This window comes from Edaphocola flava (assembly GCF_004118155.1).
GTDB lineage: Bacteria > Bacteroidota > Bacteroidia > Chitinophagales > Chitinophagaceae > Edaphocola > Edaphocola flava.
Genome location: NZ_SAIQ01000003.1, coordinates 346,028 through 461,370 on the forward strand (window position 1 = coordinate 346,028; position 115,343 = coordinate 461,370).

Below are 115,343 nucleotides of genomic sequence, written 5' to 3' on the forward strand. Positions count from 1 at the left end.
TAGAATAAGCAAGGCTCTGGCCCAGTGGCAAGGAGCCGCTGAGACCGAAGGTGTAATACTCTGTTCGCAGGCGCAGAGATTCATTAAAGTTGGTTTGCGTAACAGGCGTATTGGCTGCGGCCTTCCAGGTGGCTGCTGTTTCACTGCCATTGTTATTGCGCCAGCGGTACTGTGTCTGCTCCAGGCTATTGACCGTGGGTACGGCAAATGCACCGGTACAGACCATAAGTAGTAATGAAAGTAAGTAATATCTTTTCATACTTTTTTAGGGGTGTTTAGAGGGTAAATCAATAATAGAAGAGAGAGTAAATAAAAACAAATGAAAAACAAAGGATACCGGGCATAGAATGTCATGGTATCATTTTTAGAAAGGCTTACCTGCTCCACAAATCCGTTCTCCTCCTTTCTTTTAAGCAGCTCTATACCCATGCTGCTAAAGGCCCCTGAATAGCCAAGGTTACTGTTTACAACAATATCCTTCCGGTTAGCTACTGCGTGCATTCGGGCACTGTAGAAGTGCTGACGCAGCAGGTAATCACTGTTTCCGATCCAGCCGTCATTAGAGATCACCACCAGGAAATCGGCATGCTGTTCTGCTAAACCGTAATAAGCCTTATCGACAAGAGATTCGTTACAGACGGTAATACCCGCACGACCGGCCAGGGTATTAAATATAACGCTATGCTGCCCGGGTCTGATGATCATATCTGCCCCTTTAAGCAAAGGCATAGCACCAATACTTAAGGGCACTTCAGCATAGGCAAGCGGAAACCTTTTATCGTAGCGCTGCACCACGCCATGCATATCTTCCAGGTAATAGGCCGAATTATAAAATTCCGTACCGGCGCCGTCAGTCAGCAGGCCAATGATATGTCCGCTATTTTGACTGCTATCTGCACCCACAATAGCGTTCAGAAAGTCATCATCTTTACGGTAGGTCCATGGTACAACAGCTTCTGTCCATATTTTCAGACCAGCATTTAATTTCGTCGCTTCTGCATTCAGCCGAAGCATCTCCTGTACAGCCTGGTTACCTGTTTGCTCATCCCATTTCTGGTGTACTGGCTGATTGGTATTAATGACCGCTATCCTGGCCTTTTCCGCATCAGCAGGTTCCGGATAGATGAGCAAGGCAGCATAGGATAAGCCCAGAAAAGCCGCGAAGATCAGCACTGTATATCCAAAATATTTCCGATGCGGAGCAAGGAGTGCAAGTGCCAATGCAGCATTGACCCAGGCACAAAAAAAAGAGATAAGTATGCCCCCACCGAAAACGGCCGGTTGAATCAAAAAGTTAGTAGAAACAAGTCCCTTGTATAATGCCGGATGAAACCAGAAAGAGCCGGTAAGAAAGTAGCTGAACAGGAATTCAAAAACAGCCCATGCACTGGCTATACCCAGACTACGCAGCAGGAAACTGTGCCGGTTATTGACAAATTTATAAAGCACTGCTGCTGCAAGCAGCAGCACCAAACCCAGGAGTATGCTGCTCAAAATATAGACACCGGCAGCTACAAACCATTTCCCATTACTGAACTCTGTAACCGAATACAACATCCAGTAACTGGTAAAGAGACTCAGCACACTACCACTTACAAAACCTAATGCCAGTGCTTGTCTGAAGCGTACTTTGTGCATTGCGATAATGAGGGGAACCAGGGCTATGAAGGAGCACAAAGGATTATTCAGGATCACCAGTACGGCCATCAGGATTCCGGACAGTACAGACAATAAAAAGCGTTGCTTCAGGGTACAGGTATGGAGCACTGTTATATTCATAATGTGTTTGAGCCAATTGATGCTATACAGCACAGGTAATATGTATTATCTGACGGGCATACCAATATCACTCAAAATCATCCTGAGCGCTTTTATACAAAAGCAGTAGCATTCTACTCCATAATCAGTTCTCTAATATATCTCATAATTTTTAATTATTTTAATAAAGAGCCGATTTTTTATATTTTAAAAACAGTGTATATACAAGTATAATATTGTGTGTCTTATATGATGAAATAATCTACCACTATGTAAACCTATATATTTCATAAAAGCACAAAACGACTCAGCCCTGATGGCCTGCAAAAGGTAATCAAGGTGCACATGAAGGGCTATAAATATGAATAAAAATGCCGGTCGGGAGCCATACCGGTAAAAAATTAGTTGACTATCCGCATATAGTAACCTATTTTCTTCGTCCTTTTGTCCGGCAACAAAAGGACCAAAAGTGCCTTTGTTTTCATCAGGGCAAAAGGTAGCCATAACAAGAAACGCGAGGAAAAGGTAAGTCTTTGTTTCCTGTAAGCGGATAATCAGTAAAAAATTATTCGAGGTATTCTAATGTAATCAGGACCATACCTGGTTGCTGCACTTCAGCGCCCGCTTCAGAAGGAGCATCTTTGGCCACCTCCCAGATATTATTCGTGATATACTCTTCTGTAACGCCTATTTTAAACAGGCATTCTTTCAGCTGGGCACTGTAATCGTATAACCAGCCATCATCTGTACGCAAGACAAAACTATTCAGTTCGAGACCGGTGATCTTGCCGGAATAAGCTGCCAGTGCACGATTCAGCACCAGGCAGAAACTATCCTGCCGTAAGAGCGCGCTGTCTGCCATATTCAATTGCAGTAAAGCAATTGTCTTCTTATTGGGGACATAGCCTTTGGGCAACATGCGCAACTGAAGTGTATCCATGGCGCCTAAACCATATAGCCTGAAGGTATCGGAAAGTTCATTATAATATCGCTGTGCCGCACTCACCTGGTAGGTTTTACCGGCAGGTAAGGGAAGGTAAAAACTACCATCACCTTTATTACTTCTTAGATTGTACACGACCTGTGTTTCCGGCGCCTGAACAGTAATATCGGCAAGGGTGACTGGTGTGCCACTTTCAAAATCCTTTACAGATCCGCAAAGCATCGCCATTTCTACCGGACGAAAATCTTTGGGCAGATCGGTGGTATAAATATCAAGTCCGCCATAGCCTCCTGGACGATTGGATGCAAAATACATCGTGTCCCCTCTCAGGATCACCGTACCGCAAAGTTCATCATAGTTTGAGTTTGCAGGTGTACCCAGGTTCATGGCCTTAGCCCATTTACCATCGGGTTGCTGGCGGGATACGAACATGTCAAAACCGCCGAAACCACTATGGCCTTTAGACGCAAAATATAATGTCTTGCCATCGGCAGCGATTACCGGAGTGAGCTCATCTTTATCTGTATTAATGCCGGGCCCAAGATTTTCAGGCACCTGCCAGTATCCTTTTTTGAAATAGCTAACCCAGATATCTTTACCACCATACCCGCCTTCTCTGTCACTGACAAAATACAATGCCGTCTCATCAGAAGCAAGTGCCGGCATGCCTTCATATGCCGTGGTATTTATGGTATAGCCAAAAGGACGTGGCACTGACCAGCCAAAGGCTGTAGCATAAGACAGGTACAGATCGCAACCACCCATCTCCCAGCCATTGGGACTACGGTTATCGCACTTTTGATAGATCATGTACTTATCATTAAAGGAGCGTACCTGCGCACATTCAGGAAAAGGAGAATTGAGCGGGAAACCCATATACCGTGCCAGTGTCCAGTCTCCGCAACTATCCAGCGTGCTGATGAAAAAATCTTCATTCAGGCCGTTGCTGCGGCGGGTAAAAATAAGGTCTTTACGCACCCCGGAAAATGAGGGAAAATAATCGTCATCGACACTATTCACACTATCACCTAATAAAGTAACTTTTACATTGTATTTATGATACCCGATCAGGCGGCCAAAATCTATAGAGCGCTGCAGGGCTGCTACCTCTTCTTTCAATTGTGGTTTGGCCTGCGGAGATACGCGATAGCCACGCAGCACGATACCGGCTTTCTCCGCATTACCGGACCGCATCAGCGCATTGGCAAGGGGAATGGCAAATATCTGTGTGCCGCCGGAACAGGATTTGGTGCCGGACTCGAATACATAAGAGGCATCCTGGTACCGGCCCTGGTCGAAATAAAATTTACCTAATATACTATACACCTCCGGTGAATGCGGTGCTGCATTGAGTGCTTTTTTATAGAACTGTTCTGCTTTACGCAAGTTCTTCTCACCCATAAACAGGTTGGCCCTGGTAAGGTAACGATCAGCTGCTGATACACCTGTCTGCGCTATTCCGTAGCGGAAAGGCAACAACAGTAACAGCAATATGAGGGTATACCGCAGCAATATCTGGAGGGTTAAAAGGGTTACAGTTTTCTTCTTTGAATTTCTTTTTTGATCAGTGACAACTCCCGGCCGGTTTGTCCTTTTACTGAAGTATTTTCCTGTACACGACGCATCAGGTAAGGGATTACATCTTTTACCGGACCATAAGGCAGGTATTTAGAGGCATGGTATCCTTCATTGGCCAGGTTGAAGGTCATATTATCACTCATACCAAACAATTGCGCAAAATACACTTTAGGCGTATCGTTTGGCAATTGTTTTTGTTTCATGATATCAGCGGCAATAAGGCAGCTGTCTTCATTATGTGTTCCTATAAATGTAGCGATTTCCTCATGATGATTCAGACAATAGGATACTGCTGCATTATAATCTTTATCAGTAGATGCTTTATCTGGCTGAATGGGGCTCTGGTAGCCCATTTCGATAGCACGGCTTCTTTCTTTTTCCATATAGGCACCGCGTACCAGCTTGGCACCCAGTATATACCCTTTGGCTTTTGCACGCTCATGCGAAACTTTCAGGAAAGCCAGGCGATCGTGGCAATATAACTGGAAGGTGTTGAATACAACAACTTTCCCTTTGTTATAGCGCTCCATCATGGCATCCGTCAGTTCGTCAACCGGTCTTTGTATCCAGGATTCTTCTGCATCTACCAGGATCATGAGATTATGATCATTGGCCACACTGCAGATCGCATCGATACGATCCTGTACTCTCGCATATTCTTTTTCTTCGTCAGCATTCAGAGGTACCTGCGCATGCACTTTTTCAAGCAGGCTGAAACGGGCAAAACCGGTAACTTTTATGGGAATAAAAGGGATATTCTTTTGAGAGGCCGCATATTGTATGGCCTTAATAAATTCCGGAACAGCTTTATCAAATTCAGCCTCTCCCGACTTTCCTTCTACACCATAATCCAGTGCTACGCCTACATTGTACTTAGCCAGCATTTCAGCAGTATTGGCCACTTCCTGCAGGGTCTCGCCACCACAGAACTGTTCAAAAATGGTACGCTTGATCAACCCGGTAATAGGCAGGTTCATCTTTAATGCCGCGCTGGTAAAGGCGATTCCTATACGGGTAAGCGTAGAAGAAGACATCGAGTTGAACAAGAAATTAGCCTGTTTCAGTTGTTTGTCATTTTTGTAGCGGAATGCGATCTCGGTGTTATCGAAAGAAAGAGACATTGAAAATAATAGTTATGTAATCAAAATTTATCCGCAAATATAATCATATAATGGAAAAATGCACCCTACCCTGCTTATTTTACAGGAACGGCAGATACTTTATATGGCAGGCTGCCGTACCTTTGCTTACAAAAATTCCGATCCGTATTCATGAATCCGATCAAACGTATACTGGGACATCTCTATTTCTTTTACGGCATGCTCCTGTTCCTGATCACTATGGTGATCATACTGATCCCTGTCGGCATTGCATTGTTATTTTCCGAACCGAAACGCGCACGGATCATACATCCTACATATAAAATATGGATGAGCATATTCCTGCCGCTGGTTGGCTGCCGGGTAAAAAGAAAAGGAAAAGAATATTTTGAACCCGGCCAGAATTATGTGGTAGTGGTCAACCATAATTCACTCGTAGACATTCCAGTTTCTATGCCCTGGGTGCCCGGACCAAATAAAACACTGGCCAAAATTGAAATGGCCCGCATTCCACTGTTCGGGATCATTTACCGTGCTGGCTCTATACTGGTAGACCGTAAAAAGGAACGCAGCCGCAGTGAGAGCCTTACACAGATGCAGGATACCCTGAAAATGGGGCTGCACCTGACTTTATACCCTGAAGGTACCCGCAACAAAACCGACAAACCACTGCAACCTTTTTATGAAGGGGCATTTATGAATGCCATTGCAGCGCAGAAGCCGGTCATGCCGGGCCTCATCTTCGGCACCGGCGACATACTGCCGCATAATATGAAATTCTGGGCCTGGCCCCACACCATACGATTCGACTTTTTACCCCCGATTAAAACAGAGGGTATGGAACTGAAAGATAAAAAACAGCTGAAAGAGCAGGTGTTCCGTTTAATGGAACAGTATTACATCAATAACCGTTAAGTATGATGAAGATTGTTATCCTGGGTACGGGAAATGTAGCCCGCTTTTTTTTGCAGCAACTTGCAGCTCAAAAAGTTGATGTTGTACAACTGTATAATCACCGGGCAGAAAGCGCCCAGGATCTGAGCATTCAATATGGCATTCCACTCGTTACCGAAACAAATGCGATAAATACAGATGCAGACCTGTATCTGTTCTGTATAAAAGACCAGGCTATTGCCGCCCTGGCTGCAGATATCAAACTTAAGCCAACACAAACGGCTGTACACTGCGCCGGATCTCAATCGCTGGATCTGCTGGCGGCTACCGGCATTAATACCGCTGTAGTATGGCCATTGTACTCAATCAATAAAAATAAGCTACCACAGGAGCGAACTGTGCCCCTGGTTGTGGAAGCATCAAATAATTTTGCTGCGCAGCAGGCTGAAGCCTTTGCCGCACTGATTTCAGACCATATCACCCCTGTAAGCTTTGCACAAAGACAATACCTGCATCTATCCGCGGTGATGGTCAATAATTTTACCAATCATTTACTGGCTATAGGGGCGCAAATCTGCGCAGAACAATCGCTGCCTTATGACCTATTAAAACCGATCATTGCACAAACCTTTATCAGTGCTATGACACAGGACCCGTACAGCTTACAGACTGGTCCGGCGGTGCGTAATGATGTGCGTACTATGGACGTACATGTTCAGCTGCTACAGACCCATCCGGAATGGGAAAGCCTGTACCAGGCGATCAGTAATTCTATTGAAAAAATGTACTCCTGATGGCTTATTATGATTTAAGCAAGGAGGAACGTGCAGTGGTATTCAGCCAGATGACAGAAGTTGTCTTTACGGAAACGAATGCAGGCCAATGGAAGCAGAGTTATGCATACTTTGCCGACCCGGATACGTACATACGCAAAAATGCCTATCTTGCTACAGGCCGGCTGGTACAGGCCGGGACGATATCCAAAAGCCGCGTCATACATATACTGGAAGAACTGTTTAAGGATGAAAACCAATTGGTGCGCCAGACGGTAATTAATGCTGCAGGCGAGATCGGTTGTTTTGATTTTGAAGCGGTAATGCCCTTTTTTGAAAAAGGACTATTCGATCCGCATCACCAGGTGCGTAATGCCGTAATTGGTTCGATCAAAAAGATGGGACAGAAGAACCCGGTGCCGGTACTGGCTTACGCGGAACGATTCCTGGAGCATGAGCAATTTGAGATCAGGCGCGAGATCGTGCATGGTATTGAGTTACGGGGCCGTACACATCCGCAGGACATCCTGCCCTTGCTACGCAGACTGGAGCATGATCAGAAACCCCGTGTACGCAATACACTGGTGCATGTACTGGGACAGATTGCTTATAAAAAGGGATGCCTGGAGACGGTTTGTACAGACCTGAAAATGAACTGGCAAAATAAGGAACTGGTAAACGATGCCCTTGAAGAGATTATTGATGTACATTATCGATACCGTAATTTCACCTGCTATACACAGGACGAAGCCAGGGCATACATTGAACAATATTTTAGTAATTAAAAAGAAGACATGAATATTTTATCACTATTCGAACATATCAAGGTTTTTGTTTTTGACATTGACGGTGTACTGACAGACGGTATGCTGCATGTACAGGAGGATGGCGAATTGCTTCGCCGCATGAATATCAAGGACGGTTACGCATTACAGCTTGCAGTTAAAAAAGGATATCATGTATGGGTTATTTCCGGCGGGCTTTCTACAGCTTCTATGCGCAGATTGAACAATCTGGGTATAGAAGAGGTACATATAGGCGTGAAAGATAAACTGGCCTTGCTAAAAGAGAAGTTAGCCGCGGTTAAGATCGGTCCGGAACAGGTTTTGTTTATGGGTGACGATATGCCGGATATTGCGGCCCTTGAGTATTGCGGACTGGCGACCTGCCCTAACGATGCGGCTGTTGAGGTGGCTAATATTGCTGACTACATTTCTCCGATTAAAGGTGGTGCAGGATGTGTGCGGGATGTCATTGAAAAAGTTTTAAAAATAAATAAACACTGGGAATAAAAAAGAGCACCTTACGGTGCTCTTTTTTATTATTTGAATAACTCAAAACCATATTGAGCATCGGCCCAGAAGGCATCTAAGGCTATAAGCCTTGGTTTAAAGAAAGAGATCAATTTGCTCCAGTCTTCTTTTTTAAAAATGTTTACATCATTAATGGTATAACTAATGCGGCTTACCATGCGCCCATAATCATTTTCAACATCTTCTTCCCACTCCCACTCCTCTTCCAGGTTCATCATTAATAAAGCACGCAGCTGTTTCCATTGCTCAAACATCAATGCACGCATACCTGCATCAGGGTGAGACATTTCAATACTGACGGTTGCTTTCTTACTGGTCGCGTCCGTTTTGAAATGCAATTGCTTGATGCCTGTCTTGTAATTGATCCAGTTTACCCTTAAGCCTTCTGCCGATGGCACTACTGCCATATACTGACCAAAAGTGCGCCAGAACTGCTCTTTTATCGCCGCTGCTTCTTCTCTTGTATACACTCAGTATTTTTTCTGCAAATTAAAAACATTCTCTCCGCAAATATGTCGCCCATGCGAAAAATACGTACCCTTAGCGGCCGATACTTAACGTAGGTTCATTGTAAATGCAAATAAAAAGTTATTACACAATGCAAATGAGCTAACAGATGATAAATATCTTATATTACACTTCCGACCTATACGGTTCGAGTTGTATAAAACCAAATATGAAGAGTATGAGTAAATTAATCATACTGGCTATGTGTATGCCTTTCCTCGCCGCATGTACCAATGAAAGTGAAAAAAACCATGATCTGATGATCAAAAAGTACTTTAAGGCCGCTACCAGCAATGGTATGGACTTTCAGATACGAAGAATTAATACCCATTCCCAAAAGCATACTGCTTATACTTCCTTTATTGAATATCAGTATATCAATAAAGAAGGGCAAACAGTAAAATCTTCTGTTACGATCGAAACGGTAGGCACTAATCAGAATTATATTGTGGTAAACGGAGATTGTATCAGCACAGATCAGCTGGTATATGAAATAAAGAATAATATTGAACCTTCTCCTGCTGTCCTACCCCCTTCCGGAAACAGTCGCCGGGAAATGGATGGTAAGTACATGAAAAACACACCGGAGTATGTTCCTTTCCGCTAACATTTTCTTTGATCAGACCTGCCTAAAAGAAAAAACCTCCTTAGACAAGGAGGAGGTGAGTTGTATAAAAGAGTGTTTACCTACTGCAAATATAAGCTAAGAAGAGTTATTTTTTCAAACCTCTGAACATATAATTGTTTTTTAATATTGTAAATCACCTAAGACCACACAATTTAAACAAAAACGAAAATTATAATAATGTGTTTTTTTCACTAAAAAGTGTAAAATTAGTTCATTTTTGATCTGATATTTGATTTTTATTCCCTTCTTCAAAGCAATTTCCGGCACTACATCACCTTCCACTTTATATTACATAAAAAATAATATTCTATACGGAGAAGTTAAAAATATGCAAAAAAACAATTACCTTTATTGTCCTATATATCATGTATGAAGCGGTTATTTTTTACCACTCTTGCTATTGTAGCAAGTTTTCTATCTTATTGTCAGCCCGTATGTAACGGTTACTGGGGTCAATATCTTGTTAATCAAACATTTGGTGCAGGCAATGCAACCAATAACTGGTACGGCCCTCTGGCCACTTTCGCTCCTGGTGCCAGCACTTCCACAATCTTTGTAGGCGCAGCGGGTCCTCCAACCGGGACTTTGACAGACGGTTATTCCGGTTTGGCTAAAAATCCGAACATAGCAGGTCAGGGTGCTAACTGGGTCAGCAAAACAGACCATACTGGAGACCCTAATGGCCTGATGCTGCTGGTTAATGCTCCATCGACTGCCGCTACGGTATTCTTCGAATATACTATGGACAACCTGTGTCCGAATACAACATTGAAGCTTGGTGTATGGGTATTAAACGTCAATTCCGGCCTGGTTCTGACCAGTACCTGTGGTGCCAGCACACAATATCCCAATATTACACTAAGGGTAGTAGATCCTGTAACCAATGCAGTTATTGCTACATCTAATACAGGAAACGTACCACTTGATACGGCCTGGCATCAATACTCTATTGTATTCAACAATGCCGCAAATACTTCTGTAAAACTGCAGCTGATCAATAACTCCGTAGGTTCTGGCTGTGGTAATGACCTGGCGCTGGATGATATTACGGTACAGCCTTGCGTACCGATATCGCAGGTATTACCTAAACGGGATACCCTTACCTGCTCCAATACTTCTGTAAATATGCAGGCCAATGTGATCAACAGTCCGTACAGCCCGGCTGAATATCAATGGCAGTACAGTTCAGACGGAGGGGCTACCTGGATCAATGCCGGTGCCGCTTCTGGTAATTCTAATTATACTTTTAATACCACCGGTCTTGCTCTGGGACAATACCTGATCCGATACCTGACTGGGGCAACCGGCACTACGGGCAATACAAACTGTATCGCCATCAGTGATACCTCAAAAATCTATGTAGATTCTATTCCGAAAGTAAACCTCGTAGAGACAATCTGTTCGGGCCAGATTATGGATTTCTATGGCAGAATTCTAACGACAAGCGGTATTTATGATACGATAATTCCGGCGGGCGGCATGACCTGCGATACGCTGGTTACGCTTGACCTTACTGTTGCCCAAAGCCCTGACCAGATTATGATGTCCGATACGATTATAGCCTGCCAGTATGATACTGTGGCCATCGAATCGAACACGCTGCCGTACAGCGGTAATTACACATACAACTGGGTTCCGGCTACCAACCTGAGCAATACTACAGATCCTAATATATGGTTCAATGCTGATGCCAGCCGCAGATATGTACTGACCGTTACCAATACTGTCAATAATGTATCATGCAGCATTTCTGATACGATAGACCTGATTGTCAATCCCGGAGATTTCCTGCAATTGCCGATCGTAGATTCCGGAATATGTCCGGGTGATACTGTGCAATTAAGCGCCAGCGGTGCCAGCACATATCATTGGTCGCCGGGCACTTATTTAAGCAATGCAAATATTGCCAATCCGGTAGCCAGAACAGAGACTTCTACTTTATATACACTCATCGGTACAAGTGACAAGGGCTGCCGGGATACCCAAACGGTTTATATCACTGTACATCCTGCTGCGGTGCTGGAATTGCCAGATTTTGTAAATATTTATGCAGGTGAGGTATATAACATGCAACCAGGTACCAATGCTATATATTTCCAGTGGTTCCCTAACTCAGGATTGAACAGTAACAACATCAGCAATCCGCAAATGAGTCCGGAAGTAGATACGCGTTACTTTGTAACCGCACGCACGGAGTATGGCTGCTCAATTACCGATTCGGTTGACTTCCGGGTAAAAGAAACAGTGCTGGATATGCCAAATGCTTTTAACCCGAACAACAGCCGATTCAAAGCGAGCATCCGCGGTATAGCTACTTTAGAGTCGTTTGAAATATATAACAGATGGGGTCAGAAAATTTTTGAAACCAATGATATCAATAAAGGATGGGACGGCTTCTTCAATGGTTCTGCACAACCGAATGGTGTATACATATACCAGATCAATGCTACAACCAGAGAAGGCAAGCGTTTCAAGAAAACGGGTAATGTAACCCTACTGAGGTAAGCAGCATTATTTTAAAATACATGAACAGCGCGCGGAGTTTTGCTCTGCGCGCTGTTCATGTATAATCCTGTATATTATTCAGTTTTTGACAAAAAAGTACACAAAATACCCTTTTAAATGTAAAAAACATGTAAAAGGCCTGTACTATATTTCATTTTCAAATATTATTTCGTTATAATTGTATAAATCGCAACATCACGAAAACACTATTATGGAAAACAATCGTTATTTGTCTTACAATCGTATTGTGAGAAGCAGGAGTAAAGAGAAGACATTAACTCTTTTAATCGCATCAGCAGTTATTATCGCCATAGCCGGAGCATTGCTCCTCAGCTCAGGATTGAAGTAGCACTTATTTATAGCATCAATAAAGCCCCTCAATGAGGGGCTTTATTCGTAAAATAGTCTTTAGTTTAGAAGATAATAGCTGTAGCATTTGCCGTGGACGTAGCCTGGGCCCAGGCAGCTGAAAAATAAGCACCCGGCGGCAGGCATGGCGGCGTGGGTTGCCCCATTGTATTGGAGCTCATGTAACCTAATCCAACACTACAGGAAGCGAGCCCGGTGCCACCAGACATATATATAATTTTGATTGAACTAATATCAAAACCGGCCAGGGAAGTGAAAGTTGAAATACCCGGCGGTATGGTAGCGATAGCACCGTAGCCTGTCATAGTGGCTTCGTAGGTGCAAGCTGTAAGATTGTTGACCGTCAGGACGTTGGCTTGTGCCATACCGGCTGTTCCCAGCAGGGCGCATGTACCCAATAATAGTTTTTTCATGAAATTATTGTTTAAAGAGTAAATAATACTCAAATATAGGAATAAATAAAACGAAAACGGAGGATTAAAATTGAGTAATTTTGATCTTTAAATATTGATAATCAATACAATATCCCTTTATATATATGTTACTACAGTCCATAAAATATACCTTGTTGTTATGCTTCCTACCTATCTGTATCCATGCCCAGCAGACTGGTTTGGATACAGATGTTCCTGATCCGGGATACTGGCAATTTTCTGCCGGTGATACCGCAATCATTTTTGCAGACATGGCGTATATCCGCAACAGTCCGGGATTAGAAGGCTCTATGGTAAGCGATTCTCTGCAGGCCGGTACAAAGGCGGTAATTGTGGATGAGGCTTTGAGCAGTAGTACTATAAAGGGTTTTCGGGCACCCTGGCAGGAGATCCGCTACCGTAAAGGCGGGCAGGAAAAGCATGGTTATATATGGCTCGGGCTTCTTGCTATAGGTCACACTACGATAGATAATGGACAGATCTGCCTATATGGTTTTGACCGGTATATTCCGGTACAGGGAGATCATTATGCGTCCTTTAGCTGCGCAGTAAAACTGATCGGTCCGCAGCAGCAAATTGTCGCCAGACATCCCTTCTCCTTTGGCTATACCGAACAAAGTGCCACTGAAATAAAAGGCTTGAATGGTATGGGACTAAAAGGCCTGCGCAATATTATATGGATCGGTTTCCTGGGCGAGGCTTGCGCCATATCTTCTGATTACTTTTACTTCGGCTGGAACGGAAGTACCTTTATTCCCCTGCCGGGAGCCTACCGGGTGAGCGATGCGGGTGTGTTCTACCATAGCGAGCAAATGCTCTTTCCTTCAGAGCATAAAAAGGCGGCCAATATCATCTATAAAATGATCGAAGAAGGGGTATCCATTGAAGAAGGTGAAGGCAAGGAGATGCTGTACAAAATCAAGAAAAAGAAAGAAACCTACCTGTGGAACGGCAAATGGTATGTGAAAGTAAAAGGGTCAAAATAACAGGTTACGTTTGTTTCCGGCATAAAAAAAAGCGCTTCAGCATTAATGCTAAAACGCTTGCCTCTATTAGCGTGGTCCCACTCGGGCTTGAACCAAGGACCCTCTGATTATGAGTCAGATGCTCTAACCAACTGAGCTATAGGACCAGACAGCTGCAAGAGCTGTACTAAAGGATTGCAAAGATAATGAAAATTATTTCTCTGCAAAATTTAAAGACAAAATTTCAAAAATTCAACCAAAAACCTATATTTGCTTCTATATTACTTAATCATCAAAATATAATTACAATGTCTGAACAACAAAATCAAGACCAGGGAATCAATATTGAACTGACAGACGAGCAAGCGAACGGTACTTACTCTAACTTAGCAATCATCACTCACTCTTACTCTGAGTTCGTAATGGACTTTATCAGCGTAATGCCGGGTATGCCTAAAGCTAAAGTTAACTCTCGTATTGTTATGACTCCGCACAACGCGAAACGTCTGATGAGAGCACTGATCGATAACATTAAACGTTACGAAACCCAAAATGGTCTGATCAAAGACGAACAAGATGGTGGTGTGCCAATGAACCTGGGTGGAACAACTGGTGAAGCTTAATTTCAACATTAACATGTATATCAAAGAGCTGCTGTTTTACAGTGGCTCTTTTTTATTCCCGGCCGCGTTTCGCGAAACGTAAAATAAATCGTAATTTTGCACAACATTTAATCATTCCATTTAGGCCAAGCCTTTTCTTCGACAATGACGGAAAAAATTTTAATCCTTGATTTCGGCTCTCAGTACACTCAACTGATTGCCCGTGCCATTCGTGAACTGAATGTGTATTGTGAGATCGTTCCATGCTTAAAACCAATAGAGATCACTCCGGATATTAAAGGAATTATCCTTTCCGGCAGCCCTTTCTCTGTTAATGACCCGAATGCTCCTAAACCGGATATCAGCCAGTGGAGTAATCAGGTGCCGGTATTGGGTGTATGTTACGGCGCACAGCTTATTGCACAGCAAAACGGTGGCCTGGTTGCGAAATCAAACAGTCGTGAGTACGGAAGAGCGCATCTGGTGATGGAAAATCAGGAATGTTTCCTGAGTAATATCAGTGAAGGTTCTCAGGTTTGGATGAGCCATAGCGACAGTATCAAAGAACTGCCTGAAGGTTTTACCCTGCTGGCGAAAACAAACAGTATCCCCGTAGCGGCTTACCGCGTAGATAAATATGCACAACCGGTATATGGTATCCAGTTCCACCCGGAAGTGACCCACAGTACAGAAGGCCGCAAAATGATCAAAAACTTTGTGGTTGATGTATGTAAATGCAGCCAGTCCTGGACTCCTGCAGCTTATGTTGAAGAAACCATTGCTAATCTGAAAGCCCAACTGGGCGACAGCAAAGTGGTTATGGCACTGAGCGGTGGTGTAGACTCTACCGTTGCAGCTACCCTGATCCACAGAGCGATCGGCGATAAACTGTATTGTATTTTCGTAGACAATGGTCTGCTGAGAAAGAATGAATATGAAGATGTACTGGAAAGCTACAAGGTATTAGGCCTGAACGTTAAAGGTATTGACGCTAAAGACCGCTTCTACAGCAAACTGGATGGCGTAAGCGATCCGGAAGGCAAGCGTAAGATCATCGGTGGCTTATTCATCGACATCTTCCAGGAAGAAGCACATCATTTAGAAGATGTATCCTTCCTTGGTCAGGGTACTATCTACCCTGATGTTATTGAATCAGTATCCGTTAACGGTCCATCTGTAACCATCAAATCACACCACAATGTGGGTGGCTTGCCGGAAAAAATGAACCTGAAACTGGTTGAACCACTGCGTTTCCTGTTTAAAGATGAAGTACGCCGCGTGGGTAAAGAACTGGGTATCCAGGCTTCTTTCCTGGAGCGTCATCCTTTCCCTGGTCCGGGTCTCGGTATCCGTATCCTGGGTGCTGTAACTCCTGAAAAAGTACAGATGCTGCAGGATGCTGATGACATCTATGTAAAACTGCTGAAATCGACCGGCGAATATAATAATGTATGGCAGGCAGGCACCATCCTGTTACCGGTACAGAGTGTAGGTGTTATGGGCGATGAGCGTACTTACGAATTTACAGTTGCCCTGCGTGCAGTGACTTCTGTAGATGGTATGACCGCTGACTGGGCACACCTTCCTTACGATTTCCTGGCTAAGGTATCTAACGATATCATCAACAATGTAAGAGGTATCAACCGTGTGGTATACGACATCAGCTCTAAGCCACCGGCTACCATTGAATGGGAATAATCCGATTATTAAATCATATTTTTGAAAGCCATTATTGTATAATGGCTTTTTTATTGTAATTGAACATGAAATTATTATTTGCTGCGAACCGTTTTCCCTACCCTCCTTACCGGGGTGATAAGCTGAAAATATATAACCTGGCCAAAAGAATCGGCCGGCAGCATGAGATACACCTGCTTACGTTCCTGGAAGATGAAAGCGATCTGCAATACCTTCCGGAACTGGAAAAAATATTTAAAACGGTGCAACTGGTACGCCTTCCAAAAGCGAAAAGCTATGGTAATGTACTGAAGGCAATTGCGGGCAATACACCATTCCAGGTTGCCTATTTCGAATCGGCAGCCATGCACGGTAAAATAGCTGAACTCTTGCAACAGCACCAGTTTGATGCTATACATGTACAGCACCTGAGAATGGCACAGTACTTTGCAGCGTATCCGAATGTACCCCGTATACTGGACCTGCCTGATGCCTACTCTCTGTACTGGAAACGCAGGATAGAAGCCACTTCTGGTATTAAGAAAATTTTTAACCGCATAGAATATAACCGTGTGCGCCGCTACGAACCGGTGCTGAACCGCTTTGAGCTGACACTGGTTTGTTCCCGTGAAGACCAGTCCTGGCTGATCAATGAGCAGCATATAAGTAATGTACACATCCTGCCCAATGGCGTAGATACTTCTACATTCTACAATGAGGCGCATGATTATACCCAGGATAAGATTGTACTCTTTACCGGCAACATGGATTATGCTCCGAATGTAGATGCCGTACAGTACTTTGCAAAAGACATCTTCCCTACCCTGCAGGAACGCCATCCGGGACTGCGTTTCATCATCGCCGGACAAAGGCCGGTCGATGCCGTAAAAGCACTGGAAAGCGAGCACATCAGCGTGACCGGCTTTGTGAAAGATCTGAAAGAGGTATACAAAACTGCAGCTATCGTAACTGCCCCGCTGCGCTTCGGAGCCGGTACGCAGAATAAGGTGCTGGAGGCTATGGCTATGGCCGTACCGGTAGTGAGTATGAATGTGGGCTTCCAGGGATTGAACATTGACTCCGGAGAAGGGGTCATCCTCGCAACTGATACAACTGCATTTATAGAGGCCTGCGATCAGCTGCTGAAAGACCGTTCCTATCGTGAAAAAGTAGGCAGAGCGGGCAAAAGCGTTATTGATACTCAGTTTGACTGGGATGTGGTGAGTAAAAAACTTGAAGATTATTTCACACAGATTAGTAGAAAAAATTAGGCAAAAAGCATAGTTTAGCGGTTTATTGTAAACCCCTGAACAAATGAATAAATACATCAGCATTATGGCCACAGGTATGCTGTGCCTGGGCCTGTCTTTGACCGCTGCTGCACAGCAGAAATCAGTACTGACGCAGATATCAAATCCTGGAAGAGTATTTCCCAGTGCAGACCTGGAATCATACAAACCACAACTGGAGCAGCAATTTGGTACTGAGAAAGCCGCAATAATCCTGAGCCGGGTAACCCAGAAAGGATGGCCGGAAGCTATTAATACCATTGAAGAGCGCCTGGAAGATCGTGCACAGAATACCATAAAGAAATTCAAGGTAAGAACAGTTGCCATGATCAATAGCAATTATTGCCTTGTATCCGTGAGTCCTGCAGACAATCCTGGTCTGGATGATGCATACTATTTATCATCCGGCGAGCCGTTTTATATGTTAGTGGGTAAGGACGGCATCAAAAATCCGGTTGCCCCACCACTGGCAAAAGCAAAGCCTGCCGGCGCCACTCCGGCTAAAAGTGCCAAAACACAGAAAGCAAAATAGCAGAAAGAGCAACCCAGGGTTGCTCTTTCTGCTATTTACACCCTGCCGCTACCTGCATATTATTTTATGATGATCGCTAGGAAAAGCTGATTTTAATATATACTTTAGTACTAATATCAATCCTAAAAACATATGAAACAATTTATTACTTTTTTAAGCACATTATTGCTCCTGCTCTGCCTACATATTCCGGGCAATGCGCAGCAATCAGTCGTTACACAGATTTCAGATCCGGGAAAGCTGTATTCTACCTTTAACCTGAAAGATTACAAAGCACAGCTGGAACAGCAATTCGGCGTTTCCAAAGCCGCTGAAATGATTAAGTACGGGCGCGAAGAAGCCTGGCCGGAAGGCTTAAATACTTTCGACAAACGTATGGAAGACCCATCGCAGGAGGCCCTGAAAAAGTACAAGGTGAGAACTGTGGTGGCACTGAACAGCAACCAGATTATGATCTCTGTAAACCCTTCTGAAAATAGTTTTATCTCTAGCAGGTACCTCTTGTCGGGACAGACTTTCTACATCATAATCGGCAAAGAAGGACTGAAGAATACCACTGCACCACAACTGAAAGAGGCTGCATCTACAGAATCGGATGCAACAAACAGGGTAAAACAATTATTAAAATCCAGGTAAAATACAAAAGGGGTAACATTACGTTACCCCTTTCATTTTCATCATCAATAAAGATAGATTAACCCTTCACCAGCTCTGTATTGATTACGATTTCAACGGTATTACCTACAGCTGAGATACCGCTTGGTAATTTATCATTGTACGACAGGTGAAAATCCTGACGATTTATCTTTGCTTTTGCTGTAAATCCAGCTCTGGTTTTACCCCATGGATCGGTGATGATACCACCGTTCTGCAGCACATCAAAAGTTACTCTCTTCGTTACATCTTTGATTGTCAGATCAGCCACCAGCTTATACTGGTTACCTTTTACTTTTGTAAACGAAACCGATTTCAGAGACATGGTACCATATTTGGCAGCATCAAAGAAATCAGGTGATTTCAGGTGGCCATCACGGGCTTCGATACGGGTATCGATGCTGTTTACATCAATAGAAAAGTTAATTGCTGCACCATTAAAATCTTTATCTGTTTTTGCATCTACAGCACCATTTACTTTAGTAAATTCACCATCAACGAAGCTGATACCTAAGTGCTCTACAGAAAAGCGGGCATTGGTATGTGCCGGATCAGCAGACCATTTAACCTGTGCGAAAGTAGTACCTGCCATCATAAGGGCAGCGGCCAGTAATTGAAATCCTTTTTTCATATTATTTTTCTTTTTTTGTTTTTTTGAATAGTGCAAAGTACGGACGTCTGAGCGGGTAAAAACTTGATGTATGATAAGTTTTTAGACCTTTTTTATTTCTATTCCAAATGATTATGCTGTAATTTGCTGCATGTCCCGGTTACTCTATCAAAGCTTTCTGCAACATATTTCTTTATCGGAAGAGGATTTCCTGCATATCCTCCGGCACTTTCATCCCAGGACGATCAAAAAGAAAACCTTGTTCCTCCGGGAAGGTATGACCACAACTACCATTGCTTTTATCCTGAAAGGAACTGTACGCGCCTATTATCTGAGTGATGCCGGTATCGAACAGGTAAACCAGCTGGCCCTGGAGCAACACTGGATCGGCGACCTGTATGCCTTTCTGAAATCTGAACCGGCACGACAGTATATAGAAGCACTGGAAGATACCGAAATACTGGCAGTAAACGGACATGATTTAGAGCAGCTATATACTGAATATCCGCAGCTGGAACGCTATTTCCGCATCCTGTTTCAGAATGCCTACATCCATACGCAACAGAGATTAAATGCCTCACTACATGTACCCGCAATAGAGCGATACCGGCAACTGATCGAACGCAATCCGGCCATTGGCCTGCGCGTACCATTAATCCATATAGCGTCTTACCTGGGTATAACCCCGGAGAGCCTGAGCCGCATTAGGAAACAACTGGCACAAGTATAAAACAAAAGCGACCGGAATTATCCGGTCGCTTTTAAATATGTTATTGGTATCAGGATACAGCAACTTCTTCATTGATATGTGCTTCACTAATGATCTCCTGCTCCTGCATTGCTTTCTGCTTCAGTTGCTCTTCTTCGTATATACGATATTTATCACTGTTCATGCGGCTGCCGTCATGGCTATAGCCTGGTTTGTCGAAGAGATAACCCCAGCGCTCTTTCCAGCTCAGACCCGGTTGGGTAACATCTTTATACATCTGTATAAATTCATGAAACACGATTGTTACTGCATTTGGTTTCACCAGGTTCTCCGTCAGTCCGTAACGGATGGGTTCATACTCTTCTGTGGTCAGCTCTTTCTGGAAAGTACCAAACATGCGATCCCAGATAATCAGGAACATACCCATATTGCGATCCAGGTACTTGGCATTAGAGGCATGGTGCACACGGTGGTGTGAAGGTGTTACAAAAATATATTCCAGCGGCCCCAGTTTGCCAATTGCTTTGGTATGTACCAAGGTGCCCCAGATCTGTGTTGCAGAGAAAATAAATAAGATATCTAATGGCTCATAACCCAGAAAGGCGATGGGCAGGAAATACACAAAGCGATACAATGGTTCGAATACAGAAGAACGGAAACCTACGGAAATATTATAATGCTCGGCACTGTGATGGGTCACATGTGTAGCCCAGAAGAATCGTATAAAATGGTCGTTGCGATGCAACCAGTAGAACATAAAGTCCTGCAGGAGTATAAGACTAACCCAATACATCCAGCCCTTGTGTTCGAATCCGAAAAAGGCATGCTGGAAACACCAGTTGTACGCCCATAGGGCAACAAGGCGGAAAGCAGCATCGATCAGGAAACAAAGGAAAGAAAGGTAAGCACTCTGAATGGTCTCCCTTACTGTATAGAACTTCTGCTTACGGACGTTAGACAGAATTAGTTCTGCACCGATCACGATCGCATATAGCGGTATTTGTGATAATAGTAATACCTGTTCTCTTAAATTAGTTATCATAATCTCAGAAGGATTAGCGCGGGCACTGCTGCACTCTAAAAACGCTGCAAATTAGCTAACTTTGCGCAATTCTGCGATTTTTTGGCGGAGTTTAACGATACGCATACAAAACAATGAGATTAACATCCCTCAATTTCAAATCTGTAATCACTACTGTACTTGCTTTCATATGCTTTACCAGTGTGTATGCACAGAGCCACACTACAGCAGGAGCAGATACGATAAGAAGTACACCCGATGTGATGCCTAAAGCACCATATGACTGGAGTCGATATTTAGCTAAAAATCTTCGCTACCCAAAAGTAGCCCGGGAGGATGGCATACAGGGAAAAGTATATATATCATTTGTTGTAGAAAGAGATGGCAGTATAACTAATGTGGTAGCCACCCAGGGGGGCGAAATCGGTGGTGGTATACCAGAAGAAGCCATAAGGGTTGTACAATCTATGCCCAAATGGGAACCAGGCATGCAGGATGGCGTAACAGTTCGTTGCTATTTTACCGTCCCTCTTAATTTCATGCTGCAAACCAAGGAGAGTACTGTATACATGCCTGATAAAGTACACTCCAAACCAATACCCATGTTCAATATCGCTGCATATCTGCAAAAGAATATGCAATATCCTGGCGCTGCAATTAAAGACAACCTTGAAGGTGTGGTGTATGTAATATGCACGATAAATGAAAAAGGGATTCTGGAGCAACCAGTAATTTTCCATAAAGAAGAAGCCAATCCGAAAATGAAAATACTTGAAGAGGAGGCATTAAGACTGGTACGCAGTATGCCTTCTTGGCTGCCCGCCAAAATCCGGCAAGCACCAGTAAAGTGCTACACCTTAATTCCCGTTACTTTTACATTACCCAGAAAATAAATACTTGTTTTGAAACAATTCATTCAATGCTGTTTGTGCCTATTTACGCTTGCACAAACAGCTCCAGCACAAAACAATAAAGAAGTCTACAAAGTAGTCGATAATATGCCCAAAGCACCCTATAATATGGGTACATACCTGAGTAACCACGTACAATACCCGCAGGCCGCAATCGACAGCGGTATACAAGGCAAGGTATATGTTCAGTTTATTGTAGAAACGGACAGCAGTATCTCCAATGTAAAAGCTACCCGTGGTGCAGAGCTGGGTGGAGGCTTGCCTGCAGAGGCAGAACGGTTGGTACGTGAAATGCCGAAATGGGCACCAGGCACACAAAAAGGTGTACCGGTAAGGGTTTACTTTACCATGCCGGTTAATTTTAAATTGGAGGCTCCGGAACCTAAGACAAAGCCCGATACAGTTATATATGAAAAAGTAGATGATCTCCCCTCCAAAACATACGACTGGAATGTGTACATCAGAAAAAATCTAAAATACCCAGAAAGGTCTAAGGATATGGGTATACAGGGTAAAGTCTATGTCAGATTTGTCGTAAAAAAGGATGGATCTATTGCAGATGTTTCCATTGCTAATCCGGCTGATTTACCGGCTAATTATACCCAGTTTGCAGCAGAAGCGGTAAGAGTGGTAAAAAGCATGCCGCCATGGATACCCGGGAAGCTTAACGGAGTACCTGTAGACTGCTACTTTACTGTGCCTATCAACTTCAGATTAGAATAGCAATGACTATTTAGAATTACAGAATAATATTTATACCCTTGTTAGCTACTATCCCTAAACAAAAATCTTTTGAAACAATTCATTCAATGCTGTTTGTGCCTATTTACGCTTGCACAAACAGCTCCAGCACAAAACAATAAAGAAGTCTACAAAGTAGTCGATAATATGCCCAAAGCACCCTATAATATGGGTACATATCTTAGTAACCACGTACAATACCCGCAGGCCGCAATCGACAGCGGTATACAAGGCAAGGTATATGTTCAGTTTATTGTAGAAACGGACAGCAGTATCTCCAATGTAAAAGCCACCCGAGGAGCAGAACTGGGCGGAGGCTTGCCTGCAGAAGCAGAACGGTTGGTACGTGAAATGCCGAAATGGGCACCAGGCACACAAAAGGGCGTGCTGGTAAGGGTTTACTTTACCATGCCGGTTAATTTTAAACTGGAGGCTGATCAAAGAAAAGATACCGTTTACCCTTATACAGAGGTACTCCCAAGAGCACCCTATGACTGGTACAAATATTTATCAAACAATCTTCGATACCCTAACTATTCAAGAAATAACTATTTACAAGGAAATGTTTATGTTCGGTTTATAGTTAGGAGGGACGGCTCGATTACGGATGTAAGGCTTGCAAGACGAGAGCTGATAAATGATAAAAAAACAGAACTGGAGATAGAAGCTCTTAGATTAGTAACAGAAATGCCTAATTGGAGTCCGGCCATGCAAAATGGCCAACCAGTTAGTTGTTATTTCACTGTTCCTATTGTCTTCAGACTCCGATAGTAAATATTCAATTGCAATAACGAAACGTAAAATTTGATATATTTACCTTTCAAAAATATGATCATGAAAAAATTAATCCCTGCTTTGCTGTGTTCTGTATTGGCTACTGGTGCATTCGCTCAGGAAGCTGCTCCTCAACAGACAGAACCTAAAAGAGACATCTTCCGTACTGTAGAACAAAACCCGGAACCGGCTTATGATCTCATGGCCTATATCAACGAAAACATGCGATACCCTGCTGAAGCGAAGAAAGCAGGTATTGAAGGGCGGCTGTATGTCACCTTTGTTATCAATAATGACGGATCGATCAGTGATGCAGAAGTGGTTAAGGGTAAAGAACTGGGCCATGGTCTGCCAGAAGAAGCAAAAAGAGTGATTATGAGTTTACCTAAATGGAAACCGGGTAAACAAAACGGCCAGGCTGTAAATGTATATTTCACAATACCATTAGCGTTCAAACTTAAATAATATGCCTGCCCGGAAATATATACTGGCAGCGACATTGGGACTGTTGTCTATAGCTGCAGCAGGGCCATTTGCTGTGGCAGCCCGCCAGCAGAAAACAGTGTTTAATTGTGGTGATGATATAGCTATACCTCCGGTTGACCTCAAACAATATATTAAAGCAAATCTTAGATATCCTGAACAGGCCGTAAAAGAAGACATACAGGGCAAAGTGTATATCTCATTCATTGTAGATAGCGCCGGTACAATGCATAGCTTCTCTGTTGTCAAAGGCAAAGAACTCGGATATGGACTTCCGGAAGAAGCTTTGCGCGTGGTACAGTCCATCCCAGGTAAATGGAAGGCCGCCAAGAAAGGCGACCAGCCTGCACCCTGCTATTATACGGTGCCGGTTATCTTTATGCTGGAATAAATATTCATTTCAAAAATTACAGAAAGGGGATGGCTGCAGCATTGCAGCCATCCCCTTTCTGTACACACATAAGCGCAATCTGAATTATAATAAACTCAATATCAGATGTGTATAAAAAAATTCCAACCTTAAGGAAAAATTAAAGGTCTTTCATAATAACATCAACCTTATTATCATGAAACGACTTTTATGCATTCTCCTCGCTGCGGGCAGTTGCCTGCAGACCAATGCCCAATCCTGGCAATGGTTACAGTCTCCAACTGTAAACGGCAACAGTAATTTCAAAAAAATGGACATGGATAACAACGGTAATATTTATACCGTAGGTAACCTCTACCAGGACGCAACATTTGGTAGCACTACCCTCAATAGTCCGGGAAATTATATGAGCCTTTTCTTAACGAAACAAAATGCCAGCGGTGTATACCAGTTTGCCCAAAGCATATGGGCCGATCAGGGTATGTATACCGCTGTGGTGAAAACGGATGACCAGGCCAATGTGTATGTATTCGGTACCTGTTCTGGCTCTGTACTGCACCTGAGCAGCAACTACAGCGTTAATTTCACGCAACCGAGCAGCGGTTCCACCAACAAAATGTTCCTGGCTAAATACAACAGCAACGGAACTCTGATCTGGGCTAAAACAGCTGAGTCTCCTCAACTATACACCAATGCGCGCAGCATAGCCAATATCGGCAGTGATATAGTGATCGCTGGTGATTACACCGGTTCCTGTAGTTTTCTTGGCGCAAATTTCCCTTCAACTTTTGCTAATAACGCATTCATTATGCGGGTAAATTCAAATGGTGTATCGCAATGGTTACAAACCAGCAATAATTCTGCTATGGTCTTCTTCACACGCATCGTAACCGACGGTTCGAACATTTATGCTACCGGTAAATTTCAGAATACCATAGGATTCGGTAGTCATACCGTAAACAATCCTGGCTATACCCCAGGCGGTGAGCGCATCTTCCTGTTCAAGTTTGACGCGGCCAACGGCACTGCGCTGTGGGGTAAAGAAGAAGGAGGACCAGCCAATTATGTAACAACCGGGGAGAAAGGTAATAATGCCAATGCAATTGTCTGCGATGCCAGCAACGTATGGATAGGCGGTTCCTACCAGGATGCAGCGGGCACTCCATTGAACATGTTACAAACACCCTTTATATCTAAATACGACGCAGCTAATGGCACTAAACTGTGGACCGTAAATTTCTCCGTTGCGGTGGACAATGCTATCAACAGTATCGCTGTTGATTCTAACAGCAACCTGATCTGTGCCGGGGATTACCTGGGCACTTTCAATGCCGGCTCTATAAGCCTGCCATCTGACATCGCCCGAAAAGGTATGATCCTGCGCATCAACAGTAGCAATGGTTCGGCAACTGCTGCAACTTCAATAGGCAATACCGGCTTTACGACCATTGCACAGGACCTGTTGTTAGCGCCCAACAAATCCTATTACGTGATTGGTGGTGGCTATAAAACCAATCTGAACATCGGTAGTTTCTCCGTTACTTCTCCGGGTATGTCTACGCCATTCAATGCAAAATATAACCTGGGCAATTCGGTATCAACGCGCGACCTGAATAATACTATTCAGTACAGCTTATACCCTAACCCATGCAGCAATATGTTACAGGTTTCCCGTTCGGATAATGATGCCGCAACAATTACTATTACTGACCTGAGCGGTAAAGTGGTGTATTCACAACCAAGCTATACCAACCAGGCCGGTATTGAGGTAAGCAATCTTGCTGCCGGACAGTACTTCCTGAAAATCGTTACCACAAAAGGTACCGGCATAAAAGCATTCTCTAAACAATAAAGACGCTTCATACTTCAAATTAAGGGGGTTCCGGTATTAGTGTCCGGGCCCCTTTTTCATAAGTGGCTATATCCTAAAAATACGCTATACAAATTGTATGATTAATAGTACCTTTGCCCTCTCAAAACACATTTATGTTTGCATTAAATAATCAGACGCATTTTTATAAAGGAAAAGTAAGAGACGTATATACTATAGCGGATCAATACCTGGCTATGGTAGTGAGTGATCGTATTTCTGCATTTGACGTAGTACTGCCCCGCCCTATCCCATTCAAAGGACAGGTGCTGAACCAGATTGCTGCAGCTAATCTTGAAGCAACTAAAGATATCGTACCAAACTGGGTTATTGACAGCCGTTCTTTACCAAATGTAACTATTGGTAAAAAATGTACTCCGTTTGCAGTAGAAATGGTTATCCGTGGCAACCTCGCAGGTCATGCATGGAGAACGTATAAAAGCGGTGACCGCACCTTATGTGGTGTTACCCTTCCGGAAGGATTAAAAGAAAATGATTTTTTCCCGGCACCCATCATTACCCCGTCTACCAAGGCTCATGAAGGGCATGATGAAGATATTTCAAAAGAAGAGATCATTAGCAGAGGTATCGTTTCAGAAGCAGATTATGCAGAGCTGGAGCGCATTACCAAAGCTCTTTTTGAAAGAGGCCGCGAACTGGCAAAAGAACAAGGCCTGATCCTGGTAGATACCAAGTATGAGTTCGGTAAGATCGGTGATACCATTTACCTGATTGATGAGATCCATACCCCGGATTCTTCCCGTTATTTTTATGCAGACACCTACGATACGTTACAGGATGAAGGTCAACCACAACGACAGCTGTCCAAAGAATTTGTAAGAGAATGGCTGATGGAAAACGGATTTCAGGGTAAAGACGGACAACAAGTGCCGGAAATGACCGATGATAAAGTACAGGAAATATCTGACCGTTATATTGAGTTATATGAAAAGCTGACGGGCAATGCATTCGAGAAGCAAATACTGACTGAAGCAGAAACTGTTGCTAAAATCAATGAAATTATCAGCACTTTACCAGCATAGGTAAATCCTAAGATACTAAGAAAGGCTGCCTTATGGCAGCCTTTCTTAGTATCTTAGGATTTTGATATAATGTCATCAGGGTCACAATCGGCCCTCTTCTTACACTCCTCAATTTCGGCCTTTAACTCCTCTGTATTCTTACTGGCTAATGCACTAAGATCCGCATTGGTATTCTTCAGATGCTCTTCAGGCATCTCTGTTTTATTCAGCGCTTCTATAGGTGCATTTTCCATCTGTACCTCAATAATCTTTGTCGTTACCGCATACTGGTTAGGGTAAATATTATTACCATAATACACTGCCCAGGCTTTGGTAAATTCTGCTCCGAAATAAAGAATCAGAGAAGAGTAATATACCCAGGCCATCAGGATAATGATCGCTGCTGCAGGTCCGTAAGTACTACTGTAATTACTTTTGCTGATATAGAAAGAAATCAGGAAGCGGCCAATCAGGAACAACACGGCAGTTGCTACTGCACCGGACATAACATCTTTCAGCTTAATACGCGCATCGGGCAATATTTTAAAAATGACCGCAAATAATACGGTAATAATTATGAAGGTCAATAGCACATTCAGGATATAGAAGAATACCACGCCCACATCTGGATAAATGTTCATCAGCCGGTCGCTTAAAGCATCAACCAGTGTATTCACACCCAGGGATACGATCATCAGGAAACCGATGCTAATAATCAGGGAAAAAGACAACAGCCGGTTCAGGATAACTTTGATCCAACCCTTTTTAGGTTTGGGTTTAATGCCCCAGATGATGTTGATAGAATCCTGGATTTCGGCAAATACAGTCGTCGCACCAAACAATAAAGTTGCGCCTCCGATTACCGCAGCCATAGTAGACTTCCCGGAAAGAGATGCACTGCTCACCAAACTCTGTATCTGGCTTGCTGCATCGGCACCCATATAGTTTTGCAGGTAGCCAAAGAGATGCCCTTCTACAGCATCATTACCCAATACAAAAGTTAAAATGGCCAGAAGCACTACAAAAAAGGGAGCCAGGGAAAACATAGTAGCATAGGCCAGAGAGCCACTCAGCTTGGTCACCTTATCATCACCAAAACCGGTAAAAGCATTTTTCAATACGGTCCATATCCCTTTAAACGTTATTATCTTTCGGTTATATTCCATAAAATCTCGTGTTTGTCTTATCGCTAAAATAGTGATTTCGAATCTTTTGCAGTCAATACAAACGTTAAATTCAACAAGCCAATACATTTTTTTATTCTTACGCAGAATCAATTAACTTTGCTACCCATAAAAAACAGAACGATGATTAACCTGACTTTTCCCGATGGTGTAGTGCGCAGTTATGAAAGCGGCATATCGGGCCTGGACGTAGCCAAGACAATTAGTGAAGGGCTGATGCGTAAAGTATTAGCCGTAGAGCTTGATGGTAAAACAATAGATGCTTTTGGACCGATTACGACGGATGGTGCAATCAAATTCCTGACCTGGGACGATGCAGGTGGTAAATCTACATTCTGGCACTCTTCTGCTCACTTGCTGGCAGAGGCATTACAATCTTTCTACCCTGATACCAAATTCGCCATCGGTCCGCCGATCGAAAGAGGTTTCTATTACGATATTGATCTGGGCGATCAGAAAATCTCTGATGAAGACCTGCAAAAGATCGAGAAGAAAATGAAAGAGCTGGCCGGTGAGAAAAACCGTTACAGCCGTAAAGAAGTTTCAAAAGCAGATGCGATTACTTACTTCACCGAAAAACAGGATCCATACAAACTGGAACTGATCGATGGTCTGGAAGATGGTAACATCACTTTCTATACACAAGGTAGCTTTACCGATCTGTGTCGCGGACCACACATCCCGAACACCGGATTCATTAAAGCAGTAAAACTGACTAATATCGCTGGGGCTTACTGGCGCGGCGATGAGAAAAATAAAATGCTGACCCGTATTTACGGGGTTACCTTCCCTTCCAATAAAGAACTGGAAGAATATACTACCCTTATGGAAGAAGCCCGTAAGCGTGACCACCGTAAGCTGGGTAAGGAACTGGAATTATTTGCCTTCAGTGAAAAAGTAGGTGCCGGTTTGCCATTGTGGTTACCTAAGGGTGCTATGCTGCGTGAGCGCTTACAGCAGTTCCTGCAGAAAGCACAGATCGAAAGCGGTTACCTGCCGGTGATCACCCCTCATATCGGGAACATTAACCTGTACAAGACTTCCGGTCACTATGAAAAATACGGAGCAGATAGTTTCCAGTCTATCAAAACCCCACACGAAGGTGAGGAGTTTTTACTGAAACCTATGAACTGTCCGCACCACTGTGAGATCTATAAAACATCACCTAAGTCTTATAAAGACCTTCCGGTACGTTTTGCAGAATTCGGTACAGTATACCGCTACGAGCAGGCTGGTGAGTTACATGGTCTGACCCGTGTACGTGGCTTTACTCAGGATGATGCGCATTTATTCTGCCGTCCGGACCAGGTAAAAGATGAGTTCAAAAAAGTAATTGATCTGGTATTATATGTATTCAATTCACTGGGCTTCTCTGACTATACCGCACAGGTATCTCTGAGAGATAAGGTGAACAGAGCTAAGTATATTGGTGAAGAAGCGAACTGGGATATTGCTGAAAATGCAATCCGTGAAGCCGCAGCAGAAAAAGGTCTGAACACTATTGAAGAGTACGGCGAAGCCGCATTCTATGGTCCTAAACTGGACTTTATGGTAAAAGATGCAATCGGCCGCAGCTGGCAGTTAGGCACCATCCAGGTAGACTACAACCTGCCTGAGCGTTTCGAACTGGAATATGTAGACAGCGATAACAGCCGTAAGCGTCCGGTTATGATCCACCGTGCACCATTTGGTAGTATGGAGCGTTTCGTAGCAGTATTGCTGGAGCACTGTGGCGGTAAACTGCCATTATGGTTAGTACCGACTCAAGTAAAAATCCTGCCGATCTCTGATAAATTCATGGAGTATGCAGAGCAGATCAAAAAGGACCTGCAGAAGAAAGACATCCGTGTGGAGATCGACGACCGCCAGGAGAAAATCGGCCGTAAGATCCGCGATACAGAACTGGATAAAATACCGTACATGCTGATCGTTGGGGAGAAAGAAATGGAAAGCCAGACCATTGGCGTACGTAAGCAATCTGTAGGCGATCTGGGTAGCCAGTCCGTTGAAGAGTTTGCTACACTGATCCAGAAAGAAGTAGAAGAAAAGATCGGATAAACAAAGAATAATCAAAAATAAAGCGCCTTCCTTAGGGAAGGCGCTTTATTTTTTTAACTGACTATCCGGATGCAGGTAACTAATTTATTCGTCCTTGATTTTTCGGCGGTACCTTTTGCCTTCATGCAAAAGGTAGCAATCAATATAGACTTTGTTTCATTTAAGCGGATAATCAGTTTTTTTTTAAAATATACAATCCGTTAATATTATATCACCAAAAAGTGCGTTATATGAATACATCAAACCCATAGATATGAATCGCATCTCTAAATGCTTAACCCTCTTAGGTGCTACACTGGCTGCTGCACCTGCACTTTTTGCTCAAACCGCCACCTGGAACGGCTCACAGAACAGCAACTGGAACAATGCCGCTAACTGGACCTGGTCTAACGCAGCCAATGCGATTCCTGATGCTACGACTGATGTTATTATTGATTCAGGTGTAGTCCATATTCCGAGTATTGGCGGACAAGATTCCGTTCATTGTAAAAACATGTTACTGATCGGCGAGCTTAACCTGGAAGGCAATGGTATATTGAACATCCACGGAACCTCCTTAAATAAGCCTGCAGGCAGTGAATATGGCTATATCAGCTCGGTGGAATCAGCCAGCGGACAGTATGCCCTGTCTACAAAAATTAATTTCACCAGCGATCAGGCCGTTACAATAAATAACATATACTTAGAAGCCGGCAAAATTAATATTGATTGTGACAACCTCAACCTGGCCCAATCAAACCTAAATATCTATACAGAAATCCTGTTTTCAAAGTCCCCGGTGCCTTTTGGCAGTCCGGCTAAAGGTAATCTCATCATCGATACCAACAGCCTCCTGATCGTGTGTCCTCAGGTAACATACTCGATGCTCAACTGGTCGAACGGTCCGTTTACACAACCACATATTATTACCTCCCGCAATATCAAGGCAGGCATTGACCCGTACGGCACCATTCTCATTTACGATGTTGTTAATGACAATGGACTGCAAGGTACAGTACAAATACCGCTAAGTCCAAGTGCCAAATCGTTCAATTCCATAGCGCTGCAGTACTTTCAGGGAGATTATCCCTGGATCATTTCCTGTAGCAGAGGCCTACCCGAAACTTGCACCAATAATACCTTTGATAATAACGAGGCAGTACAGAATGTATATGATGTCTTTGCACTGGCCGATACCCTGGCTACCACTCTTACCACACCAGCGCAGATCATGCTGGCCTTCAACAGAAGACCTATAGCGGAAGATGTATTATCAGGGTTTAATCCCAATCAAAGTGGTATAAAAATGTATTCCGTGAACAATCAGGGTTGCTATGATCAGCTTTCGGCAAGCTCATCTGACACAATTCTGTTTCCTGAGTACACACAGGTCTTTTCAGGCCAGATAACCAAGGTGGGTAAATTTATCTTAGCACCTGCAGACCCCTCCTCTCTGCGGAATCTCAGCGCAATAGAAGGGTTGAACACTTATCCTAACCCGGTACAGCAGTCTCTTTCTTTATCTCTTTCTGCAAGCCACGATCCACTGAAAGCCAAGTTGCTTAATGTATTGGGACAAACAGTATGGAGTGCTGATTTTAAAGCCAATGCTCTACAGCAAGGATACACCATCAATACAGAATCATTACCGGCAGGAACCTATATACTGCAATTACAATCCGACACACAGTACACCAGTAGAAAAGTGATCAAGAAATAAATAACAAAGCCTCCGGAATTCCGGAGGCTTTGTTATTTATTATTCAGGTTTAATACTTACTGCTTTACACAACCATACCCTCGCGCCAAGTTCTTCCCTTACTTTCTGCAATACATATTGCTGGTGTAGCTCTTTTTCCATTTCCGGATCTTCTGTAAGTACATAATCTCCGGGTGCAATCTTTTTATCACGGCTATCCCACACCTTATATCCCTTTCTTTCCGCCATGCGCATATAAAGAATCATCTGTGGATAGCACTTCTCATCATGTAGTACGATCTGCTTTAGCGTATCCTGTTGCAAGAACCGATCCCGTACATAATTACTGGTATTATAAATATTCAGAAAAGCGGCATCTTCTTTCCTCCAGCCATTATCGACCAGTATCGTTACATAAGTAATCAGGAAAAGTAATGCAACAAGCACAAAACCTGCTTTACGGAAGACAGGCTTTATGACCGGATGATATAACGCCTGCATTAGCTTCAGAATGCCATAAGCACATAATACCGACAGGTAAGGATATGCCGGCGCTATGTACCAGAACAGTTTGGTTTTAGCGATAGAGGCTACTATAAAAAATCCTATTCCCATTAAAGCACTGTATTGCAGTACCCTTGACGCAGCAGTGGCGGGCATCTTACGCATAAACCACAAGCCTATGGGTACAAATACAAACCAGGGCACAAACATACGCTCCACAACATGTTTTAGGTAATAGTACCAGGGCTGTCCATTATCCTCATTCGCTACCAGGTAGCGCCCGCCCCACTCGTTCTCATTAACCGCTTTGATGTAGCCGGGATTATAATGTTCCCGTATCAGGTAAAACGGTACAGCTATCAGCAGAAACAGGATAATACCAATATAAAAATGCTTGCTTTTAAACAGTGCAGGCAACTGTCTTCTGAATACAATATATAAGAGCATACAGGGACCAAACATAAGTCCCGCTGCACTCTTGGTCAGTACTGCCAGCCCCATACTGATAAAGGTAATATACAGGTGCCGGGGCGAATTATGCTCGCAGTACTTCCATAAACTGATTCCGGCAATGGTGGTCCAGAGCACCAGTAAAGCGTCATAGTCTGCTGTACGGGCCACATGCATACCGGCATAACCTCTTGTGGTCACCAATATCAGGACCGTAAGTGCAGCCCATAAAAAGGATTTCCCCTGACGCTCCACAAATCGGAATATCAATATGCAGGTGAGCATAGAGGCAACTGCAGAAGGAAGCCTTACAGCCCATTCATTCAGACCAAAAGTCTGGAGGCTCAATACCTGTATCCATATGAGTAATGGTGGTTTGGTATTCCACATATCCGGTACTCCGAAACAGTACGTGACCCAGAAGTTGCGGTTCGCGTACATTTCCAGGGCATTGGCCACCAGCCTGCCTTCGTCCCACTTACGGATCGTCACTGCATCCAGGCAGGCAAATAAGGGAATACCCACCATAATAGCCAGTAATAATACAAGCCAGCGATATAATTTACCTTGTGGCTGAAAATGCGCAAATCCGGGATTCATAGACTAAGGATTTCGATAGGTGATCATAAAAAAGACACTGTATCAATGATACAGTGTCTTTTGATATAATGGATAATTAGTTTAATAATAGATCAGCAATAGTAAATATAGCAAAAACCATGCTGATAATACCATTCGTGGTTCCAAATGCAAGGTTTACCTTACTCAGATCATTAGGCTTAACCAGGGTATGCTGGTATACCAACAGAGACAGTACAATTGCTGCTCCGATCCAGTAGATCCAGTGAAATGCTGCATAGAAACCGACACCGATAATCAGTGCAGCGGAGATCACATGCAATACATTAGATACCATCAGGGCATTCTTTTTACCCAGTGCTGCGGGAATTGAGTTCAGCTGATGATCACGGTCAAACTCTTCGTCCTGCAAGGCATAAATAATATCAAACCCGGATACCCAGGTGAGTACAATAAAGGAGAAAAATAAAGGTACAGGGTCAAACTTACCGGTAATTGTAAGATAAGCGCCGATAGGTGCTAAAGCCAGTCCTACGCCCAGCACAATATGGCATAATGCCGTAAAACGCTTGGTATAGCTATAAAACAATACTACAAAGATGGCAATCGGAGACAGGTAAAAACACAGCGGATTGATGAAATAAGTAGCCGTTATAAAAAGCAGTGCATTAATGATAGTAAACGTAAGTGCACTCTTCGGGCTAATCACACCTGCCGGTACTTCACGCATAACTGTTCTCGGATTTTTGGCATCAAACCTGCGGTCAAGGTAACGGTTAAAAGCCATTGCAGCATTACGTGCTGTAACCATACAGGCCAGCATCAGCAGCAATGTTCTCCAGTCAAATGTATACTGCCCGCTATATAAAACTGCCAGTGCGAATCCGATAAGTGCAAACGGTAAAGCAAAGATGGTATGACTGAACTTTACCAGGGAAAGGTACTTCTTCAAAATGGGTATTTCTATTATTTTACAGTAGCTTTAAAGTGCAGTGGAATACGGTCCTGGTCTGCATTAGAGATCACCGTAATGCTTTTACTTACATTACCGGCTTTGCCTTTGGAGTTAAAGGAGATTTTGATCTCTCCGTTCTGCCCCGGGGCAATTGGTGTTTTGGTATAAGAAGGAATGGTACAGCCGCATGTTGCGATAACATCGTCAATCATGAGCGGGTTTGCTCCTGTATTTCTGAATTTATAAGTATGTTCTACTAGATCGCCGTCTTTTATAACGCCGAAATCAAAAGTATCTTTATCAAATTTTACGGATGTCTTCGGACGATCTTTGATGATCGTTTTAGACGATTCCGGCACTGTGGTTACCGTAGCCGCATTGGCACTGTTTTCCCGTAAATTAAGCTTATTGAATAAAGCCGTTCTGCTCACACCGGAAAGTTCGATAAGTGCTACAGTGAATGCAGATAAGGTCAGTATTGTCAGCAGCGCAGTTTTCAGGTTAGCATTCATAAGAATTGTAATTTCGTATTTTCCTGGGCAAATATACCACTTTTAAGGTACAATACCAGTGAATTATAAGGGTTTAGCATCACTATTACCAGCTTCCGCTGGCCCCTCCGCCACCGAAGCTTCCACCACCGAATCCGCCGAATCCTCCACCTCCGCTACTTCCTCCGCCCCAGCCGGATCCGCCACCCCAGCCTGAGCCACGGCTACTGCCGCCACGCATCATTTCACTCAGGATAGAACCCATAAAGATATCGGTGCCTCTGCGGCTGATGTATCTTCCGCCGCCACCGCCACCACCGCCGCGAGAAGCGATAATGATAAACAGCACAATGAAGATTATAATGGCCACTATGGCGATTGAAGGCAATCCTTCTTTCGAGGCCTCGGGCTCTGCTTTATATTCTCCCTGAGAGACTTTAATGATCGCCTCTGCCCCGTTCAGTAATCCCTGGTAGTAATTCCCGGATTTAAAGAAGGGGGTAATCTCATTTCGGATAATGCGTCCGGCAAGCCCGTCCGGCAATACACCTTCCAGTCCGTAGCCCGTTGAGATATTTAGCTTACGGTCACTGATTGCTGCCAGTATCAGCGCTCCATTATCTTTTCCTTTACGGCCAATGCCCCAGCGATTGCCCAGTTCTATAGCGTATTGAGAAATATCATACTGACCGGTACTCCGGATCAGCACGATTGCAATTTGTGTAGAGGTTGCCTTATCAAAGCTGTCCAGCTTGGCCTCCAGCTTATTGAGGTCTTCAGTGCTCAGAACACCTGCCAGATCATTCACCAATCTCGGGGGATTAGGTTTGGCCGGAAAATCCTTATCTGACTGTGCCTGTGCGAAAAGCGGCAGCCAGCAAAGTAAAACAATACAGATCCTCAGAAGGCTGCGTTTCAGTATAGGTAAATAATTCATTATGCTTCTTGCTTCAGTTTTAATGTCCGAATACGATATCGTCCGGAATTTCATTTTTATCATCTCCCGGAACAGCAGGAAAATGCTGCACCAACGCTGATCCGATTTCTTTGACTACGGTGACCAGTCCCTCGGCCACTCTACCCTCTGCACAAAACCTGCGCAGTGTATCCAGTTCGGCTTTCCAGTATTCCTCTTTACCTACTTTCTGGTGTATACCTTCATCGCCCACAATTGCCGCCTGCCGGTCTTTCAGGGCCAGGTATACCAGTACGGCATTGCGCTCCTGGGTCTGGTGCATCTGCAATTCAGAAAAGACTTCCCAGGCACGGTCTGCGGCATCTACAAAGCTGCAAAACGACTCAATATATACACGTAACTCTCCTGAGGTACGCTTTTCAGTATCCCTTATGGCCTGCACCACACTTTCTGCCTCTTCAGCTGCCAGCAAAGGCTTATTCGGTTTGGAAAATATAGACAAGGTGTTATTTTTTTTAATCTGATCTCAAATGTAACATTTAAAATCAAATCTGAGACACAAAACCCAGGATTATACAAGGGAATTTCAGCATAAATCCGAAGCCTTTCGGGCATTCACAAAAATTGATTAACTTGCGGGGATTCAGCAATCTAAACATTTTATGTCGAAAATTAAACAGAAAGAAATCAATGTATCTTCAGAAACCGGAACTTTAAAACGCCTGCTGGTACACAGCCCTGACAGTGGTCTCGGAAAAGTTGTTCCATCAAAAGCACAGGATTGGTTGTTCGAAGACATTGTGCACTTAGACACTATTCGCAGAAAAGAATACGATTACTATACCAAGTTACTTTTATACTTCCTGGATCCAGAGAAAATCAAAGGCAAACTGAGCAAAATTGACGATCCTAAAAATAAACGCAATTTCTACAAGCCAGGTCATAAAGACTTCCACGCATCGGACAAAGTAATAGAATTACAATTATTACTGAGCCAGATCCTGGAGCAGGAACATATCCGTATCAAACTGATCGCCTCGGTTTGTGCCATTGAAAACTGTAGTTACGAAACACAGCAGAGATTATTGGGCTATGAGCCGGATCAACTGGCTAAGATCTTCATCAGCGGTACACACAACGAAAATGAAATGATCTTCCCTCCGATTCCGAACTTCATCTTTACCCGTGATATCGGTATCACAATAAATGAGTTTATCCTGCTGAATAAGCCGGCAAAGAAAGCGCGTACCAGAGAAGCATTATTGTCCAAATACATCTTCTTCAACCACCCGTTTTTTGCAGCATACAAAAATAATATCATTGAACTGCCCGATCTGCAGCATCACTTCCTGTTACCTAAAGAAGCAGAAGACCATAAAGTAACCCTGGAAGGTGGTGACGTTATGGTAGTGAGCAAAGACCACCTCCTGGTCGGCGTAAGTGAGCGTACCAGCTGGGATGCGGCTTATCAGACAATCAAAGTACTGTTTGACCGTAAAGTGGTTAAGAAAATCACGATTGTAAAAATCCCGCGCAAGCGCGATTATATGCATATCGATACGGTATTTACACAGGTTAAAAAGAATGTATGGGTAATGCTGGGTATCTTCTCCGACAAATCGGTGAAACACCTGGACGGAGACAGCATTCAGAAGACTTTGGGTATTGTGCAGAAATCCAAAGATGATAAACTTAAAATCATCCAGTTCAACAGTAAAAACGTTGATAAACCGGTTTATTTTGAAAGCCTGGAAGAGTTACTGATCGACATCAGCACCAAAGATCTGGGCTGTAAAGAAAAAGAAGTAAAAATCATCTTATCCGGTAATGATGAGTTCCCGTACGATGTGCGTGAGCAATGGACAGACAGCTGTAACCTACTAGCCATCAAAGAAGGGGTGGTACTGGGTTATGACCGTAATGATAAAACAGTAGAGGCATTTGAAGCCGCAGGGTTCAAAACTGTAAAAGTAGAGGACCTGATCCGTGAACTGGAAGCGGGCAAAATCGATACCAAAGATATTACAGATACACTGGTACTGATGCCATCTGCCGAGCTGTCCAGAGCACGTGGTGGATTCCACTGTATGAGCATGCCATTATTAAGAGATAACGATTAAACATAAACCACATAGATCATGAGTAATTATGCTTTATTGATGGTACGCCCTTCCCGCTTTGGTTTTAATGCCGAGACGGCGGTGAATAATGCCTTCCAGGTAGCGGGCGACCAAAGCAATGTACAGGAAAAAGCGTTGCAGGAATTTGACCATTTCGTGCAGGCCCTGCGCGATAATCATATTGATGTATTGGTAGTGCAGGACACCGAAGAGCCTCATACACCAGACAGTATATTCCCGAATAACTGGATCAGTTTTCATAAAAACAGTACCATTGTACTCTACCCTATGTTTGCCGAAAACCGCAGACTGGAGCGCAAAGAATCGATAATGGATGCAATCCGTTCCCGCTATAATATCGACAATACTATAGACCTGACCAAAAACGAAGCACAGGACATCTTCCTGGAAGGTACAGGCAGTATTATACTGGATCGCAAGCAGAAGATTGCCTATGCCAATATATCTCCGCGTACAGATAAAAACCTGTTTAAGGAATTCTGCGAAGAGATGGGCTACGAACCGGTGATCTTTGAAGCGAAGGACGAGCATGGAAAAGACATTTATCATACCAATGTAATGATGTGTGTGGGTGATCGTTATGCGGTTATCTGCCTGGACTGTATCCCTGAAGCGCAGCGTGAGGGTGTGCGTGAAGCCCTGGAAAACAGTGGCAAAACAATTATCACCATCAGCTACGACCAGATGAATCACTTTGCAGGCAATATGCTGCAGGTAGAGAATACCGCCGGTGAGAAATTCCTGGTGATGTCTACCCAGGCATATGAATCGCTGAGCCCGGAGCAGGTAAGTGCAATCGAAAACTTTAACCCCATTATACATGTGCCCCTGTATACTATCGAGCAAAACGGCGGTGGCAGCGCAAGATGTATGATGGCAGAAATCTTATTACCTAAAAAATAATTCAGCAGCAAGCCGTGTTACAGAAATTACTGATCAGGAATTATGCGATTATAGATGAACTCACGATTACGTTTGATGAACACCTGAACGTGATCACAGGAGAGACAGGTGCCGGTAAGTCTATCATACTGGGTGCCCTCTCGCTCATACTGGGTGAGCGTGCTGATACTTCTGTGCTGATCAACGCATCGGAGAAGTGTGTAGTAGAAGCCCATTTCGATACGGCAAAGCTGAAAACCTTCAACCAGTTATTACAGGAACATGAACTGGATGCGGAAGCACAGACCATCATTCGCCGTGAAATCAGTACCTCCGGTAAATCGCGTGCTTTTGTAAACGACACGCCGGTTACGCTTTCCGTGCTGAATGAACTGACTTCTACACTCGTAGACCTGCATCGCCAGTTCGACAACCGTTCTCTGGATGACAGCCAGTTTATGTATGAAGCGCTGGATGCAGTGGCCGAAACACAGGAACTAGCGGATGCTTACCGCAATGCCTATAATACATTTAAAGCATTACAGCGCAGGGTACAGCAAATAGAACAGGAACAGGTATCCTGGCAGAAAGAAGCCGATTACAACCAATTTCTCTTTGAGGAGCTGGAGGCGGCAAACTTCCAGGAAAATGAACTGGAAGACCTGGAAGTACAACTGAAACAACTGAGTAATGCAGAACTGATCCGCAATACACTGACCGAAAGCTGCATCATCCTCTCTGAAGGGGAACAGCCCGTCAATACAGAATTGCGCCGTGTAGCACAACAGATACAGCAGTTAAGTGCCGTATTTCCTGCTGCGGAATCGCTTGCAGGAAGGTTGAACAGCGCTTACGAAGAATTGAAAGATATTGCACAGGAATTATCGCACCTGCAAGAGAGCGTAGACCTGGATCCGGAACAACTGACGGAAATGCAGACCCGTTCAGACCTGGGTAACCGCCTGCTGAAAAAACATGGTGTTAGCGAGACCAATGCTTTACGCAATATACACCAGCAACTGGCCATGACCATTGCACAGCAGCAGAATGCCGACACTACCCTGTCGCAATTGAAAGCTGAACTGGAACAGGCAGAAACAGCCTTAAATGAGCAGGCATCGCAATTGCTGGAACAAAGAATGGCTAAAGCGGGCAGTTTTGCTGCAGACATTAACCAGTTATTGCAACTCATTGGCATGCCTAATGCAGTATTGCAGATTGTACTGGAGCCGGCAGATCATTTTACACCACATGGTAAGGATCGTATCCAGTATTTACTGGATGCCAATAAGAGCGGCAAATTTGCCCCGGTGCAGAAAGCTGCATCCGGCGGGGAACTGAGCCGTATTATGCTCAGCATCAAAACCCTTACGGCAAAAGCCCTCCAGCTCCCTACCCTGATCTTTGATGAGGTGGATACCGGTATTTCCGGCGAGGCAGCTAAACAAGTGGGCGTATTGTTACGTTCTCTGGGGGCTTACCACCAGGTAATGTGTATTACGCATCAGCCTCAGGTAGCGGGTAAAGGACACCTGCACTTCTATGTCTACAAACAAATGGAAGAAGGCAAGGTCAAAACCCGTGTACGTGCACTGAACACAGAGGAGCGCATACGCCTGATCGCACAAATGATTGGCGGGGAAGAGCCTTCTGAAGCAGCACTGAGTAATGCAAGGGAATTGGTTATGGTTTCTTAAATAAACATTTATAATCCTATATATAATAATAGCGGTGACCTTTGGCCACCGCTATTATTATATGTGTAACGCCACGGATACAGATATAAATTCCTTTGCCGCCTGCAGCATGGTTATCCATTAAGTCAATATTCCCTCACGGGCAATTTATATTCCTTTATGGAATAATGATCACTAAGTATCTATAGTAGCTTTGCACAACGCTCTATGTTTACTATTGTAGTTTTGCACGGGACAGCCACATGGCTGTCCCTTTATGGATACTGCATATGCCGGATTGTATGCCCGCAAAGCCTTGCAAACACTGAAAATCATAGTGCTTCTAAAAAATAAATTCATTTTTATAATTGATAATCAATAAGTTACAGCAGTATCTTAAAAATAAGTAATAAAAATATTGGTAAAATAATATAGTCGATGTACCTTTGCGCTCCGTTTGCAAGTAAATGCTCCGGCATAGCTTGCTTAAGTATCAATTATAATTTTAAAACAGAAACAAATGTCTCTAAATCAATTGAGCTACAGAACACAGTCTGCAAATGAGAAAATCGTAAAACGCGATTGGTTCGTTGCTGATGCAACTAATCAAACATTAGGCCGTTTTTGCTCTAAAGTAGCTGCTGTATTACGCGGTAAAAACAAAGCGTATTTTACTCCACACTTCGACTGTGGCGATTATGTAATCGTTACAAACTCTTCTAAAATCGTTATGACCGGTAAAAAACTGGATCAGAAAGATTATCAAACTTACTCTGGTTACCCTAATGGTCAGAAACACGAATTAGCTAAAAACTTATTATCCCGTCGTCCTAACGCTGTTATTGAGCGCGGTGTAAAAGGTATGTTACCTAAAAACAAATTAGGTCGTGCTATGATCAAGAAACTGTTTGTTTACGAAGGTGCACAACATCCGCACGCGGCACAACAACCAAAAGAATTCAAATACTAATATATTTCTCTCTGAGAATTCAAAATATTATAATATAAATGGAAAAGCAAACAAATGCAATTGGTCGTCGTAAAGAAGCTGTAGCCCGCGTATATATCAGCAAGGGTTCAGGTGCTATCAAAGTAAACGACAAGGAATATACTAACTATTTCCCATTAATCTACTTACAGAATCAAGTAGAACTGCCATTCAAAACTATTGAAGGTGCTGACAAATTTGACGTTGTAGTAAACGTTAAAGGCGGTGGTCCAAAAGGTCAGGCTGAAGCGATTAAATTAGCGATTGCCCGCGCTCTGTGCGAAATCAATGCTGAATATCGTCCTTCCCTGAAGAAAGAAGGTTTATTACACCGCGATCCACGTGCTGTTGAGCGTAAGAAATTCGGTAAACGTAAAGCACGCCGTAGCTTCCAGTTCTCTAAACGTTAATTCGCATATTACACTTCATTACTTATGGAGTGTGCATAGTAAAATTTTTTTCAAAACAATACTTAATATATTCCAACAATGGAAGAAAATAAATCATTACATCAGCAGTTATTGGAAGCGGGCGTTCACTTTGGTCACCAAAGAAAGAAATGGAACCCGAAAATGTTACCATACATCTTCAACGAGAAGAATGGTATCCATATCATTGACCTGAACAGAACAATCGAAGGTTTACAAGAGTCAGCTGCAGCACTGAAACAAATCGCGAAAAGCGGTAAGAAAATCATGTTTGTAGCTACTAAAAAGCAAGCTAAAGAAATCGTTTCTGAAGCAGCTGCTAAAGTAAACATGCCTTTCGTTACAGAAAGATGGTTAGGTGGTATGCTGACCAACTTCCAAACTATTCGTAAGAGCGTTAAGAAAATGCAATCTATCGAGAAAATGTTAAACGACGGTACGCTGGATAGCGTAACTAAAAAAGAGCGTCTGACTTTAACTCGTAGCAAAGATAAAATGGAAAAAGTACTGGGTGGTATCTCTCAAATGGGTCGTACTCCTGCTGCTCTGTTCATCGTTGACATCAGTCACGAACACATCGCTTTATCTGAAGCTAAGCGTTTAGGTATCACTACCTTCGCTATGGTTGATACTAACAGTGATCCTACTAAAGTAGATTTCGCAGTTCCATCTAACGATGATGCTACTAAATCTATCGCGATCATCACTAACTACCTGACTGCTGCTATCATGGAAGGTCTGGAAGAAAGAGCACAAAACAAAGAAGTAGACGATCAAGAGCAAGAAGTTGAAGTTGCTGAGCGTCTGCGTGGTCTGGATCTGGATGAAGAAGAAGCAAACAAAGATGGTAAAAAAGCTACAGCGGGTAACCGTCGTGGTGGTAACACCGGTGGTGGTGCTAACAACAACCGTCGTGGTCCTGGTGGTCCAAACAAAAGATAATAAAATTGCAAACAATTTTATAGATACATTAGTAAAGGCGTTCATATATGAACGCCTTTATTTATTACCTTTGTATCATATTATTAACGCATTATTTTATCATTATTATGCTGCCCGAACGATCTGCTGTGCAAGGAAAAGAAGCATTCTTGGTAGCACAGGAAGCACAAAAGCCGGAAAGATTTTTCTGCTCCTGTATCCGACAATGCGAACTGAAAAAATGTTGTAAGAAATATAAAAGAGGCAAACGGTGCAAAAGTTGCCCGAAGAGATAATATACTCTATAATAAATAAAGCAGGACTTAAGGTCCTGCTTTATTTATTATAGAGTATCCGCATGTAGTCAACTATTTTATTCGTCCTTTTGTCCGGCAACAAAAGGAACAAAAATGCCTTTGTTTTCATCAAGGCGAAAGGTAGCAAATAACTATAATTAGGCAACTAAAATATAACGCTAAATTTTGTTTCCTTTAAGTGGATACTCAGTTTTTATAAATTGAAAATAAGTTTAGAAGGGAACGTCACCGTCATCCGGAGGTGGTTTGAAACCTTTAAACTGGTTTCCTCCCATTTGATCCTCATCATCAAAGTCTACAAAGTTATTGGCTTTGGACTGTAAGGTCTTAAATCCGCCGCTATCTGCACCACCCTGTGTATATACACCACTGTTGCCGAAATCGTCCGCATTTTGTATGCCTGTGAACGAAGAGCCACTATTGCCTCCCCATTCCTGCTCACCCTGCAATTCCACAAATTTCTGGTATTCCAGCTGGGCAACCAGTTTTACACTATCCAGGCGACCATTACGGTGCTTGGCTATATTGATATGTGTTTCTCCTTTTACGGTTTCGCCATGCTCATCATTACTGATACCGTGGTATTCCGGACGATAGATGAACATTACCATATCGGCATCTTGCTCAATCGCGCCGGATTCCCTAAGGTCACTCAGCTGCGGGATCTTACCCTTATCACCGGAACGCGTTTCTACCGCACGGCTTAACTGAGACAGGGCAATGATCGGAATACTCAGCTCCTTGGCTAGCCCTTTCAGCTCTCGCGATATTTTGGAGATCTCCTGCTCACGGTTACCACCATCGCCGGTACCATGCATCAGTTGTAAATAGTCAATGATAACCAGCTGAATGTCATGCTTCACTTTGAGACGACGGCACTTTGCCCTCAACTCAAAGATATTAAGACCTGCCTGGTCATCAAGGAATAAAGGTGCTTTTACCAGGCGATCCATACGCTCGGTAAGTTGTACCATTTCATAGTCTTCCATTTTACCCCGGCTGATGCTCTCCAACTTCACTTCTGTTACCATACTCAGCAAACGCTTTACGAGCTGCGTATTGCCCATCTCCAACGAGAATACAGCAACACCCTTAGGCTCAGGACTTAGCGCCGCATTTACCGCCAGATTGAGCGCAAATGCCGTTTTACCCACAGCGGGACGGGCGGCAAGAATGATAAGGTCCGTTTTCTGCCAGCCACCGGTAATTTCATCCAGTGAAGGGAAGCCGGTCGGTACACCGGTAAGATCATCTTTCTTTTTACGGGCTTCTTCGATCTCATCCAGCGTACGTACCAGGATATCTTTGATCGATTCAGAATCTTTTTTCAGGTAGCTGTTCCCAATATCGAACAGGTCTTGCTCTGCTTTATCCAGCAGTTCAAACACATCCGTCTTATCTTCGTATGAATCCGCAACAATATCGCCTGCAATGCGGATCAGCTCACGCTGAATGTATTTCTGCATTACAATACGGGCATGCGATATCACGTGAGAGCTGGTTACAACTGACTGCGTGATTTTCGTCAGCTGGTATGCACCACCAATCAGTTCCAGTTCGCCGGTACGGCGCAATTCTTCCATTACCGTCAGCAAGTCGATCTCGGATTTTTTATCCTGTAACCGCTGTATGGAGGCATAGATAATCTGGTGCGCATTTACATAAAAGCAATCCGGTTTAGGCAGGATCTCCATCACATCCGAAAGCTTGTCTTTCTCCAGCAGAATGGCTCCTAGTACGGCTTCTTCGATCTCGCGCGCCTGTGGTGGGACCTTACCGTAAATAGCAGACGGATCTGTTGTGGCTTTTGACTTTCTTCCGGGATTCAGATTCTTTTTAACGTTCACATCCATATGGCCTAAGTGTTTTTTTCAGGTATACTAAGAGGAGTACCTTTTCATTTTTGGGATAGCGAAGGTAAGTTCAAAATCGCTAATAAAACCGCTTTAAAGGAAGTTTAATTTTCCAATCGTAGGTGCTCATCTTATGCACATAAAAGTAAGGTTATCAACTGCACTACCGCTCTTTTTAACATATTTATACCATTATACACATAAAATAAACATTATATCAACATAGTTATCCACCATATTAAAATCGCTCAGGGTATAGAGAAAGTACTTATTGAATTTTGATTTCATTCCCCGAAATAAGCTGTACCTTTGCAGGCTATTACAAACCATCAAATCCAACATACACAATGGCTTTAATAGCACCTTCGATCTTATCGGCAGATTTCCTTCAGTTAGGCAAAGACGTAGATATGGTGAACAGCTCTGCAGCAGACTGGTTCCACCTGGACGTTATGGACGGCCGTTTTGTACCTAATATCAGCTTTGGACTGCCCGTGATCAGTGCGATCAGCAGACAGGCTAAAAAGACCCTGGACGTACACCTGATGATCGTGGAACCGGAAAAATATGTACAAGCATTTGCTGCTGCCGGTGCACACAACCTGACAGTACATATCGAAGCCAGTACTCATTTACACAGAACTATTCAAACCATTAAAGCAGAGGGTATGAAAGCCGGTGTTGCTGTAAATCCGCACACCCCTATTCACCTGCTGAATGATGTTATTGAAGAACTGGACCTGGTATGCCTGATGAGTGTAAACCCGGGATTCGGCGGTCAGCAGTTTATTCCTCAGACCCTGAAAAAAATCCAGCAATTACGCCAGCTGATCAATGATAGCAACAGCAATGCCCTGATCGAAATCGACGGTGGTGTAACGCTGAACAATGCTAAAACAATTATTGATGCCGGTGCAGATGTACTGGTTGCAGGCAACACTGTATTTAATGCCGCAGATCCGATTGCGACTATTGCAGCGCTGAAACAATTATAATATTACTCGTTCTTATGGACATGAAAAAGGCCTGTACTATGTACAGGCCTTTTCTATAATTGGTATTTCTTAATCAACAATTTCCATAAATTCTACACCGCACTTCTTCAGTTCCTTCAGTATAGGCACATATACTTCCGGCATAACCGGTATATGCACACCAGTAAGGTACTTTGAAGGCAGTCCGTCCTGGATAATGCGTTTAGCCAGTATCGCCATAGGCAGACCCACAGTCTTCGCCATCGCACTGAACAAACGGTTTTCGCCCTTCACTACGAGGTTAGATGTCAGCAATACCGGAACACCTTTACGCTCATATGCAACCTGGTGCTGCATTACCACCATGTCCTTATCCAGAACATGCAGGTTCCATTTATCTTCCAGTACATCCTGTATAATATCGGCAGAGCTGAACAGCCCCTGGCGTTTAATCTGCTTTTTGGTATCAAACATATCCAGCCATTCCAGCGCTTTCAATACCTTATCATCGATACCGTATTTTTCAGCAACAGCTATTTTGAAATTGTCTGTAATCGGGAGGTCTGTTTTGAAGGAGATCCAGTCTGCATAAGACTTTCCTGAAGTATCGAAAGCATCTTCTTCTGTAGTCAGTCCCATCTTGATCACAAAGCTCCAGGCTTTAGAGAATGCAGGATGACGTAAAGTTGCTCTCATAAAAGTGCTGACCTCACTCAGGTCATACAAATCTACATATTTGAGAGAATCGCGGTTGGGATAGTAACTTAAGGTACCCAGCCCTTCTACTTTAATCTTTTTATTATTGACATACAGCTGATCATAGTCCATCTTCTGCACCTTACCGTTTTCCATCCATTCGGCACCGGCCTTACCTGCCAGCACTACATTACGCGGGTTCCAGCTGATCTTGTAATGCCAAGGGTTATCATCGCTTTCCGGAGCAACTAATCCACCGCAGAAACTTTTAAAACTTTTGATATCTCCTGCAATTTTCTGAATGCTGTGAATGATCTGCATCGCGGACATATGGTCAATACCCGGGTCCAGTCCCATCTCACACATAAACAGCAGACCGGCTTCTTTTACGGCCTCATCCATGGCTTTAATTTCCGGAGAAACGTATGAAGAGGTAATGAGGTGTTTTTTATATTTAAGGCAATCCTGCGCCAGAAGAAAATGCAGACTTGGGGGCAGCATGGATATCACCAGGTCGGAACCGGCTACCAATGCCTCTCTCTGCTCATTATTGTGTACATCTATTGCCGCTGCAACACCTTTGGGGTGATTGTTGAGTTTTTCCGCGATAGCCTCAGCAGAAGCGTCCATTACCACTACTCTCCATTCCTGCCGTGCATTCTTCAACAAATAATCTATCAGATAGGATGATGATTTTCCTGCACCGGCTACTAGAATCGTTTTCATTATTTTTATGGTCTGTTTTAAAGAATCTTTATTGATAGGAAATGAAACTCATTTGTAAATTTGCTGCAATTTCCCAAAAAGTATCCAAAAAAGGGCACTTTATTTCAAAAAAGTCTAAAATTCAAATAATCGCAATATGATCTGGCATGATGGCATACCTACTCTAGAGGCTGTAAACGAGATGTCCCGAAACACTCTGGGCGCTCACCTCAACATGATTTTTACCGATATCGGAGCTGATTACATAACGGCCAGTATGCCGGTTAATCATACCACGCACCAACCTATGGGATTGCTGCATGGCGGCGCTTCTGCTGCCCTGGCAGAGACTGTAGGCAGCGTAGCCGGCTGGCTCTGTATCAATAAAGAAAAGCAAAACTGTGTAGGCCTGGAGCTGAACTGTAACCACATAAAAGGCAAAAGAGATGGTACCGTGTATGCTACGGCAAGGCCGCTGCACATCGGGGGCAGTACGCAGGTATGGGATATCAGGATTCTGGATGAACAGGATAAACTGATCTGTGTAAGCAGGCTTACGATTGCGGTGATCCGTAAAATTGCTCCATAAAAGATCGGGACTAATAGTCCCGATCTTTTATAAAATCATCTATGTTTATCTACTGATCTTGGTAACCATATGTACGTCCTTTTGTCCGGCAACAAAAGGACCAAAAGTGCCTGTTTTCATCAAGGCGATTGCTAGGCACCGGCATTTTGTACCGTTGCGTGCTTTGATCGTCTGAGCTTAACGTATGGTCCGTTCGCTGCTCAGCGATCGCATCTCCAACCAAAATGACTATCGCTGTGATGAAAACAACAAGCGATCCGTACAAAACAGATCGCTTAGAATGGCCTTATAAATCCGGCGTCAAGAAAATCATTGGCTCGGTTGACAAAGTCGGGAACCAAAAGAGTAATATTGGGTATTGCTTGCTAAATGCAGGTAATCAATTCCTTTGATTCTGTACAATTAAGCATATTCCTGCATGGCTGCCTCCAGTGCACTCTCCTGGTCAAATAAAGAGACCAGTCTGCGGATTACATTTTCTACCTGAGCATCCGGACAACTCGCTCCTGAAGTGATCATTACCCTTAACGGATTTTTACCCATTGTATAATCTGCAGTTGTATGCTCCTGCTTATCTGATAATACGAAGTGACGGATATGCTCCTCGTCAATCAGGCAGGTTTCATTATTGATAAAATAGGTCGGTAATACCTCCTGGCAGAGCTCTACAAGATGAGAGGTATTGCTGGAATTGTATCCACCAATTACCAGGGCAATATCAGCCTCATGCTGCAGCATTTCCGTAACCGCATTCTGATTGTCATTGGTAGCATAGCAGAGAGTATCCCGTGTATCGGCAAAATGGTTTTTCAGCAGATCGTCATCCAGCTGGTAATGCGTTTTAATGGTTTGTTTCAGGTATTCTGCAATACCTTGTGTATCGCTGGCCAGCATGGTAGTCTGGTTCACCACTCCGATACGGCTCAGATCTTTTGCTACTTCAAAGCCGTTTGAATATTGTCCTTTAAACTCTTCATAAAACTGCTCCTCCGGTAAGGCTCCGGTTATGTATTGCGCCAGTCGCTTTGTCTGGTTCATATCCTTCACCACTATGGTTGGTGTATTGGCTTTGCTATGAGAGAAGGTTGCCCTGGTCTCTTCATGATTCGGCTTGCCATGCACCACAATAGTGTAGCCCTCATTACCAATTTTCTCGGAGCGATTCCATACCTTTTCTACAAAAGGACAGGTCGTATTATACAGGGTTGGTTCGATTCCTTTTTCTTTCAGAATCGCCTCTATTTCAAGCGTGGTGCCGAATGCCGGTACAATCACGATATCATCTTTATGCAATTCATCCCAGGAAATCAGCTGGTTACCTTTGGTATCCATGATAAACTGCAGCCCTTCTGCGAGCAGATCAGCATTCACCTGCGGGTTATGGATCATTTCGCTGAGCAGGAATATACGCTTACCCACATTATCATGAATAGCCTTAAACGCAATCTCAATCGCATTCTCCACCCCATAACAAAAGCCAAAGTGGCGGGCAAGGATAATCTCCAGTTTATTCAGCTTGAGTATACTGGGCGCAAAATCTTTCTTTAATTTATCCAGGCCTTTGCGATGTGCTTTAATGGAAGTGATGATCGGACTTCTGTAATGCAGGGGTACTTCAAATGATTTCATTGCTGCAAAGATAGGTTTTTCCGTGATGACAAAAAGAGGCCAATTTTACATATATAAAAATAAACTATACCAGCATAATCAATCCTAGCAAGGGTTTTAATTAACAAAAAAATATAAAATAAATTTGGTTATGAAGAAATATAGTCTATATTTGCTATTAACAACAACAAAATTTTCATCATTTAAAAAACATAAAAGATTATGAACAAAGCAGAATTAATCGACAAAATCTCCAAAGACGCTGGAATCACTAAAGTGCAAGCCAACGAAGCTTTAGATTCTTTTACAAGCAGCGTAATCAGTGCGTTAAAAGGTGGCGATAAAGTTACTTTAGTAGGTTTCGGTACTTTCTCTGTATCAGAACGTTCTGCTCGTAACGGCCGTAACCCACAAACCGGTGCAGTTATCAAAATCAAAGCTCGCAAAGTTCCTAAGTTCAAAGCGGGTAAAGAATTCGCAACAAAAATCGGTGGTAAGAAGAAATAATCTTACCCATTTACATACGTAACATGCGAAAAGCTTTTTGGAGTTTTTCGCATGTTGCATTTCATAGCAAGTATATCGCAGGCTGAAGAAGAATGCCAACATACTTTTTCTGTATCACCTTTTTTTTATACATTTGCACAAATTTCATTAACGATTAAAATTTATTACCATGGGCAGAGGTGACAACCGTTCTAAAAGAGGTAAAATTTCAAATGGTACATTTGGAGTTAACCGTCCGAAAAAAGCTAGAAATGCTAAAGCAAAAGCTAAAGCTTAATTTCCATAAAAATCTTTCCTGAATAAATATTAATTTTAGGGAAGATTTTTTATTTTAATCAAGCAGCATCATGAAAAACCCGATTATAAGATTAAGGAGTTTTGTAGAATACCAGGCTTTCGGTGTATGCACCAAGCTGGGCGAAAAAATGGGCATCGCCTCTGGCAAGATCCGTTTATGGTTTATTTACATCTCTTTTTTAACACTGGGTTCTCCACTGATTATCTACATGATAATGGCCTTCATCCTCAATATGCGTCAATACATCTGGCTGCGCCGACGCAATCCGCTCCGTGCCTGATTTATGATTTAAGGTTTCCTTAAGCAATTAGGCCATTATATTTCGTTACTTTTGCGCCGGATAAACCCTACTCATAAGGCTCATGGACGCAATTCTCGATTTTCTGCATAATCTTACCGACCCCAACTGGATTATTGACCACGGTGGATACTATATTGTTTTAGCAATTGTATTTGCCGAGACAGGACTGTTATTGGGTTTTATTCTTCCCGGCGATTTCCTCCTGTTTATTACCGGTACGATTATTGCAAAACCGGAAGCCCTGACTCCATTCGACAACCATATACAGAATATGGTTTTCTGGGAACTGATGATCATACTTGCAGCCGTACTGGGCAATATGGTCGGATACTGGTTCGGCCGTAAATCGGGTAAATATCTCTTCGAAAGAAAGGACACCTGGTACTTCAAAAAGAAACATATTATACAGGCCAAAGATTTTTATGAGCGTAAAGGCGGCGGTGCCATTATCCTTGCCCGTTTCCTCCCTATTGTTCGTACCTTTGCGCCAATTGTAGCCGGTGTTGTAGGTATGAATTATAAAAAGTTTATGCTGTACAATGTGATCGGTGCCGTGATCTGGGTGGGCCTGCTCGTAACTGTTGGTTACTTTCTGGGTCGCAATCCATGGGTAGAACGTAATCTCGAGTACATCGTACTGGGTATGGTCCTGGTCACTACGGTACCAGTGCTGTTCAAAATGATCTTCGGCAAATCGAAAGCCGATCAGCTCCCGGCCAATGGCAAAACTGCTTAGTCTGAAAAAAATATATACATACCTTCTGGCACTCTGCTGCCTGCTGCCCATCGCCCCGCAAGCGATGGGTCAAGCATTTAAAGACACCCTGAAAGACGTGTCTGTTACCGAACAACGTAAGGTATACCAGCAGGATGTGAAAAGTACTTTCCAAACCGGACAGACCCGCATCAGTATAGACAGCATAACCCTGCTGCAATACCAGCAGCTCTCACTGGCCACACTGCTGGCACAGCAAAGCACCGTGTTTGTCAAATCGTATGGCATCAACAGCATGGCTACCCTATCCTTCCGCGGGGCCTCTTCGGCCCAGTCGGCAGTACTCTGGAAAGGTATACCCATCCTGAATCCGGCACTGGGTGTATCGGATGTGTCGATGCTCCAAACCGGACTGTTTGATAAAGTAAGCCTGCAATATGGCAGCAATGCCGCTATGCTGGGCAGCGGAAACGTAGGCGGATCACTGCTCCTGGAGCAGCAATCGGAATATGCAAAAGGCAATCACTATCGTATAGGCCTGGGAGCCGGTAGCTATGGCCGTAAAGAAATCAATACTCAGATCATTCTGCAGCCTAAAAAATGGCTGATCAAATGGAATGCATTCGGTCAGCTGGCTAATAACAATTTTCCCTATACCGACCTGGACGGAGCGGCGGTACACACCAGCAATGCCGGGTTAAAAGCCTTTGGTAGTATCCTCTCTGCAACATATAAGATAGATCCGACACAGCACATCAGTGCTGATGTATGGTACCAGCGTTATTATCGCGAGATACCCAAAGCCATGTTCGAAGACTTTTCGGCCAAAGTGCAAAGGGACGCTTCTTTACGCACTTTACTGCACTGGGAAAAACTGCATCGCCAGAACACCTTCTACGCTAAATTCTCCCTGAATAAAGAGGACCTGCATTATACAGACTCCTCCTTCCTGATGGATAACCGTAATACAGTATATCAGTATTACCAGGAACTGGGCTGGAAAAATAATTTTCATATCAGCGGCACAAAGGCCACGCATACCATCCTGGTCATGTTACCCTTTCAATATGCGACCATACACCTGCCGGGCAATGAACGGCAACAACAACAAAGACCGGCACTGGCCGCTGCATACAAGTACCTGAGTGGCAATGAGCGTCTGGGTATACAGGCCAATCTGCGCCAGGAATGGAATATGGGTACAGCCTTCCCCTTACTACCGGGTATAGGAGTACATTATGCACTGGTGCGAAATGCACGCTGGCAATGGTCATGGGATGCTACCCTGCAGAAGACATACCGCTTGCCTACCCTGAACGAACTCTATAACTTTCCGGGAGGCAATGAACAGTTAAAACCGGAACAGGGCTGGAACCGCGAGCTGGCCTATACTCTACACTGGGACAATACCAAAGGAACGATACAGTTTGACCAGCAGGCCAACTATTTCAACCGCCATATCAAGGACTGGATATACTGGCTGGGTGGCGCCATCTGGACTCCGCATAACATTGCCGAGGTGCATAACCGCGGTATAGAAACGCATAACACCCTGCGCCTGCAACTGAGCAAACCGCTGCAGCTGCAACTGGGCCTGCGTACGGCATATGTACTCTCTACTACAGAAAAGAGTGATATGCCTAATGATAACAGTATTGGCAAACAGATCCCTTATACCCCACGATATAACGGACAGATCAATATAGGCCTGCACTGGAAACAGTTGTTTGTAAATTACAACCACACATATACCGGTTACCGCTTTATTACTACGGATGAATCGCTGTATACCCTGCCCTATAACCTGGGCAATGTACAGGCTTTATATACCTTTACGGCAGGTGCTGTAAAAATGCAGGCCAGCCTGCAGGTACAGAACCTGTGGAATACGGCTTATGTAGTCATTGCGCAAAGACCTATGCCACAGCGCTATTGGGTTGCCGGACTGCAGTTTGAACTTTAAAGATAAACACATGATGTATCAGGATACCATAGTAGCCCTGGCTACTGCCCCAGCCGCCGGGGCCATCGGCGTCATCCGTCTTTCCGGAGACCAGGCTGTGCCTGTGGCCAATGCTTTATTTAAAGGCAAAGACCTCAGCAAGCAGGCTACGCATACCCTGCATTTCGGCACGATTATACGTCCGGATGGGGAGATTGTGGATGAGGTCGTGATCGGACTGTTCCTGGGCGGCAAGAGCTATACGGGGGAAGATACGGTAGAGATCAGCGGACACGGATCTTTGTTCGTCCTCAACCAGATCATCGAATTATGCGTAGCGAAAGGCGCCCGTCTGGCTGCACCGGGAGAGTTTACGCAAAGGGCTTTCCTGAATGGCAAACTGGACCTGGCGCAGGCAGAAGCTGTTGCCGACCTGATTGCAGCAGAAAACAAGGCCTCTCATCAGGTTGCCCTCAGCCAGATGCGCGGGGGTATCAGTACCGAATTACAAGGCCTGAGAGATAAACTCATACAATTTACCGCATTGATCGAACTCGAACTGGACTTCTCTGATGAAGACGTGGAGTTTGCAGATCGTACGGCATTCAAGCAATTGATTGCTGATATACAGCGCCATACCGGACAACTTATTAATTCATTTGCCTATGGTAATGCGATCAAGAATGGTGTACCCGTAGCCATCATCGGTAAGCCCAATGCCGGTAAATCCAGCCTGCTGAATGCTTTGCTGAAAGAAGAAAGAGCAATTGTAAGCAATATTGCCGGTACCACCCGTGATACTATCGAAGAGGTGATGAATATTGAAGGCATTCCTTTCCGTTTTATCGACACCGCCGGTCTGCGCGAAACAGAAGACGTGGTAGAGGCAATTGGTGTGAGTAAGGCTAAAGAGAAAATTGCACAGGCACAGGTTATCCTGCATTTGTACGAAGATAATGATACCGGATTATTACAGGAGCTGGCCGATAGCCTGAAGGGCAAGATCGTGTTCAGCCTGCGCAATAAAGTAGATACTCCTATTACCGAAGAGACTAATGCTGTGCAAGAGGAAGGTAATATGTATCTCATGGATATTTCCGCTAAAACCGGCTACCATCTTGAGTTGCTGAAGCAACAATTATTAGAATCGGTACGCGGCGGATTTGCGGACTCTGCAGTGATCATTACCAATACCCGCCATAAAGAGGCCCTAATGCGGGCGCAGGAAGCGCTGGAATCGGTTACTCATGGTCTGGAGATCGGGTTGAGCGGCGATCTGCTGGCCTTCCATCTGAAAGATGCGTTACTGCACTTAGGCTCTATTACGGGTAAAATTGATATCGACCGCGATATTCTGGGTACGATCTTCGGGAAGTTTTGTATTGGGAAGTAGCGGAAAAGCTGGATTGGGAGCATCAACAGATCACGGATTTTGCTCCGTTCTAACTCGGCATAGGCCTCTGTTGTCGAATTATTCTATGGTGCTGGCCTACCAGGAAAAAGTATATTGGCTACAGATCGAAAAATTGATGCACATTATCCAGCTGCAGGCATAGCAAGGGTAAGGCTTTTGCCCTGTGTACGATAAGCAGGTCCCAGGCCAATCCAATACGAGAGCACAATAGATCTTTTAAGCTCCCCGCCTCCCCAGTTCTGCTTTTTAGGCTTGTGCAGGTGTGCCCAGGCCAGGTAAATGTCATAGGAGGGCAAAAGCTGAATGTATTTTGAGGGATTGTATACCGTTGAACTTTCGCTCCAGTATTCTTTTAAAAGCAATGATGTATTTAAATAGCCGCTAAGACTACGGCTATTTAAATACATCATACAATTTTGGCTACATTAAAACAAATACAGACTTTTGAACAAGTCTGCTATGGCAATGGATACAGGCACAAATTTAACTGCGGTATTTCTTCTGAAATACTTTGGATATTTCCAACTTATACTCGCTGAGGCTTGCCTTTCCTTTAAGCATCCGAACCAGCCTGTTGATACGAGTAATCTTGGTTTCCAGCAGATCAGGGTGCACCAGGGGGAGTATTACATTCTTAGACTGCTTAGCCCCGGGAAAACGGTTAAGTAAGCGTTCTGTTTCTGTTGTATTCCGGGTATTTACGGCCACGAACATATTCTGTTTATACCAAAATTTCACTTCAGGAATATTCCAGATCAATGGACGGATCACATCATAGCAATCATAGCCTTTAGCATTAAACAGCTTAACCCAAAAGTCGGGCCATTGCTCGTTCAGATGGTTCTGCCCGCCCTGGCCTGGGATAGCGGCAGAGAATACCACAACATCCGACATACCGGTAAGATCACCAACAATTTTTTCAGCGTATTTTTCATAAAGATGTTCTGCAAACTCAAAACTGATCGAGAGATCAAACCGTTCTTTCACCTGGAGATCTTCCATTAAGTTTTTAAGTAACAAGTCATCTCCTTTCAGCTTCTGCAATGTATTATTGCTCCACTCTCCGTCGATGCCTAAGACTTTTTTTACGCCGCACTCCTTGAATTTATACAGGAAATTACCAATACCGCAACCCAGGTCCGATACAGATTCCGGAGCAAAAAGGTCATATAAAATGGGAGCGATTACTTCGGGGTCCACGTCATTATGCTCGTCACTAATGTGCAAATACACGTCTTTAAACATAAAAAATTGAGTATTTATATATTTCAAAAGTAGAATAAAAGGTAAATATAGCTATTCATTGTTTAATTCTTTGCGCTAAAAATAAGCTACAGCAAGTACAGACTCCTTTGCGCCTATATGTTCTGTTCTCTCTAACTCAAACTATTTGTCTTCACTACGCGTCACATCATATCGCCCGCAGCGGAGATATTGCTATGTCACTATAGGACTACACTTTATCAGGAGATTTCTTGCGACACCCGTTTGCTCAAAATGAGGTAGTACGGAACACTATTTTCTGAGCCTTTGGACATTATAGTACCACCAGCCTTCCTCCATCAGCGGCCCATCGCCTGAGATTTTTATGTTATTTTTTCAATTATTTACATAAATAAAATTTCAAAATACACCTGTAGTAGTTTTACTACTATTTAAATTAAATAATATATATTTATATGTATTATTTAATTGATTATTAATTTGTTAAGTAAATTTATTTGTGAAATAATTTGCATTTCACCCATTGAAGTGAGTATATTTGGACCGCAAAAATTAATCCACTTTCAATCCCCTTGTATGAAGAGAATTTTTACGGCATCGCTCCTCCTCCTGCTATGTCCGCAACTGCATGCGCAGACCTTACCGGTAACCAATGGCCTGCAACTCTGGCTGGACGCCTCTGATGTAAATGCCACGGGCACTAACCCTTCCAACGGTGCACTGGTGACTACCTGGAAAGATAAGTCGCCTGCAGCCCGCCAGGCAGTGCAGATCAACAACCAGACTGCGGCTATCCTGAACAACAACCAGATCAATGGCAAAGCGGTAATGCACTTTACCAGAACCAGCGATCTGATCGGTTCTGTATTCAACGTATCCAACCTGGATATCCGTGCAACAACAATGAATGCGGTAACTATATTTACCGTATATCGCCAGGGCACTAATGTTGTTTCCCAGCAAGGACTCTGGGGCAATGACAATGCCAACTGGGACCGCTTCTTTATGACCATTTTTGCCAATGGCAGTTCGAATGGTGCAGTATCTGTAGGCACTTCTGTACCTAACTATGTTGGCATCAACGATGCGGGTGCCGTAGGCGTAACCAAACTACTGACTGCTGTATATGACCGTGGCGTAACCAATGGTTCTACAATCTACTATAACGGCAGCCCGGTACAATCGGTAACCGACAATACCCATGCAACTGATGCCCAGACTTCATTCTACATTGGCTGGGATGGTGATAATAACTCCTTTGACGGCGATATAGCAGAGTTGCTGGTATTTAACCGTAAACTGACTTTATGTGAGATTCAGCAGGTGAATAAATACCTGGGCACCAAGTACGGTTATACCTATTCTACCGTAAGCATTACCCCGAGTGGCAGTACAGCGCTATACCCGGGCAACAGTGTTAGCCTTAATGCTACTACCGGAAGCTCATACCAGTGGCTGAAAGATGGTAGTCCGATCAGCAATGCTACTGCACAAAGTTATACCGCTACTGTTCCCGGTAGTTACCAGGTGATCGTAACTAATGGTTGCGCAGATACTTCTGCGGCACAAGCTGTTACAACCGCAGTTATGCCTGCCCCTGGTCATGCCCTGAACTTCGCAGGCGGTGCAAGCGGCAATGATTATGTTGATCTGGGAAATATCCCTGCTACCAGTGTAAAAACCATGGAATGCTGGGTGAAGTTCAACGACTTTACCGGCAGCCAGGAGATCATGAACCGCTCTATTACCGGTTATGGCATCGAGCTGTTGTTATACAACAACAACCTTGCTTTCTTCTGTATGGATGGCACCAATAACTCGAGCGTAACCTATGCCAATACTGGTGAACTGACCATTGGTCAATGGTACCATATTGCAGCAACCTGGAATGGTACAGATAAAAATACCATGAAACTGTACATCAATGGTAAAAGCGTGGGTACAAAAAATATCGTGGGCAGCGCTATAAGCGGTGTGAGCAATACCGCTGCGTCCTTCAAACTGGGCCGCTGGTCCGAATCTGCTACCCCACGCTCTTTCAATGGTGCGATGGATGAAGTGCGCATCTGGAACACCGAACGTGCCGCTACGGAGATTCAGAATAATATGTACACTCCAATGAGCATGCCTCAGACCGGATTACTGGCATACTATATGTTCGACAACGGTGCGGCTACCGCAAATGGAAACAATGCTGCGTATACAACGGTATATGACTATACCGGCAATGGCAATACCGGCACCATTACTAACTTTGCGCTGAATGGTACTACCTCTAACTGGACAGAAAGCTATGCAATGGTTCGTCCGATTCCAACCGGAACCAGTAGTTATAGCACTTCTGGCTTTACCGCTAACTGGTCTGCTCCGACAACCGGTACGGTACAATACTACCGACTGGATGTCGCTACAGACAGCATGTTCAATAACAAACTGACTAACTATAACAGCCTGAACGTAGGTAATGTAAACAGCTACAGTATAATCGGGTTGAATAATAACCAGACGTATTATTATCGTATTACGGCTGTTAAAACCGGTACGGACGGGGTTTCTGCACCTTCAGAAGTACGCGCGGTAACTACCGGCACACCATTAGACTTTACACTGACCACTTTCGAAGCGAAAGCACAGCAGCAGTCTGTATTGCTGAACTGGCGGACGGCTAAAGAAAAAGAAACACTAGCTTTCGAGATCGAGCGCAGCAGTAATGGTACAGACTTTATGACCATCGGTCGCGTGAAAGCTGCAGGTAATGCTACCACTGCAACAGATTACCAGTTTACCGATGCCCATCCTGAAAAGGGCCTGAACCTGTATCGCCTGAAGATGATCAATGCAGATGCTACCTGGTCTTACTCCCCGATCCGCAATATACGTTTTCAGTCAGCAGCAACGGCACACCAGCTGTACCCGGTTCCGGCAAGCACTACTGTACACCTGCAATTAGCTACCGCACCGGCAACTCCGGTACAGGCGTACCTGTACGATATGCACGGTCGTGTGGTGAAGCAACTGAGCATCAGCCAACAGGATACCATCATCGATATCCAGGATATTGCTACCGGTCAATACCTGCTGGTACTGAGCGATGGCAGCAGCCTGAAAGTGGAGAAAATCTAAATATAGTAACCTAACAAAGTAAAGCCGGGACGAGTTCCCGGCTTTACTTTGTTAGGTTACTTATATAGTTTACTGCTTTATCCTATCCATTCTGATTTGGCACAAAGTTTTGCTGGATGGGCATTTCTTCTGTTACAGCATTATGAAATGTTTGTAAGATTGGGAAGAATAAGAAATCAATGTCACTTATAAATTAACAAACGGACCTGTTTAAAACAGGCCCGTTTACATTTTTATCCTACTTCATTCTCATACCCGGCATGGTATCCGGTTGCGGAACCGGTGCTTCTGGTGGCATGGGAATGCTGATCGTATCCCTCTTCTGATCTTTGAGGGTGCTTTCATTGATGTCTCTGCTTTTGTCTTTTTTGCGGGGCGTTTGCTTTTTTGGTGTGATGGTATCCTGCGGGATTACCCTGCTGCTCTGTACGGTATAAGCGATATGATCGCTGCTGGTATAGCCCAGTCCGGAGGTGTAACCCAATGTGGCGCCCATAAATGCCATCAGCATCGTCGTAATAACCAAAGTGCTTTTCATAAGTTTCATTTTTAGTGGTGAACAAAAAAATCTAACGCTGTCTACACTCCGCAATGTCTTTATTTAATCCAGTAAGGATAAGGCTATAGGTTTCTAATAAGGGTAAAATAGGTTTAGGTTAAAGTTCTGTATATAGGTTGGTGTATGTTTTGATGCAGGTTTTACTTTAAAGTAATGTAAAAGAGTAAATGAAGGCTTCAGGCCCCGGTTTTAGTATGCTACAGATCCGTATACCTTACCATTCGGTATCCTTTTCGTGAACCGGTATTTGTTTCAGGAATTCATCAAATGCGGCGGTATGGTCTGAATAGGTGCCATAAATGTCCAGGATATACCCAATCTCGCTGTCCTTATCCTGCGTCAGGTATAAAGCGGTATTATCTGCCGGATCAGAGATCCCCTCAAATCGAAAGGTTTTAATAATGGTGAGATCTTCCGGATTATAGATTTTATTAGAATTAGCCGATTGCATTTTTCCGTGATCTGAGAAGGTCAGTTCGTTGTCGTAACCTTTATCTTTCAGTTTGTTCATCACCTCGCTCAATGTGCGCATTTGCGAAGGTGTCGTTTCATCCGGCAACTGATCATTCTGTTGATTCATTTTTTCTTGTTCCTGGTTCATAAAATCTGCTGTTTGGTTTCAATGATATAACAACAAGGATGATGCCAGAAAAGTGACTAATGAATTGACAGGCATCCAAAACAATCAATTCAATTTACTAATCAACAACTTAAGTATATACAAACAACAAATAACATTAAATACAATCTAAACAAAATCCACTGAACGGGGCTTTAAAATCCACAATTCGGGGAAAATGGGGAATTTTGGGAATACAAGTACAAGGTCAGCCTGGATTATAATGCCATCAGAACGAATTATGACACAGCCAGAACAGATTATGATAACAGCAGAGCGGAATATTGATTAGTCAGTATGGATTATTAAGACATCATAATAAATTATAATGTAGTCAAAATGAATTTCTATGTCTTTAGAATGAATTATGATGCAATAAGAATGGATTATTATGCCATCAGAACGAATTATGACACAGCCAGAACGGATTATGATAACAGCAGAGCGGAATATGATAACAGCAGAGCGGAATATTGATTAGTCGGTATGGATTATGCTGTAGATAATGAACAGATATAAAAAAGCGCAGAAATGAATCCTGCGCTTTTTTATTTAATTTAAACGGACTATCCGCACGTAGTAACCTATCTTGTCCGTCCTTTTGTCCGGCAACAAAAGGACCAAAAATGCCTTTGTTTTCATCAAGGCGATTGCATAGCACCGCCATTTTGTACCGTTGCGTGCATTGATCGTTTGAGCTTAACGTGTGATCCGTTCGCTGCTCAACGATCGCAGCTCCACTCCAAAATGGCTATCGCTGTGATGAAAACAATAAGCGATCTGTACAAATACAGATCGCTTAGAAAGGCCTTATAAATCCGGCGTCAAGAAAATCATTGGCTCGGTCGATAGAGTTGCAAACCACTGTCTGAACGAAGTGAGTTTGCGTTTGCGACCGACCGACACATTGATTTTTAGCCAGGGATTTATACAGCCTTGATTTTTTGGCGCTACCTTTTGCATCAAGGTAAAAGGTAGCAAAAGATATATAGGCTACTTAAATTATAATGCTAAACTTTGTTCCCTTTAAGCGGACACTCGGTTAATTAAATTTCTATTTAGCTGAATACGTCTTTGATTTTCTCAAAGAAGCTCTTCTCTTTTTTCGCATCTTCGCCCGGCTGAATGTTCGGGGAATCTTTCAGGGATTCTATCACCGCACGCTCTTCATCGGTCAGGTGCTGCGGAGTCCATATTTTCACCAGGACCAGCTGATCGCCACGGCCATAACCGTTGATATCAGGGAAGCCCTTACCTTTCAGACGGAAGATCTTACCACTCTGTGTTCCCGGCGGAATTTTAATCTTGGCTTTACCATCAATTGTCGGTACCTCGATCTGCACACCGAATACTGCATCAGGGAAGGATAAGGACAGCACATATTGTACATCATTACCATCACGGCTCAGTTCTGCATGTCTTTCTTCCTCGATCAGGATAATCAGGTCACCCGCAGGACCGCCACGCTCGCCCATGTTACCACGGCCGCTCATGCTCAGCTGCATACCATCCTGTACACCTGCCGGTACATCGATAGAGATCGTCTCTTCGCCATATACCCTGCCCTCGCCTTTACAGCTGGTACATTTGTGGGTAATGGTACTACCCTGTCCGTTACAGGTAGGACAGGGAGATACGGTCTGCATCTGCCCCATAAAGGTATTGGTTACACGACGTACCTGTCCGCTACCGCCACAGGTCGCACATTTCTGTACAGAGTTACTGTCTTTGGCACCGGTATTATTACAGGTGGTACAACCAACATATTTTTTAACCTTGATCTTTTTATTGACACCATGCGCCATTTCCGCATAAGTGAGCTTCAGCTTTACCCGCAGGTTAGAACCGCGGTTTGACTGCGCGCGGCCACCGCCGCCGCCAAACATATCGCCGAATCCACCACCGCCGCCACCAAAGATGTCGCCGAAGTGGCTGAAAATATCATCCATATTCATACCGCCGCCTCCAAAGCCGCCACCGCCACCTGCGGCACCACTCATACCGGCATGTCCGAAACGATCGTAACGGGCTTTCTTATCCTCATTACTCAGTACATCATATGCTTCTGCAGCTTCTTTAAATTTCTCCTCTGCGGCCGCATCGCCCGGGTTACGATCCGGGTGGTACTGTAATGCCAGCTTACGGTAAGCTTTTTTAATCTCATCAGCAGCAGCCGATTTGCTTACCCCTAACACCTCATAATAATCTCTCTTACTCATGGTCTGTTATTGCCCTAAGGCGGTATAATTTGTAAAAAATTCGGGTTATTATATTATTTGCCTACCACCACTTTCGCGTGACGGATCAGTTTATCGTTCAGGTAATAGCCTTTCTGCAGCTCATCGATCACCTTGCCCTGCATATCAGGAGTCGGCGACGGAATCTCTGTAATGGCTTCATGGAATTCTACGTCAAACTCGGCGCCTTTGGTTTCCATAGCTTTCAGGCCTTTAGACTCCAGTACACGTTTCAGTTTGTTTAATACCAGGATGGTACCACTTTTGATCTGAGCCACATCATCAGACTGCTCCATTTGTTGCACTGCACGATCACTGTCATCCAGTACTTCCAGCAGGTCAATCATCAGGTCTTTGCTCGCAGTTTGCATCAGTTCAATGCGTTCTTTAGCATTACGCTTACGGAAGTTATCAAACTCTGCCACCTGGCGCAGGTATTTGTCTTTCATATCTGCCAACTCGGCTTTTACTTTATCCAATTCCGACATTTCGTCACCTGATGCGGTGTTTGCAGCAGTTTCCTGTTCGGTATTTTCCGCCTGCTGTTCCTGGTTCAGTTCCTGCTCCTGGTTCGTGTTTTGCTCCGTTGTTGCCATATGTAATACGTTTATATTGTTAGGTTGATGATTTACGCAACAATATATGTTCAATTTTGTTGCCAAAGCCTGTTTTTTGTCAAAATGTCGGTAGATAGCTATGCTCATTAACGGATTAATTGTATTTGGACCCTTGCAGCTACCGGATAAATAGTACCTTTGCACCCGTGCGTTTTCTGCTGTATTTTACGGTCTGTTTACTGTTACTGGTGTCTCCGGCACCGGCACAGCAGCGCGTGTGCATTGATTCGATCATTTTCGAAGGCAATCACCGCACACAGGCCACTTTTATGGAGCGCGAACTTAATTTCAGCCAGGGGCAATGCCTGCCTGCTGATTCACTGCCTCATCTGTTGCAAGTAGCAGAACAACGCTTATTCAATACCCAGTTATTCAACCAGGCGACCGCCGATACCTTCACAACAGAAGGCCTGTATGTAGTTCGTTTTACGGTGAAAGAACGTTTTCCCATTTTCCCTAAACCTAATCTTGAATTTGCCGACCGCAATTTCAATGTATGGTGGACAGAGCAGCACCGCAAGCTGAACCGGCTGAACGTGGGCCTAACCCTGCTGCATAATAATGTAAACGGTAGAAGAGATATACTGGGTGTTGGCGCACAGCTCGGGTATACGAAGAAATTTCTGCTGAGTTATGAGCGTCCTTTCATGGATGCCCGTAAACAGCACGGACTGGGTGCGTCTGTTCAATACCTCCAAAACCTGGAGTTTAGTTATATTACAGACAGCAATAAACTGCGCTTTGCACGATTCGAAACGCAACCGGCATTGCGATTGGCCGAGGCTGCTATATGGTATACCTACAGGCCGCAGTTTGCCACACGACACATCCTCAAAACAACCTTACAACAATATTCTATACATGATAGTATTGCCAATCTGCTGAACCCGGATTACCTGGGCAATGGCCGCACATCGGCTACAGTGCTGAACCTGGAGTACCGGCTGGAACACAATAAAGTAGATAACTGGAACTATCCGCTCAAGGGTTCCCGTTTTATCGGCATTGCAGCTTATCAGCAGGTCATCAAAGGAGCAGGCATGCCTTCCCTGCACCTGCAATATGATTATTACCGTAACCCCTTTCCGAAATGGTATATCTCCAGCATCAGCAGGGGCCGTATCGCTTTTAACAAAGAGGTGCCCTATATCTTCCAGCGCAATATGGGCTATGATTATGATGTGATGCGGGGTTATGAATACTTTGTTATGGATGGCAGCATATTTGCCCTGACCCGCGCCAATATAAAAAGGACACTGATTGACCGCAGCATTAAATTACCCATCAAATATTTCCAGGTGGTGCCGGTAAGGGTATATGCCAAAGTCTTTGCAGATGCGGGCTATACCTACCGTAAAGATATCGGCAACCAGTATCTGAACAATAAATTCCTGTACAGTTACGGAATTGGACTGGATATTGTAACTTTATATGATATTAAAATCCGGCTGGAGTATACATTCAATCGAGAAGGCCTTAAAGACCTGTATATACATAAGTCAGGAGAATAATTATACGCATGAGAATAGCACTATACAACAGGGTTTTCGAACCGTCTGATATTCCATTTTTCAAGCAGCTGATCTCGCTGCTGCATTCTTACCGTTTCGAGATCGTCCTTTACAAAGACTTTTACGAACGGCTGCAAAGCAGTATAGAACTGGATTACACGCCTACCCTGTTTACCAATCATACCGACCTCAATCATGATATAGATCTGATGCTGAGCCTCGGGGGTGATGGTACGATGCTGGATACCGTATGTTTTGTACATGATTCCAATATTCCTACACTGGGTGTAAACCTGGGCAGACTGGGCTTCCTGGCCGATGTAAACCAGGACGAAATTGCCATTGCTGTAAAAGCGCTGGCATTGGGTTCCTACTCTATAGAGAAACGTTCGCTTATACACCTCGACTCCAGCGAGCCATTGTTTGGAGATTATCCTTTTGCCTTGAATGAGTTCACCCTGCATCGGAAGGACTCTTCTTCAATGATCAAAATACATACTTTCCTGAACGGTGATTTCCTGAATACTTACTGGGCCGATGGCCTTATCGTTGCGACTCCAACGGGTTCTACGGGTTATTCTCTAAGCTGTAGCGGGCCGCTGGTCTTCCCTACTGCCGGAAACTTTATCCTGACACCGGTTGCTCCGCATAACCTGAATATACGCCCGATCATTGTTCCGGACGATACCATTATTTCTTTTGAAGTAGAGGGCCGTACCGATCAGTTCCTGTGTACACTGGACTCGCGCGTGGCTACGATCAACAGTAAAATACAGCTTGCCGTGAAGAAGGAACGCTTCGGCCTGAACCTGATCCGCCTGGATGAGCATAACTTCCTCAATACAATTCGCAAGAAACTGTTCTGGGGCATCGATACGCGAAATTAATTCCGGTCCCGGACAGGATTTTATATTATGGATTATTGTACATTTGAGTAAATAATTAAACACAAGAAATATGAAAAAACGCTTATTACCTTTACTGAGCCTGCTGGCTGTAATGTTCTTCTTCAGCTCCTGCAGTTATAACTCCATGGTAAAAAAAGATGAAACGGTGAAGTCGAAATGGGGAGAAGTACAAACCCAATACCAGCGCAGAGCTGACCTGATCACTAACCTGGTGAATACAGTAAAAGGCGCTGCTGCCAATGAAAGAGGTACACTGGAAGCAGTGATCAATGCACGCGCAAAAGCAACGCAGATCACCGTAAACGCTGATGACCTGTCTCCTGAAAAAATCAAGGAATACCAGGCTGCACAAGGCGAGCTGAGCCAGGCATTAGGTAAACTGATGATGCTGACAGAAGCTTATCCTGACCTGAAAACCAATCAGAACTTCCTCGCTTTGCAGGATGAGATTGCCGGAACGGAAAACAGAATTGGCGTAGCCCGTAAGAACTTTAATGAATCTGTACAGGAGTACAATAGCTCTATTCGCAGCTTCCCGGCCAATATCACTGCAAAAATGTTCGGCTTCAAAGAGAAAGGATATTTCGAAGCTGATGCTACAGCACAAAAAGCACCTGAAGTAAAATTCTAAAATATCAATACATAAAAAATCTGCGGCGCTGTTGTAAACAGCGCCGCAGATTTTTTATGTATAAGTACCATTGTTGCAAATATGAAAATCCAGTCTGGGACAAGGTTCAAACTTGCAACAGATAATTTGATCAGGCTACCATGTAATGAGCATCCTAAAGCCCGAAGGGCACCAATATATAAAGGTTCCCGCGGCTGCGCCGCGGGAACCTTTATATATTGGTATTGGTTGAATGAAATGATTATTTATTGTGCTTCGCTGATCGCTTTCAGATCCTGTAAGCCTTTGCCGAAATCTTTATCCAGGAACTTCCCCATAAAGGTTCCGAATATAAAGTTCATCGGGTACTGATAATCGGTATCGAATGTCCAGGTCACGCTTGTATGCGTTTCGTCTCCGTTCAGCAGCAGGTCCGCTTTCGCAGGCGTTTTGCTTGGTCCAAACTCCAGGGACAATCCTGTTTTATCCATAGGCACCAGGCTGGTTATGGTCATCTTACCATCGCCCATTTGCTCACTTTTCCATACATAAGCGGCACCTACATTACCATCATCTCCGGTAATCTGCGAGGTCATTTTAGGATCCATCTTCATCCATGGCATCCATTTAATAATAGCACTCAGGCTGTTGACATTGTTCCAGACTTTACTCTTGGCTGCCGCAATCTCTACTTTCTTTTCGAAATGATAATGCTTCGGCGCAAAGAGTCCCCCGACCAGTACTACTGCTATGATCAGCAGGAGTATAATCCCGATAACTTTTAAAACTTTTTTCATAATCCTCCTATTGTTGTTACGGCAAAAATACTACTTTTAACAGAACCGAATAGTAAGCGACAGATAAACATGAAACTAGTAGTACAAAGGGTAAAAGAAGCGTCCGTTACCATTGATCATAAACAGCACAGCCACATCAACCAGGGACTACTGGTTCTACTTGGTATTGGTACAGATGATACGGAAGATGATATACGCTACCTGAGCCAGAAACTGGTACAGCTCCGCATCTTCAGTGATGAACAGGGTTTAATGAACCTTTCTGTAAAAGATATTAATGGAGAGATACTGATCGTAAGCCAGTTTACCCTGATGGCTGCTACGCGCAAAGGCAACCGCCCATCTTTTATACAGGCTGCCCGCCCGGAGACAGCTATTCCCTTGTATGAACAGTTTTGTGCCGCCACTGCTGCCCTGCTGGATAAACCTGTTGCCACCGGTATATTCGGTGCCGATATGCAGGTGGGCTTAATTAATGACGGTCCGGTAACGATTATTATAGATAGCAAGCAAGCCTAGCGAACCAGTTTTACATTGTCAGGCAGCTCCTCTGCAATACGCTTCAGCCGGCCTTTCCGGCTGTCTGCACGGCCGGCCCAGTCATAGGTTTTACCCCCAGTCAGAATACGGACGCCACATTGATTACCCTGTTCATAAATGGTATAAGTAGCACCTTTATTTTTAAACTGCAGGGTATTGTCTTTGACATTATAAGTAAAGTCTGCTGTACCCGCCGATTCCGGATAAGACAACTCTACCCTTTCTTCCTTATCCTGCAAGGCATAATACAACGTATTATCCTGCAAGAATAAAGTGAGCAGTTTATCATTCTTCTCTACCGTAAAAGCAAAGCGAATAGCCACCTCATCTATAGAAACAATCTCAGTTACAGTAGTCTGCATCTTCTTTCCATCCCAGTGCCTGCGGGTCAGGGTCCCGAAAGGATAGCGTCCTCCTGAAAAATCCTCTTCTACCACTTCACGCTCTTCCGGCGTATTATTGACTACTTCAAACGAAGAGAGCTGATGCCAGCAGCAACCGCTTTTAGTCATGGTGTACAGTCTTTTTTCTGCTTCATTTACTTCAAACAGACCACAGTATTCCTGTGCCAGGCGGGTGAATGTTGGACTATGGGTAAACCCTCCTTTATGTCCCAGGTATATCTGGAAAGAAGGTCCGTGATAGCAACTGTTCTGGCCATCTTCAATAGCCAGATCTTTGATGCCGTCAAAGTTTACATCCAGGTACTGCACTACACTTTGTTCACCATATGGTAACTCGCGGATATTAGCTACAACTTTGCCGTCATGCAGTTCTAAGGCCAGTTCTTCCGACTCCACTTTCAGTAATTCCTTATCCTGGAGGTTGTATACAGCAACCCAGCCGGGGCTGAATACTTCTGCGGTATCCTTAATAAATACTTTGGCATAATACTGATCTGAAAAATGATCAATCTTATAAGTTGTCTGTGCGGCAACCTGCTGCAGACCAGCCAGAATACAACATGAGATGATAAGGATACGGTGCATATGCAGGAGTATTTACACCCTGCAAACTACAGTATTTTTTACTTATTTTTGAATACATACCTCACTCAAGATAATCATCAATACTATGGCTACTCATCATCAATACCAGACACATATTACCTGGACCGGCAATAATGGTACAGGCACCAGTAGTTACCGCGAATATGAACGCAGTCACCTGATAGACCTTCCGGGTAAGGCGCCTATTGCGGCCTCTTCTGATCCGGCTTTCCGGGGCGACGCATCAAAACACAATCCAGAAGAACTGCTGCTGGCCTCGCTTTCCTCCTGTCATATGCTGTGGTACCTGCACCTCTGTGCCGATGCCGGCATCATTGTACTGGCTTATGAAGATGAGGCAAAGGCTACTATGGATGAGGTGGAAGGCGGAGGGCAATTTACGGCTGCAACACTATACCCATTGGTTACTGTTGCAGAAGAATCTATGATTCCGAAAGCGTATGCCCTGCATGAACAGGCACATGCCTCCTGCTTCATTGCCCGTTCGGTCAATTTTCCGGTGACGCAACAACCTAAAATACAAACTCCGTAATGTAGTCCTATACTGCATTACAACAATTATAAAAAGATGGTATATTCTCAAAGACTAGCCGCCCTTTTCCCTGCTGTACTTCTGTTAGGTACCAATGCTATTGCCCAGCAAAGCAAAACCACGATAGCGTCTTATCTGCCTGCAAAAGCCGCCGCCTATACACAGGCCAGCGGCCTGCCCTATGCTTATAAGGCTGACCAGTACGGCACTACAGAGCTGATCCTGCGCTACACAGGCACATCTGGTAATTTCAGTTTTGTGTTTAACCGCATCACAGTATCATCAACCCGCTATATCGATTATAAAGACGGAGCGGTGGCGGAGCGTTATGATTTCACCAACCGCAAATGGGTAGTGGAAGAAGGAAGCCACCAACATAGCGACATGAAAGGCAAAGCGATAGATACCAGCATCATGCGGGAAGACAGGCTGTATGCTTTTGTATTACAAGAGCAACCTGGCGGGCAAAGTATAGAACGGGTACAGTTCAAAGATTTCGGCAACGTAGTGTACTGGCCCGATTATGTCCTGAATCTCTGTGCTATTGAGGATGCAGACAAAGATGGCAAACCGGAGTTTTACCTTACTTATTTCGGAGATAGCGATGGCCTGGATGCCAAAGAGCTCAAACAGATTGTGTATACCATGCCCGCAAATGCACAGGACAAACTGGTAAAGTCAAAAGCTACGGCATACTACCCCGTAGATATCGGTGATGAAACCGACCCGCAAACCTATCATGAAACATTTGACCACAACTGGAAAGCCTTGCACAGAGCCATACAGCAGAAGAGCAAGTACCTGATGTTACAGTATAAAAAGAAAAACGGAGGATAAAAAATGGAGCGAAATCATTCGCTCCATTGTACATTCAAAAGATTTATCGCAATTATTTTACGGCTTCACAAGTGTATACATCATAAGACACTTGTACATCCTGTGCCTGGTCAAAATAATAAGACCAGGTTAATCCTTGCGGATCTTTCGTATCTACCACTTGATTCATAAAGCAGCTACGCTCATCCTCGGATACAAAATACAAGAAGCCTCCGATAAGGATCGGTGCCACATCGGAAATTCTTTTGTGCGCAAAAGCCGTAGTTGGCACATTTACATTGCGCAATGCGGGAAAGGCATTAACCGTTCCTGAAGCGGTGATCACAGGCTGTTCTGGCTGGCCGGCAAAAGCAATACCAGTAACAGAACATAATGAGAATGCCATAATGGCCAGACTTTTCAACATATTAGAGAGGAGACAAAATACAAACAAAAACCGCGCACCTGGGTGCGCGGTCTCCATATACACTGCAGCAAGGCTGCAATAGATATTACTTAAGTATTAAGGTTGGAATATGAGCTGTGCAGTACTCTGACAGTTTGTAGCAGGTACCCAGATAGCTTTTGTAGGTCCGGCAGGACTACAACCAGGCAGTATGGTCACATAACCATAAGTAGTAGGCAGTCCGCAAGGAGGCTGTCCTACAGTACCACCACCAGGACTGCACACAGCCGGGCCATTCAGAATTTTAGCACCCACAATTCCTTTAGGTATTGAAGGAGGATACGTACCGCCAAGGGTTGTACTATTACCATAACTAAGGGTGGTCATAGGCGCAACCATAATGGTCGCACTGGTATAGGTCGAAGCACAAGGTCCGCACACTTCCCCACCGAATATCACACATTGTTGTGGCCATGGGGTCTGGTTTTGGATACGCAGGCTGTATGCAGATGGGGCCTGTGCCCAGATAGCAACTGGCAGGATCATGGCCAGCAAAAAGAAATATAACTTTTTCATAAAAATTTAGAGGAGTTAAATGTGTAAAAATAGTGTGTATTAAACCGGTACATTGCAAGGCAATCGGTGGTGCCCGTTTTGTTCACAGCATGAGGTTTCCATATACACTAATTCCAAATTTGAAATATCTGGTCATTATGGCTGGAAAATCAGCTGCGCAGGAAGCTCGCAGTTCTGAGCAGGTATCCATGTTGCTTTGGTAGGTCCGGCAGGAGTACAACCCGGCACTATGGTAACATAACCATATGAAGGTGGTAAACCACAAGGAGGCTGGCCTACAGTACCGCCACCAGGGCTACATACAATTGGTCCGTTCAGGATCTTAGCCCCTACGATTCCTTTATTCATTGTTGGAGGATAACTACCGCCCAATGGTGTACTATTAGGATAGGTAATAGTACTCATCGGTGCAATAGTCAATGTAACGCTGGCGTAAGTTGATCCGCAAGGTCCGCAAATCTCATCACCAAATATAACATATTGCTGAGGCCATGGCGTTTGATTGAGTACTCTCAGGCTGTACGCCGATGGCATTTGTGCCCACATAGCAACTGGTAGGATCATTGCTACTAAAAAGAAGTATAACTTTTTCATGACTAAAATTTAAAGGAGTAAAAAATTTTTGTTTAGCTATACCGGCCAGCTACAAGGCAACTGGTTTTTCGGGTGATGAATAATGCCTACTCGTTTCCACGGGTTTTCGGCTTTGCCCGTTCTGTTCACAGAGAAGATTTTTATTTTATTCACACAATTGAGAAGTTGAAGTTAAAATGATTTTTCAAAAAAAAGAACATTTTTAAAAAATAAATTACACAAATGTGAAAAATATACAATGCAGGTATACAATGCAGTACATATAATAATGACTCAACATTTACCCCATTCTGCAATAAATAATATCATAAATCAAATATGATATATACCATACCTATAGTTCATTTAAGCCTTATTTTTACTCCTTTATCTGAAAGCTCATATTATGCACTATAATTTCGATGAGATCATTGATCGCAAAGGCACAAACAGTGTCAGCTTTGAAGGCTGGAAAGGCTATATGTTTGACACCAACGGAGATAAACCTTTCCCGTTTAAAGAAGAAGAATATATTAGAATGTGGGTAGCGGATATGGATTTTGCAACGCCTCCGGAAATACTGGATGCGATCAGAGCCCGACTGGACAGACAGATCCTGGGCTACACCCTGATCTTTGATCCCGCCTATTTCGATACCCTGAAACAATGGTTCCTGAAAAGGTATCAATGGACAATCAATACCGATCATATCGTCACCGCCCCTGGTGTAGTGCCTGCACTCAATCGCTTAGTCAATCTGCTGACCGGCGCAGGAGATAGTATCCTGATCAATACGCCATCCTATACCCCATTCAAAACGGCAGGAGATATCAACAACCGTACAGTGTATTACAGTTCACTGATGTGGGTAAATAATGCTTACGAACTGAATTTTGAAGATATCAGACAGCAACTGGATGATCCTGAAAAAAACATTAAAGTATTTATCTTCTGCAATCCCCATAACCCGACTGGCAGGGTCTGGACAGAAACAGAACTGCGTAAAATCGGTGAAATATGCCAGGAGCGCAATATCTGGCTGATCTCTGATGAGATTCATTGTGACCTGCTCCGTAAAGGTATCCGTCATACACCGCTTGCAAAACTATTTCCCGAAAATGAACGCATCATTACCTGTACCGCGCCCAGTAAGACTTTTAACCTGGCCGGCAACCTGATGTCTCATATTTTTATCCCGGATGAGCAGGTCCGCAAACAGTGGCTGGTACTGTACTTCGACCTTTTATCTCCATTAAGTGTTGCCGCAGTACAGGCTGCTTATGCGCATTGTGAAGACTGGCTCGAACAGCTGAAAGCCTACCTGGACGGCAATTTCGCGTATTTATCCGAGCAACTAAATACCTATCTGCCTGAATGTAATTTCAACATACCAGATGCTACATACCTTGCCTGGATTGACTTTTCGGCATATATACCACATATTCCATACAGCAATATTTCCGAATTCTTTGCTACAGAAGCAGGGGTATTACTAGAGGGCGGTAATATGTTTGTTGATAACGGAGATGGTTATATACGACTAAACCTGGCTTGCCCCAGATCCTTACTGGAAGAGGGTTTGAAGCGGATCATACATGCTATACAGCAGCATATATCCTAACAACAATTCAGTATATACTGATATGGTTAAAATAATTATCTCAAATCATTTTAATTAAATGTTACTTTTCTAAAAACAATGCCATACCTTTGCACCCACACAGCGCGAGGTAGAGCAGCGGTAGCTCGTCGGGCTCATAACCCGAAGGTCGTTGGTTCGATTCCAGCCCTCGCTACAAATAAAACGGTGATTGTAAATGTCTTTACAATCACCGTTTTTCTTTTGGATCAATTCTTACGGATTACCCAATAAGTACAAAGCAGATAAGTATGTCTTATCTGCTTTGTACTTTAATCTAACATCGCCACAGGCAGGCGTTAATGCTCATGCCCGCCGGTATTGCTCATCGCTGCATTAATAAAGAACGCTCCCTTTACGACAACTTCTGTACCCGCAGGCAATTCCCTTACCGGTGTAATAGCGGTATAACCCATATCTGTAGTACCTTTCAGTACTTCTACTTTTTCAAAGTTCATACCACTACCCTGGCTTTCGGCATGTGCCGCAGCGGCCGGCTCATCTTTATGCCCATGCCCTTTCTCCCTTTCATCATGGGCATGACCATGATCATCATGTGCCTCAGCTTCTTTTGCTGTCCGGATAAAAATATAGTATTTACCATCGGCCTCTGCAATTGCTTCGGCAGGTACAGCAGAGGTCAGGAGATTATTGATACTTACCATGCCGGTAATGTTCATACCATCGATCAGACCAGACTTATTGCCGGTTACGGTACAATGTACGGCTACGGTCTTGCTCTCATTCTCAAAAGAAGAGCCAATATTATACACCCTTGCAGTATAGGTTGTCTGTGGATTATTGGTGAGGGTAAACAATACAATCTGGCCTACTTTGATATTGGGCAGATCCCGCTCAAACACCTGCAGGTCCAGGTGTAGCAGGCCATTGTCCACAATCTCCACTACAGGAGAAGACACATCGACATAACTGCCTATAGTAGCAAACTCTTTACTGATGGTACCATTTATAGGGCTGGTCACGACCAACGCAGATCTCAGGTTGGATGCATGAACAGAAGATGGATTAATGCCCATTAATTGTATCTGTTTTTGCAGGGAGGATCTACGCGTACGCAAGGTATTCAACTCCATCGTTGCATTTTGCAGGTTTTTAAGCGCACCGGCATTGCCTTCCGTCAGTTCCCGCTGTCTTTGTAACTCTTGCTCTGCAAGGGTTATACGGCTGCCGATCGTCAGGTATTCTTCCTGCAATTGTATGAACTGCGGATTTTCTATCGTGGCAATCACCTGCCCTTTGCGGACATAATCGCCCATTTGCACCTTAAGGCTTTTGATCACTCCCCCATACAGAGAAGTGGCATTGGCTTTATTATTATTAGGCACCCTTAGCGCACCGTTTGCTTTTATGGATGCGGTCAGGTTTTTCTGTTCAATGCTCCCTAAAGTAATTCCGGCGGCCTTTATCTGCTCAGCAGTAAGACTGGCAATAGTTTGCACTGGTTCTTCGTGTGCGGGTTCTTTCTCCGGTGCAGCCGCTTTTGCCGCTGTTCCATGGGTATGTCCATCGCCTTCCTTATGCTGTTCACCGCAGCTGTTGAGCAGTATGATACTGCATGCTGCAAGCAATATTTTTATCTGAATGTTCATAGTATCTTATTTATTATCGTAGTAATTGATTTGTATTACAGCCTGATTGTAGAGATTCAGTGCATCCAGGTAATTCTGTCTTATACCAATGGCCTGACTGAGGAACTGGCTTAGTTCTGCGAAGCTGATGGCACCGGAACGGTAACTGAGTGTTGCTGCTCTAATGATTTCCTCCGACTGCTTTAGTCCTGATTGTTCATAAAATTTCAACAGGACATTATGCTTATCCAATTCAATAAGAGCTGCAGCCCTCTGCACCTCAAACTTTTGCTCCTGGTAGGCCAGTTGCTCCTCCTGTACAGCTTTCTCCGCAGTGGCAACTTTTACGCGATTACGGTTTGCATTAGCCCCGAACAAAGGAATTGCAGCGGTAACAGAAAAGCCTGTAAAAGGATCAGGCGCCCCCCAGAGTCTCTGACTGAACACCCTGCCAGAAAACTCGGGCATATTAGTGTTTTTGTACACCAAGATATTAGCTGATGAGATGTCTACAGTTTGCCGTTGCAAGGCAATGACCGAATGCTCGGTACGATCTGAAGACTGTAGAGACAACCTTTCTAAAGGCTTAAACAATGGCATGTATGGCACTGTTTCATTGAGCAGTATCATCAATTGCATCTGCTGCAGGTTTATCTCTCTTTTATTCTGTTCCAGAAGCGCCTGTAGCTCATGTTGTTTTGTTTCTGCCGAGATCTGATCAAGTTTTGCAGCATCTCCCGCGCGAACCCTTACAGATGCGGCATCGGCAAGATTGGTATAGACACTATCCAACTGAAAATAGAGCAACTCCTTATCCTGAAGGTAACAGAGCTGGTAATATGCACTACGCACATCTCTCCTGATCACGGTCTGCAATACATCTTTATTACGCTCGGCATACTTCAGTTGCTCCCGAAGGTACTCGCGCCTGGCCGCATACAAACCTGGCCAGGCAATACTTTGCGCAATACCGATCTTTAGGATACCCTTATGATCTGAAGGCCGCAGATCTTCGTTCTCTGCAAATACACCTGTTTTAGGTATATCTGCTGCAGTCTTGACATTAAGACCTGCACTACGGATTTCTTTTTCATTAATACTCAATTGCTGATTATTGCTCAAAGCTTTATGCAGCAATTCTTCGATACTGACCCGCTTTTGCGCAGAGGCACCGGTGATGCTGATCAGCAGCAGTAATGCGGTGGCAACAGACTTCATCATACCTGTTTTAAGATTAACTTTTGAATTAAAAATGATATACAGAAGCGGAAGGACAAATAAGGTGAGTAAAGTAGCCGTCACCAAACCACCGATCACTACAGTAGCCAGCGGTTTCTGCACCTCTGCTCCTGCACTGGTGCTGATCGCCATGGGCAGGAAGCCCAGAGAGGCTACCATTGCGGTCATCAATACCGGGCGCAAACGGGCAATGGTTCCCGCTTTCACACGTTCATGAATATCTTCCATACCATCTTTTCGGAGCTGATTAAAGGTACCTATCAGCACAATTCCATTCAGCACTGCGACTCCGAACAAGGCTATAAAACCAATACCCGCACTGATACTAAAAGGCATTCCACGCAACATCAGCGCAAACACACCACCAATGGCGCTCATCGGAATAGCCGTAAAAATAAGACTGGCCTGCTTCAGCGAATTAAAGGTAAAATACAGCAGCATAAAGATCAGCAACAGTGATACGGGCACTGCAATCATGAGGCGACCGCTGGCTTCCCGAAGATTTTCAAACTGGCCTCCATAGGTGAAGTAGTAACCGGAGGGCAATTTTACCTTTGCTCCTAATTGTTGCTGGATATCATTTACCACACTTTGTACATCTCTTCCCGAAACATTAAAGCCGATCACGATGCGGCGCTTGCCCGCTTCGCGGCTGATCTGTGCCGGGCCCAGCTTATACCTTACAGTAGCGACCTGCGCAAGCGGGACCTGTACTCCGGTGCTGGTCGGGATCATAAGGTTACTGACATCTTCTATACTGCTGCGATGGGCACTGTCCAGCCTTACGACCAGATCAAAGCGGCGTTCGTTTTCATAGATCTGTCCTGCACTTTTGCCCGCAAATGCAGTACTCACTACATCATTGACATCCTGTATCGTCAGCCCGTAATTCGCAATGCGTGTACGATCATATTCAATATTGATCTGCGGCAAGCCACTCACCCTTTCAATCTGCGGTGCCGTTGCCCCTTCTACAGTCTGAATGATGGCACTTACCTTTTTGGCATAAGCAGATAACGTATCTATATTTTCTCCGAATATCTTCACCGCAACATCCTGCCGGATCCCGGTCATGAGTTCATTAAAACGCATCTGTATCGGCTGGTTCTGCTCAAAGAATACACCCGGAATCACTTCCAGTTTTTCCATGATCTTATCGGACAATTCCTCGTAACTGCGACCCGACTTCCACTCCTTCTGCGGCTTCAGCACTATGATCAGGTCAGAGGCTTCGGGTGGCATAGGATCGGTAGGCACTTCTGCTGCCCCGGTCTTACCCACTACCATTTTCACTTCATCAAATTGTTTGATGATCCTTGATGCCTGCATGGAGGTTTCTATACTCTGGCTCAGTGAACTACCCTGCGGCAGGATACAGTGAAAGGCATAATCACCTTCCTGCAACTGCGGTATAAACTCTCCGCCCATGCGGCTGAAGAAGAAAACAGACAAGGCAAACAGCCCGACTGCAATGCCGACAATGGTATATTTAATTTTTATGGCTTTTTGCAACAAAGGCTGGTAGATGCGCTGCAACCCATCCATCATCCGGTCGCTGAAGTTGCGTTTATGGCTTATATTTTTAGATAAGAACAAGGCACACATCATGGGGATGTAGGTCAGCGATAAGATCAATGCACCGAAGATGGCGAAGCCTACGGTCTGCGCCATCGGGCGAAACATCTTGCCTTCTACCCCAACCAATGTAAGAATGGGAATGTATACAATCAGGATAATGATCTCTCCGAATGCAGCGCTGGTGCGGATGCGTGAGGCTGAGACAAAAACCTCTTCATCCATTTCCTGCTGGCTTAATCTGCGTACCGATTTGCGCAGCCCCAGGTGATGCATGGTGGCTTCTACGATGATCACGGCACCGTCTACAATGAGACCGAAATCAATAGCACCCAGGCTCATCAGGTTGGCACTGACACCGAAGACATTCATCATGCCTAATGCAAAAAGCATAGCCAATGGTATAGCAGATGCCACAATGAGTCCTGCACGGAAGTTGCCGAGGAATAATACCAGCACGAAGATCACGATCAATGCTCCTTCTATCAGGTTTTTTTCCACCGTTCCTATTGCTCTGCCCACAAGGTCTGTGCGATCGAGGTAGGCCTCTATCACCACATCATCGGGCAGGGAATGCTGAATAGTGGCTAGTTTCGCTTTAATGCGCTTCACCACTTCATTGCTGTTCTCTCCTTTCAGCATCATAACAACACCACCTACTGCATCCACTTCACCATTATACGTCAGTGCGCCATAACGCACAGCATGACCAAAGCGTACCTCTGCCACATCTTTAATAAACACGGGTACAGCCCCGGTCGTCTTTACGGCTATATTCCGGACATCATCCAGAGAGGTTGCCAGACCTATGCCACGGATGAAATAGGCATTGGGCTTTTTATCTATATAAGCTCCGCCGGTATTCTGGTTATTTTTTTCCAGGGCGGTAAATACTTCTGGTACGCTTACCCCCATAGCCCGGAGCCGGTCCGGGTTTACGGCTACTTCATATTGTTTCAACTCTCCGCCGAAGCTGTTCACTTCTGCGATACCAGGTGTACCGTACAGCTGCCGGGCCACGATCCAGTCCTGCATCGTACGCAGATCTTTGGGATCGTACTTCTGTTCGCTGCCCTTCTTTGGATGTATAATGTACTGATATACCTCACCAAGGCCAGTGCTGACGGGAGCGAGCTCCGGCGTACCTGCACCTTTTGGTATCTGGTCGACGGCTTCTTTAAGGCGTTCATTGATCAGTTGCCGGGCAAAATATATGTCTACGTTTTCTTTGAATACCACTGTGATCACCGAAAGTCCGAAACGGGAGATACTGCGCGTTTCTTCAATTCCGGGCACAGTGGCTATGCTTTGCTCTATGGGGAAGGTGACCAATTGTTCTACCTCCTGCCCTGCCAGCGTAGGACAGGTGGTGAGGATCTGTACCTGGTTATTGGTAATATCCGGCACAGCATCAATAGGTAATTTTGTAGCGCTCCACAAGCCCCAGATAATGAGCAGTAAAGTCATCACACCAATGATGATCTTGTTTTTGATACTGAATTTTATGACACGATCTAACACAATGTATTTGATTAATTGCTTAACAATAAATACCGGCTTACTGCGCGGGGCACAATAAGCAAAATGATAAGGATACACGAAGCCAGGTACTATTATCTCAATAGAGCCCGTACAAACGAAATACCTTAAACAATAATGTTATGCAGTTAATCTTGGCGGTTGCCATATATTTCCGAAGTAACCGGAGGGCAGGAAGTAATCTTTGATAAAGACTTTTGGGGTAGCAAAATGAGGAAGTGCCCTTTCAAATAAGGGGACCAGCCTGTTATCGGTAAGGGTAATACTGATGCTGCAACAGGTGCAGTGACAAAAAGGAGTACAGTTGTCATCACTGTCTTCCTGGTGGTCATGCTCGGTAGTTAAACTGATCTTATGTGTATCTGCACTATCTGCACAGCGATTCACTGCATCGCTGCAGGGTACGAATGACAGTACCACGAGATAGATAGCCCATATGACTTTTAACCAATACATGAGGTACAAATATAGGAAAAAAGGAATGCAATGCTATTGCAAAAAACATATCTGCCTATAATCAATATACCCCTCTGCCGGTGTGCAACAGAAAGACAGTCTATCTGCTACACACCCGCAAAGGGGTAAAACTTTGCCGGCTACCGGATCAGTGTATAGGTAAGATTGAGGTAAAGATCCTGTTCCCTCACATATTGTTCTGCACGCTGAGGTAAACGAACAATATGTATATACCCGATATCCATTCTTAGTTTTTGATTAAACTGGTACTCTGCTCCTGCACTCATACGGTTATGATCAAACAAATGTTGTATACCGGCACCCTGTACGTTCAGTAATAATTCATCATACGCACCCACTTTAATGTGTTTATTGACCGCATATTTTATGCCTAAGCGTGTTCTGGCCCTTAGCACTGCTGTTGTGCCCTGTATCATCCGGTGCTCCAGCCCGGTCCTGTTTGCAATGGATAGCTCAGGGCTCAGCGGTCGTTTTATATCCGCAGCAACAGCAATACGATACTCTCTTGCCGGTGGCGCATGTACACCAGACTGATCTGTGATCATTTTGTAATTGTACAGACAGGCTACAGGGGCCACGGAAAACACCATATTCTGGTTGTAATGGTAATGTATCCAGGTCCGGAAAGAGTACATCAGGTTTTCATCAAACATATTACTGCCGCCGAAATTGTTCTGCCGCCGGTGCTGTAGTTCCACATCTGTACTGATTTTATTCCTGACCGGAATACTCAGGGTCATACGCATCCATGCATTATAATGACCCTGTGCTGCTGTTCGCTGTGGTGTACCGATGAAGATGGAGATACTTGCAAGTATGATCTTTATAGCCTTGCAGGACATTAATGTGGTAATTTATCTCTCAATAATCCATATACCCAGGTGCCCGCAACGGCGCTTAAGAGGGTCACTATAATTACAGTTGCTCCTGTACCAATCTGGGCAAACAGCGGACCGGGACAGGCTCCGGTTATACCCCAGCCCAGGCCGAAGATAAGGCCGCCATAAATCTGGCCTTTATTAAATTGCTTTGGGTGCAGCACTATCTGCTCGCCATAGATGGTGCGGATACCCATTTTTTTGATGATCCAGACGGAGATCATTCCAACCAGTACGGCACTACCAATAACACCGTACATATGGAAAGATTGCAGCCGGAACATTTCCTGTATACGAAACCAGCTGATGACTTCTGCCTTTATAAATACGATTCCAAACAGTATACCCACAATCAGGTATTTGATGTTGTGATACCACTTGTGCTGCAATCGGCTTTCATTGACACATATCGTATCCTGCGAACGTAGTTCAAGGTCTTTTTCTGTATTGAGCATTGACATTTTATTGATTTAAATAGTAAGAGAGAGGATGTAAGGAAGGATCAGGTTGACCATCACAAAACCGCCCACCATAAAACTGATTGTAGCGATGAGTGAGGGTAATTGCAGATTAGATAATCCCATAATAGCATGTCCGCTGGTACAGCCTCCTGCATATCGGGTGCCAAAGCCAACCAGGAAACCACCCAGTACCATAATGATTACGCCACGTAAGGTAAATAAGGACTGCCAGCTGAATAATTGCTGCGGCACGAGTTGATTAAAATCGGTAATACCGTAGCCGGCAAGCTCTTTGACCAGTTCAGGATTGACTGCCACGGGTGTCGACTGGTGTATGAGTACACCACCTATAATAATGCCCGATACAAAGAGCAGGTTCCATACTTCCTTTTTCCAGTTATATTTAAAGAATGGTATACCGGCAGGAATACAGGCTGCACAGATATGTCGCAGTGAGGAACTGATACCAAAAGATTTGTTGCCAAGAATAAGCAGTAAGGGCACCGTTAAGCCAATCAGCGGCCCTGCAACATACCAGGGCCAGGGGTCTTTTAAGAATGATAGCATTATTTATTGTTTGAATTAAAAAACAGCAAGAGACATCCTTCAGATTGCACTTGCTGTTGTACACGAAGAAAATAGTTAGTTGCTCTGCTCCTGGCGTACCTGCTGCCAGGTGCCACCATTAATGACCATTGTGTAGCCGTTTTGTTTCAGTATTTGCTCTGCCATGCGGCTACGGTTGCCACTGCGGCAAAAAACAACGATGTTTTTCGCGCCCTTAAACCGGGATAGTTGTTGTGTGATTGTATCCAGCGGAATATTGATTGCGCCCGTCACACTGCCAGATCTGAATTCTGCCGGACTGCGCACGTCTACGAGCAATGCGCCATCTTTGATGGCCTGTACCAGCTGCTCATTATTGTTGTTGTTTCCAGTTAAAAAAGAAAATAATCCCATGATATATTGTTTACATATTAATACAAGCTCCGGCAGCACAGGAATGCGTTTGCGCACGATCGGCCATCCACTCTTTCATGCCTCCGGAATAATTTTTGACATTGGTATATCCGTTACGGATCAGTAAAGAATAAGCAATTGCAGCGCGATCACCTGCCTGGCAATGAATAACGACCTGTTTATTCCGGTCTATCTTGTCCAGATTGTCCTGTAACGTACCGACGAATACATGGTCGGCACCCGGCACATGCTCCTCCTGATATTCACTTAGGCCACGCACATCTACAATCTGTACAGTGTCCTTACCGATATAAGCATTGAAAGCGTCTAAATCTATTACTTGTGCCTGGCTTAATTCTATCCCCGACTCGTGCACATCAGATATATACCCATATACATTATCCAGGCCTATGCGCATGAGCTTGCGGGTAAGGTCTTCGATCTGTGTATCATCTGCGATCAGGATAAACTGTTCCTGATAATTTATAAGCCATCCACACCAGGTCGCAAAGGAATTATTGCCTTGTATATTGATACTGCCCGGTATAAAGCCTTCACTAAATACCTGCTTATTACGGGTGTCTATAATTTTTATGCCGTCATGGTATGCTTTTAGAAAGGCCTCCTTACTTAGCTTTGCATGCTGGGGCACCTCAATCAATAATCGACGGTCTGTTTTATTTAATTGCTTCATCATGGCAAAATATTTCGGCGGCTCGGGCTGGCCGGATAATAAATAATCAATGAATGCGCGCTCCTCATCGTGCTGAAAGGCCCAATTGCGGATCTTTTCATACCCAACTGTAGTGCCGGGCACTGCCCCCAGCGCTTTACCACAGGCAGACCCTGCACCATGTCCCGGCCATACCTGAATATATTCTGGCAATGCCGCAAATCGTTCCAGTGACTGATACATGCTCATCGCCCCGGATTCCATAGTGCCTTTCAGCCCTGCTGCTTTTTCCAATAAATCAGGACGGCCAATGTCTCCAACAAATACAAAGTCTCCTGTAAAGATCATTACGGGTTTATCACTGGCCGGATGATCTGTGAGCAGCAAGCTGATACTTTCCGGGGTGTGTCCCGGGGTGTGCATCACCTCAAGACTAAGGTTACCTACTTTAATAACAGATCCGTCGTACAAACCCTCATGGTCAAATGCATACTGCCAGTCCGGTCCTCCCTCATTGGAAAGATAGAGTTTACCTCCTGTCACAGCAGCCAGTTCTCTGGAACCGCTAAGAAAATCGGCATGAATATGTGTTTCCGTAATATGCGTAATGCGCAATTGATTCTGCCGGGCAATATCGAGATAGGTATCAATATCTCTTTTCGGGTCTATTACTATTGCTTCACCGGTTTTCTGGCATCCAACGATATAGCTGGCCTGGGCTAGACTCTTGTCATAAATGTGCTGAAAAAACATAATGTACTCGTTTAAATATTTTATGCAGCAAAGTTCCGGTTACCAACACTCCTATACAGCTACTTTTGTTACATATACCTATTACTCGGTTTTCTGCATCCCAACCGGCTGTCACTTTGATGAAAACAAAAAGCGATCTGTACTATACAGATCGCTGAACTGGACTTACACATCCGGCATTATAAAATTTATTGGCCCTGCCGATTATTTGAACACAGCTTCTTTCAAAAGTATATATATACCCATTATCAATACAAACCAACCAAAAGCGGGTTTCAGCTTTGCGCCGTCAATCCTGGAAGAAAGAAAACTCCCGACCAGTAATCCAGCAATAGCAATGCTGGAAATGATTAATAAAAAGTGCCAATCTATAGGATGGCTTTGAAAAGAGAAAGAGAAGCCGATAAGGGAATTGATGGATATAATAAACAATGAGGTACCCACAGCTGTTTTAATGGGTAGCTTAAGCATATTGACCAACGCTGGTATAATCAGGAATCCGCCACCAGCACCGATCAGGCCGGTTACAGTGCCTACTCCTATACCTTGTAAGCATACAGAAAAGAGTGGTATCGGGCTTGACTTCATTCTATCTGCATCAGGTTTCTTTTTCTTTATCATGCTGATGGAGGCAAAAATCATAAGTATGGAAAATAGCAGCATCAGCAGCATATTCCGGGTAAGGACGAATGTGCCCAGATGGAACAGTTCTGCAGGGATGGCCGGTACTAGATACTTCCGGGTGAGCAATACCGCTGCAATAGAGGGAATACCAAAAAATATGCCCATCTTAAAATTTACCAGTCCTTTCCTGATGTAAGTAATAAAACCAACCAGGCTGGTAATACCTACAATAAAGAGTGAATAAGTAGTTGCCAGCACAGTATCTGTGCCAAATAAATAAACTAAAACCGGAACGGTAAGAATACTGCCGCCCCCACCGATCAGTCCAAGAGATATGCCAATCAGTATGGCAGCCAGGTAACCTGCTAAATACATTTTTGCTAAAATTAAGACCGCAAAGATTCGTCAATTTCAGAATGCATACAGCTACTTTGGTTACATAATTGTAATTCTGTTCCTCCCCAGTTGCACTACACCATTTTCCTCCAGCTGTTTGAGCAGGCGCGATACCACTACACGGGCTGTACCCAGCTCTGTAGCTAATTGTTCATGGGTTATGGAGATTATCCTGGACTGTGTCAGCTCTGATTTCTTTTTCAGCAGGGAAAGTAGCCGGTCGTCAACTTTTTTGAAAGCAATAGCATTAACGATTTCCAGCAATTCTTCAAAGCGCTTGTGGTATAGCCGGAAAATGTAATCGAGCCACTGCGGATATTCCTTTATAAACAGGGAAACCTTATCCATGGGCAGAAATAAAATATCCGCTTCTTCCTCTACCTCAGCCCTGACTTTGCTGGTTTCCTGGTGCAGCCCGCCCAGAAAAGACATGATACAGCTCTCACCTGCCTTTATATAGTACAACAATATCTCTCTGCCATCATCCTCTGTCCTGATTACTTTTAATGTGCCTTTTATCACAATTGGAATAGACCGAATATGTGCATTTTCATTTAAAATCACTTTGCCGGCTTCATACTTTTTGTGTATGCTATTCGCATATAACTTTGCTACCAGCTCCGGCGAAGACTTAAACTCTTCTATTTGCTCCAGATTTTCCATCTGACAAATATAAAGGTTTACATTACTACTACATACAATGCCGCAATACGGTATTTATACAACTACCATCCCGGAATTATTGCTATATTTATCCTGAAAAACGACAAGCATGTCCTACAATATCCCCAGCCAGCTGAAAGGATTGACAGATAGCGCTGTAACAGCATCCCGGACACAGCACGGATATAACCGGCAGGAGGCTGCTAAAGCCAATACCTGGTTGCATATACTGACAGACATCCTGAAAGAACCTATGCTGATCATGCTGATGGCCATAGCCCTGATATACCTGGTTACAGGTAATTACGGAGAAGCGGTGTTTATGCTGGTTGCGCTTATTGCAGTCTCTGCAATCTCTTTTTACCAGGACAATCGCAGTAAAAAAGCACTGGAGGCACTGGAGGCGATCAATGAGCCACTGAGTACGGTGATCCGGAACGGGGTAGTCATATCTATTCCTACTCATGAGATTGTAGTTGGTGATCTTTGCATTACTGAAGAGGGGAAAACCATTAATGCTGATGGCCAGATCCTGTACAGTACCGACTTTTCGGTCAATGAATCTTCCCTGACCGGAGAAAGTTTTTCAATATTCAAAGATACTCAATCCGAAGACAATAAAGTATTCAGCGGCACCGTAACAGTATCGGGTATTGCCGTATTTGAGGTAGTGCATATTGGTAAAGAAACCCGCATCGGAAAAATCGGCTCTTCTATTGCCGGCATTAAAACGGTTACCTCTCCCCTGCAACTTCAGATCCGGAAATTCATTAAGGTCATGGCGATTGCCGGACTGCTCATATTTCTATTGGTTTGTGCAGTTAAGTATTACCAGACCAGAGACCTTGTCGGTAGTCTGCTCAATGGTTTAACCCTTGCAATGTCTATCTTACCAGAAGAAATCCCGGTGGCCTTTACCACATTTATGGCCTTAGGTGCGTGGAAGCTGATGCGGGAGGGCATTATCGTCAAACGAAGCAGTATCATAGAAACACTCGGTAGTACAACGGTTATCTGTTCCGACAAAACGGGCACTATTACCGAAAACACAATGCAGCTGAAGTATCTGTATGATTACCATACAGACGGCACTTACGAAGAACAGGATTTTAATAAAGAGGCCTTATCGCAACTGATTACCTACGCTATGTGGAGCAGCGAGCCGGTGCCGTTCGATCCTATGGAAAAAACAATTCATCGGATATACGAACAAACGCAGCAAACAGATCAGAGAAGCAGCTACCATTTATCTCATGAATATCCGCTAGAAGGTAAGCCTCCTATGATGACGCATGTATTTACCAATACCGCACAGCAAAGGATCATTGCCGCCAAAGGTGCACCGGAAGCAATCCTGGAAGTATCTGCCTTAAGCGAAACCGAAAAGCAGAAAATCAGGAACCTGGTTACAACATTTGGCCAGCAGGGTTACAGGGTACTGGGTGTGGCGCTAAGTGATTTTGCACAAACAATATTTCCGGAAAAACAACAGGACTTACCCTTCACTTTTCTAGGATTGACGGTATTCCAGGACCCACCGAAACAAGGCATACAAGAGGTTTTTAAAAGTATTTATGATGCGGGTATCAAAATAAAAGTGATTACCGGCGATAATGAAGACACTGCAGCGGCTATTCTCCGGCAGGCAGGCATTATAAATAAAAATCCTGCGGTGAACGGAACAGATATCATCCACTGCACAGAAGAGCAGCTGACACAGTATGCTACCCGAAGCACTTTATTTACCCGCATGTTTCCTGAAGCCAAGCTTGCGGTCGTAAACGCATTGAAACAAAATGGTGAAGTGGTGGCTATGCTGGGCGATGGGGTTAATGATGGTCCTGCTTTAAAAGCGGCGCATATCGGTGTGGCTATGGGCAATAAAGGAACAGAGATCGCCAAATCTGCAGCAGCACTGATCCTTACCAATGATGATCTGGCTAAGCTCATTACCGGTATTGCCGCCGGAAGGAGAATTTATGCCAATATCAAAAAGGCGGTCCGTTATATTATTTCCATTCACATACCCATTATCCTGACCGTATCCCTGCCATTATTCCTTGGCTGGATCTACCCCCAGATTTTCACACCGGTACATGTGATCTTTATGGAGCTGGTTATGGGACCTACCTGCTCTATTGTGTACGAAAACGAACCTATGGAGCGAAACGCGATGCAATCTACTCCCCGCGCAATGTCTGACACATTCCTGAACCTGCGCGAACTGGGCATCAGCATAGTCCAGGGCCTGGTGATTACGGCTGGTGTGTTAGCAGCCTATCAGTGGTCAATACACAACGGTGGCAACGAAGCAGAGACAAGGGCTATGGTATTTACTACGCTTTTACTGGCTAATATTCTGCTGAGCCTGGTCAACAGGTCTTTTTATTACAGCATATTTACCAGTTTCCGCAATAAGAACCGATGGTTTATAGCTATTAACGGCCTAACATTAATCCTGTTGCTGGCAATATTATATTTTAGGCCATTTGCCAATTTCTTTAAAGTAAGCGGCTTAAGTTTGCAGGCACTAGGCCTGTCTGCACTGATCGCCGGTGTTTCTGTATTATGGATGGAGCTGTATAAGCTGATCAAAAGGATACGGACTAAACATCAGTAATCAGGCTTCATCAGGATTATAGACTATCCGGCATTATCAATCCTAAACATTATGAATAGCAACACTAAAAAAATCCTTACTGCTATTGGTACATTCCTGCTTACCTATACTGCATATGCACAGGTCGGGAACAATACAGCACTATATAAAACGATTTTATCCAGAGACAGCCTGCTGTTTGATGTAGGCTTCAATCATTGCGACATCAAACAGTTTGAACAATTGCTGAGTAATAATTTTGAATTCTACCATGATAAAAATGGCATTGCAGACCGGAAAAAATTCTTATCTGATCTCAGAACAGGTCTGTGCAAGGATACAGAGCAGTACCAGGCCAGAAGGAAGCTCTTAGCAGGAACTACCGAGATATTTGCATTATATAATCCCGGCAACCCTGGTGCTGTATATGGCGCTATTCAGAATGGGGTGCACCAATTTTATGAGCAGCAAAAAGGCCAACCGGAAAGCATTGGGGGTTCTGCACGATTCTCTCATCTATGGCTTTTGGAAAATGGCGTATGGAAGCTGGCTAAATCATATAGCTTTGAGCATGTACGCGAAGCAGTAATTACCGATAATGCACTCCCAGAGCAGGATTCAGCAATAGAAAAATGGCTACAGGACAATAATGTTCCGGCATTGGGCATCGGCATTATTGAAAATGGAAAACTACAGCAGATAAAAGTTTTCGGCGAGCGATCGACAGGAAATGCAGCACCATACAATACCATTTTTAATGTCGCTTCACTGACCAAACCGGTTACGGCACTGGTTGCCTTAAAGCTGGTAAGTTCAGGAAAATGGAGCCTGGATGAGCCACTGACCAAGTACTGGACGGATCCTGATATTGCTACTGATCCCAGGGCGAAGTTGCTGACCACAAGATTAGTGCTTAGCCACCAGACAGGATTACCGAACTGGCGCTGGAATAATGCGGACAAGAAACTGAAATTTGAATTTGATCCCGGAACAAAATATCAGTATTCCGGAGAGGGATTTGAATACCTGAGAAGGGCTATGGAAAAGAAGTTCGGTAAATCATTACAACAACTGGCCGGGGAACAGATCTTTACTCCCCTGAAATTGAAAGACACCCGTTATACCTGGAGCGAAGCAGTAGATACTGCCCGTCTGGCAATTGGTTATGATGTAAACGGGAAGGCTTATGATATCGTAAAGAACAGAACAGCCAATGCCGCAGATGATCTGATGACAAGCATTGAGGATTATGGAGCATTTCTGCTCAGTGTACTGAACGGATCAGGATTGAGCAGCACTGTGTTTAAGGAAATGATCACCCCGCAGGTAGCCAGTGAAAAAGGGAAACACTTTGGCCTGGGGTTTGAAATCTATGATCTCGGCGACGGAAATTATGCCTTATCTCACGGTGGATCGGATGATGGTGTGCGTACTATTGTATTTCTCTTACCCAAAACACAAAAGGGATTACTGATCTTTACCAACGGTGATAATGGTGCACAACTGTATGCACCACTGATCAGGAAATACCTTGGAGCAGATGGCCAGCGTATTATTGATATAGAAATGAAATAATCAGTTGTACCGGATTTGCCTTTCACATGGCGACAGTAAAAAATAAAAAGGGGACATGTATTACATGTCCCCTTTTATAATTAAGGCACTACATAAATAGTGTATACTTCGTTATTATTTCTTGATAACCGTTCTTGTATTCACACGCTGACCATCTACCATGGTATTTAGGAAATAAGTTCCGGCAATCACATGCTGCAATCCGCTGAGTTGCATAGGCCAGGTTCCTTTATCAGTCTTGGTTTCCTGTTGTGCTACTATGCGACCAGTAATATCTACCAGCTCCAGGCGTACTGTTCCTGGCGCATTCAATGTTGCTGTAGTGTTCAATACATCAGAGAATGGGTTAGGATATACGGTATTTGCTCCTAAATCTAAAGTAACATTGTTTTTAAACACTACATTACCCCATTTATGGAAGGCATGGTGCAGCTCGTCCAGGTAGGTGCTGCTCGCATCACGATTATAATAAACCGCATACATGAAATCCGGCGTCAGGTCTATATCAGATTTGCTGAACGCAATACCCGTATTAGGCAGATTGGTGTATGGCGAAGAAGTAGATCCGTTCGGCAGTTCCCAATAATCGGGATAACCAACGAAACCGCTTGCATCAGGTTTCATTTCCAGGGCAAGATAGCCATTATAGCTGCCATTGGTGGCATACCAACCCACAGTAATATCATCATTGCCGGAACGACCACCACCATAGTGTAATGTCGGAGAGTATACATTGAATCCGTAAAGAGGCGTATTGCCCAGGGCACCGGAGTTAACACTCACATCACCGGTAGTACCATAATAATCATAACGAACAATTACATTGTCATGTGTCTGATCTGCAAAAGTATAGGCCCAGTTCTTAGAATCATCGGCATCTTTACAATCCAGTACAATTTTAGATCCTATCCCTGCCGGAGGATTATATACATCAGCAAAGAAAGGTGTAACAGAACCAAAACCATAGTATATAGCATTAAAATCGATAATGCTGGAATTGATTTGCGTACCTGCAGCATTCTGGTGTACAAAACGTACATAAGTATCTCCGCCAATTTCCGTTAAAGCCAGATCCGGTCCGATTTCTCCGTTACTGCCATTCAGAAACACAGTACTACCCCAGTTACCATCCAGACAGGCTTTAGCAAAAATACCGCCGCCAGCAGGGCTATACGGATCCTCATAAACAACTGCCGCTTTGCGTAAGTCAGTGCTTTGTGCATCCAGGCGAATGCGGTGTCCGAAATATCCAAGTGTAGAAGTAAGGGTAATGGTATTATTATAAACTACCGGATTTGTAGGAGATGAAGTAATGTCATACACGTCAATTTTATAGCCTGCCCACTCATAAGCCACCAGGATCTGTGTGTTGCCTGTAGCAGCATTATACACAGCACCCACCTGGAAAGAAGAAGCATCGTCGTAACGGAATGTTTCATGATACACTACATTGGAAGGATCGCTTGGTTTGGTAAACTGTACTGTAAACTCGCTCAGCCCGATACCCCATCCGGCAAGATATACATCTACATCTCCCCATGCTGTAGTACCATGTACATTTCTGAAGGAATAGCAGGAAGCCTCATCAGACTGACTAACAATATTGCCGTTGAATACATGTTCATAAGCATTTGGTGCGACAAATGTCTGTGCCTGCGCTGCTGCAGCTCCGATACCTAATGGCACTGCAAGCAGGGCTACTTTGAAAAATTTGTTCATAATGGGTTGTTTTTTTGGTTGTTTTAAATTTATATAGAGTGAAGAAAAATGCGTCAAAAAAAAATCTCACCGGAAAGTGATTTTATTGAACAATGCACAAAATAATCAAACCAACATTAATTCCAAATAAAATGAATTAAAAAATGACATGACTTAACTACCGTTAATATGGGGTTTTGACACATTCGTAAAGAGATATATGTAATAAATCCAACCTGAGCCATTACTAGAATATTTTTTAACAGGGTATCCACTAAAAGGAAACAAAATTTAGCATTATAATTTAAGTAGCCTATATATCTATTGCTACCTTTTGCCTTGATGAAAACAAAGTCATTTTTGGTCCTTTCGTTGCAGGATAAAAGGAGGAAGAAAATAGTAGACTATATGCGGATAGTAGGTTATTTGTATGAAAATGAAAGCACACCAAAAGATGTGCTTTCATTTTCATACAGCAGCTATTTACTGCGATTCTTCTTCTGTTCATAAGTTGCATGCAGCTGTCCGCAGGCGGCTTCTATGCCGGACCCAAACTGTGTTCTTTTGGTAGCATGTATACCGCGGGATTGTAATTGCGCGACAAACATGGAAACCTTTTCTGCAGTTGGTTGCTGATAAGCAGCATTGGCACCGAATGCCTGATTGTACCGGATCACACTGATGTGGTACAACTCAGGCCGGTACTGTGCCTTGACCATTGCCACCAGCGCATCCAGGTGCTCCTCTGTATCATTTAGATCTTTGATCAGCAGGTAAGCGAGGTATACCTTGCGGTTGTATGTGCTCACGTATTGATCCAGGACTGCAAGGTTATCTGCCAGGGGAAATTTCGTTTCCAATGGAATGAGTTCTGCCCGCTGTTCAGGGAATGGTGAATGCACAGATAAGGTAATGGTCACATTTGGAAATTCCCGGACCAGCCGCTCCAGATGAGGTGCAAAACCAACCGTAGACATGGTAATCCTTGTTTGAGAAAAACCTCCGTAACCTTTAGTGGTAAAGGCTTTGATGGCTGTAAATATGTTAGGATTGGCCAGGGCCTCTCCCATTCCCATAAAAGCGATACTGTCGGGCAATTTTCTTTGCCAGTGCGGATGAAAGACCTGTGCGCAGATTTCATCAGCAGTAAGATTTTTCATCAGCCCCATCGCGGCAGTAGCACAGAAACTACAGCCCAGGCCGCATCCGCACTGGGAGGAAATACACATGGAGGTCCATCCACTGCGGTAGTGAGAAAGGACGGTTTCTATTTTTGCTTTCGACCTGGTTTCAAACAGTATTTTCTCTACCTGCTTAGACGAATGGCTTTCCACTATAGTCAATGGCAGCGGTGTGATACCGAATCGGGATACCAATTGCTCCCGCAAGGGCTTAGGCAGTTCTTTTACATCTTCAAAGTTTATGCTACCCTGCTGTAAAGCGTGTACCAACTGTCTGAAGCGGTACGAGGGTATATCCTTACTGGTCAGAAATGACTGTATATGTTCTAATATGCCGCCACTCGGCGGACTGGGTAAGCTGGTGATGTTCATTTTGTATATTGTATTTAAGCTCCTGTTTTCAGAAAGCCTGATCAGATATTGCTGCTCCATGATTTTAAAGCAGTGTTTCGTTTGGATTTGCGGCAATAAAGAATCGTCAGGGATAGTGCCTATGTGGCCTAAACATAAATACGCTTACACAAAATGTACGCACGCATGAAAGCAGGAAAACAGTCGCAGAATAATATTCAGCCAAAAGAAGTGTTCGCTACTTGTTACAACAAGACTATACCCTGTTTGTGTGTCACACCAGGTATATGTATTGAAACCGTAAATCTTTGTTGGGCTGTATATTGGAAAGGACTTGTACAATAAGCATAACTTCTATCCATAAACGTTCATAAAGTTCGTGCCGGAATGCAGCACTGTCTTTATTCGCCAGAAAGAAATTATATTTTACATGCTTATTATATTTTGTTTGAAGAATGCAAATGTACAAAAAATACTAAAGTAACAGGCAGTTGTCTTCACAGCACTTCACTACTATCATACATAAATAAGAGAACAGCGATTTATCAAATCGCTGTTTATGATATTCATTTTATCTTACAGACAACGAATCGTACCCCCATCGACTCTTAATACCGCACCGCTGATATAATCAGCATAACGGCTGCAGAGATAAGCTACGGCGCCTGCAATTTCTTCAGGTGTTCCGAATCTGCCGGTATCATTCGGAATGAGTTCCTGTACCGCTTTATACCTGATCTCTTCCGGATCACTACCCCATCCGAATTTCGGTGCAGCCTGCTCCAGCCATTGCTCCACCATAGGGTTGATGATGGCGCCCGGCGATACAACATTGGACGTGATGCCGGTTTCTTTAAGCTGCCTGGCCAGTGATACAGACATATTATGATGGGCCGCCAGCGTTGCATTATAATGCGGTTGTTCTTTAATCGGTTGTATGCCCAGTCCGCCACCGATGTGTATGACCCTGCCCCATCCGAGCAGTTTCATCTGTGGAACAATCCGTTGTACCATACGAACATAAGAAACCACATTGGTATTATACAGATCCAGCCAGTCTTCTGCACTTGCTTCACCCCATGACTGATGCGATGTTGCTCCGGCATTATTAATCAGAATATCCACCGGCCCTGACTTCAATGCGGCGGCGGCTACTGCATCTGCTCCTTCATTTGTGGAAAGGTCTCCTATGGCAACCTCTGCCGATCCGCCGGAAGCTATAATTTCAGCGGCAACTTCTTCGGCTCTTTTACGATTACGTCCATGTATAATAACCATGGCACCTTCACTGGCGAGCATTTTAGCAATGGCTTCGCCTAAACCGGAACTTGATCCGGTGACCAGGGCACGCATGCCCCTTACTTGTATGTCCATCTTTTAATTGATTTTTATGCTATGAATATTTTTTATTTGGTGCATAACCAAAGGCCTTTTTATAGGCAAAAGAGAAATGTGAGAGGTCCTCGAAACCCAGGTCCAGGTACACATCAGAAGGTTTTTCTTTTCGCTCTTCGATCAGGAAACGGGCGGCTTCCAACCGCTTTTGTACCAACCATCTGCTCGGGCTGATATGATATATCTTTTCAAAATCGCGCTTGAATCCCGAAAGGCTACGCCCTGTAAGGAAGGCAAACCGATCCATAGGTACATTATACCTGTAATGGCTGTTCATAAAGGCTTCCAGGTCTATCTTGCCCGGCTCACTAAAGTCGAAGAGTGCATTTTTAAACCCGGGATTATGTTGTATCAGCAGCAAAACAAGCTCTCTTGTTTTCAAAGCAACAATGCGTTCATCTTGCTGTTGCTGCTGCAGATAAGGAACCAATGAGTCAACAAAACCTTTCAACAGGATATCGGACTGTATCAGTATCGGCACTTCAGGAGGAAAACTTCCGTCGGCCTTTAGCCCGTATTGCTCGCTCATCTCCCTTAATGTGGACTGATCGATATGTACGGCTATAGATCTGAAACTGCCGTCAGTTGTACTTTTGACGTATTTAGTAAGCTGGTTCCTTCTGAAGAAGCGAAAGTCTCCTTCACGATAGGCATATTTATGATCGGCAAGCCAGACATCCTGTTTACCCTGCAGGATGTAACTGAAAATATGGTCGGCCACAAAAGCTTCCCCTTCGATATTGGCACCGGAATAGCTATTCAATACTATCCTGGGCCCCATACCGGGATCCTTTACACTATTTCCTGAGCGGTCATTTTTGCATTCCATAATGATCAGCTGATGATTACTTTTGGTTCTAATTGTTCTTCCAGTCCATAAACGCCGCCTTCTCTGCCTACACCGGACTGTTTAAATCCACCGAATGGTGCCAGTGCATCATGATAGATGGTATTGATGGCCACGCGTCCTGCATTAATCTGAGCGGCAACTTTGCGGGCCCGTTCCATATCCGATGAACTTACATATGCATGCAAGCCATAAATGGTATCATTGGCAATGGCGATAGCCTCTTCTTCTGTTTTATAAGTAATAACTGATAATACCGGACCGAAGATCTCTTCCTGGGCAATTGTCATATCGTTATTTACTCCTGTAAATATAGTGGGTTTGACATAAAACCCGTCCTGCAATCCTGCTGGTTTACCCGGACCGCCTGCTAAAAGTTCTGCCCCTTCTTCTATACCCAGGTTGATATAATGCTGTATACGATCAAACTGTTTCTGACTGGCCATCGGACCTATGACTGTATGCTCATCGCGCGGATCGCCTACTGTTTGTTTGGCTACGGTCTCCAGCAGGATGCGCTTAACCTCGGGCAGCAGTGCTTCCGGCACCAATAGCCGGGTACCTGCAATACAAGCCTGGCCGCTATTCATAAAAGCAGCATTTACCGCCATCGGGATAGCGGTCTCCAGATGGGCATCGTCAAGAATGATATTTGGTGATTTGCCACTGAGTTCAAGCGTTATGCGTTTCATGGTATCTACTGCATTCCGGGCAATGATCTTGCCAACAAGGGTAGACCCTGTGAACAGGATCTTAACTACAGCAGGATGTGTAGATAATACGGTACCCAGTACATCGCCTCTGCCATGCACCATATTGATCACTCCCGGAGGAAGGCCTGCACGATCAAAACATTTGGCCAATACCTGCGACTGTATAGCGCTCATTTCACTGGGCTTGATCACCACAGTACACCCTGCAGCAATAGCCGCAGCCAGCTTTACGCTGATAGACCCTGAATTGGCATTCCATGCGGTCATGATTGCAGTAACTCCTACCGGTACCATGGATATTGTAGACTGACCCATGTTGCGCTCAAACTCAAAATCCTTAAGGATGTCTTTAAAATACAGGAAAGTTTCTGCTGCATACTGGTTTGACCAGCGGGACCGCTGTACTGTAGCGCCATACTCGGTCGTAGTTGCCTCCTGCAGATCGTCGATCCGCTCCATTAGGGCATCATGCAGACGCTGCAGATAATCCATACGTTGTGTGCTGCTTGTTTGCGCAAAAGTTGGCAAAGCAGCCGAAGCAGCAGCTATTGCAGCTGTTATATCCAGCTCATTGCCCAATACTACCTTGCCAATTTGGTTTCCATCAGAAGGATTGATGATATCCATCTCCTCTGTTCCAGTCGAAGGAATGAATCTTCCATTGACATAATGCTGATTGATTATTTTCATTTTGTTGCTTTTAAAACGAGCCACAAAGAGCATCGTTATTTCAAACACAAAATTACTCCGATACGCATGCTGCAGGTTTGCCCAAAAGCCCAGATTTCTTTGCTGAAAAGCCCGCCATTTTTATCTATAAAGCTCCCAAACATATCTTAATCCAGTTTAGCCACAAAACAAATACCGCCCGAAACCCGGACGGTATTTGTTTTTACTGATTTAAAGGAATACTTGTATTACTGCTTTTCCCATTCCTTTTCAAAATCTTTCTGCGTCTTCTCCGGTGCGAAGTAATGATTATGGTGCTGGTTTATATCATATGCGATAGCCTTATTGATCAACATATTTATTTCGGGTATTACCCATTCCGGTGAACCTTTCTTTTCCTGTCCGTTTGTGTACACTTTTACAGCCCGGCCATTCTCCATATCTACTTTCATTAATATGGAGGGTCCCATAAAGCCAGATACACTGTAGCCCGTATATACCTCTTTCTTACTACTTCCGTCTGTGAATGTTAGTTTCAACTCAATATAGTTATGTGGTTTTGTAGACTGCACACCGTAACGGGCATAACCCTCAATAGAGCGTAATGTTTTCAGGTAACGGACTACATTCTGCCTGCTTTCCGGAATATAGCCCGGGTAGCTTGCACTTTGTGTATGGTTATCTATCTCTTTATCAATTTCTGTATTGAACATAGCAATCATTTTATCATTGGGCTTGTCTACAACATCAAATTCTGAGCGGGAAGAGAAGATGGTATCGGAAAAAAGAATGAGTAAGGTAACTGCCACCAATACCACGATCATTATGGGACTGAATATCCTTGTTTTGTTTTTGTTCATATCGCAAAGGTTTAACTCGTGAGATTGATGCATTATTATACTATAAATATAAGCATAACCAATCATAGCGCAGCTATTCTAAGACATCCCGGAATGCGAAACATCATGCGTTATGTTAAATTACCTTCATTAAATAGACAATATTGTCTATTTAATACCTATCTTTGCATTATGAAACAAAGAGGACAAGTCGTTATTGACAAGATTCTTGATACCGCAGAGCGGTTATTCTATACCCAAGGCTATAGTAATACCGGCATCAACCAGGTTATAGAAGAGGCTGATATTGCCAAAGCATCTTTGTATAAACACTTCGAGACAAAGACGGATCTGCTGGTGGCTTATATCCAACGCACACATGAACGCTGGCATAGCCGCCTGCAAGAGGCTATAGATAAGGTGACCGATCCTAAAGATAAGCTGCTGGCGATTTTTGATTACCACATCGAACGTCAGGAGATCAGACAGTTTGGAGGATGCCCGTTTATAAAAGCAAATGATGAGGCCGGAACCAGCGACCCGCGTGTATTGGCTGAGATACAGGCTACAAAAGTCCATAGCAAGTCTATTATCAAAAAACTGGTTGCAGCCTCGGGCCATCAGAAAAACCTGACTGATCAGGAACTGAGCGAACTAATATTCTTCACCCTGGAAGGGGCGCTTACCAGCGTATCGGTATTTAAACAGACTGCGGAACTGAAGGCAGCAAAAAAAATCATTAAAAAATTAATCTGATGAAAGATGTAAAAAACAAATGGCTGGAACTGGCCATTGTATTATCAGCCCCTTTACTTTCCGTTATAGACGTATTCATTATAAACATTGCCGTGCCCTCTATTAAGAAAGGGGTACATGCGACAGATGCTGAAATCCAGCTGGTCATTGCCGGCTACCTCCTTGGTTATGCAGCATTCCTGATAACCGGTGGCAGAGCAGGCGATCATTTCGGGCGTAAGAAGGTTTTCTTCTGGGGTATGTTTGCCTTTACGATAACCTCTTGCCTCTGTGGCTTGTCTGAGTCTGCCCTGCAATTAAATATTACACGGTTCCTGCAAGGGCTTAGTGCTTCATTTATGGTACCGCAGACCATCGCTTTTATACAGGTACTATTTACCGAAACTAAAGAACGAGCCAAAGCATTCGGCCTGTACGGCATCACGCTGGGTACAGCTGCGGTAATAGGACAGGTGCTGGGCGGTTACCTTTCCGAAACCCATTGGGCCATTGAAGGCTGGAGACTGATCTTCTTTATCAATCTTCCGATAGGCATTGTTACCCTATGGGCCACTCATAAATATGTAACCGAAACCGAAAAGCATCAGCGTACTAAATTTGATTATACCGGTATTTTCATTCTGACGGCGGCTCTGTTCAGCCTCATCTATCCTTTGATCGAGGGACGTGAAGCGGGCTGGCCCTTATGGAGTATAGGATTATTTGTTTTATCTGCTGTACTGTTTGCCTTCTTTATCTATAATCAGCGTATGAAGCTGAAGGCTAACCGTAATCCCCTGATTGATGTACGTTTATTTAAAATTAAGGACTTCAATATCGGCCTGATAGCAGTGCTGTTCCACTTTATGCTGCATACGGCCTATCTGTTGCTGAGTGCGGTATACATACAGAACGGACTTGGTGTTTCGGCTGTAGATTGTGGCCTGTATTTTATTGCTCCGGGCATTTTGTTTATCATATCATCTGTACTGGCATCTGGCATGATCGTAACTTATGGCAAACGGGTGTTGCAGGTGGGTGTTCTGGTACTGACCGCTGCCTTTTATTTGCAGATGACCGTATGGAAACCGGGCATCAATACCTGGGCTATAATAGGACTGATGGGCCTTTGGGGTTTTGGTAATGGATTGGTACTCCCCTCTCTGCTGAACCTGGCCCTTAAAAATGTACCTTCACAATATGCAGGTGCGGCAGCGGGAATCTATTCTACATTTCAGCAAACAGCCTCTGCATTGGGGGTAAGCATCATTGGTGGTATATTCTTCTACTTCTCTCAACAGAGCTGGCAGATGGCATATAAGGCCGGTGTAATTGCGATCCTGGTCTGTGTGGCGATGGTAGGCATCATGTTGCAGTTATTGCCTTCTGTCCGCACCACACGTCGTAAAAACAGCAAAGAACCTATTCATGAAAGCGTCGAACCTTTTGAATTATAAAGATATGCCCTCGCCGGTTGGTACCATACGGCTGGTGGCCTCTGATAAAGGCCTGGTGGCTGTTTTATGGGAGGGCGAGGACTATTGCCGAACCAAACTACCCGGTGCAGTGCATAGTGAACATGCGCCTATACTACTGGCCGCAGAAAGGCAACTAGAAGAGTACTTTGCGCGGACAAGAACCGGTTTTGATTTGCCGCTCGACCTTCGGGGAACGGAATTTCAGATCAGGGCATGGGAAGCGCTGTTACAGATTCCTTATGGCAAAACAAGGACCTACGGAGAACTGGCCAGGATACTGGGTGATATAAAAGCGGTACGTGCAGTCGGTGGTGCGCTGAATAAAAATCCGGTGGCGATTATCGTTCCCTGTCATCGGGTGATTGGTGCCTCGGGCAAGCTTGTCGGTTTTGCCGGCGGCCTGGACCGTAAGTCCCTGCTCCTTTCCCTGGAACAGGAGCTCAGGATGCCGAGCTTGTTCTAAGCCTTTATCCCTAAAATTATATTTGAACAAAACCGCGAAATGTATTCTATTTGTATTTCAGCACTGAAGCCGGACTAATCCGGGAACAGTGCTGCAAATAAAGAAATATATTATTGCATATGAAAATAGAAGCCAGCTCACCAGAGCAATATATAGATCAACTGCCGGAAGACAGAAAGCAGGCCGTATCTGAACTGAAACGGGTTATAGCCAAAAATCTGCCTAAGGGCTTTTCTGAAACAGTAGGTTATGGAATGATCGCTTTTGTGGTACCCCACAGTCTTTATCCAAAAGGCTATCACTGTGATCCGAAATTGGCACTGCCTTTTATCAATATTGCCTCACAGAAAAATTTTATTGCCTTGTATCATATGGGTCTGTATGCCGATAAGGAACTACATGACTGGTTTGTAAACGAATACCCAAAACACTGTAAAACCAAGCTGGACATGGGAAAGAGCTGTATCCGATTCAAAAAACCGGATCAGATACCCTTTGATCTGATTGCTGAATTAGCTACAAAAATGAGTGTTGCGGATTGGGTAAGCATATATGAGCATAACCTGCAACGATAAGCTGCAATGCACTGTATGAAGCGATATACCGATTCATACAGTGCATTGAGCACCAACTTTTAGGAATCAACCATAGCTTCACTTATAATTTTTGCTACCTTTTGCCTTGATGCAAAAGGTACCGCCAAAAAATCAAGGCTGTATAAATCCCTGGCTAAAAATCAATGTGTCGGTCGGTCGCAAACCAGACTCACTGCGTTCAGACAGTGGTTTCCGACGTTATCGACCGAGCCAATGATTTTATTAACGCCGGATTTATAAGGCCATTTTGAGCGATCTGTACGGTACGATCATTTACTATTTTGATTACGGGAATAGTCATTGTATCAACTCTACAGAACATCAGCAGCCAAAATTTCGTGCCTGAGGTATAAAGTACGCAACGGTACAAAATGGCGTTGCTTGGCAATTACATTGATAAAAAAAAGTACCTTTTATTCTTTTCTGGCCTGAGGTAAGACTAAAAATGATTGCCCACACATCGCTGATATTCCTATTATTTTCTTATGGCCTGCTTATACTTCATTTCCTTCTCTATAAGGCTATCCATGCTGTAGGTAAATACTTTCTGGCCGCTTAATAAAAAGGCTGCTGCGCTGCCAACCCAGACAGCATAATCGAATGTTGATTTTATACCTAATGTTATGGTCATGGAAATGGCAAAGATCATGAGCAAAATACCTGTAAGCATGGCTACCCATCTGGTTTTAAAGCCTGCGATGAGCAATAGGCCCAGGATTGTCTCTGCAAAGGTCGCCAGGTAAGCATTGATATTCTGCATTCCCGCAGGCAGAAAGGAAGTGATCTGTCCTGTGTATTCGATAAACTTATCCATATTACCCCAGACCGCATATTCTACCGGCCACATGCCCAGCCGGTCTGCAACCGCTGATAATAGTGCCAGGGAAAGCGCGATCCTTAAAAATAATTGTGCCCAATCGCTGCTGTGTAAATGCTTCATATCGACTTCGTTAAAGTACAAATGTAGGCCTGCTTTGTTTTTAAAAACTTAAGCTGGTTTAAGAAACACGATTAAGCGTAGGGAAAGATTAAAACAAAAAAAGAGACATGCTTTATGCATGTCTCTTTTGCGGAGTAGCGAGGGCTGGAATCGAACCAACGACCTTCGGGTTATGAGCCCGACGAGCTACCGCTGCTCTACCTCGCGCTGTTGTGGGTGCAAAAGTAGAACTCTTTTTTTACTCTGCCAAATCTTTTTGATAATTAATCCAAAAATAATTTGCATCCGCTATCTTTGCATATACATGGATACACAACACAAAGCCGGATTTGTCAATATCTTCGGACCGCCCAATGCTGGTAAGTCTACTTTACTGAACGCAATGATCGGTGAGTCTCTCGCGATCATATCGCCTAAGGTACAGACCACGCGCCATCGCATACTAGGCTTTATCACAGAAGAAAATTACCAGATCATCTTTTCAGATACGCCGGGCATCATTAACCCGAAGTATAAACTGCACAATAAAATGATGCAGCAGGTAAAGAGTGCAATGGAGGATTCGGATGTGGCCTTATTAATGGCCGATGCGACAGAAAGCATTGATGGCTTTGCGGAAATCATTTCCATCCTGAAATTAAAATCGCCCACTATTCTGCTGATCAACAAAATAGACCTGATCAAAGATAAAGCAGAGCAGGAGCGACTCATCGCGGCATTTACGGAGAAAATAAAACCTAATAAAACGCTGGCGATATCGGTTACGAAAAAGATTAATACCGATAAAATTCTGCCTGCCGTACTGGAATTCTTACCGGAGAATCCGCCTTTCTTCCCTGAAGATGATATCTCTGACCGTCCTACCCGTTTCTTTGTTTCGGAGTTGATCCGCGAAAAGATCTACATGCTGTATGACAAAGAGATTCCATATCACACAGCTGTACTGGTGCAGTCTTTCAAAGACTTGCCCCATATTGTGCGCATCAGTGCCGATATTGTAGTGACCCGCGAAACCCAAAAAATAATTATGCTGGGCGACAAAGGCAGTATGATCAAAAAACTGGGTACTAAATCGAGGGAGAGCATTGAGCAGTTTCTGGGCAAAAAAGTATTCCTGGAACTGTTCATCAAAGTGCGCCCGAAATGGAGGGAGAATGACACTTACCTGAAAGAGTATGGCTATTGATCTGCGGCCTGAAATCCGCATACAGCCTATTGATCACCCTATAAACCGTGCTGCAGGTATCTCTTTGAGTATCCTGCGGCTGGATGAAATTCATCCGGTGGTATCAGGCAATAAGTGGTTCAAACTACAGGAGTATATACGGCTGTTCCGCGAGGGAGATTATGCTTTTATACTCACCTTTGGCGGTGCACATTCCAATCACCTTATTGCTACCGCCGCTGCCTGTGCGGCTTTCGGTATTCCCTGCCGCGCATGGGTAAGGGGTTTTCACGGACAGGCCATTGAAACAGAAACCCTGAAGGAATGCCGCAAACTAGGCATGGAACTGCATTTCATTGGCCGGGATGTCTATAGTCGTCATGATGAAATATTCCTGCATGAGGTACAACTGCAATACCCAAACGCTTTAATCATACCGGAAGGCGGCTATGGTCCTATGGGTATAGCAGGTGCAGCGGCAATTACAAATTATATACCGGCAGAAACAGAACTGGTGTGCTGTGCCATCGGCTCCGGCACTACCTTCTGTGGCATTGCCAATGGCTTACTGCCCCATCAGTCCGCTCTGGGCTTTACTGTTTTTAAGCAGGGAGCAACTATTGCAGAGGAGCTGCAGGCACAAATACCCCATCAGCGCTGGGTACTGGCTACAGACTACCATTTCGGAAAATTTGCCCGGCATACACCTGAATTGATTGACTTTATCCGTTATATGCAGCAAGAGCATAATCTTCCACTGGACTTTGTATATAATGCTAAAATGCTCTGGGGGCTGCTGGACATGATAAAGCAGGACAAGATGGCTGCGCAGCATATATTATGCATACATACTGGTGGCCTCCAAGGCAACCGGAGCATTGCTCATCTGCTGGAAGCGTAAAGGTTTTACTAAAAATAGTGCTACGCTGAAAAATCTATTGTGAATTACTTATTTTTGAACTCATGAAGCAAATACAATCTGTCTCTATTAAAGGTTTTATATACGCGTTATTACTTTTATTCAGTTTCCAGGCGCAAGCACAGGAAGAAGGCCCTACTCCGACACTACCCGACTTTAATGCAGTGACCAAAGACGGAATCAATATTTTATCTTTTATCAATCCGTACGAAAATGGCGTGAAACTGATCACCGTTCAACGCTCTGCAGACAGTAACTATAATTTTACAACCATTGGTACGGTGCCGAAAACAAGCAAGGGTGCCGCTGCATTCGTAGATCCGCATCCGATGGTGGGTAAAAACTGGTATCGTATCGTACTCGAATTCGGTTCTGGTATTGACTTTAAAAGTAACCTGAAATCACTCTACCTGGACAGTGCAACTATTGCCAAGCAAAAGCTGATTCCGACATCTTCTGAGGAGCTACAGAAAGTAATCAACCAGAATACATCAACGGAATCTCCGAAGCAAATCGTGAATGCGGTAGAAAAACAAGCGCAGGCGGTAACCTATCCGAAATCGAAGTATGTATATACAAACCCTTTTTCGGGTAATATCAATATCGAATTGCCAGATGCTCTGAGCACAAATTACTCTATTGAATTCTATGACGCTTCAAAGAAAAAGGTGCTGACAATACCGAGGGTAAATGAGAAAATGATCATCCTGGACAAACGTAATTTCAACCAATTAGGTTTATACCAGTTTACCATTTTCAAAGAGCATAAAGAATTTGAAAAAGGATATGTAACTATATTTTAAATAAACGAAAATGGGAGCGGGCTCCCATTTTTTCTTTCCATAACTATTCAATATACCAGATCATGCTGACCGTATCTGTAATGAATGCCCTGTTTAATGTGCCTGTAGGCCTGTATCCGCAGGAAGCACATACTATGAATAAAATACAGGTAGACCTGAGGGTAAGTGTACCTGCAGATATTCAACAGCTACCGCTTATAGACTATACAGTTCTGTACAGCCTGTTGAAGGAAGTAATGCAACAGCCACATAAAACACTCGAGACAATCGTTCGCGATGTATATGCAAAAATCAAAGGATTGCAGGATGAAAGTAAGGTTAGCATCAGTGTACGCAAACTGAATCCTCCGATTTCCGGTATCGTGGACTACATGGAAGTAAGCTTTTCAGATTAGGTAATACTCCTGAATACGGTAAAGGAAAGTAGCAGCTCCAGTGCCAGCAAACACACGCCCAGTAAGGCAAATGGCCAGTACCATTCTTTATACTGCATATTACCACTGCCATCAATCTTACTCTTCTCGAGCTGATCGATCTCATTATATATTTTCTTCAGGGAAGCATTATCTGTTGCGCGGAAGTACTTACCTCCGGTCTGCTGTGCAATCTCTGTCAACAGGGCCTCATCGATCTGTACCGGCATAGCCTGGGTGCGCATTCTGCCGGAGGCATCCTGCACCGGGTACATGGCTGTACCCTTCGATCCTACACCAACTGTATATACCCTCACCTTATAGGTTTGCGCAATGCGCAATGCCGTTTGCGGATCAATATAACCTGAGTTATTAACCCCATCCGTAAGCAGGATCACGACCTTACTCTTAGCCGAACTGCTGCGCAGACGATCTACTGCTGTGGCCAGTCCCATACCAATGGCGGTACCATCGGCCAGCATACCACTTTGCAGGTTTTCCAGCTGTTCGATGATGACATTATGATCGGTGGTGATGGGTGCCTGGGTAAAGCTCTCTCCTGCAAACACAACAAGACCGATACGATCTGCCGGACGATCCATCACAAAATGTTCTGCCACTTCTTTTGCAGCTTCTATGCGGTTTGGCTTAAAGTCTTCTGCCAGCATACTTGTAGACAAGTCCATGCTCAACACAATATCTATACCTTCATTATATTTATTGTCCGGGGCATTGGTCTGCTGCGGACGGCTCAATGCAATGCAGAATAAGATTAATGCCGCCATGCGCAGATAGTGCAGCCATTTACGGTAGCGTACTTTTGGTGCATCGGGCAGACTAGCTAAAGTCTTGGTTGTGGACAGATGAAAAGTCATCTCCCTCGACAACTGCTTTCTGCGTCTGATCCATAGCCAGAGCGGAATGCACAGCAGTAATAAAAGGTATGCCGGGCTATGTAAGGCTATATGGGTACCGGGTATCTGCATCATACTACAGCGCCCTCCTCCGGCTCACGGCTTTTTGTTTTATAAATAATCTTGGTTGCAGCATCCATACAAGCAACCTGCTCCAGGTGTTCCGGGGCAGCTTTGGCAAATTTGGCCAGATCGGCCATTACAAATATTTGTTTCAATTCCTGTCGTATCTTCTTCAGCTCTCTGTTCTGTTTGGCCAGCTTCAGCAGATCGTCGGTGGTCAGTTCTGCTGCGGCAATGCCATAACGCTCTTCCAGGTAGGTTCTCAGGATATTGGTCAGATCAGTATAATACTCTTTAATTAATCCTTCTGCCTCATAAGGCTTATGCGACATTTCTTCCAGCATACGCAGCGCTTTCTCATGTGGTTGTTCTACAGGTCCACGGAGTTTACGCGGGGTCTTGCTGCGCTTACGCAGCCATTTCCACAAGAAGAACAATACTGCGGCTGCAAACAATGCCCCTAGAGCCCATGGCCAGTATTCCCACCAGGCCTTAGGCACCTGTATAATATCTTTGATCGGGCGTATAGGCTTTTGCAAGTCTACCAGGACCGTCTGTATCGTAACGGATGTACTGTCCGTATTCAATACCTTTTCCTGTCCGTCCGGGCTCTGTACCGTAAAGGCTACCGGCGGTATAATATAAGTACCGGAATCGAAGCCGGTCAGGGTCAATTTTTGTTTATACAGTATTTGGCCGTTTGCTCCGGGCAGGGAATCTACCTTACCCGTATCTACGATTTCGAGGCCGCTGAGTTGTGGCACGGCAGGCCATACGAGTTTTCCATCCTGCTCTTTATGATTTACCTCCAGGAACAGGTGCAGCTGTTCGCCTATGGCAATACGGCGACTATCCACGCTTGCTTTAACCGTAGTCTGTGCCATTGTCACAAAGGGTTGCAGCAGTATGCTCAGGAGCAACAGGCATCCAAGTGCTATGGGGAAATAGTTCTTTCTGTTCATCTGCAAATGCTATATTCTCGCTCTGAAAAAGCCTTGTAGTGTTTTGATATAATCCTGGTCGGTGCGTACAGAGAGCAATTGCGCTCCGGCCCTAAGGAATGTTTCTGTGTTGTATTGTTGTTGCTTTTTGAATCCGGTGGTATAACTGATGCGGGTTGCAGGATGCGAGCTGTCTATCCAGCGGTTGGCCCCGGTTTCGGAATCCTGTACCTGCAGCAGCCCGGCATCGGGCAATTCCATATCCATACGATCATACACCTGCATACCCACCAGGTCATGCCTTCTCGCTGCCATTTTGAGCGGATACTCATACTCTTCCGAGATAAAATCACTGATCAGAAATGTAATGGCGCGTTTGCGCATCACATTATTCAGAAACTCCAGGCAACAGCGAATGTCGGTACCGCGGTTCTGTACCGGTTGCATGGTGATCAGCTCACGGATAATGCGCAGTATATGCGACTTCCCTTTTTTGGGCGGAATATATTGTTCCACTTTATCACTGAAAAAGATAACCCCTACCTTATCATTATTGGTAGTTGCCGAAAAGGCAAGCACCGCACAGATCTCGGTGATCATTTCTCTTTTATTGAGCTGTGCTGTACCGAATAAGGAACTGCCACTGACATCTACCAGCAGCATTACAGTCAGTTCGCGTTCTTCTTCAAAAACCTTTACAAAGGGGGTAGAGAAACGGGCAGTCACATTCCAGTCAATAGTGCGCACATCATCGCCTGGCGAATATTCGCGCACTTCACTGAAGGACATGCCCCTTCCTTTAAATGCGGAATGATACTCGCCGGAAAAGATATGACTGCTCAGCCCTTTGGTCTTGATCTCTATCTTTCTTACCTTCTTTAAAATTTCTGCAGTAGTCATTAAAGCTTAGCCTGTTGAATCCTGGTCAAATAAAAGATGTATTCGTAATGATTACGAAGCCATGTACCTGCTATGGTACTTCTACTGCATTCAGTATTTCATCGATAATATTTACAGAGGTAATATTCTCTGCTTCGGCCTCGTAGGTAATGCCAATACGGTGGCGCAGTACATCGTAACATACGGCACGGATATCTTCCGGAATTACATACCCACGGCGCCTGATAAAGGCATATGCCTTGGCGGCAATGGCCAGACTGATACTCGCTCTCGGCGAACAGCCAAAGGCAATATAAGGCTGCAGTTTCTGTAAATTATAGTCTTTAGGATAACGGGTGGCAAATACGATGTCGATGATGTATTGTTCGATCTTCTCATCCATATAGACTTCCCTAACCAGTTCACGTGCTTCAACAATCTCTTGTGCAGTAACTACTGCATTGATTTTATTCTTGCTCTGTGGTTCTATATTCTGACGGATGATCAGTCGCTCTTCTTCTTTTTCGGGATAACCGATCACAACTTTCAGCAGGAAACGGTCAACCTGTGCCTCCGGCAATGCATAAGTACCTTCCTGTTCTATCGGGTTTTGTGTAGCCAGTACGAGGAATGGCTCTGCAAGCTTATGTGTGGTATCGCCAATGGTTACCTGCTTTTCCTGCATGGCTTCCAGCAGGGCAGATTGTACCTTTGCCGGGGCGCGGTTGATCTCATCGGCCAGTACGAAGTTGGCAAATATTGGTCCGCGGCGCACTTCAAACGTATGCTCTCTGGGGTTATAGATCATCGTACCGATTACATCGGCCGGTAATAAATCGGGGGTAAACTGGATGCGGCTGAAACGCGCATCGATAGCGGAAGCCAGTGATTTTATGGCCAGTGTCTTGGCCAGTCCCGGTACACCTTCCAGCAGTATGTGTCCATTGGCCAGGAGTCCGATCAGTAATCGCTCTCCCATATGCTTCTGTCCCACAATAGCCTTACTTAATTCTAACAGCAACATATCTACAAATGCGCTCTTGGCATTGATCCTTTCATTCAGCGCTTTGATATTCACTGAATAGCTGCTCGCAGATAACTCCATAAAATAATTCGGTTGTATTTTCTGTATCTAAAACTTTTCTTCTTGGAACTGCAATTTATGCGTTTCCTGTAAAATAAACGATTTATTGGCAAAATTATGAGCAAGGGAAAGTTAAATCCTGCAACGGTTTTGCCGGTACTTAAAACGGTAGCAGAACGTACTCAAAATTATCTGTTTCCGACCTACAATATAGTCTTAATCGGGCAACTTTCCACGCTATTGTAGTATTTTCACTACAAACCAAGTGTAAACCTGAAAACATTCGATACGACATTCTTTTATACACTTAACATTCTATACATTTGCGCCGCAGCAAGATTCAATTCACTCACAGGTGGCTATCAGAACTGCTGTACTCAGGCCACTATTACTATATAATGCCGGTAAAATGGCAGCAAAAGTTTGTTGTAAGAGGAATATTCCTTACCCCAAGAACGGAATCTCCTTACACAACATTCCATATACACAAGAAAGGTTCGTATTGTCTAATACGAACCTATATTTTTATACCTCTTGGCTGTTCTTCTAAAAAGGTGATCCGAATAGATTATTGCATAAACTGACTATCCACATGTAGTCAACTATTTTCTTCGTCCTTTTGTCCGGCAACAAAAGAACCAAAAGATATAAATAGAATGCCTAAATCATAAGGCCAATCTTTGTTTCCTTTAAGCGGATAACTCAGTTAGCATATGCTGCCTCTTTCCTGTAAACCGGCTAAAGGATACTACAATTTATTGCACAAAAAAGCAGCGTATTTGAGTACGCTGCTTTTCGTTATTCAATTCATTATTACTTATTCGTAAGATTTTAATTTAGCCTTGTATTCTGCAGATTTAGCAGGATCATTTAATGCTGCGTGGATCTTACCCATTGCCTGTAATGCTTCCAGCAGGTATCCTTTTTCATCAGGAGAGATGCTGTTTGATTTTTGTTTTGGCTCCAGAATTCTTTCAACGGCAGTAAACGGAGTTAAAGACTCTTTCAGGTAGCTGGTTCTCAGATTGAATAAACCATCGTATTTGGCATTATCTGCTTTGGTGCTCCCTAATTTGTTCATCTGGTTTGCGATATAATCAGATTTCTGTACAAACATATTACCTAACTGATACTGGTAAATCGGATTGTTGGATTCCAGTTCAATAGCTTTCTTCATTTGCGCTTCCGCTTTTTTGAACATTTCTTCTGCATTGGCTGGTGTATTACCATCCTTGCCGGTAGCCATGTTTAAGTACAGGATACCCAGGTTGCTGATATATTGCGGGTTTGAAGGATCCTGCGCTACTGCTTCTTCGAATTTTTTCACCAGCAGATCTTGCTGTCCCTGCGCTACATAATAGTTCAGTTCATCGGCAGCGATATCTTTATTGCCCGGGAATTTTTTCTTAGCCGCTTCAATAGTAGCCATTTGTTTCGCATTATTTTTCTGCTCGCCATAGCTCATTGCTGCAACGCGGTACAGATCTACAGTTCCTGTAGTAACAGGATTGGCCATTGCGGCTTCCAGTTTGGGAATTGCTTCATCATATTTTTTCTGGTAGTATGATGAGTAAGCGCTGTACATATTGGCCTGTGCCAATACGGTATCATAAACGGCTTTGTTATCTTTGATATAGGCACCGTTTTTGTAGCCAAATGCTTTTTTGGTTACATCAAATGCAGCAATAGCCGCATCATAATTACTTTTATTGAATTCAGAGATACCGTCGTTGAATGAGAAAATACCTGCATTCTTAACTACAGCATCAATACCATCTGTTTTATTTTCAATTTTAGCATCGAGGGATACTGCTTTTTCAAACGCATCAAAACCAGCTTTGTATGCTTTCTGATCCTGGAAAGCAGGCAGTTGTGACATGCTGATGTAGGTAACCGCTTTTGCCATCCATGCAGAAGCATTACCAGACGTTTCTGCATTAGCCACAGCTTCATCAGCAGCAGCTTTCGCCTTGTTTAACTGCGCTTCGGCTTCGGCTTTATTGTCCGCAATCAGCGCCAAGGTTGCTTTATCATAAGCATTGTTTGCTTCTTTGATCTTTGCTTTCTGAGCATAAGTGGTACCTGTAGCAGTAGCCAGTACTAAGCCCAATGTTACAAATTGTTTTTTATTCATGATCTTTTTCTTTTTTCCCCTTTTAATGGTTTTTTGTCCACGCAATTTAAGATAATTCTGATGAAATCAAGCGTAAAAATTCAGAACGGGTTTCATTTTTAAGGAACTGCCCGCTGAATGCAGAAGTGGTCGTAGTACTGTTTTGCTTTTGTACACCACGCATCATCATGCACATGTGTTTTGCTTCGATTACGACGGCCACGCCCAATGGTTGCAGGGTATCCTCCAGTGCTGCCAGTATCTGGTCGGTCAGTCTTTCCTGTACCTGCAGGCGGCGGGCGTATACATCCACTACCCTGGCCAGCTTGCTGAGCCCGGTGATATAGCCGTTAGGAATATAGGCAATATGTGCCTTACCGATAAATGGCAGTAAGTGATGCTCGCACATAGAATACAGTTCTATGTCCTTCACAATAACCATTTCATTATAATCTTCCTTGAACTTAGCCGAATTCAGAATTTCTCTTGCATCCAGCTGGTAGCCATGCGTCAGGTATTGCATCGCCTTGGCCATGCGCTCTGGTGTTTTCTGTAATCCCTCTCTCTCTGCATCCTCTCCCAGCGCAACAATTACCGATTTGTATAAAGAAGACAATTCTTCGGTAGTGTGTTCGTCGTACGTTTCAATTTTTTTATAAGCCATTCTTTCTTATTGATTAACCGTAGTACTCTACGTATATATTTCTTGTTTCCAGTAATTTAATGCAGTGCATCTGCACACCGTCTTTTTCGATATGCGGCTTCAGCTGATCCCAGATACCAATGGCCAGGTTTTCGGCGCTGGTAAATTTACCTTCCATAAAGTCAACATCAAGGTTCAGGTTACGGTGGTCTATTTTCTCCAGTACTACGTCTTTAATGATCTGGCTCAGTTCTTTGGCATTATACACAAAGCCGGTCTGAGGATTAGGCTCCCCCTTTACGGTTACATGCAATTCATAATTGTGGCCATGCCAGTTGGGATTGGAACATTTACTGAAGACTTCAAAATTTTTCTCAGCCGACCATTCAGGATTATACAGTTTATGGGCGGCATTGAAATGTTCTACTCGGGTAAGATATATCATGTATATATAAATATAATCACGGCAAAGGTAAAATGTTTTTCTTGTTTCCGTTTCTTAAATCTTCACAAAATAAGCAACCGCAGGTATCCTGTACGGAAGGCCTGCGGCTGAGCTATTGATTGTTTAACTATAAAAACCTACTTCAATACGATTTTACGATATACCGACCCTTTATCTTTAGTGTTGATACGTAATATATAAGTACCCTTGCTTACATTGCTCAGATCTGTCATAGTCTTGTTAGTGCCCGCTTTATATTCCTGCAATAATACCCTGCGGCCCAGCATATCCAGTACTTCTACCGATTGTATTGCAATGCCATCAAGCATAATGGTTACCTGATCAGTAGCCGGATTAGGATAAACGGACAGTTTGCGGGACAGGAAATCTACATCTGCAATAGAGGTAGGTTCAGGCGGTACGGAATCACAGGCCATTGATGCATTCGCAAAGTGTACATCAAAGCTATCATCCTGGTAGCAACGGAGATCGTATCTGGTATAATAATCTTCCGGTATGGCTGGTTGCTGATAATATATACCCCATTCTCCTTGCAACTGTCCGAAGTACTGGTAATACGGCGGGCTTTCCCAGCCTGCAATCGGAGACACTTCATGATGATACACTGCTTTTACCTGTTTGCCATTAAATACCGGGTATCGTATACTATCCACAACCGTTTGCCAGGTATTTACAAACAAAGGATACACCGGTGCTCCAATAGAATGATGGGTAAGCGTATCTCCTACTGCTACATTAAATATATACAATGGCATGAACCGGTTAGAGTCAACATTATAACTAAAGATGGTATCTGCTGTAGCGTACATGTATATGCTGCTGATCGGTCCACTGACAATTGTATTCTGTGTATTGCGGGCAGAATAAGTGCGTTGCAGCTTCCGGGCTGTAATACCATTAATTACCGTATCGGATACAGACTCCTGAAATACGTACCCTTGAAAATGCAGTGCAGAAGGGCCTACATTGTACGTACCCGAACTGTAATACCATTTCGCCCCTATCGGTGCAAAATCAGCCTGGGCGGTAGCAAGTACAGGCAAGTTCAGCAAGCCCATAAAGGCCATCATAAAGTATAAAAAAGACTTCTTCATGGCAGGATTATTTGTTAATACTAATTTATCACTATTTGTTGATAAAAGCAAGAAACGATTAACATTTTCTACATTAACCAGCCGTTCAGATTTTATTACCTTTGGTAAATGAAGCAACTCCTGATCATATCTGCCACTCCTTTTGAAGTAGCCGGTGTACAGGCCTACCTGGATACCTGCGGCACAGCCGACCCAATGGGCTGGTTCTGCCTCGGTCACTGGAAGATACGCATGGTATGTACCGGTATAGGACTGGTCTCGACTACCTATAATCTGACCCGGATGGTGATGCAGGAGCGTCCCGATTTTGTACTGCAACTAGGTATTGCAGGCGTACTGGAACCAGGCATTCCCCTGGGCACCACCGTATGGGTAAAGGATGATCTGATCGCTGATCTGGGCGCACGCGACCAGGAGGGCAATCTGCTGAACCTGCTGGCCATGGGCCTTTCAGACAACAGTGCGGCCTTGCTGAGAAGTAATCCTATACAGGAGTTTATGCCCTATATAGATCCGCTGCCCAAAGCACTGGGGCTGTCAGTAAACCAGATCAGCGGCAATCCGGAAGATGCTACAGTGCATATACAGCAAATGGTATATGACTGCCATATAGAAAGTATGGAAGGTGCAGCAATGCACTATGTCTGCAATGAACTGGATATTCCTAACCTGCAGATACGCAGTATCTCTAATTATATAGAACCCCGTGACAAAAGCCGCTGGCAGATGAAAGATGCCATTGATAATCTAAATGGCTTTATCATCTCCCTGCTGGAGAATATATCTTAATTTTGCACATCACCCTATCAATAGCCTATTATGAGTAAACTGGTCACCATCCGTTCATTCGGCGACTATTTTTCGGCCCATGTAACCCAGCAGAGCCTGGATGCCTATGGCATACCTTCTACTTTGCTGAATGACAATCTGGGCACGGTATTTATGCCCCTTGCTGTAGGTGGTATTAAATTACAAGTCAGAGAAGAGGACGAAACACGCGCCCTCTCCCTGCTGGATCAGCTGGAAAATAAAGCGGATGCGGAGCAGGATACTCCGGCTTACTGGGAAGAACAGGCCGAAGGTCTGGACCCGGACAACCGTGTATGTATTTATTGCGGCAGCAAGAATACGACTATAGTGGATGCGAGCCGCAAAACCTTTCTGGGACAGCAGGTTTTCCGCATAGCACCGGCATTGTTTGATAAGGAAAAGTGGCATTGTTTCCACTGCGGTAAAGATTTTTAGCAACAACACATGATCTCGAACGAAAGCATACAGAAAGTACTCAACCACACGGATATTGTAGACGTAATAGGCCATTTCATCAGCATAAAGAAGAGAGGTGCCAATTATATTGCCAACTGCCCGTTCCATAATGAGAAGACGCCTTCCTTTAATATTAACCCGGCCAAGGGCATTTTTAAATGTTTTGGTTGCGGAAAGGGAGGTGATGCTGTAGCATTTATCGAAGAACATGAGAAATTCTCTTTTGTAGAAGCCATCCGCTGGCTGGCCGAGTTTTACCATATAGAACTGGATGAGACGGCACCCAGCGAGTCTTATGTGGCCCAGCAACAGGTAGAAGAAAGCCTGCGCATCATCAATGATTTTGCGGCTAACTACTTCCACGACATTCTTTTAGAAAACGAAGAAGGTCAGAATATCGGGGGCAGCTACTTTGCCGAGCGCGGATTTACAAAAGATACTATAGAAAAATTCAAACTGGGGTATAGCCTGGATCAGTGGGACGCTTTTATCAAAGCGGCTACTGCCAAAGGGTTCAGCCAGGAATTAATGGAGAAAGCCGGTCTCATTAAAGTAAAACCGGAACGGACCTTTGATAACTATCGCGGTCGTGTGATCTTCCCCATCTTCGCCAATACCGGTAAGGTACTGGGCTTTGGTGCCCGTATTCTAAAGAAAAATGATAAGGCTCCAAAATATGTCAATAGTCCGGAGAATGAACTGTATGTCAAAAACCGGGTCTTATATGGTTTGTACCAGTCGCGCAAAGCGATCAGTGACAAACAGGAATGTTACCTGGTAGAGGGTTATACCGATGTCATCTCCCTGCACCAGGCCGGTATAGAGAATGTAGTGGCCTCCAGTGGTACCTCACTGACTACCGGGCAGCTAAAGCTGATCGGTCACCTGACCCGCAACCTGACGATATTATATGATGGTGATGCGGCCGGTATCAAAGCAGCCCTGCGCGGACTGGACATGGCGCTAGAAGAGAACTTTATCGTAAAACTGGTACTACTACCGGAAGGTGAAGACCCGGACAGTTATGTGCAGCAAAACGGCAGCAGTGCTTTTGAACGTTATGTACAGGAGCACAAAAAAGATGTGATCGACTTCATGATGGAGCTGGGCCTGAAAGAAGCCCAGAATGATCCGTTTAAAAAGTCGGCACTGGTTAATGAAATAGCAGAATCGATCAGTAAAATAGACCGGACCAAAAACCCGGCATTACAACTGCATTATATAAAAGAAGCCTCACAGCGATTAAAACTGGAGGAGGATGCCTTCGTTGGTATTGTCAACAACTTTATCCGCGAAAAGGTAAAGCAGCAGCAGAAAGGAGAGGCTACACGACAACCTACTCCACGTGAATATGAGGAACAACCTGATGTGCTTAGTAGCAGCGAGAGCGAATCGCTCAACCTGTTTCAGAAGGATTATAAAGAAGAATGGCAGCTGATCAAAATGCTGATCGAGTATGGATTCCGTCCTTATGAAGAATCGCCTTCTGTGGCCGATTACTTCTTTGAGCATGTAGATATTACCAGCTTTGAAAATGCACTGGCACATGATATTGCCATGGCCTATTACCAGTAC

110 protein-coding genes and 3 tRNA genes (2 of these 113 running past the window's edge) are annotated in these 115,343 nt (G+C 44.1%); 58 read left to right on the forward strand and 55 right to left on the reverse strand.

Annotated features, from left to right (window positions below; genetic code table 11):
* From EMP01_RS11015 to EMP01_RS11030, 4 genes are all read right to left on the reverse strand, one after another.
* Window positions 1-259, reverse strand: the 5' portion of a protein-coding gene (locus tag EMP01_RS11015; RefSeq protein WP_129021569.1) for an Ig-like domain-containing protein. The gene continues 1,529 nt to the left of window position 1, outside the view; 259 of the gene's 1,788 nt are visible here — the first part of the coding sequence; it begins with the start codon at window positions 257-259; its stop codon lies beyond the left edge, outside the window.
* Window positions 256-1,779: an apolipoprotein N-acyltransferase gene (gene lnt, locus EMP01_RS11020; protein ID WP_129021570.1), complete on the reverse strand. Its 1,524-nt coding sequence runs from the start codon at window positions 1,777-1,779 to the stop codon at window positions 256-258. The genes EMP01_RS11015 and lnt overlap by 4 nt, the downstream gene beginning before the upstream one ends.
* A 544-nt stretch (window positions 1,780-2,323) precedes the next feature.
* Complete coding sequence (locus tag EMP01_RS11025) at window positions 2,324-4,213, reverse strand: tetratricopeptide repeat protein (RefSeq protein WP_129021571.1); 1,890 nt, start codon at window positions 4,211-4,213, stop codon at window positions 2,324-2,326.
* Between the two features lie 20 nt (window positions 4,214-4,233).
* Entirely contained in the window at window positions 4,234-5,400 is a 1,167-nt protein-coding gene (locus EMP01_RS11030) for a proline dehydrogenase family protein (RefSeq protein ID WP_129021572.1), read from the reverse strand.
* A gap of 150 nt (window positions 5,401-5,550) precedes the next feature.
* Between EMP01_RS11030 and EMP01_RS11035 the strand changes: the two genes are divergently transcribed.
* Genes EMP01_RS11035 through EMP01_RS11050 form a run of 4 tightly spaced genes read left to right on the forward strand, consistent with a single transcriptional unit; the run spans window position 5,551 to window position 8,338 of the window.
* Window positions 5,551-6,294 carry a lysophospholipid acyltransferase family protein gene (locus tag EMP01_RS11035; protein ID WP_129021573.1) on the forward strand — a complete coding sequence of 248 codons (744 nt, stop codon included), beginning with the start codon at window positions 5,551-5,553 and terminating at the stop codon, window positions 6,292-6,294.
* 2 nt (window positions 6,295-6,296) lie between these two features.
* A complete protein-coding gene (locus tag EMP01_RS11040; protein ID WP_129021574.1) occupies window positions 6,297-7,067 on the forward strand; it encodes a Rossmann-like and DUF2520 domain-containing protein in 771 nt (256 codons plus the stop codon).
* Window positions 7,067-7,831, forward strand: a complete 765-nt coding sequence (locus EMP01_RS11045; protein WP_129021575.1) for a HEAT repeat domain-containing protein — start codon at window positions 7,067-7,069, stop codon at window positions 7,829-7,831. The genes EMP01_RS11040 and EMP01_RS11045 overlap by 1 nt, the downstream gene beginning before the upstream one ends.
* Window positions 7,832-7,840: 9 nt before the next feature.
* Window positions 7,841-8,338 carry a KdsC family phosphatase gene (locus tag EMP01_RS11050; protein ID WP_129021576.1) on the forward strand — a complete coding sequence of 166 codons (498 nt, stop codon included), beginning with the start codon at window positions 7,841-7,843 and terminating at the stop codon, window positions 8,336-8,338.
* A 29-nt stretch (window positions 8,339-8,367) separates the two neighbouring features.
* Here the strand turns inward: EMP01_RS11050 and EMP01_RS11055 are convergent, their stop codons facing one another.
* Window positions 8,368-8,829 (reverse strand): DUF4268 domain-containing protein, encoded by a 462-nt coding sequence (locus tag EMP01_RS11055; protein WP_202616055.1) that lies wholly within the window; start codon window positions 8,827-8,829, stop codon window positions 8,368-8,370.
* 215 nt (window positions 8,830-9,044) lie between these two features.
* Between EMP01_RS11055 and EMP01_RS11060 the strand changes: the two genes are divergently transcribed.
* Window positions 9,045-9,473, forward strand: coding sequence for a hypothetical protein (locus EMP01_RS11060; RefSeq protein ID WP_129021577.1), 429 nt, complete (start codon window positions 9,045-9,047; stop codon window positions 9,471-9,473).
* Between the two features lie 390 nt (window positions 9,474-9,863).
* The gene (locus EMP01_RS11065; RefSeq protein WP_129021578.1) at window positions 9,864-11,999 is read left to right on the forward strand and encodes a T9SS type B sorting domain-containing protein; all 2,136 of its coding nucleotides are present in this window, start codon (window positions 9,864-9,866) and stop codon (window positions 11,997-11,999) included.
* Window positions 12,000-12,412: 413 nt separating this feature from the next.
* Here EMP01_RS11065 and EMP01_RS11070 read toward each other — a convergent pair whose 3' ends face one another.
* Window positions 12,413-12,814 (reverse strand): hypothetical protein, encoded by a 402-nt coding sequence (locus tag EMP01_RS11070; RefSeq protein WP_129021579.1) that lies wholly within the window; start codon window positions 12,812-12,814, stop codon window positions 12,413-12,415.
* Window positions 12,815-12,906: 92 nt separating this feature from the next.
* Between EMP01_RS11070 and EMP01_RS11075 the strand changes: the two genes are divergently transcribed.
* Window positions 12,907-13,788, forward strand: a complete 882-nt coding sequence (locus EMP01_RS11075) for a hypothetical protein (RefSeq protein WP_129021580.1) — start codon at window positions 12,907-12,909, stop codon at window positions 13,786-13,788.
* Between the two features lie 72 nt (window positions 13,789-13,860).
* On the opposite strand, the gene EMP01_RS11080 is transcribed toward EMP01_RS11075, so the two are convergent.
* Window positions 13,861-13,934: transfer RNA gene (locus EMP01_RS11080), tRNA-Ile, on the reverse strand.
* 39 nt (window positions 13,935-13,973) lie between these two features.
* On the opposite strand from EMP01_RS11080, the gene EMP01_RS11085 reads away from it, so the two are divergent.
* The 5 genes from EMP01_RS11085 to EMP01_RS11105 all read left to right on the forward strand — a co-directional run bounded on the left by EMP01_RS11085 (window position 13,974) and on the right by EMP01_RS11105 (window position 18,503).
* Window positions 13,974-14,390 (forward strand): DUF3467 domain-containing protein, encoded by a 417-nt coding sequence (locus EMP01_RS11085; protein ID WP_237559523.1) that lies wholly within the window; start codon window positions 13,974-13,976, stop codon window positions 14,388-14,390.
* A gap of 144 nt (window positions 14,391-14,534) precedes the next feature.
* On the forward strand, window positions 14,535-16,067 hold the full coding sequence (gene guaA / locus EMP01_RS11090; protein WP_129021583.1) for a glutamine-hydrolyzing GMP synthase: 1,533 nt from the start codon (window positions 14,535-14,537) through the stop codon (window positions 16,065-16,067).
* A gap of 65 nt (window positions 16,068-16,132) precedes the next feature.
* Window positions 16,133-17,317 (forward strand): glycosyltransferase, encoded by a 1,185-nt coding sequence (locus EMP01_RS11095; RefSeq protein WP_129021585.1) that lies wholly within the window; start codon window positions 16,133-16,135, stop codon window positions 17,315-17,317.
* Between the two features lie 43 nt (window positions 17,318-17,360).
* Window positions 17,361-17,867, forward strand: coding sequence for a hypothetical protein (locus tag EMP01_RS11100; RefSeq protein ID WP_129021586.1), 507 nt, complete (start codon window positions 17,361-17,363; stop codon window positions 17,865-17,867).
* Between the two features lie 132 nt (window positions 17,868-17,999).
* Window positions 18,000-18,503: a hypothetical protein gene (locus EMP01_RS11105; RefSeq protein ID WP_129021588.1), complete on the forward strand. Its 504-nt coding sequence runs from the start codon at window positions 18,000-18,002 to the stop codon at window positions 18,501-18,503.
* A gap of 58 nt (window positions 18,504-18,561) precedes the next feature.
* Here EMP01_RS11105 and EMP01_RS11110 read toward each other — a convergent pair whose 3' ends face one another.
* Entirely contained in the window at window positions 18,562-19,152 is a 591-nt protein-coding gene (locus EMP01_RS11110; protein ID WP_129021589.1) for a YceI family protein, read from the reverse strand.
* Window positions 19,153-19,282: 130 nt separating this feature from the next.
* Here EMP01_RS11110 and EMP01_RS11115 point away from each other — a divergent pair, with 130 nt between their 5' ends.
* Window positions 19,283-19,861 carry a Crp/Fnr family transcriptional regulator gene (locus tag EMP01_RS11115; protein ID WP_129021590.1) on the forward strand — a complete coding sequence of 193 codons (579 nt, stop codon included), beginning with the start codon at window positions 19,283-19,285 and terminating at the stop codon, window positions 19,859-19,861.
* 49 nt (window positions 19,862-19,910) lie between these two features.
* On the opposite strand, the gene EMP01_RS11120 is transcribed toward EMP01_RS11115, so the two are convergent.
* Entirely contained in the window at window positions 19,911-20,882 is a 972-nt protein-coding gene (locus EMP01_RS11120; protein ID WP_129021592.1) for a sterol desaturase family protein, read from the reverse strand.
* Between the two features lie 113 nt (window positions 20,883-20,995).
* On the opposite strand from EMP01_RS11120, the gene EMP01_RS11125 reads away from it, so the two are divergent.
* From EMP01_RS11125 to EMP01_RS11155, 7 genes are all read left to right on the forward strand, one after another.
* Complete coding sequence (locus EMP01_RS11125) at window positions 20,996-21,754, forward strand: energy transducer TonB (RefSeq protein ID WP_129021593.1); 759 nt, start codon at window positions 20,996-20,998, stop codon at window positions 21,752-21,754.
* A 9-nt stretch (window positions 21,755-21,763) separates the two neighbouring features.
* The gene (locus EMP01_RS11130) at window positions 21,764-22,495 is read left to right on the forward strand and encodes an energy transducer TonB (protein ID WP_129021594.1); all 732 of its coding nucleotides are present in this window, start codon (window positions 21,764-21,766) and stop codon (window positions 22,493-22,495) included.
* A 69-nt stretch (window positions 22,496-22,564) separates the two neighbouring features.
* Window positions 22,565-23,284 (forward strand): energy transducer TonB, encoded by a 720-nt coding sequence (locus EMP01_RS11135; protein ID WP_129021595.1) that lies wholly within the window; start codon window positions 22,565-22,567, stop codon window positions 23,282-23,284.
* A 63-nt stretch (window positions 23,285-23,347) separates the two neighbouring features.
* On the forward strand, window positions 23,348-23,752 hold the full coding sequence (locus EMP01_RS11140; RefSeq protein ID WP_161971321.1) for an energy transducer TonB: 405 nt from the start codon (window positions 23,348-23,350) through the stop codon (window positions 23,750-23,752).
* A gap of 1 nt (window position 23,753) precedes the next feature.
* The gene (locus EMP01_RS11145; RefSeq protein ID WP_129021597.1) at window positions 23,754-24,161 is read left to right on the forward strand and encodes an energy transducer TonB; all 408 of its coding nucleotides are present in this window, start codon (window positions 23,754-23,756) and stop codon (window positions 24,159-24,161) included.
* 175 nt (window positions 24,162-24,336) lie between these two features.
* Entirely contained in the window at window positions 24,337-25,992 is a 1,656-nt protein-coding gene (locus EMP01_RS11150; protein WP_129021598.1) for a T9SS type A sorting domain-containing protein, read from the forward strand.
* A 134-nt stretch (window positions 25,993-26,126) separates the two neighbouring features.
* Window positions 26,127-27,053: a phosphoribosylaminoimidazolesuccinocarboxamide synthase gene (locus tag EMP01_RS11155; protein WP_129021599.1), complete on the forward strand. Its 927-nt coding sequence runs from the start codon at window positions 26,127-26,129 to the stop codon at window positions 27,051-27,053.
* Window positions 27,054-27,106: 53 nt separating this feature from the next.
* Here EMP01_RS11155 and EMP01_RS11160 read toward each other — a convergent pair whose 3' ends face one another.
* Complete coding sequence (locus tag EMP01_RS11160) at window positions 27,107-28,198, reverse strand: YihY/virulence factor BrkB family protein (RefSeq protein ID WP_129021600.1); 1,092 nt, start codon at window positions 28,196-28,198, stop codon at window positions 27,107-27,109.
* A gap of 141 nt (window positions 28,199-28,339) precedes the next feature.
* Here EMP01_RS11160 and thrS point away from each other — a divergent pair, with 141 nt between their 5' ends.
* Together thrS and EMP01_RS11170 are read left to right on the forward strand one after the other, a co-directional pair.
* Window positions 28,340-30,274, forward strand: a complete 1,935-nt coding sequence (gene thrS, locus EMP01_RS11165; RefSeq protein ID WP_129021601.1) for a threonine--tRNA ligase — start codon at window positions 28,340-28,342, stop codon at window positions 30,272-30,274.
* Between the two features lie 253 nt (window positions 30,275-30,527).
* Window positions 30,528-31,973: a T9SS type A sorting domain-containing protein gene (locus tag EMP01_RS11170; protein ID WP_129021603.1), complete on the forward strand. Its 1,446-nt coding sequence runs from the start codon at window positions 30,528-30,530 to the stop codon at window positions 31,971-31,973.
* Window positions 31,974-32,012: 39 nt separating this feature from the next.
* Here EMP01_RS11170 and EMP01_RS11175 read toward each other — a convergent pair whose 3' ends face one another.
* From EMP01_RS11175 to EMP01_RS11195, 5 genes are all read right to left on the reverse strand, one after another.
* Window positions 32,013-33,506 carry an ArnT family glycosyltransferase gene (locus tag EMP01_RS11175; protein ID WP_129021605.1) on the reverse strand — a complete coding sequence of 498 codons (1,494 nt, stop codon included), beginning with the start codon at window positions 33,504-33,506 and terminating at the stop codon, window positions 32,013-32,015.
* Window positions 33,507-33,582: 76 nt separating this feature from the next.
* The gene (locus EMP01_RS11180; RefSeq protein WP_202616067.1) at window positions 33,583-34,446 is read right to left on the reverse strand and encodes a UbiA-like polyprenyltransferase; all 864 of its coding nucleotides are present in this window, start codon (window positions 34,444-34,446) and stop codon (window positions 33,583-33,585) included.
* Between the two features lie 5 nt (window positions 34,447-34,451).
* Complete coding sequence (locus EMP01_RS11185) at window positions 34,452-34,952, reverse strand: DUF1573 domain-containing protein (RefSeq protein ID WP_129021609.1); 501 nt, start codon at window positions 34,950-34,952, stop codon at window positions 34,452-34,454.
* 85 nt (window positions 34,953-35,037) lie between these two features.
* Window positions 35,038-35,868, reverse strand: a complete 831-nt coding sequence (locus EMP01_RS11190) for a TPM domain-containing protein (protein WP_129021611.1) — start codon at window positions 35,866-35,868, stop codon at window positions 35,038-35,040.
* A gap of 19 nt (window positions 35,869-35,887) precedes the next feature.
* A complete protein-coding gene (locus EMP01_RS11195) occupies window positions 35,888-36,349 on the reverse strand; it encodes a TPM domain-containing protein (protein WP_129021613.1) in 462 nt (153 codons plus the stop codon).
* 160 nt (window positions 36,350-36,509) lie between these two features.
* Between EMP01_RS11195 and EMP01_RS11200 the strand changes: the two genes are divergently transcribed.
* From EMP01_RS11200 to rpsB, 6 genes are all read left to right on the forward strand, one after another.
* Entirely contained in the window at window positions 36,510-37,967 is a 1,458-nt protein-coding gene (locus tag EMP01_RS11200) for an arginine deiminase family protein (protein WP_129021614.1), read from the forward strand.
* Between the two features lie 18 nt (window positions 37,968-37,985).
* Entirely contained in the window at window positions 37,986-38,891 is a 906-nt protein-coding gene (ctlX, locus tag EMP01_RS11205) for a citrulline utilization hydrolase CtlX (RefSeq protein ID WP_237559525.1), read from the forward strand.
* 14 nt (window positions 38,892-38,905) lie between these two features.
* On the forward strand, window positions 38,906-40,567 hold the full coding sequence (gene recN / locus EMP01_RS11210) for a DNA repair protein RecN (protein WP_161971322.1): 1,662 nt from the start codon (window positions 38,906-38,908) through the stop codon (window positions 40,565-40,567).
* Between the two features lie 499 nt (window positions 40,568-41,066).
* On the forward strand, window positions 41,067-41,516 hold the full coding sequence (gene rplM, locus EMP01_RS11215; RefSeq protein WP_129021618.1) for a 50S ribosomal protein L13: 450 nt from the start codon (window positions 41,067-41,069) through the stop codon (window positions 41,514-41,516).
* Window positions 41,517-41,554: 38 nt separating this feature from the next.
* A complete protein-coding gene (gene rpsI, locus EMP01_RS11220) occupies window positions 41,555-41,944 on the forward strand; it encodes a 30S ribosomal protein S9 (protein ID WP_129021619.1) in 390 nt (129 codons plus the stop codon).
* Between the two features lie 78 nt (window positions 41,945-42,022).
* Window positions 42,023-42,904 carry a 30S ribosomal protein S2 gene (gene rpsB, locus EMP01_RS11225; protein WP_129021621.1) on the forward strand — a complete coding sequence of 294 codons (882 nt, stop codon included), beginning with the start codon at window positions 42,023-42,025 and terminating at the stop codon, window positions 42,902-42,904.
* A 508-nt stretch (window positions 42,905-43,412) separates the two neighbouring features.
* Here the strand turns inward: rpsB and dnaB are convergent.
* Entirely contained in the window at window positions 43,413-45,053 is a 1,641-nt protein-coding gene (gene dnaB, locus EMP01_RS11230; protein WP_129021622.1) for a replicative DNA helicase, read from the reverse strand.
* Between the two features lie 347 nt (window positions 45,054-45,400).
* Between dnaB and rpe the strand changes: the two genes are divergently transcribed.
* On the forward strand, window positions 45,401-46,048 hold the full coding sequence (rpe, locus tag EMP01_RS11235) for a ribulose-phosphate 3-epimerase (RefSeq protein WP_129021623.1): 648 nt from the start codon (window positions 45,401-45,403) through the stop codon (window positions 46,046-46,048).
* A 69-nt stretch (window positions 46,049-46,117) separates the two neighbouring features.
* Here the strand turns inward: rpe and EMP01_RS11240 are convergent, their stop codons facing one another.
* Entirely contained in the window at window positions 46,118-47,449 is a 1,332-nt protein-coding gene (locus tag EMP01_RS11240; protein WP_129021624.1) for a saccharopine dehydrogenase C-terminal domain-containing protein, read from the reverse strand.
* A gap of 136 nt (window positions 47,450-47,585) precedes the next feature.
* Here EMP01_RS11240 and EMP01_RS11245 point away from each other — a divergent pair, with 136 nt between their 5' ends.
* Window positions 47,586-48,017 carry a hotdog fold thioesterase gene (locus EMP01_RS11245; protein ID WP_129021625.1) on the forward strand — a complete coding sequence of 144 codons (432 nt, stop codon included), beginning with the start codon at window positions 47,586-47,588 and terminating at the stop codon, window positions 48,015-48,017.
* A 402-nt stretch (window positions 48,018-48,419) separates the two neighbouring features.
* Here EMP01_RS11245 and EMP01_RS11250 read toward each other — a convergent pair whose 3' ends face one another.
* On the reverse strand, window positions 48,420-49,646 hold the full coding sequence (locus EMP01_RS11250) for a 4-hydroxy-3-methylbut-2-enyl diphosphate reductase (protein ID WP_129021626.1): 1,227 nt from the start codon (window positions 49,644-49,646) through the stop codon (window positions 48,420-48,422).
* A 201-nt stretch (window positions 49,647-49,847) separates the two neighbouring features.
* Between EMP01_RS11250 and EMP01_RS11255 the strand changes: the two genes are divergently transcribed.
* The 6 genes from EMP01_RS11255 to mnmE all read left to right on the forward strand — a co-directional run bounded on the left by EMP01_RS11255 (window position 49,848) and on the right by mnmE (window position 54,781).
* Complete coding sequence (locus tag EMP01_RS11255) at window positions 49,848-50,132, forward strand: HU family DNA-binding protein (protein ID WP_129021627.1); 285 nt, start codon at window positions 49,848-49,850, stop codon at window positions 50,130-50,132.
* A gap of 169 nt (window positions 50,133-50,301) precedes the next feature.
* On the forward strand, window positions 50,302-50,409 hold the full coding sequence (locus tag EMP01_RS11260; RefSeq protein ID WP_129021628.1) for a 30S ribosomal protein THX: 108 nt from the start codon (window positions 50,302-50,304) through the stop codon (window positions 50,407-50,409).
* Window positions 50,410-50,479: 70 nt separating this feature from the next.
* Complete coding sequence (locus EMP01_RS11265; protein WP_237559526.1) at window positions 50,480-50,710, forward strand: PspC domain-containing protein; 231 nt, start codon at window positions 50,480-50,482, stop codon at window positions 50,708-50,710.
* 82 nt (window positions 50,711-50,792) lie between these two features.
* Complete coding sequence (locus EMP01_RS11270) at window positions 50,793-51,467, forward strand: DedA family protein (protein WP_129021629.1); 675 nt, start codon at window positions 50,793-50,795, stop codon at window positions 51,465-51,467.
* Window positions 51,451-53,409 (forward strand): TonB-dependent receptor plug domain-containing protein, encoded by a 1,959-nt coding sequence (locus EMP01_RS11275; RefSeq protein ID WP_129021630.1) that lies wholly within the window; start codon window positions 51,451-51,453, stop codon window positions 53,407-53,409. Before EMP01_RS11270 ends, EMP01_RS11275 begins: the two co-directional genes overlap by 17 nt.
* Window positions 53,410-53,419: 10 nt before the next feature.
* Window positions 53,420-54,781, forward strand: a complete 1,362-nt coding sequence (gene mnmE / locus EMP01_RS11280; protein ID WP_129021631.1) for a tRNA uridine-5-carboxymethylaminomethyl(34) synthesis GTPase MnmE — start codon at window positions 53,420-53,422, stop codon at window positions 54,779-54,781.
* A gap of 143 nt (window positions 54,782-54,924) precedes the next feature.
* Here mnmE and EMP01_RS11285 read toward each other — a convergent pair whose 3' ends face one another.
* Window positions 54,925-55,212: a hypothetical protein gene (locus EMP01_RS11285; RefSeq protein WP_129021632.1), complete on the reverse strand. Its 288-nt coding sequence runs from the start codon at window positions 55,210-55,212 to the stop codon at window positions 54,925-54,927.
* A gap of 73 nt (window positions 55,213-55,285) precedes the next feature.
* The gene (locus EMP01_RS11290) at window positions 55,286-56,029 is read right to left on the reverse strand and encodes a methyltransferase domain-containing protein (RefSeq protein WP_237559527.1); all 744 of its coding nucleotides are present in this window, start codon (window positions 56,027-56,029) and stop codon (window positions 55,286-55,288) included.
* A 573-nt stretch (window positions 56,030-56,602) separates the two neighbouring features.
* Between EMP01_RS11290 and EMP01_RS11295 the strand changes: the two genes are divergently transcribed.
* Window positions 56,603-59,149, forward strand: a complete 2,547-nt coding sequence (locus EMP01_RS11295) for a LamG-like jellyroll fold domain-containing protein (RefSeq protein ID WP_129021634.1) — start codon at window positions 56,603-56,605, stop codon at window positions 59,147-59,149.
* 238 nt (window positions 59,150-59,387) lie between these two features.
* On the opposite strand, the gene EMP01_RS11300 is transcribed toward EMP01_RS11295, so the two are convergent.
* The 4 genes from EMP01_RS11300 to EMP01_RS11315 all read right to left on the reverse strand — a co-directional run bounded on the left by EMP01_RS11300 (window position 59,388) and on the right by EMP01_RS11315 (window position 63,160).
* Complete coding sequence (locus tag EMP01_RS11300; protein ID WP_129021635.1) at window positions 59,388-59,687, reverse strand: hypothetical protein; 300 nt, start codon at window positions 59,685-59,687, stop codon at window positions 59,388-59,390.
* 235 nt (window positions 59,688-59,922) lie between these two features.
* Window positions 59,923-60,309, reverse strand: a complete 387-nt coding sequence (locus EMP01_RS11305; RefSeq protein WP_237559528.1) for a hypothetical protein — start codon at window positions 60,307-60,309, stop codon at window positions 59,923-59,925.
* A gap of 1,076 nt (window positions 60,310-61,385) precedes the next feature.
* Complete coding sequence (dnaJ, locus tag EMP01_RS11310; RefSeq protein WP_129021636.1) at window positions 61,386-62,546, reverse strand: molecular chaperone DnaJ; 1,161 nt, start codon at window positions 62,544-62,546, stop codon at window positions 61,386-61,388.
* 53 nt (window positions 62,547-62,599) lie between these two features.
* Complete coding sequence (locus EMP01_RS11315; RefSeq protein WP_129021637.1) at window positions 62,600-63,160, reverse strand: nucleotide exchange factor GrpE; 561 nt, start codon at window positions 63,158-63,160, stop codon at window positions 62,600-62,602.
* A 167-nt stretch (window positions 63,161-63,327) separates the two neighbouring features.
* On the opposite strand from EMP01_RS11315, the gene EMP01_RS11320 reads away from it, so the two are divergent.
* The 3 genes from EMP01_RS11320 (at window position 63,328) to EMP01_RS11330 (ending at window position 66,231) form a co-directional block, all read left to right on the forward strand.
* Complete coding sequence (locus tag EMP01_RS11320; protein WP_129021638.1) at window positions 63,328-64,692, forward strand: BamA/TamA family outer membrane protein; 1,365 nt, start codon at window positions 63,328-63,330, stop codon at window positions 64,690-64,692.
* Window positions 64,693-64,700: 8 nt separating this feature from the next.
* Window positions 64,701-65,579: an NAD kinase gene (locus EMP01_RS11325; protein ID WP_129021639.1), complete on the forward strand. Its 879-nt coding sequence runs from the start codon at window positions 64,701-64,703 to the stop codon at window positions 65,577-65,579.
* A gap of 70 nt (window positions 65,580-65,649) precedes the next feature.
* Window positions 65,650-66,231 carry a LemA family protein gene (locus EMP01_RS11330; RefSeq protein WP_129021640.1) on the forward strand — a complete coding sequence of 194 codons (582 nt, stop codon included), beginning with the start codon at window positions 65,650-65,652 and terminating at the stop codon, window positions 66,229-66,231.
* A 245-nt stretch (window positions 66,232-66,476) separates the two neighbouring features.
* On the opposite strand, the gene EMP01_RS11335 is transcribed toward EMP01_RS11330, so the two are convergent.
* Window positions 66,477-67,007 (reverse strand): SRPBCC family protein, encoded by a 531-nt coding sequence (locus EMP01_RS11335; protein WP_129021641.1) that lies wholly within the window; start codon window positions 67,005-67,007, stop codon window positions 66,477-66,479.
* A 69-nt stretch (window positions 67,008-67,076) separates the two neighbouring features.
* On the opposite strand from EMP01_RS11335, the gene dtd reads away from it, so the two are divergent.
* Window positions 67,077-67,526, forward strand: a complete 450-nt coding sequence (dtd, locus tag EMP01_RS11340) for a D-aminoacyl-tRNA deacylase (protein ID WP_129021642.1) — start codon at window positions 67,077-67,079, stop codon at window positions 67,524-67,526.
* Here dtd and EMP01_RS11345 read toward each other — a convergent pair.
* Window positions 67,523-68,536: an XAC2610-related protein gene (locus EMP01_RS11345; protein WP_129021643.1), complete on the reverse strand. Its 1,014-nt coding sequence runs from the start codon at window positions 68,534-68,536 to the stop codon at window positions 67,523-67,525. The two genes, dtd and EMP01_RS11345, sit on opposite strands and share 4 nt — an antisense overlap.
* A gap of 85 nt (window positions 68,537-68,621) precedes the next feature.
* Here EMP01_RS11345 and EMP01_RS11350 point away from each other — a divergent pair, with 85 nt between their 5' ends.
* Window positions 68,622-69,089 (forward strand): OsmC family protein, encoded by a 468-nt coding sequence (locus EMP01_RS11350; protein ID WP_129021644.1) that lies wholly within the window; start codon window positions 68,622-68,624, stop codon window positions 69,087-69,089.
* A 36-nt stretch (window positions 69,090-69,125) separates the two neighbouring features.
* Window positions 69,126-69,926: a hypothetical protein gene (locus EMP01_RS11355; protein ID WP_129021645.1), complete on the forward strand. Its 801-nt coding sequence runs from the start codon at window positions 69,126-69,128 to the stop codon at window positions 69,924-69,926.
* A gap of 52 nt (window positions 69,927-69,978) precedes the next feature.
* Here EMP01_RS11355 and EMP01_RS11360 read toward each other — a convergent pair whose 3' ends face one another.
* The 3 genes from EMP01_RS11360 to EMP01_RS11370 all read right to left on the reverse strand — a co-directional run bounded on the left by EMP01_RS11360 (window position 69,979) and on the right by EMP01_RS11370 (window position 71,481).
* A complete protein-coding gene (locus EMP01_RS11360; protein WP_129021646.1) occupies window positions 69,979-70,311 on the reverse strand; it encodes a hypothetical protein in 333 nt (110 codons plus the stop codon).
* Window positions 70,312-70,428: 117 nt separating this feature from the next.
* A complete protein-coding gene (locus tag EMP01_RS11365; protein ID WP_129021647.1) occupies window positions 70,429-70,887 on the reverse strand; it encodes a hypothetical protein in 459 nt (152 codons plus the stop codon).
* Between the two features lie 135 nt (window positions 70,888-71,022).
* Window positions 71,023-71,481 (reverse strand): hypothetical protein, encoded by a 459-nt coding sequence (locus EMP01_RS11370; RefSeq protein WP_129021648.1) that lies wholly within the window; start codon window positions 71,479-71,481, stop codon window positions 71,023-71,025.
* A 385-nt stretch (window positions 71,482-71,866) separates the two neighbouring features.
* Here EMP01_RS11370 and EMP01_RS11375 point away from each other — a divergent pair, with 385 nt between their 5' ends.
* Both EMP01_RS11375 and EMP01_RS11380 read left to right on the forward strand, forming a co-directional pair.
* Window positions 71,867-73,081 carry a MalY/PatB family protein gene (locus EMP01_RS11375; protein WP_129021649.1) on the forward strand — a complete coding sequence of 405 codons (1,215 nt, stop codon included), beginning with the start codon at window positions 71,867-71,869 and terminating at the stop codon, window positions 73,079-73,081.
* 103 nt (window positions 73,082-73,184) lie between these two features.
* A tRNA-Met gene (locus EMP01_RS11380) sits at window positions 73,185-73,256 on the forward strand.
* 142 nt (window positions 73,257-73,398) lie between these two features.
* On the opposite strand, the gene EMP01_RS11385 is transcribed toward EMP01_RS11380, so the two are convergent.
* The 10 genes from EMP01_RS11385 to EMP01_RS11430 all read right to left on the reverse strand — a co-directional run bounded on the left by EMP01_RS11385 (window position 73,399) and on the right by EMP01_RS11430 (window position 84,926).
* On the reverse strand, window positions 73,399-74,709 hold the full coding sequence (locus tag EMP01_RS11385; RefSeq protein WP_129021650.1) for an efflux RND transporter periplasmic adaptor subunit: 1,311 nt from the start codon (window positions 74,707-74,709) through the stop codon (window positions 73,399-73,401).
* A 6-nt stretch (window positions 74,710-74,715) separates the two neighbouring features.
* Window positions 74,716-79,023: a CusA/CzcA family heavy metal efflux RND transporter gene (locus EMP01_RS11390; RefSeq protein WP_129021651.1), complete on the reverse strand. Its 4,308-nt coding sequence runs from the start codon at window positions 79,021-79,023 to the stop codon at window positions 74,716-74,718.
* Between the two features lie 138 nt (window positions 79,024-79,161).
* Entirely contained in the window at window positions 79,162-79,497 is a 336-nt protein-coding gene (locus EMP01_RS11395) for a DUF6660 family protein (RefSeq protein ID WP_129021652.1), read from the reverse strand.
* Between the two features lie 140 nt (window positions 79,498-79,637).
* Window positions 79,638-80,360 (reverse strand): DUF2490 domain-containing protein, encoded by a 723-nt coding sequence (locus EMP01_RS11400; RefSeq protein WP_129021653.1) that lies wholly within the window; start codon window positions 80,358-80,360, stop codon window positions 79,638-79,640.
* A complete protein-coding gene (locus EMP01_RS11405; protein ID WP_237559529.1) occupies window positions 80,360-80,851 on the reverse strand; it encodes a DUF6691 family protein in 492 nt (163 codons plus the stop codon). The genes EMP01_RS11400 and EMP01_RS11405 overlap by 1 nt, the downstream gene beginning before the upstream one ends.
* A 15-nt stretch (window positions 80,852-80,866) precedes the next feature.
* Complete coding sequence (locus EMP01_RS11410) at window positions 80,867-81,424, reverse strand: YeeE/YedE family protein (protein WP_129021655.1); 558 nt, start codon at window positions 81,422-81,424, stop codon at window positions 80,867-80,869.
* A gap of 75 nt (window positions 81,425-81,499) precedes the next feature.
* The gene (locus EMP01_RS11415) at window positions 81,500-81,817 is read right to left on the reverse strand and encodes a rhodanese-like domain-containing protein (RefSeq protein WP_129021656.1); all 318 of its coding nucleotides are present in this window, start codon (window positions 81,815-81,817) and stop codon (window positions 81,500-81,502) included.
* A 10-nt stretch (window positions 81,818-81,827) separates the two neighbouring features.
* Window positions 81,828-83,243 carry an MBL fold metallo-hydrolase gene (locus EMP01_RS11420; protein WP_129021657.1) on the reverse strand — a complete coding sequence of 472 codons (1,416 nt, stop codon included), beginning with the start codon at window positions 83,241-83,243 and terminating at the stop codon, window positions 81,828-81,830.
* A 204-nt stretch (window positions 83,244-83,447) separates the two neighbouring features.
* Window positions 83,448-84,242 carry a sulfite exporter TauE/SafE family protein gene (locus tag EMP01_RS11425; protein ID WP_129021658.1) on the reverse strand — a complete coding sequence of 265 codons (795 nt, stop codon included), beginning with the start codon at window positions 84,240-84,242 and terminating at the stop codon, window positions 83,448-83,450.
* A gap of 60 nt (window positions 84,243-84,302) precedes the next feature.
* On the reverse strand, window positions 84,303-84,926 hold the full coding sequence (locus EMP01_RS11430; protein ID WP_129021659.1) for a Crp/Fnr family transcriptional regulator: 624 nt from the start codon (window positions 84,924-84,926) through the stop codon (window positions 84,303-84,305).
* Between the two features lie 109 nt (window positions 84,927-85,035).
* Here EMP01_RS11430 and EMP01_RS11435 point away from each other — a divergent pair, with 109 nt between their 5' ends.
* Window positions 85,036-87,546, forward strand: coding sequence for a cation-translocating P-type ATPase (locus EMP01_RS11435; RefSeq protein ID WP_129021660.1), 2,511 nt, complete (start codon window positions 85,036-85,038; stop codon window positions 87,544-87,546).
* Between the two features lie 51 nt (window positions 87,547-87,597).
* A complete protein-coding gene (locus tag EMP01_RS11440; protein WP_129021661.1) occupies window positions 87,598-89,100 on the forward strand; it encodes a serine hydrolase in 1,503 nt (500 codons plus the stop codon).
* 114 nt (window positions 89,101-89,214) lie between these two features.
* Here EMP01_RS11440 and EMP01_RS11445 read toward each other — a convergent pair whose 3' ends face one another.
* The 6 genes from EMP01_RS11445 to EMP01_RS11470 form a co-directional block, all read right to left on the reverse strand.
* On the reverse strand, window positions 89,215-90,819 hold the full coding sequence (locus EMP01_RS11445) for a T9SS type A sorting domain-containing protein (protein ID WP_129021662.1): 1,605 nt from the start codon (window positions 90,817-90,819) through the stop codon (window positions 89,215-89,217).
* A 458-nt stretch (window positions 90,820-91,277) separates the two neighbouring features.
* Window positions 91,278-92,411 carry a radical SAM protein gene (locus tag EMP01_RS11450; RefSeq protein ID WP_202616056.1) on the reverse strand — a complete coding sequence of 378 codons (1,134 nt, stop codon included), beginning with the start codon at window positions 92,409-92,411 and terminating at the stop codon, window positions 91,278-91,280.
* 495 nt (window positions 92,412-92,906) lie between these two features.
* Entirely contained in the window at window positions 92,907-93,704 is a 798-nt protein-coding gene (locus EMP01_RS11455; RefSeq protein ID WP_129021663.1) for an SDR family NAD(P)-dependent oxidoreductase, read from the reverse strand.
* A 19-nt stretch (window positions 93,705-93,723) separates the two neighbouring features.
* Window positions 93,724-94,554 carry a helix-turn-helix domain-containing protein gene (locus EMP01_RS11460; protein ID WP_202616057.1) on the reverse strand — a complete coding sequence of 277 codons (831 nt, stop codon included), beginning with the start codon at window positions 94,552-94,554 and terminating at the stop codon, window positions 93,724-93,726.
* A gap of 5 nt (window positions 94,555-94,559) precedes the next feature.
* A complete protein-coding gene (locus tag EMP01_RS11465) occupies window positions 94,560-95,975 on the reverse strand; it encodes an aldehyde dehydrogenase family protein (protein ID WP_129021664.1) in 1,416 nt (471 codons plus the stop codon).
* A gap of 227 nt (window positions 95,976-96,202) precedes the next feature.
* Window positions 96,203-96,814, reverse strand: a complete 612-nt coding sequence (locus tag EMP01_RS11470; protein WP_129021665.1) for a hypothetical protein — start codon at window positions 96,812-96,814, stop codon at window positions 96,203-96,205.
* Window positions 96,815-96,985: 171 nt separating this feature from the next.
* Between EMP01_RS11470 and EMP01_RS11475 the strand changes: the two genes are divergently transcribed.
* The 4 genes from EMP01_RS11475 to EMP01_RS11490 all read left to right on the forward strand — a co-directional run bounded on the left by EMP01_RS11475 (window position 96,986) and on the right by EMP01_RS11490 (window position 100,044).
* Window positions 96,986-97,549 carry a TetR/AcrR family transcriptional regulator gene (locus EMP01_RS11475; RefSeq protein WP_161971323.1) on the forward strand — a complete coding sequence of 188 codons (564 nt, stop codon included), beginning with the start codon at window positions 96,986-96,988 and terminating at the stop codon, window positions 97,547-97,549.
* Window positions 97,549-98,985: an MFS transporter gene (locus tag EMP01_RS11480; protein ID WP_129021667.1), complete on the forward strand. Its 1,437-nt coding sequence runs from the start codon at window positions 97,549-97,551 to the stop codon at window positions 98,983-98,985. Before EMP01_RS11475 ends, EMP01_RS11480 begins: the two co-directional genes overlap by 1 nt.
* A complete protein-coding gene (locus EMP01_RS11485; protein WP_129021668.1) occupies window positions 98,957-99,469 on the forward strand; it encodes a methylated-DNA--[protein]-cysteine S-methyltransferase in 513 nt (170 codons plus the stop codon). Before EMP01_RS11480 ends, EMP01_RS11485 begins: the two co-directional genes overlap by 29 nt.
* Window positions 99,470-99,588: 119 nt before the next feature.
* Window positions 99,589-100,044 (forward strand): DUF1801 domain-containing protein, encoded by a 456-nt coding sequence (locus tag EMP01_RS11490; RefSeq protein WP_129021669.1) that lies wholly within the window; start codon window positions 99,589-99,591, stop codon window positions 100,042-100,044.
* A 496-nt stretch (window positions 100,045-100,540) separates the two neighbouring features.
* Here the strand turns inward: EMP01_RS11490 and EMP01_RS11495 are convergent, their stop codons facing one another.
* Window positions 100,541-101,005, reverse strand: coding sequence for a DoxX family protein (locus EMP01_RS11495; RefSeq protein ID WP_129021670.1), 465 nt, complete (start codon window positions 101,003-101,005; stop codon window positions 100,541-100,543).
* A 135-nt stretch (window positions 101,006-101,140) separates the two neighbouring features.
* A tRNA-Met gene (locus EMP01_RS11500) sits at window positions 101,141-101,212 on the reverse strand.
* Between the two features lie 97 nt (window positions 101,213-101,309).
* Here EMP01_RS11500 and era point away from each other — a divergent pair.
* From era to EMP01_RS11520, 4 genes are all read left to right on the forward strand, one after another.
* Window positions 101,310-102,191 carry a GTPase Era gene (gene era, locus EMP01_RS11505; protein WP_129021671.1) on the forward strand — a complete coding sequence of 294 codons (882 nt, stop codon included), beginning with the start codon at window positions 101,310-101,312 and terminating at the stop codon, window positions 102,189-102,191.
* Window positions 102,181-103,071, forward strand: a complete 891-nt coding sequence (locus EMP01_RS11510; protein ID WP_129021672.1) for a 1-aminocyclopropane-1-carboxylate deaminase/D-cysteine desulfhydrase — start codon at window positions 102,181-102,183, stop codon at window positions 103,069-103,071. Before era ends, EMP01_RS11510 begins: the two co-directional genes overlap by 11 nt.
* 62 nt (window positions 103,072-103,133) lie before the next feature.
* A complete protein-coding gene (locus EMP01_RS11515) occupies window positions 103,134-103,892 on the forward strand; it encodes a hypothetical protein (protein WP_129021673.1) in 759 nt (252 codons plus the stop codon).
* A gap of 62 nt (window positions 103,893-103,954) precedes the next feature.
* A complete protein-coding gene (locus EMP01_RS11520; RefSeq protein WP_129021674.1) occupies window positions 103,955-104,287 on the forward strand; it encodes a dihydroneopterin aldolase in 333 nt (110 codons plus the stop codon).
* Here the strand turns inward: EMP01_RS11520 and EMP01_RS11525 are convergent.
* The 8 genes from EMP01_RS11525 to EMP01_RS11560 form a co-directional block, all read right to left on the reverse strand.
* Window positions 104,284-105,294, reverse strand: a complete 1,011-nt coding sequence (locus EMP01_RS11525; protein ID WP_202616058.1) for a vWA domain-containing protein — start codon at window positions 105,292-105,294, stop codon at window positions 104,284-104,286. The genes EMP01_RS11520 and EMP01_RS11525 overlap by 4 nt on opposite strands.
* Window positions 105,291-106,244, reverse strand: a complete 954-nt coding sequence (locus EMP01_RS11530) for a BatD family protein (RefSeq protein WP_129021675.1) — start codon at window positions 106,242-106,244, stop codon at window positions 105,291-105,293. Before EMP01_RS11530 ends, EMP01_RS11525 begins: the two co-directional genes overlap by 4 nt.
* Window positions 106,245-106,253: 9 nt before the next feature.
* On the reverse strand, window positions 106,254-107,123 hold the full coding sequence (locus EMP01_RS11535) for a DUF58 domain-containing protein (protein ID WP_129021676.1): 870 nt from the start codon (window positions 107,121-107,123) through the stop codon (window positions 106,254-106,256).
* A 70-nt stretch (window positions 107,124-107,193) separates the two neighbouring features.
* Complete coding sequence (locus EMP01_RS11540) at window positions 107,194-108,207, reverse strand: AAA family ATPase (RefSeq protein WP_129021677.1); 1,014 nt, start codon at window positions 108,205-108,207, stop codon at window positions 107,194-107,196.
* Window positions 108,208-109,003: 796 nt separating this feature from the next.
* Window positions 109,004-110,320 (reverse strand): tetratricopeptide repeat protein, encoded by a 1,317-nt coding sequence (locus EMP01_RS11545; protein WP_129021678.1) that lies wholly within the window; start codon window positions 110,318-110,320, stop codon window positions 109,004-109,006.
* Window positions 110,321-110,366: 46 nt separating this feature from the next.
* Complete coding sequence (folE, locus tag EMP01_RS11550; protein ID WP_129021679.1) at window positions 110,367-110,963, reverse strand: GTP cyclohydrolase I FolE; 597 nt, start codon at window positions 110,961-110,963, stop codon at window positions 110,367-110,369.
* Between the two features lie 13 nt (window positions 110,964-110,976).
* Window positions 110,977-111,387 carry a 6-pyruvoyl trahydropterin synthase family protein gene (locus EMP01_RS11555; protein ID WP_129021680.1) on the reverse strand — a complete coding sequence of 137 codons (411 nt, stop codon included), beginning with the start codon at window positions 111,385-111,387 and terminating at the stop codon, window positions 110,977-110,979.
* A gap of 137 nt (window positions 111,388-111,524) precedes the next feature.
* A complete protein-coding gene (locus EMP01_RS11560) occupies window positions 111,525-112,502 on the reverse strand; it encodes a T9SS type A sorting domain-containing protein (protein WP_129021681.1) in 978 nt (325 codons plus the stop codon).
* A gap of 108 nt (window positions 112,503-112,610) precedes the next feature.
* Between EMP01_RS11560 and mqnB the strand changes: the two genes are divergently transcribed.
* The 3 genes in view from mqnB to dnaG are tightly spaced (at most 30 nt apart) and all read left to right on the forward strand, a layout consistent with a single transcriptional unit that may run on beyond the window.
* Window positions 112,611-113,291 carry a futalosine hydrolase gene (mqnB, locus tag EMP01_RS11565; RefSeq protein WP_129021682.1) on the forward strand — a complete coding sequence of 227 codons (681 nt, stop codon included), beginning with the start codon at window positions 112,611-112,613 and terminating at the stop codon, window positions 113,289-113,291.
* A gap of 30 nt (window positions 113,292-113,321) precedes the next feature.
* Window positions 113,322-113,747, forward strand: a complete 426-nt coding sequence (locus tag EMP01_RS11570; protein WP_129021683.1) for a putative signal transducing protein — start codon at window positions 113,322-113,324, stop codon at window positions 113,745-113,747.
* A 9-nt stretch (window positions 113,748-113,756) separates the two neighbouring features.
* Window positions 113,757-115,343, forward strand: the 5' portion of a protein-coding gene (gene dnaG / locus EMP01_RS11575; RefSeq protein ID WP_129021684.1) for a DNA primase. Its footprint extends 345 nt past the window's final position; only the first 1,587 of its 1,932 coding nucleotides appear in the window; it begins with the start codon at window positions 113,757-113,759; its stop codon lies beyond the right edge, outside the window.

Excerpts from the sequence above, each read along its gene's own strand:
- EMP01_RS11255 (WP_129021627.1), top strand. The coding sequence starts at position 49,848 with ATGAACAAAGCAGAATTAATCGACAAAATCTCCAAAGACGCTGGAATC.
- EMP01_RS11170 (WP_129021603.1), top strand. The coding sequence starts at position 30,528 with ATGAATCGCATCTCTAAATGCTTAACCCTCTTAGGTGCTACACTGGCT.
- EMP01_RS11305 (WP_237559528.1), bottom strand. The coding sequence starts at position 60,309 with ATGAACCAGGAACAAGAAAAAATGAATCAACAGAATGATCAGTTGCCG.
- rpsI (WP_129021619.1), top strand. The coding sequence starts at position 41,555 with ATGGAAAAGCAAACAAATGCAATTGGTCGTCGTAAAGAAGCTGTAGCC.
- EMP01_RS11545 (WP_129021678.1), bottom strand. The coding sequence starts at position 110,320 with ATGAATAAAAAACAATTTGTAACATTGGGCTTAGTACTGGCTACTGCT.
- EMP01_RS11175 (WP_129021605.1), bottom strand. The coding sequence starts at position 33,506 with ATGAATCCCGGATTTGCGCATTTTCAGCCACAAGGTAAATTATATCGC.
- rpe (WP_129021623.1), top strand. The coding sequence starts at position 45,401 with ATGGCTTTAATAGCACCTTCGATCTTATCGGCAGATTTCCTTCAGTTA.
- EMP01_RS11520 (WP_129021674.1), top strand. The coding sequence starts at position 103,955 with ATGCTGACCGTATCTGTAATGAATGCCCTGTTTAATGTGCCTGTAGGC.
- EMP01_RS11515 (WP_129021673.1), top strand. The coding sequence starts at position 103,134 with ATGAAGCAAATACAATCTGTCTCTATTAAAGGTTTTATATACGCGTTA.
- dtd (WP_129021642.1), top strand. The coding sequence starts at position 67,077 with ATGAAACTAGTAGTACAAAGGGTAAAAGAAGCGTCCGTTACCATTGAT.
- EMP01_RS11530 (WP_129021675.1), bottom strand. The coding sequence starts at position 106,244 with ATGAACAGAAAGAACTATTTCCCCATAGCACTTGGATGCCTGTTGCTC.
- era (WP_129021671.1), top strand. The coding sequence starts at position 101,310 with ATGGATACACAACACAAAGCCGGATTTGTCAATATCTTCGGACCGCCC.
- EMP01_RS11315 (WP_129021637.1), bottom strand. The coding sequence starts at position 63,160 with ATGGCAACAACGGAGCAAAACACGAACCAGGAGCAGGAACTGAACCAG.
- EMP01_RS11035 (WP_129021573.1), top strand. The coding sequence starts at position 5,551 with ATGAATCCGATCAAACGTATACTGGGACATCTCTATTTCTTTTACGGC.
- EMP01_RS11110 (WP_129021589.1), bottom strand. The coding sequence starts at position 19,152 with ATGAAAAAAGGATTTCAATTACTGGCCGCTGCCCTTATGATGGCAGGT.
- EMP01_RS11365 (WP_129021647.1), bottom strand. The coding sequence starts at position 70,887 with ATGAAAAAGTTATATTTCTTTTTGCTGGCCATGATCCTGCCAGTTGCT.
- EMP01_RS11330 (WP_129021640.1), top strand. The coding sequence starts at position 65,650 with ATGAAAAAACGCTTATTACCTTTACTGAGCCTGCTGGCTGTAATGTTC.
- EMP01_RS11360 (WP_129021646.1), bottom strand. The coding sequence starts at position 70,311 with ATGGCATTCTCATTATGTTCTGTTACTGGTATTGCTTTTGCCGGCCAG.
- EMP01_RS11395 (WP_129021652.1), bottom strand. The coding sequence starts at position 79,497 with ATGTATTGGTTAAAAGTCATATGGGCTATCTATCTCGTGGTACTGTCA.
- EMP01_RS11125 (WP_129021593.1), top strand. The coding sequence starts at position 20,996 with ATGAGATTAACATCCCTCAATTTCAAATCTGTAATCACTACTGTACTT.
- EMP01_RS11385 (WP_129021650.1), bottom strand. The coding sequence starts at position 74,709 with ATGAACATTCAGATAAAAATATTGCTTGCAGCATGCAGTATCATACTG.
- EMP01_RS11140 (WP_161971321.1), top strand. The coding sequence starts at position 23,348 with ATGAAAAAATTAATCCCTGCTTTGCTGTGTTCTGTATTGGCTACTGGT.
- EMP01_RS11570 (WP_129021683.1), top strand. The coding sequence starts at position 113,322 with ATGAGTAAACTGGTCACCATCCGTTCATTCGGCGACTATTTTTCGGCC.
- EMP01_RS11325 (WP_129021639.1), top strand. The coding sequence starts at position 64,701 with ATGAGAATAGCACTATACAACAGGGTTTTCGAACCGTCTGATATTCCA.
- EMP01_RS11150 (WP_129021598.1), top strand. The coding sequence starts at position 24,337 with ATGAAACGACTTTTATGCATTCTCCTCGCTGCGGGCAGTTGCCTGCAG.
- EMP01_RS11555 (WP_129021680.1), bottom strand. The coding sequence starts at position 111,387 with ATGATATATCTTACCCGAGTAGAACATTTCAATGCCGCCCATAAACTG.
- dnaB (WP_129021622.1), bottom strand. The coding sequence starts at position 45,053 with ATGGATGTGAACGTTAAAAAGAATCTGAATCCCGGAAGAAAGTCAAAA.
- EMP01_RS11145 (WP_129021597.1), top strand. The coding sequence starts at position 23,754 with ATGCCTGCCCGGAAATATATACTGGCAGCGACATTGGGACTGTTGTCT.
- EMP01_RS11120 (WP_129021592.1), bottom strand. The coding sequence starts at position 20,882 with ATGATAACTAATTTAAGAGAACAGGTATTACTATTATCACAAATACCG.
- EMP01_RS11105 (WP_129021588.1), top strand. The coding sequence starts at position 18,000 with ATGAAACAATTTATTACTTTTTTAAGCACATTATTGCTCCTGCTCTGC.
- EMP01_RS11285 (WP_129021632.1), bottom strand. The coding sequence starts at position 55,212 with ATGATGTATTTAAATAGCCGTAGTCTTAGCGGCTATTTAAATACATCA.
- EMP01_RS11445 (WP_129021662.1), bottom strand. The coding sequence starts at position 90,819 with ATGAACAAATTTTTCAAAGTAGCCCTGCTTGCAGTGCCATTAGGTATC.
- EMP01_RS11060 (WP_129021577.1), top strand. The coding sequence starts at position 9,045 with ATGAGTAAATTAATCATACTGGCTATGTGTATGCCTTTCCTCGCCGCA.
- folE (WP_129021679.1), bottom strand. The coding sequence starts at position 110,963 with ATGGCTTATAAAAAAATTGAAACGTACGACGAACACACTACCGAAGAA.
- EMP01_RS11405 (WP_237559529.1), bottom strand. The coding sequence starts at position 80,851 with ATGCTCAATACAGAAAAAGACCTTGAACTACGTTCGCAGGATACGATA.
- EMP01_RS11410 (WP_129021655.1), bottom strand. The coding sequence starts at position 81,424 with ATGCTATCATTCTTAAAAGACCCCTGGCCCTGGTATGTTGCAGGGCCG.
- rpsB (WP_129021621.1), top strand. The coding sequence starts at position 42,023 with ATGGAAGAAAATAAATCATTACATCAGCAGTTATTGGAAGCGGGCGTT.
- EMP01_RS11535 (WP_129021676.1), bottom strand. The coding sequence starts at position 107,123 with ATGACTACTGCAGAAATTTTAAAGAAGGTAAGAAAGATAGAGATCAAG.
- EMP01_RS11460 (WP_202616057.1), bottom strand. The coding sequence starts at position 94,554 with ATGGAATGCAAAAATGACCGCTCAGGAAATAGTGTAAAGGATCCCGGT.
- EMP01_RS11155 (WP_129021599.1), top strand. The coding sequence starts at position 26,127 with ATGTTTGCATTAAATAATCAGACGCATTTTTATAAAGGAAAAGTAAGA.
- EMP01_RS11200 (WP_129021614.1), top strand. The coding sequence starts at position 36,510 with ATGTCGAAAATTAAACAGAAAGAAATCAATGTATCTTCAGAAACCGGA.
- EMP01_RS11270 (WP_129021629.1), top strand. The coding sequence starts at position 50,793 with ATGGACGCAATTCTCGATTTTCTGCATAATCTTACCGACCCCAACTGG.
- EMP01_RS11030 (WP_129021572.1), bottom strand. The coding sequence starts at position 5,400 with ATGTCTCTTTCTTTCGATAACACCGAGATCGCATTCCGCTACAAAAAT.
- EMP01_RS11265 (WP_237559526.1), top strand. The coding sequence starts at position 50,480 with ATGAAAAACCCGATTATAAGATTAAGGAGTTTTGTAGAATACCAGGCT.
- EMP01_RS11275 (WP_129021630.1), top strand. The coding sequence starts at position 51,451 with ATGGCAAAACTGCTTAGTCTGAAAAAAATATATACATACCTTCTGGCA.
- EMP01_RS11075 (WP_129021580.1), top strand. The coding sequence starts at position 12,907 with ATGTTACTACAGTCCATAAAATATACCTTGTTGTTATGCTTCCTACCT.
- EMP01_RS11100 (WP_129021586.1), top strand. The coding sequence starts at position 17,361 with ATGAATAAATACATCAGCATTATGGCCACAGGTATGCTGTGCCTGGGC.
- EMP01_RS11185 (WP_129021609.1), bottom strand. The coding sequence starts at position 34,952 with ATGAATGCTAACCTGAAAACTGCGCTGCTGACAATACTGACCTTATCT.
- EMP01_RS11040 (WP_129021574.1), top strand. The coding sequence starts at position 6,297 with ATGATGAAGATTGTTATCCTGGGTACGGGAAATGTAGCCCGCTTTTTT.
- EMP01_RS11065 (WP_129021578.1), top strand. The coding sequence starts at position 9,864 with ATGAAGCGGTTATTTTTTACCACTCTTGCTATTGTAGCAAGTTTTCTA.
- EMP01_RS11240 (WP_129021624.1), bottom strand. The coding sequence starts at position 47,449 with ATGAAAACGATTCTAGTAGCCGGTGCAGGAAAATCATCATCCTATCTG.
- EMP01_RS11375 (WP_129021649.1), top strand. The coding sequence starts at position 71,867 with ATGCACTATAATTTCGATGAGATCATTGATCGCAAAGGCACAAACAGT.
- EMP01_RS11490 (WP_129021669.1), top strand. The coding sequence starts at position 99,589 with ATGAAAATAGAAGCCAGCTCACCAGAGCAATATATAGATCAACTGCCG.
- EMP01_RS11480 (WP_129021667.1), top strand. The coding sequence starts at position 97,549 with ATGAAAGATGTAAAAAACAAATGGCTGGAACTGGCCATTGTATTATCA.
- EMP01_RS11540 (WP_129021677.1), bottom strand. The coding sequence starts at position 108,207 with ATGGAGTTATCTGCGAGCAGCTATTCAGTGAATATCAAAGCGCTGAAT.
- EMP01_RS11370 (WP_129021648.1), bottom strand. The coding sequence starts at position 71,481 with ATGAAAAAGTTATACTTCTTTTTAGTAGCAATGATCCTACCAGTTGCT.
- EMP01_RS11455 (WP_129021663.1), bottom strand. The coding sequence starts at position 93,704 with ATGGACATACAAGTAAGGGGCATGCGTGCCCTGGTCACCGGATCAAGT.
- EMP01_RS11400 (WP_129021653.1), bottom strand. The coding sequence starts at position 80,360 with ATGTCCTGCAAGGCTATAAAGATCATACTTGCAAGTATCTCCATCTTC.
- EMP01_RS11335 (WP_129021641.1), bottom strand. The coding sequence starts at position 67,007 with ATGAAAAAAGTTTTAAAAGTTATCGGGATTATACTCCTGCTGATCATA.
- EMP01_RS11160 (WP_129021600.1), bottom strand. The coding sequence starts at position 28,198 with ATGGAATATAACCGAAAGATAATAACGTTTAAAGGGATATGGACCGTA.
- EMP01_RS11415 (WP_129021656.1), bottom strand. The coding sequence starts at position 81,817 with ATGGGATTATTTTCTTTTTTAACTGGAAACAACAACAATAATGAGCAG.
- rplM (WP_129021618.1), top strand. The coding sequence starts at position 41,067 with ATGTCTCTAAATCAATTGAGCTACAGAACACAGTCTGCAAATGAGAAA.
- EMP01_RS11245 (WP_129021625.1), top strand. The coding sequence starts at position 47,586 with ATGATCTGGCATGATGGCATACCTACTCTAGAGGCTGTAAACGAGATG.
- EMP01_RS11495 (WP_129021670.1), bottom strand. The coding sequence starts at position 101,005 with ATGAAGCATTTACACAGCAGCGATTGGGCACAATTATTTTTAAGGATC.
- dnaJ (WP_129021636.1), bottom strand. The coding sequence starts at position 62,546 with ATGAGTAAGAGAGATTATTATGAGGTGTTAGGGGTAAGCAAATCGGCT.
- EMP01_RS11095 (WP_129021585.1), top strand. The coding sequence starts at position 16,133 with ATGAAATTATTATTTGCTGCGAACCGTTTTCCCTACCCTCCTTACCGG.
- EMP01_RS11300 (WP_129021635.1), bottom strand. The coding sequence starts at position 59,687 with ATGAAAAGCACTTTGGTTATTACGACGATGCTGATGGCATTTATGGGC.
- EMP01_RS11430 (WP_129021659.1), bottom strand. The coding sequence starts at position 84,926 with ATGGAAAATCTGGAGCAAATAGAAGAGTTTAAGTCTTCGCCGGAGCTG.
- EMP01_RS11190 (WP_129021611.1), bottom strand. The coding sequence starts at position 35,868 with ATGAATTATTTACCTATACTGAAACGCAGCCTTCTGAGGATCTGTATT.
- EMP01_RS11115 (WP_129021590.1), top strand. The coding sequence starts at position 19,283 with ATGTCCCGGTTACTCTATCAAAGCTTTCTGCAACATATTTCTTTATCG.
- EMP01_RS11450 (WP_202616056.1), bottom strand. The coding sequence starts at position 92,411 with ATGGAGCAGCAATATCTGATCAGGCTTTCTGAAAACAGGAGCTTAAAT.
- EMP01_RS11045 (WP_129021575.1), top strand. The coding sequence starts at position 7,067 with ATGGCTTATTATGATTTAAGCAAGGAGGAACGTGCAGTGGTATTCAGC.
- EMP01_RS11355 (WP_129021645.1), top strand. The coding sequence starts at position 69,126 with ATGGTATATTCTCAAAGACTAGCCGCCCTTTTCCCTGCTGTACTTCTG.
- mqnB (WP_129021682.1), top strand. The coding sequence starts at position 112,611 with ATGAAGCAACTCCTGATCATATCTGCCACTCCTTTTGAAGTAGCCGGT.
- EMP01_RS11485 (WP_129021668.1), top strand. The coding sequence starts at position 98,957 with ATGAAAGCGTCGAACCTTTTGAATTATAAAGATATGCCCTCGCCGGTT.
- mnmE (WP_129021631.1), top strand. The coding sequence starts at position 53,420 with ATGATGTATCAGGATACCATAGTAGCCCTGGCTACTGCCCCAGCCGCC.
- EMP01_RS11260 (WP_129021628.1), top strand. The coding sequence starts at position 50,302 with ATGGGCAGAGGTGACAACCGTTCTAAAAGAGGTAAAATTTCAAATGGT.
- guaA (WP_129021583.1), top strand. The coding sequence starts at position 14,535 with ATGACGGAAAAAATTTTAATCCTTGATTTCGGCTCTCAGTACACTCAA.
- EMP01_RS11425 (WP_129021658.1), bottom strand. The coding sequence starts at position 84,242 with ATGTATTTAGCAGGTTACCTGGCTGCCATACTGATTGGCATATCTCTT.
- EMP01_RS11440 (WP_129021661.1), top strand. The coding sequence starts at position 87,598 with ATGAATAGCAACACTAAAAAAATCCTTACTGCTATTGGTACATTCCTG.
- EMP01_RS11420 (WP_129021657.1), bottom strand. The coding sequence starts at position 83,243 with ATGTTTTTTCAGCACATTTATGACAAGAGTCTAGCCCAGGCCAGCTAT.
- EMP01_RS11510 (WP_129021672.1), top strand. The coding sequence starts at position 102,181 with ATGGCTATTGATCTGCGGCCTGAAATCCGCATACAGCCTATTGATCAC.
- EMP01_RS11345 (WP_129021643.1), bottom strand. The coding sequence starts at position 68,536 with ATGCACCGTATCCTTATCATCTCATGTTGTATTCTGGCTGGTCTGCAG.
- ctlX (WP_237559525.1), top strand. The coding sequence starts at position 37,986 with ATGAGTAATTATGCTTTATTGATGGTACGCCCTTCCCGCTTTGGTTTT.
- EMP01_RS11085 (WP_237559523.1), top strand. The coding sequence starts at position 13,974 with ATGAAAATTATTTCTCTGCAAAATTTAAAGACAAAATTTCAAAAATTC.
- EMP01_RS11475 (WP_161971323.1), top strand. The coding sequence starts at position 96,986 with ATGAAACAAAGAGGACAAGTCGTTATTGACAAGATTCTTGATACCGCA.
- EMP01_RS11295 (WP_129021634.1), top strand. The coding sequence starts at position 56,603 with ATGAAGAGAATTTTTACGGCATCGCTCCTCCTCCTGCTATGTCCGCAA.
- EMP01_RS11470 (WP_129021665.1), bottom strand. The coding sequence starts at position 96,814 with ATGAACAAAAACAAAACAAGGATATTCAGTCCCATAATGATCGTGGTA.
- EMP01_RS11465 (WP_129021664.1), bottom strand. The coding sequence starts at position 95,975 with ATGAAAATAATCAATCAGCATTATGTCAATGGAAGATTCATTCCTTCG.
- lnt (WP_129021570.1), bottom strand. The coding sequence starts at position 1,779 with ATGAATATAACAGTGCTCCATACCTGTACCCTGAAGCAACGCTTTTTA.
- EMP01_RS11435 (WP_129021660.1), top strand. The coding sequence starts at position 85,036 with ATGTCCTACAATATCCCCAGCCAGCTGAAAGGATTGACAGATAGCGCT.
- EMP01_RS11350 (WP_129021644.1), top strand. The coding sequence starts at position 68,622 with ATGGCTACTCATCATCAATACCAGACACATATTACCTGGACCGGCAAT.
- EMP01_RS11050 (WP_129021576.1), top strand. The coding sequence starts at position 7,841 with ATGAATATTTTATCACTATTCGAACATATCAAGGTTTTTGTTTTTGAC.
- EMP01_RS11250 (WP_129021626.1), bottom strand. The coding sequence starts at position 49,646 with ATGAAATCATTTGAAGTACCCCTGCATTACAGAAGTCCGATCATCACT.
- EMP01_RS11560 (WP_129021681.1), bottom strand. The coding sequence starts at position 112,502 with ATGAAGAAGTCTTTTTTATACTTTATGATGGCCTTTATGGGCTTGCTG.
- thrS (WP_129021601.1), top strand. The coding sequence starts at position 28,340 with ATGATTAACCTGACTTTTCCCGATGGTGTAGTGCGCAGTTATGAAAGC.
- EMP01_RS11525 (WP_202616058.1), bottom strand. The coding sequence starts at position 105,294 with ATGATGCAGATACCCGGTACCCATATAGCCTTACATAGCCCGGCATAC.